The following is a 115,343-nucleotide window of genomic DNA, read 5'->3' on the forward strand; positions in this document are numbered from 1 at the left end:
GCAGCTTTTATAAGAATTGGATAGCCAATAGAGTTTGCTTTTTTAGGATCAGTGGTCATTGGCAGAGTTGGGACACCAGCCTTTTCAGCTATATCTTTAGCTTTCAATTTATCTCCCATTGAGGTTATCACTCTTGAATTAGGTCCTACCCAAATCAAGCCTTCCTTTTGAACGGCTCTGGCAAATTTTGCATTCTCTGAAAGAAAACCATAACCAGGATGAATTGCTTCAGCACCAGTTTGTTTAGCAGCATTAATTATTTCGTTACCATTTAGGTAAGAGTCACTTAACTTTATGGCTTGATCTGCCATTCGAACAAATGGCGAATAGCTGTCGGCCTCTGTATAGACAGCAACACAAGCAATGCCCATTTCATGAGCAGTTTTAATAATTCTGCAAGCTATTTCGCCTCTATTAGCAATTAATAATTTATGAAAAGTCATAGTCTGTATACTCCATATCCAGGTGAACCCTCGATATTTCTTCCATTAACCAAAGATAGACACATTCCCAGCACTGTTCGTGTATCTCTAGGATCTATAATCCCATCATCACTAATCGCACCAGTTGCTCTTAGGGCAAGTGAACCTTCCTCTTGAGCCTTTTCAGCAAATGCAACCATTTTGGCATCTTCTTTTTCGTCAAATTTTTCTCCCGTTCGTGCAGCTCTAGCTCTACGAACTATCGACATTACTCCTGCAATTTGCTGAGGGCCCATTACTGCAACCTTTGCTGTCGGCCACAAAAAAGTAAATTTATTATCATAAGCTCTACCCGACATTGCATAAGTTCCTGCCCCGTAACTGGCCCCTAAGATAATAGTGAGATGAGGAACGGTCGAATTCGAAACAGAATTTAAAAATTGAGCTCCTCTTTTAATTTGACCAGCTTGTTCATAGTCTTTTCCTACAACAAAACCAGTAATGTTGTGTAGAAAGATAATGGGTATGTCTATTTGATTACATAACTGAACAAATTGACCACCCTTAGCAGCTGTATCTGGAAAAATAGGTCCATTATTACCCAATATACCAACTGTATATCCATGAATAGCTGCGAAACCACATATTAGAGTGGGCCCGAATAAAGGTTTAAATTCTTCAAATCTTGAGCCATCGGTAATACGTCCAATAACCTCCCTAACATCAAGAGGTCTTTTTAAATCTGGATCCACTAACCCTAGAAGATCTTCGCTATCTAGAATTGGATCATCAGCTTTCATAGTAGGTTCTTTACCTTCTTTCCTCCAATTTAAGTGAGACACAACTTCTCTTCCTATCCTAAGAGCATCCATTTCATCTTCGGCAAGATAATCAGCTAACCCTGAAACTTCTGCATGCATTTGCCCTCCACCAAGAGTTTCATCATCAGACTCTTCTCCTGTAGCCATTTTTACAAGTGGCGGACCTCCAAGGAATACTTTAGATTGCTTTTTGATGAAAATATTGTAATCAGACATACCAGGTTGATAGGCTCCTCCAGCTGTTGAAGATCCAAAAACAATTGATATAGTTGGAATTCTTAATTTTGATAGCTCTGTAACTTCATAGAAAGTTCTACCTGATTCGGCAAAGTGACCAGCACCTAATATAGTTCCAGCTGCACCTTTTTTGCCTTTGCCTCCTCCCATTCTCAAATCACCACCAGCTGACTCCACAAATTGAACATAAGGAATTTTGTTTACCCTCGAAATTTCCATTGCTCTAGACCATTTTTTTCCCGAAAAAGCATGCATTGCACCAGCCAGAACAGTAGGATCATTTGCAAAAATAACTACTTCTGTTCCTGCTACTATTCCGATACCTGCAACCGCACCCCCTCCAACGGGATAATCAGATGCGTAAGCAGCTAAAGAGCTTATCTCTAAGAAGGGTGTATCTGGATCTAAAAAGTTAGCAATTCTATCTCTAACAGACATTTTGCCTCTAGCAGCGAGTCTCTCGTGGTGATGCATTCCTCCACCAAGTTCAACATAATCAAGCAAGTCTTCAATGCCATCTAGTTTTTCTAACATAGCATCTTTATATTGATTAAATTCTTCAGATCTATTGTCGATCTTACTTTCCAGGGCAGGTGCTAATAGGGTATTTTTCATATCTTGATTGTATAATGCTCTCCAAAGCGCTATTTTAAAAATCGTCCAAAAATGGGTTACCGAATATTAACAATTGAGAGTTAGTAACAAAAGGATATTTTTATAAAATTACTTATGCAAGCCAATCGTTTCCATATAGGTATGGTCATGGAAGAGATCAATAGAAATTCTTTTGACCCCGACCTATTAAATGAATCAAAAAAGAAAGCAAAGGGTATCGAACAAATTAGTTTTGCTTACTATATTATCCTTAGAGCTGAAAAGATTGCTTCAAAAGAGGAATTTCCTCTTAGAAAATTTTGAATTTATTGAAGGTATAAAATCCTTATTTCAATTAAAAAATTATAAGAATTTATATATACTCAATAGAAGTGCTTGGAGAGAATTTATGAGTAATACTAATGAGATAAAAGAATTTGATGCTGTAATAATTGGAGCTGGGTTTGCAGGAATCTATCAACTTCTAAAACTTAGAAGGCTCGGATTAAATGCAGTTATTTTAGAAAAGGCCGATCAGGTAGGTGGGACCTGGCACTGGAATAGATATCCTGGCGCAAGATGTGATATCCCATCCCTTGAATATTCATATCAATTTGATGAAAGCTTGCAACAAGAATGGAATTGGACTGAGAAGTATTCGGCACAACCAGAGATACTAGAATATTTAAACCATGTTACGGACAGGTTTGAGCTAAGAGATGGTATTAAGTTTGAAGAAGAGGTGCAGACCGCTAAATTCAATGAAGATAATTCAAAGTGGACTGTTACAACTAGTAAAGCTAAATACCAAACAAAATTCTGTATTTTTGCTACTGGTTGTCTATCTGTTCCTAATAAACCTAACTTTAAGGGCATAGAAAACTTTGATGGAGAATTGCTTCAGACATCAAATTGGCCTCACGAAGAACAAGACTTTAGTGGTAAAAAGGTTGCAATTATTGGAACAGGATCTTCTGCCATACAGTCGATACCTATAATCGCAAATCAAGCTGAAGAACTATATGTTTTTCAAAGAACACCTAATTATTCAATCCCTTCTAATAACGGACCTATGGATAAGGATATAGAGAAGGAAATTAAATCAAGATATTCAGAATTCAGAAAAGAAAATTACTCGAATGGATTTGGTATTGCAGGTATTTCAGATGAATCTTTAATTTCTGAAACTGAGCTTGAAGAGGTGCACCAACAACTTGAAGAAAATTGGCAAAGTGCAGGTCTCGGATTTTTTGGAGGATATGCGGACATCCCTGTGGACAAAGACGCAAATAAAGTAGCCGCCGATTTTGTACGAAATAAGATTAAGCAAATTGTGAAAGATCCTGACACTGCCTCTTTGCTTTGCCCTGATTATCATATTGGTGGTAAGAGACTATGTGTAGACACAGGTTATTTTGAAACATTCAATAGAGAAAATGTTCATTTAATAGATCTGAATGCAAATCCAATAGAGAAAATCAGCTCAAATTCAATTGAAGCTGATAAAAAATATGAAATAGATACTTTGATATTAGCGACTGGCTTTGATGCCATGACGGGTGCACTTACAAATATTGATATAAGCGGAAGAGGAAATATCAAATTAAAAGACCAGTGGGAGCAGGGTGCCAAATCTTATTTAGGAATAGGTATTTCAAATTTTCCAAATCTTTTCACAGTTACAGGTCCGGGTAGTCCGTCTGTCTTATCAAATATGATGCCTTCAATCGAGCAGCACGTTAACTGGATAACTGATTGTATAGATTGGATGATTCAAAATGATAAAGCTGTTATTGAATCTTCTGAAACAGCCGAAGAAGAATGGATGGCTTTGGTAAATGAAATAGCAGATATGACAGTATTTACGGATACTAAGTCTTGGTACAACGGATCCAACATTGAAAAAAAAGCGAAGGCATTTTTGCCTTTTATCGGAGTGCCTGTTTACACGGAAATGATCGAGGAAGTAGTCAATGAAGACTATAAGGGTTTTATATTTGATAGGATGAACTAACGACTATACAAAAATATAAGTATTAAGGAGCATTGCTCCTCCCATAAATACGAGGCAAGCGGCCTGAACAATAGTAGGTATCACTACAAACATAACAAGAGGGTTAAAATTCATCTTGTTCATATAGTCTTCTTTTCTCCAGTCTTGATAAGTGCTTTCATCAGCCTGTTCTTTCACGATTTTTAATCTTGACATAATTTATATCCTCGAAAGATAGTCATCTAATCTTTCTTGATTCATCAAAAAAGTTTTTTTGTAAGACTCTGCTTTTGCTCTTATTGAGTTAATATTGGAAGAGGATTCGACTTTTATAACTCCTACCATGGCCATCATATTGTGTGGAGTGCATTGATAGACATAGACACCTTCTTTAGTCAAAGTAACTTCTATGTCTTGATTCATTGCCCCTACCCAAGGCTCGGCTCCTTCTGGAATCATACCCTCTACCGAAGAAGAATTGTGAGCTAAGTCAGTTGCAACAAATTTTACAGTGTCACCTTTATTGATGGAAAGAACTGCTGGCTCAAAAACCATCATCCCTTCCTTACCAGCATTAAGCATTTTCACAACATGTTCTTGTGAGAAGGCTGAGAGGGTATATAGAGTGAGAAATAGTGTAAATGCGAGTTTTTTCATGCTTACATTATATACTAAACTTATTAGTATGTATAAGTCATATTTATACTATATCGAAAGTTAAACCAGCTTTTTTAATGAGCCTATCAATTAACTTTTCACCCATAGATGGTGCAGGAGTATAAATGCCACCTGCAAGATCTGGACAGTCTTGAACAAGGCACAGGGCACTTTCAGCAATCATTTTTGATGTTGACCCATAACCTGGATCCATATCTCCAGTAACTCTAGCCTCTATTGATTTTTCCTCAAGATCTGCAAAAAACAAGATATCATAGTTACCTTTCTCTCTAGACTCCTTTGAAGGCCCCTCACCGGGTTGAGGTAGATTATCACCACCCATTGGATTTCCTGAAGACATTGCTTTAGCCATCTGTTCTCCTTCATCACCTTCTCCAGCGATCATCATCTCGTCATAGCAAAAATCTACGCCATATGCGTGATCAAACAATGCATTTGATCTGTGTATATTTTTGGTATTTATCGGAGCCATGACAAATGGTGACAGCCACATATTCATTTTTTCATCTAACAGAGGCTTTGAATCATCAAGCTGTGATGGCCCTTCAAATCCCTCTGTTAATGAAAAGGGATTTGCGAGTACTTTTATTAGTTCAGGTTTTTCTTTGAGAGTTGACATGGTCGCTCCTAGAGAGGCAATTGTTCCTCCGGAAAACTCTCCGTTCATCGCTTTAACTCTTCCTCTAACATGTGGAGCTGGTTTTCCAAACTTCTCCTTCGCAGCGTTTTGCACAAAATAGACCCCCAAATCAAAAGGAATGCTGTCAAAGCCACACGAAAATACAATTCTTGCTCCAGATTTTTGGGCAGTTTCTTTATGAGCATTTATCATTTCATACATCCAACCGGGCTCTCCTGTTAGATCAACATAATCAGTGCCATTTCTAGCACATGACTCAACCAATTTTGAACCATAAAGCTGATAGGGACCGACCGTAGTTAATATACATCTGGCTGATCTTGTCATCTTATCCAAAGAATCAAGATTAGAACTATCCACTTCTAATATTGATATGTCTTCATTGAGCCTTAAGTCTTTTTTTACCTCGAGAAGCTTCTCAATATTTCTACCGGCAATTGCATATTTTATAGAATGATCATTTCCATACTGATCATGCATATATTCTGCTACTAATTTACCGGTATAACCACTTGCCCCAAAAATTACTACATCAAATTCTCTATCAGACATTTTTTCTCCCTTATTCTGTGAATAAAACCATTTTACATGACATAATCTATGGATAAATACATAGGTTGCTTATCAATAGGATTAAACATGAAATATCTACACACAATGCTAAGAATAAAGGACGAAGAAACTTCTTTAAAATTTTTTGTTGATGCTCTGGGTCTTAAAGAAATAAGGAGAATTCCTGTTGAAGAGGGCAGATTTACGCTTTTCTTTTTGGCGGCAGAGGGAGATGAAGATTCCCAGATAGAACTTACTTATAATTGGGATGGTGATGATCTAGGTGAAGGATCCAGAAACTTTGGACATTTAGCTTACCAAGTAGAAAATATCTATGATGTTTGTCAAAGACTTCAAGAAAAAGGAGTAGAAATAAATAGACCTCCAAGAGATGGAAGGATGGCTTTTGTTAAATCACCAGATAATATTTCTATTGAAATATTACAAAAGGGAGATGCACTTGAGCCAATTGAGCCCTGGCTATCTATGGAAAATATTGGAACTTGGTAAAATTGAAGGATTATTTGAACTATGAATAAATTTATTGCCTTGTTGATTTCATTTTTTCTTTTCGGCACTTTGCATTCAAAGGATTATGAATTTGAGAGAGGTATGGGAAATTTAATAGGCAAAGAAACTTGGTCCAGATGCTCTGAAAAGTTAGCATCCAAAGAGGCAAAAGAGTATGAGCTTTCGTATGAAAGATCAACAACAATGCCAAAGTCTCCATTTGCAGGTGAATACGAACCTAAGTTTCTTCCACCAGTAGGATTAGCGGGATCAAAGCAAATTTATAATATGGATGTCTTAAATGAAAACGTTAATGATGGTAATCAAGGAACTCAGATGGATGCCTTTGGTCATTTTTCTCATACTCAAGAAAAATGGGATGGAGAGTCTGATCTAAAGGCAGAAGATGCGAAATATTTTGGAGGTTTCACTCAAAAGGAAGTTAAACCTTCACCTGATTCGCCTCTATTAAAGCTCGGAATGGAAACTGTTCCACCCATTATTACTAGCGCGATTTTATTAGATGTAAGGAAGCATATATTTAAAGGTAAACCTATGGAAGCAGGCCAATATGTAACTGTAGAACATCTCAAAAAGACTATTGAATTGTCCGGTTTGTCCGAGAGAGGATTAAAGCCTGGTGATGTGGTGCTTATAAACACCGGATGGAGTGATCATTATGAAGACCCCGATATATCCAAAATTTATTATTCTTATGCTCCGGGTATTTCGTACGAAACTGCCAAGTTCTTGGGAACCAAGAAAGTTGTCGCAGTTGGTTTAGATACGCCTTTTGTAGATGCGGTGCCAAATCCTAATTCAGAGAAAATCTTTAAGATGCCTGGAGGAATGCCTGACGGATTAGGCTTTCCAGTTCATCATTACTTTCTTACTCAAGTAGGTATTTATACCTTAGAAAACTTGAAACTAAATAATTTAGCCAAAGATTCAGTTATAGAATCTTGCATTATGATTCTACCTTTACTTTCAAGAGGGAGCGCAGCATCACCAATAAGGCCTGTCGCCATAGGTGGGTAAATTTATCAAATGATTATTTAATGGATCAGGAGTTATAAAAAAGAGGGAGAATTTTTGTGAGATTTTTAAGATTATTGTTTTTTGGGGCTCTTTTAATTTTTCAATCGATACTCCTCTCTGAGATTATTCCAATTGGTCCTAATGGAAAGCCTGATTTAAATGGAGTATGGCAAGTAATGAATAGGGCTAATTTTAATTTGGAAGCTCACTCAGCTTCGGCAGCTATGCATCTTATCGAAGGACCTGTAGTTCCTATACCGCATCCAGATATTCTTGCATTAGGGGCAGTGGGATCTGTGCCAGGTGGATTAAGCGTCGTAGTTGGGAATAAAATACCTTACAAAAGAGATGCTTTAAGAAAAAGAGATGAAAATCGAAATGATTGGTTAAATAGAGATCCTGAAATCAAATGTTATTTACCTGGAGTGCCCAGAGCAACTTATATGCCCTATGCCTTCCAAATATTCCATAGTGAGGAAGCCGTCTTTTTTGCTTACGAATACGCAGGTGCTACAAGAAATATATATCTGCAAGATCCTGGAGAGCCACCAGTAGATTCATGGATGGGACAATCTTGGGGGTATTGGGAAGAAAATACTTTTGTCATAGAAGCTTCTGGGTTTAATGATCAAACCTGGTTTGATAGGTCAGGAAATTACCATTCAGATAAACTAAAGGTTACAGAAAGATATACACTTTTAAATGAGCATTTGATGGACTATGAAGCTATGATTGAAGATGAAGAGGTTTTTACAAGACCATGGAAAATACGGATGAAGCTATATAAAAAAGTTGGGGATGATGCGCAATTACAACAATTTAAATGCGTTGAATTTGTTGAAGAGTTAATTTATGGAGAGTGGCGTGCAAAATAAAATATTTATAACAATTCTATCTATCCTCTCGCTATCAACCTTTTCTGAAGAATTTAAAGTTAAAAAAACTTGGTTTGGTGACCCAGATCTTCAAGGAGTTTGGACCAATGCAAGTCTAACAACTTTAGAGAGACCTGATCATTTTGATGCACTTGAGATAAGCGATGAAGTAGCTGATTATGCAAAGAAAGCAAGTCAAGATTTTAACGAAATACTTGATAATCCTTACGAAGAAGGAGAAACGCCAGAATCTGGTGGGGATGTAGGTGGTTATAATGTTGCTTGGATGGATCCTGGAAATGATTTCATCAGACTAAATGGAAAATATCGAAGTTCGATCTTAACTTATCCGGAAAATGGCAAATTACCTAGAAGACTAACTAGATGGGCAATAGAAGGCCCATCAATTTACAGAATGTTTAACAGCGCAGATCATCCAGAAGAAAGAAGCCTTGGGGAAAGATGTATTGTTGGATTTGGTTCTAGTGGAGGACCGCCCATGTTGAATGTCCTTTACAATAACCACTATCAAATTGTTCAGTCTCCTGGCTTTGTCATGATAATGGTTGAGATGAATCACGACGCCAGGATTATAAGACTTGAATCAGAGCATAATCCCGATGAGATGCGTCCTTGGCTGGGAGATTCCATAGGATGGTGGGAAGGAGATACCCTTGTTGTTAAAACTAAGAATCATCATCCCCAACAAAAATTCAGAGCTGCTATAAGGCATCAAATCTTGATCATGGATGGCGCAGAGGTAACAGAAAGATTTACAAGGACAAGTGATAATGAAATTTTATATGAGTTTGAGGTTAACGATAAAAAAGCTTACCGAGACATTTGGAAAGGAGAGATGCCTTTAAGGGCAACCGATGCAAAGATCTATGAATATGCTTGCCATGAAGGAAATTATGCAATGGCCAATATACTGGCTGGTGCTAGAGCGGAGGAAAGTAAATGATAAACCTTATATGTAAATCAATTTTTTCAATATTTCTTGTAATATTAAGTATTAATAGTTTCTCACATCACGCTTTTACAGCTGAATTTGATGCAAATGCCCCAGTTAATCTTACTGGCGAGGTGATTAAAGTTGAATGGATTAATCCTCATGCCTGGGTTCATTTAGAAGTTGAAGAAAGCGGCAAAAAAACTACTTGGATGGTCGAGGGAGGAACTCCTAACACTTTGATACGAAACGGCATAACGAAACAGAGCATTAAGCCGGGAACGGTTATTGTGGTAAGAGGTTATCAGAGTAAAGGAAAACTTTGTCTCCCACGCTGTATAGCAAATGGAAGAGATGTAACCTTTCCAGATGGCAAAAAGGTATTTATGGGATCTTCCGGTACTGGAGCCCCTAGAGACGGAGCTGACCCTAGAGAGAGAAGGTAGTGAATAGGCTTAGAATCGCCATTTTTTTTAATCTCACTCTTCTTATTTCTTCCAATTCATTTGCTGACGATGACCATCATCATTCTGATATGCATGATGTTATGGCTCATCTTTTGACTCCAGCATCTGAAAAAATATGGAATGCTTCGGGTTCTATTATTACTAAAGAGGGCGAATTAAGTCTGGCACCAACTAATCAGAAAGAATGGAATGAGGTTATTTTTGGTGCCAAGGTGATAATGGAGAGCACTTTTATCTTAAATAGACCAGATCGTGCAAAAGGGAGAGAAGACTGGGTAAGATTTTCTGAACTTCTTGAACCAATAGGCAAAAGAGCTTTGAAAGCTGCTGAAAACAAGGATTCTGAAAAGCTTTTCGTTGTCGGCGCGGATTTATATCAAGCATGTGTCGCTTGTCATAATGTTTATATGAGAAATTAAATTTCATGTTTAACTTCATTGACTGGCTGGCTTCAACTTCAGGAAGTATTGCTCTTCGTGAGTCACTCTATATGTATCCTTGGATAGAGTCTGCTCATGTTCTATTTATAACTATATTTTTTGGTACATTACTTTTTGTTGATTTACGGTTGACAGGATATGGATTCAAAAATTTATCCATCAGTCAAATGAATGCGAAAATTCTACCCTTAACACTCATTGGTTTTCTTTTCATGATTATCACAGGCCTATTGTTATTTTATGCGCTCCCTGTGAGAAATTATCAAAATTTATTTTTTAGGATAAAGTTATTTTTGATGTTGCTCGCAGGCCTGAATGCCTGGTATTTTCACAGAACTATGAATCGACATAGCAAGGCCTGGGACAAAAACAGCTTCATTCCATTTAGGATGAAGGTTTCAGCAACAATTTCTTTGGTTCTATGGGGACTGGTGATCATATCTGGCAGGATGATCGCCTACAATTGGTTCGATTGTGATAAGCAACCTCAATCTGAGTTAGTCAATTTTTTAATTAGTTGTACCGTGGATCCAGAAATTTACGAGTATTTAAATGGAATCTAATCAACTACTGGAAATTATCTATCTTCTCGAAGATAGCTATATTGGTGAATATGTAAGAGGTTCATTGTGGCTATTTCCTGTAATTCAGTCTTTTCATCTTATAGGCCTGGGAATTTTAGGTGGTGCAGTGGTTATCGGAGACTTTAGACTATTGGGAATTTTAATGAAAACTGAAACCACTAGCTATGTAATAAGAGTCACGAAGCCTTGGTTTAATTTTGGACTTTCTATTTTGATTCTCACAGGCATCCCACTTTTTTTAAGTGAGGCAGTGAAATGTTATTACAGCCGAGCTTTTTGGATAAAGATCTCGTGCCTATTAATGGGAACGATATTCGTTTATTTCATAAGGAATCCAATAGTCCTTTCAAGAGAAGAAAGCTTTTTCATGAAAATTTTGGGAGTTCTGTCCTTTTCTATTTGGGTTGTTACAGCTGCATCGGGACGCTGGATAGGGTTTTCCTAATCCAAAGAGAAAGCAAGTATTGCATTTCCAGCCATCTGCCCGTGTTGACTGTAACCACTGTTTACAAATACCCAGTCATCAACAATTACTGGTCCAGCTGAATCTATGGAACCTCCAACTGCAGGCATTCCATTTACAGTAATAAAGTCTCTAAGGGTATCGAACTCCCATAATTTAGAACCATCTTCGCTTGCATGTGCTGAAAATCTACCATCCAATGCTCCTGCAAAAATTACATTATTTGTCATTGAAATAGCAGCTGAGAAACCAGTACTGCATTTGCCTTCTCCATGCAAAGCTTTTCGAGATTCGCAAATGTCATCTAGCCGATATTCCCATAAGATATCTCCACCTTCAAAATCTAGAGCATACAGTCCTGGTTTTGCATCATTATCATAGTCTCTGTTGACTTTTCTATCCGATACGGGAACATATAAATTTTTATTATCAGTTGTCATACCAAAGTGAACTCCTCCGAGTGTACCTCCATTTCCAACTTTACTTTTCCAAGAGATCTCTCCTGTATTTATATCAAGCCTAAAGACCCAGCCTGATTTTTGGCCGGCAAGAAGAATTTTTTCTCCTTCCTGATTTTTGGACTGGATTACCGAAGCACCAAAATCAAAGTCAGGACCCTTTTCTTCTGGACAGACCAATCTTTTTATACCTGGTATCTCACAACCCATATTATAAGCATCACCTTTAAGTGTTTGAGTTGCCCATATTTTTTCCCCTGATTCTAGGTTCATTGAAATAATAGCATCGCTATAATTTGAAGCAGGACTTTGTAAACTTTGACCAGTTCCAAAGAAAATTCTTTTATCTTCTCTATCAATACCAGGGGCATTCCACACAGCTGATCCTGCTGGAGCAAACTTTTCCATTCTTGTGATTAATGTTTTTCCAAGACTTTTAGATTTCTCTTCAATCCTATGCGTCCATATTATTTCACCAGAAACAGTATCAACTGCTGCTATCCCCCCGCTTGTTTTACAGCACTCATGTCTGGGGTCTATGGCAAGTACTGTTTCAAAAGTAGATATTGGAACTATAAGATATTTTCCCGATTGTACTGGAGAAGCTGAGGGAATATTTGATTCATAATCAACGGGAATTTTTGATGCCCAAATCAATTCACCGGTTAATAAATTTAACTTATAAACTTCAAAATCAGAATCAACTAAAAAAATTGATTCACCATCTATTTTATTTAAGACTGGTGCATTTCTAAGTCTAGCCTTGGATGAGAATTTCCAGTAAGTACAACCGTTTTCTCTATTTAGTGCATGTAGAGAATCTGAATCTGATAATAAAATTACTTCTCCTATAACGATAGGTTGAGCTCTAACATCTTGTGAGCTAATACCGAAAGACCATTGTAGTTTCAAATTCTTAACATTATCAGCGTTGATATCAGAATGTGGCTGATTTCTTGTGTTGAAATTATCATAACCCCAACTTGGCCAACTTGAGCTTTGTTTAAGGTCTTTTTTCTCTATGACATGAGGACATTTGTAATTAGACGAGACTGTCGTAGTCCCTAAGACTTCATTTTGTGCAAGATATTCTGAGATAGTCTCTATTTCTTGTATTGATAGGTTGGAAGCTTGCTGCTTCATTTTTCCCTTTTGAAGAACATACATTAGTTCTGACTGAGTTAAATACGTCATTGAAGAGAGCGAAATTAAATTCAGTCCCTCATCTTCATGACATGAAGCACAATTTTCTTTAACCAACTTGCTTGCATCGGTAAAGGCTAATTGAGATACAAAGAAAAGTAATAAAAGGATTCTTTTCATCTAAATTAATTTAAATTTTTTTGGCTGGATTCCTTTTCTATCCAAGACAGCGCAAGATTAATTTTTTCTTCTAATTCAGTTACGTGTTGCGCAAGCATGCCTGATGCGTCTGTTACATTATTCATAGTTTCGGCATGTTGAATTAAGGTGATGATATTGTTACTAATTTCAAGCTGCTGAGCTTGTAAATCTTGAATTGTACTTTCAAGAATTACTATTTTTTTTTCTAAATCTAATATCTTAGCTTTTAATAATTCTTCACTCATTTCCTAGTGTAGCTAGATTTGGACTAAAGCCTCCTTTAAGTTTCCAGTTTCCATCTTTGTTTACAAGTAAATAAGTCACATCACCTGTTAAGATAATTTGATTATCCTTGTCAAATCTTGAAAAATTAACTTGGACCATAGAGGTATCATCATCATTGTATAGAACCTTAGAAGTATTAATCTTTGAGTAAGACCAACCATCCTTTTTTAAACCATTAAAATTTATTGCATCGCTATATTTTTCTTCAAGGACAGTATTCTTCCCCATGATGTAAATGAAAGGGGAATCTGAATTTTTGTTAATGGCTAAAATATCTTCGTTATTAAAATCCCGAAAAAACTGTTTTATGGCTTCTTCAGGCCCAGCACTTAAATGGCCTATAAGAAATATGTTGATTATAAAAAATATTTTTTTCATTTTTCAAAATGTGCGATGCATTTAATTTCGATTTTAAGGTTTGGCTGAACAAGAGCATTCACACCAATCAATGTTTGAGAAACTTCGGGCTTGCAACCATAAATTTTTTCTCTTTCTGCAAAGATCTCTGAAACGTTTTCCATACACTCATTCATATCCGTTACAAACCATGTTTCATCAATTATATTTTCAAGAGAACCGCCAAAATGATCTAAAATTTTTGAGATATTCTCATAACATATGATCATCTGACTTTTAAAATCGGCCGGAGTATTACCATTCTCATCGACGGCAATTTGTCCTGCCATGGTTAACACATTATCCACCTGTACCCCTTGAGAAAAAAAGTCTCCGTAAGGTCCTTCTCTTAATAACTTCTTCTTCATTTAGGCTCCTAAAACTATTACAAGGATTATTCCAAAAAATAATGCCAAGAGAATAGATTTGAAGTCTTTTTTAATCTGTTTCATAAATTTCTCTTATTTTCATCTAGCTCTGATACTTTTTTTCATACCACAACTGGGGCATTTGTATTTATATTTTAACGAAACAGCAGCATCGATATAACTATTGATTCTTTCAAGCTTAACATCGCATCGAGTACAGTAATAAATATTCTTGTAGTGTTTTTTAAACCAAGACAAAATTTTCTTAAACATAAAGAATTAGATCAAGTAGGGCAACGTGTAAATGTGGCTTCTAGTTAAGATCATTATCCTTTTTTCTATATTCCCAGAATGTATCTGCGTGCAAAAAAGTATCGTTAGCGTAATCTCTAATTTCTTTAAAGTTCATATCAACCGCATCAAATACTTGTTTCCACTGACCCTGTTCTCTTTCAAAAGCTTTGCTCAAAGCTTCTTTTATTTCCTCAACAGATTTTTCTAGGTTTTCAATTCTACTTTCAATTTTTTTAATATCACTATCCATTAATTATCTTCCTTTGTTATTTGAGATTTTTACCACGTTTTAACGTGCTTCACAGTTATTGAGGTTAGGTCTTCGGCATGGCTGAGACTTATCCATTAAAATTTCTTTATTAATATCATCAACATTTTTAATAGTACTTGCGAAATTGGAAAATTCATCACAATTAAAATTTCTAATTCTTTTTTCGTTTGCAATTCCTTTCATAATTATGAGTTGTTCTTCAGCGTGCAATTTTGAAAAGCCAATATCTGTATTTGGGAAACAAAGAAAGAAATTAGAATAGGCTGCTTGACTTCTTCCAATCTCTGAAATATTAAAAGCGCAGCCAAAGATCAGTAAAGCAAGTAAGAGGGTGGTTAAAGTTTTCATTTAAATAATCTATTTCCAAATCTATCTAGCCAGCAAATTGTGATATAAAAAACATAATGACAAAGAAAATTATAAACAAGAAAAAACTCTTACGAACTGGAATTCCTGCTTCATAATCAAAACTATTCCTGAACAAATAATAGATGCCGAAAGCAACTGAAAGGGCTATGAGGAATATAAGCATACCCATTAATCAATAATTGATGCACAAACACCAAGGACTAGCAAGGTTAGCAGGAGGGTGGTTAGGTGTTTCATAATTAAACGTTATATTCTATGTATGTATAGGTCAATAGAACTCTAGTGACTTACGCAACTTTGAATACTATAATTCGCGCTCTTTTGGGCGATTAACTCAATTGGTAGAGTGCCACCTTTACACGGAATAAGTCTACCATTCAAACCTGTATAGATACACCATTTAAGCCCTATAAATCAACATTATATGTATGCATATAGTAGATATTTATAGATAAAAGGCAGTGCATTAGCAGTACGGTATTGTATAGGGAGTAAATAGTTGCTATCATTTACACATGGCAAAATGGACTCAAGCAACAGTAGAAAGTTGGTTAAAGAATAAACCCACAGGTTCTGGATTGGGTGGAAAGAGAGACAGACATACATATCAACAAGACAATCTAAGGGCTGTTGTATATAAGACTGGTAAGCTCACTTGGTACTTTTACAGGAAAGGTATTAAGAATGAAATATTAGGTACTTATCCTGCTATAAGTCTTAAACAGGCTAGAGCTTTAGTCATTAAGAATATGTCTGACGAGTTCACAGGTGAAAATCCTGACGGAAGACTGACCTTCAAAGAATACTGCAATTCTCCTAAGTTTCTAAGAGAAAAGAACAAGACTAGGAAAAGTAACCAAGCGAGTATGAAAGCTCTCAATAATCTCATTGTTCCTGTAATAGGTCATATTCGAATGGATAAACTTACTTTAGAAGATATTAATAAGTTTAAGTTTGGTTATGAAGCTAAGAACTCTTCTGTTAATAGACTCCTTAATGAGATAAGGGCAGTACTGTCACATGCTTATAAAAACAAAGCTATTAAGAACAATATTCAAATAGAGAACCTAAAGGTAGATAGTAATCCTGACAAAAGATACTTATTAGAATCTGAAATAGAGGCTTTAAGAAGAGCTTGCAGAGAACCTTTAGAACACATGACTCCTAAACAATACCTTCAAGCAGGACACTTACCATTGATTATAGACATTGCTTTATTCTGTGGATGTAGATTGGGAGAGATACTTAAAATCACATATGCAGATATTGTTGCTGGTGATGAATCAGATGATAGCTTCTGGAAGATAAACTTAAGAGGAGAGATAACTAAATCTGGTAACTCTAGAGATGTGCTTCTTCCTGAGTGGTTAAAAGAAAGATTATCTAAGTGGTGGTTCGACAACTTAACTAAAGAAGAACTAGCAGAAGTTATACATGACAGAGCTACAAAGAAACGCCCGAGACTACATCATGATAAAAGACTCTTTCCTTTCCGTTCTATTCAAACTGCTTTTGAGAAAGCAAGGGATAGGGCAGAACTAGACAAAGATATTTCGTTCCACAGTCTTCGACACCATTTCTGCTCTAATGCCCTTATCTGTGGAGTACCAATACATCTAGTTCAGAAAATGGCAGGACATTCATCAATAACAACAACAGAGAAGTATCTACACATAATCGATTCGGACTCTGCCAAGTACCTAGATAAGTATTGGAAGTCTATTTATAGGTACGAAGAACCCAAGAAGATAGACAAGAAACAAGAACCAATAGTTTCTATTGAAGGAACTGCTGTACCAACATTAGTACAACCACAAACAAGCATTACCTTTGATACTAATAAGATTAATTGGAACTTAGACGATGCTTTAGCTAGAGCAATGGCTTATGAACCTTTATCCATTACAACAAAGAAAACTAAAGGGAAGAAGGTGTGATTATTTCTTTCATAATAACTATTATTCAATTTGGTTCTATAGGTAATTTTTTTCTGTTTCTATATCGAGGCTGTATGAGGATTTATGATTACTTTTCTTACTTCAAACATAAACAACATATGCTTCCCAAAACATATAAAGCCACACAAAGAGAAAGTCTCCTAGATGCCTTTAAACATTTCGCAAGCTCTCTCGGTTTCTTAGCTGTCTTTTGGCTACTTTATGAGACTGGTTTAGTTGAATACTCTTTCTTTTATCTCTGGGATGGTTTTTAGTGAGAGTCAGAGAAAAACAATGCAATGGATGTTCAGAGAACTTTGATGTTTTGTTTCGTTGTAAATACAACAACTCAGATTGGATGTTCCTTTGTCAGGAATGTTTAACTCCTGTTAAGGAATACTCAGATTATATTTATGGAGGAACATGGAAAGCTCGAAAAGGATAATGTTAGTTCTTGAACTAGACGACTATAACCATGCTGAAGTTGTCTTTACCAAGAATCTTATCCAAACCAAGGAAGACTTTGAAGAATGTGAGGTAGTAGAGAAGTTTTCTATTTAGGAATAAATATTTCTGGTACTCTTCATTTAAGAAGAGGTTGATTATGGATGAAGAAAAATTTGACGAATTGAGACAAGAATTTGAATTACTAAAAGAATATCATGGAAAACTTCTTGAAGCATTCCAACTATTGAGAAAAAAAACAGACCTACATACCTTGATGTTAGAAAATATAAATGAAAATCAAGAGGAGAAATGGAAAAAATATGATGATTTAATTCAACAATTTATATCCAGTCATGACCAATCTTTAGAAGACTTGCAGAAAGCAGTGGAAGAATTTTTAGAAGATGAATGACTGCCTACTTTATCTTTCTTCTAGGAAACCTATCGTAAAGAATACAGGTTAAGTCTATCAACATCTCTCCTTTATCTTGACCAATTGTCTGAACTCTTGACTGAGTTACAACGTTCCTGTCATATCTACACCAATTAGCCACCTCACCTGTAAGATAAAATTCTTTTATACTCCTTACTTTAAGGACATTGTTGCGTTCACATTTATCGATAATAAATTTTGAATCTTTAGGCATCATGTAGCCTGTATCCACTTCAAGATAAACTTCACAAACCCTGTCCATATCAGCCCACAGACTAGTTGAAAGCAGTATCCCGGTTATTAGTATTAGTTTTTTCATAAAAGCTAATATTTTACTTTTTTTGCCTAGCAATTTTTTTGCGAAAAGAATTAAATGTATTTCCCTGTAGATTTTTTATTGGGTCAAACAGGTATAACCTTTTTACGATTTCGCTAGCACTCAGAGCAGAACCGGGAGAAACCAAGGGATGGTCATAGTTTTCGAATATAAAACATTCTTCAAAATTAACTGATTTATTGTATGCACAAAATTTAGTTATAAATCCACCATCCGTCAGTGAAACTAACATATTTCGATTATTTTTATCCATTGAATTTTGCCAATCAAAAAATTCCCAGTCTCCAACCTCTTCTAATGGAAAATCCTTATCACAAACTTCATACGCCAGCCTTGCACAAGCTTTATTTTCACCACATTCTTTGACTTTCTCAAATGAACATTCAGCAAAATTATCAGGACCAAACCAACTTGGTAATGTCCATGATGAAAAGGCTATTAACAAAATTACTAAACTTAGTCGCATAAAGTTTTGTCGATTATTATATTGAATAGAAATCTCCTAGAAGTATCTGTGAAGTAATGTTCCAAAGCAATATTATTTTCTCTATAAATTTTGAGTTCTGGATTTGAACAATAATTATTTTTCTCTCTTTCAAAACTTATGTTTCTAAGCTTTTCAATTCCTTTTTTAGTAATGTCAGATTTAACCTTTAGCTCATATTCATATACAAGACTTTTATTCAATCCAGCATATACCTTTGTTACCGTCATAACAGCATCTAACCTTATCGGGAGCAATTTACTGTATTCATTAGCTACTTCTTGCAGGACTAAATCTAGGGTTTTAGCACCATCAGCCCACAAGCTTCCAGAGACTAGCAAAGTTAGTAGGAGGGTGGTTAGGTGTTTCATTGTCGTATTTGTTCTACATACACTTCATTCAGGTTTCTTAAATTCCCTTCATGCGTACTTAGATACCTATTTCTTGGATAAAGCAGTTCTCTGCAACTTGCCCTAAGTTCATTATATTTTTTTCTATAACGAATAAGGTAAACTCCCAAGTCTTCATTTTCAATTTCAAATCCCTTGTTCTTTTCTAGGCTAGTTGCAAGTTCCTTTTCTAGTGCCTCATTTAAAGCTTTTAACCTTTTAACTTCTTTTTTTAATAGAAAAGGAGAAATCAGATACATTATGGGGAAAAACAAAACCCCAACAGCACCTCCCATAATTACAATAAACCAAAAAATATTAGATAGTAATTCCATAATCTTCTCCCTTATCCAAACAATCCGGTACTCATCAGAAACCTAAACACTATCCCTAATATTATGAAAGGTAGTGCAGCTATAAACTTTAAAGCCATGACCATATATTCCCATGTAAGTAACCAAATTATTACTCCTACAGCTATGAACATCCAGTTTAACCAATTCATTTAAAGCTCCTCTAAATCCTGTATCTGGAAATACTTTCTCTTTAATTGATTCTTTTCCCGGTGTTGGTGTCCTTTAATCCCATTGGAAACTTTAACTTCTTTATCTAAAACTAAATCTCTTGGGTTAGGTAGTTTCATATAAGGTCTAAATTTCTTGGATAATCCCCCAAATTATAAATCCAAAAAACCAACTCAATCCAAACATCCAAAAAGCATTTATGAGTACGTCTTTATATTCAACTTTATCATTAGGCTTTTCTGTACCTACTAAGTGACTAATCAAAGCTATTCCGTGACAGAGTATCCAACTAATAACTATTAATCCTAAGAATAAAAATGAATCCATAAACTGGTTAACAACATTAACTCTTTTTTATAGTTTTTCAATGGAAAAAATAAACATACTGTAAATAACTTTATTTCTTACTTAACAATACTTTAAAGAGTTTTTCGGGCTACCTAAACAATGTCTAAATATCTATTAATAAATATATAAATATATCTTTAAAAGGTATAAATAAAGGGGAGAATAAAGGTAATAAATATATATCTATACATATACATGTATTAAGACTTTTAGGGGAGATAGGGAGTAAATAGTTTAGAATAGCTAATCAATGCCATTTATAGACTATTACCTTACATCTGATATTGAAATTACTAAGGATAAACTTAGTGAAACAGAGCTAACCAGAAAGCTCCTAAAGAACGTTGATTTAGGTTCTGATAATAGAACATGGAATAGAAAACAACTCAAAGCTCTTAAGCTACTTCTCTGCAATGCTATTACTTACATGAATGAAGATAATGGAGTGTTTCTTTATTCAAGAAAGAAGAGACAGATACCAACTCAATTCAATCCTCTAGACATAGCTTACAGTTCTTTATTCTTTGTTATTGATAAGTTAGTTGAAGGAAAGGTAATAACAGGAATAAAAGCACCACCTAGAACAAAGGGAACTAACCCTAAGAAACTATCAGAGTTTAAAGTAACTCAAGACCTTGTGGACTTGGCAATCTCTTTGGGTATTAACAAAACAACGGTAAGAACGATAGCTAACTTCCATGTAAGACTTAGAGACACAGTAACCAATGAGAACTTAGAGTTCAAACACAACGAATATACAAGACATGTCGAGATGCTTATGTCTGAGTACTGTCACTATCTAAACCAGCACAACATTCTCTTTAGTACTGAAGATTATGATTTGGAAACTGAAGAAGGTTTAAAAGATTGGGGAGCTAGAGGACAGAAGATACATCTTTACAGGAACTATAAAAACTACTCTGATAAAGAAAACCATAAGGAGTCTTTGAGTAAATTTTACTTTGTTGATGTGCAAATAGACTTTCTTCTTGGTGGTCGTAGTGGTGGTTATTGGCAAGGTAAGAAGCCAGATGATAGACAACATATTCTGATAGACGGTAAAGAAGTAGGCACAGCAGACTTTCCTTGCATGCATTTAAATCTTTGCTACAGACAAGAAACAAATGATTGGTATCAAAAAGAAACCTATAAAGAACTCAAAGCAGAAGGAAGAGAAAGAGAAGATGCCTACATAGTAAGTGAAAAGATACATAGAGATATTGCTAAGAAAATGGTTCAGCTTATGTTCAACATCAAAGGTAGGAGAGCTGTAAGTAAAACCTTTAACACATGGCTAAAGGAAGAAGCTGATATTAAATTGGTAATAGCACACAAGAAGTCTCGCTATACCAATATTGAAATCATGGAGCTTATTGAGAGAAAGCATCACACTATTATTGATTACTTCTATAAGGGAGTTGTAGCAGGGCAGATAATACAATGGGAAGAAGCTAACCTTCTGCATGAGATAGCCAATAACTTTCAAAAGGGTTATGACTTTCCTTGCTTAACAATTTACGATGAACTAATCGTACCTAAAGAAGAACTAGCTATGGTTAAAGACTTTATGTTCTCTAGTGGGCATAACGAGATGTACTCCAAAATGTCTCTTATGAATCAAATAAAGAGCATGTAGAGAAGGTATCTAGAAGCTCCATAAATGGTTTCTAAGCAATGAAATATATACAGTTTTTAATCGTATATAGGGAGTAGATAGTTTAGCCTTAAACTGTCTCTATTTAAAGTACTGGTTTACAACCTATGTAGGCTAAAATTGTAGGAGCATTAGATATACTACCCGGTATACCCTACGTACATCCTGCCCACTGCCAAAAGAGTTGATGCAAAATAAAAGGGGAAGTTTATAATATCGGCATTAGAGAGGTACAAAAGGGGAACAAGTAAGAACCTTTAGCAGTGCATAAGCAGTACGAAGATTTTATATCTATCTCTTAGGAAACTAAGAATGCTTATATAACAGTACTTTCAAAGCATTTGGGCGATTAACTCAATTGGTAGAGTGCCACCTTTACACGGTGGAAGTTACAGGTTCAAGTCCTGTATCGCCCACCATCCAAAATTCCTCAAGTTTCCATAATTTTGATAGAAAGGTATAGTTAGATCATGGAAATGATTTCCTTTATTTTTGAATAGCTTTTAAGTCTGATTTCAAAACGCTTTAAATTATGACAGAGATGATTAAAGAAGAGCATATCGAGTTATGGAGAAAAGAAGGAGCAGTTGTGATTCCTGAATTCTTCAAAAGACAAGAAATAGATGCTGTAGTAGAAGACTTTCAAATTATATTTCCCGAACGACAAACGGCAGCAAGACCAATTGATAACAAAGAAAAAGGTGATGTGGGAAAAACAACTCTGGAACAATTTAAAAATTTTGAAAATATACCCTTCGAATGTTCTAGTTCATTAAATCTGATTTCTGTTCATCCGGATTTAATAGAGTTTGCAAAAAAAGCTTTAAAGACAGATGAAGTAAGGCTATATCAAGCTCAGGCCTGGGCAAAATTCACTGGTGAAGCAGATTTTGATCAAGCATTTCATTGCGATTTTGGAAACCATACACTGACGGTACCTTCTCGCGATGAATGTTTGAACTCTATTACTTTTATTATTTTTTTCAGTGATGTCACTGAAGCACATGGGCCTACGCATTATGTTAATCGAACAGACAGTGATAATTGCGGTGGTGTGAAACGTTTTCTCAAAAAACGTGAAGATTATGAATATCAAAAAGAGTTAATGAAGTTTGAGCGAAGTGCAGCTGGACCGGCAGGAACTCTTCTGGCTTATGGCATTGATGTATTACATCGAGGCACAAACCTTACCGAACCAAATGGATACAGATATGCAATGACTTCTTGCTTTAAAAAAGCAGGTAATGATGCAATTGGCTATACGGCTTGGCCATGGCATTTTAATAAACCATGGCATAAGGTTTTTGAACATGCTACACCTGAACAACTTAACTGTTTCGGAGTTCCCTTGCCTGGAGACCCCTTTTGGACGGAAGAGACAATATCACTGGCTAAATTGAGATATCCTAAATGGGAAATGTCTGAATATATAATGAAACAGTGAATCTTAAACAGCTTAGCGCCGACCATCATCTAACTCGAAAACACGATACTTAACTGGATTTTTTGAAAATCCACTATACATCTATTTTTATTTGGTCTTATTGCTTTTCATTGGTTCGATAAATAGCTAAGGTATGAATATTAGTTAAATTTTGAAAAGGAGGTCAATTTTGACTAGGACAATAGAAAGTTTAGAAGAAATAAATTTAGTGTGGCTTAATGACACTTTATCGCCCACAGAAGAGTTCAGCAAAAAAAAAGTTATTGAATTAAACGTCAAAAGAATAGGGGAAGGAATTGGCCAATTAGGAGAGTTTGCTTTACTAGAAACGACTCTGGATTGCGGTAGTAAACTGAATATCTTTGCAAAAATTCAGACTGAGACAGAAGATATGGATAACATTGCAAAGGATTATCAATTTTATATTCGTGAAGTAAAGTTTTATCAAAACTTATGCTCAGAGCTAAATGTTAAAACGCCTAAGCCATATTACGTTGAGCATGATGAGGAGACTGGAAGAGTTCTATTGCTTTTGGAATTCATGGATGGATGGTATAACCCTGATCAAATAGAAGGCGCATCTGAAAAAGAAATACAACTCGCTATAAAAGGATTAATACCAATTTCATCTCAATTTTGGGGCAATATTGATGAACTGGAATGGGTACCTAATATGAAAGAAAGTTATATGCTGAACTTATCTACTGACATGGTCGAGTATCAGCCTGAGTTTTTAAATCGTTTCGAGTATTTGATGGATGATTCAAGGGTTCAGCTCCTAGACAAGGTAGTGAAGTGGTACCCAAATTTTCATGACATACTTTCAGAGGGTACTTTGACTTTGACTCATTGGGATTACAGAGTGGAGAATCTTTTTTTTACTCCTGAAGTTGATGATTTAACGGTAATAGATTGGCAACTTATGATGGCAAATAAACCTGGTTGGGATTTGGCATATCTTTTGTGTACAAATATACAGATAGATCTCAGGAGAAAGATCTTTGAGGATTCTTGTAGCGAGTATTTAGATGGACTAAATAGAAATGGAATAAACTTTAGTAGTGAAGAATTGCACAAAAATATGATGCTTTCGCTTCTTGCAATGTTGACTTTTCCAGTTGTTGGAGGAGCTAATTATGATCTAGAGAATATGCGTAGCAAAAAATTATTTGAGGTTTTAACTGAGAGATTATTTTCGTCTATTGAAGACTATAATGCTATTTCTTTCATAGAGTGATTCATGTCTGCCGATGTCTCTACCAACCGAGAGGAATCTGTTGTTGAGGATTAAAAACTTTTGCTCCTGAGAGGGGATAAGCTCTAGAAGCATCATAAATCTCTTGTTGACTTAAGTAATCACTAGGCAGCAACTCAAATACATCTAAGCCTCGTTTAATCTCTGTTGCATAAATGAAACCATCGTAATAATAAGCAGACCAGTAACCTCCCATTACTAGAAGCTCACCATCTATTGGTCCTCTATCAAAGAATGCAATTTCTTTAGGATTTGATGATTCAGTGAAGTCCATTAACGATATACCTCCCTGGTACCAGGCTTGCACAAATATATCTCTTCCTGGTACGGGTATAAGAGAGCCATTATGTGCCACACAGTTTTCTGTTTCGAGTTGTGGAGCAGGCATTTTGAAGTGACTTCGAAATACTAATTTCTTATCTACAATATCGTAGATAGCATTTGCACCCCAATCTAGTGGATCCCAAGCTCTGCATCTGGCCCTTCCTCCACCTCCCCATTCATCTGTAAAAATTACTTTTGTTCCATCATTATTAAATGTAGCTGAATGCCAGTAAGCAAAGCCAGTATCTGTAACGACATCAATTCTCTGAGGATTATGGGGATCCGCGATATCAAAAAGAATGCCATTTCCAGAGCAAGCACCTGCCGCAATGTTGGCTGTTGGATAAACAGTTATGTCATGACATTGGTCTGTACGTCTTGTTTCCTGTGTTTCGTCACCATGATCACCTCCAGTCCATAACCCACCAAGTGCACCTGTTTCAGGATCAGCAAAAACAGCCGGACTGCTTACAATTTTGGATTCAGAAGGATTTGATATGGGAATCTCTATTACATCAATTCTAAACAAAGCAGTTCTTTTATCACCAGCTATATTACCAATACATTCTTCCATTTCTTCTTCATCTCTAACGCTAGCTGTTCCTGAGTTGTAGACAATTATTTTTCCACTTTCATCTGGACCAGAAACGACAGAATGCGTATGAGATCCCCTACAAGTTTGGACAGCACCTACTTGCTTTGGTCTTTCTAAATTTGATATGTCAAAAATTCTTAATCCTCTAAATCTTTCAGAACTCGCTTCTTTAGAAACTCCTTCAAGGCCACAATCTAATCGACTTCTCATTTGTTCAACTGACATTATGAGAATGTCTCCAACTATTGAGACATCTCCCTGTCCTCCTGGACAAACTACAGATGATATAAGATTCGGTATTCCATCAGTTTGTATTTCGTATATATTAAAACCATGATAGCTGCCAGCTACTAAAATATTATCTCTAAAAGCCATATCAGTGCTTGCAAAACTAAGAATTGGCCACCTGAGAGAACTAGACATTTCTTCGATAGTTCTTACTTTTTCTTTCCTATAATTATCATCTGTCCTTTTTACACCTCTACCTTCAGGATTATCTGGATCAAAGAAGCCAATGGGTTTTTTTAGAGATGTTACCAACTTAAGATTATGGATAGACTCACCAGCATCATATAAGCCCGGTTCAAGATTAGATCTAGGATCTTCCGAAAGATTAACAAAAATACCATTCATTCTTTCTATTTCAACGCCTTGATCATTGATTAATTCTGAAATAAATTCATCTAAAGCTGAATCGAAAGAGTTTCCAGGAAATTCTTTAAGAGTTCTGACCATCTCCAAAGCCCCATCATGATGATTGATCATTAGCTTCAAAAATAATTTATCGAAAGACGTACTTTTAGAATCTCTTAGCTCTTTCAGTTCCTCATTAGATGCCATCCCCGCCATTTTCATGTGTTTATGCTCTGGCATATGTTCAGAAAGAGAAAGATTTTTATTTTCTCCCCTTGATTCAAGCCAATTTCCCATGAAATCAATTTCATCCTCTTGAGAAATATTAATTCTATCTGCTAGATCGAGGATAGTTTTATTATTAGTTCTTTCTTCTGCTAATTCTGACATTAGAATTGCCTGCTGATGATGAGTAATCATTCCTTTCAAAAAGTCAACATCGGCTTGTATATATGATGTACTAGCAATTTTCGTTGCCTCAATAGGATCTAATGTTTTTGAGCTTTGTCCAGGCGCACCAGGCTGAATAATAGAATGAGAAACATTATTATTTTTAATTAATCTCTTATCCTCATTATTTAAAGGGATATCTCTTAGTTCACCTGTCTGAGTACAACCAACCGCGATTAGGGCTAATATTAAATAAATGGATTTTCTCATCTCTGTTAATGCAATTAACTTCAACACATAACCTATATTAATACATAATATCCGTTGCACAGTATTAATAAGGGAATATCATTAAAATTTATTTCTATGTAAAAACCAATGCAATATATCGAAGGTACTATTTTTGACTTATTTATTTTTATCATCATGATATTTTTGGGTGGCTTTACTTGGTTCACACTGAATAACCTATTATCAAAAGTTTTAAATAACCAAAGAATGGTCGAAGTTATTTCTATAGTCTGCGGCTTATCCGTTGGTGTATTTGTTATAAATAAGTTTTTGCTCTGACAAATCTATGTTTAGAAATAGATTTCAGTTTATTATTAACTTATGAGTAATACACAAAAAGAGTCAAATATAAGAAAAGTAGCTTTGACCTCTTTGAGTGGAACAAGTATCGAGTGGTATGACTTCTTCTTATATGGAGCAGCAGCAGGTTTAGTATTCCCAAAACTATTTTTTGGAGAAGTCGATGCAACTACTGCACTAGTTTTATCTTTTATGACTTTTGCTGCAGGATTTATAGCTAGGCCTATTGGCGGAATTGTCTTTGGTCATTTCGGAGATTTGATAGGAAGAAAAAAGACATTAGTGATTGCTCTAATGCTTATGGGTATTTCTTCAACTCTTATCGGATTATTGCCTACCTATGACACCATAGGAATAGCTGCTCCAATAATTCTTACATCCTTAAGATTTTGCCAGGGCATTGCAATAGGAGGACAGTGGGGCGGCGCTATGCTATTGGTTACTGAGAGTGCTCCCAATCACAGAAGAGGCTTCTATGGTGCTTATGCTCAAGCAGGAGCCCCTGTTGGAGTTATTCTTGCAAATATAGCTTTTATCTCAGTAAGTATGTTTACATCAGAAGAAAACTTCTTGTCTTGGGGTTGGAGAATCCCTTTTCTTATAAGTTTTGTTCTTGTAATTATCAGTATGTACATACAGCTCAATCTAGAAGATACAAAGGCCTTTAAAGATTTGGAGGCATTGAAGTCAGCCGATGATAGTAATGAGAAAGTTGTTAAATCATCTCCAATTTTAGAAGCGTTAAGAAGATATCCTAAAAGGATTTCACTAGCAGCGGGAGCCTTCCTTTCGGTACAAGTAACTTTCTATATATTAGTGGCCTTTATACTTGCCTATGGTGTTCAGACTACTGACTTATCCAGAAATGATCTTCTTATGGCTGTCTTGATAGGATCTGCTTTAATGGTACCAACGCAATTTATGTTTTCAGATTACTCCGATAAAAATGGAAGGAAAGGAATCTTTATGGCTGGAGCTGCCTTAACTGCTTTATGGTCTTTTGCCCTGTTCCCTCTAATAGACACAGGAAATTTTTATTTAGTTATATTCGGTGTTACTGGAGGATTAGCCTTTTTAGGCATGATGTACGGTCCTCAAGCCGCCTTTTTTGCTGAATTATTTTCTACAGAAGTCCGATACTCTGGTGCGTCGCTTGGTTACCAAATTGGAGCAATTATTGGCGGTTCTTTTGCGCCTACGATAGCGACGCTTCTTTGGAAAAATTATGATATTTTTTGGGTGTCTGTATATATAGCATTTGCTTCTATCTTGTCTTTAATATCTGTCTATTTTTTAACTGAAACCTATAAGACTGACTTGAATGAATAAGGTCTAAATTAAATTTCCATTTTCCATTCTTAACTGTTTATCAGTCATGACCTCAGCTTCAAAAGCATCATGAGTTACTAAAAGAATACTAGAATTTCTTTCAGAAAACACCTTCGACACTTCCTCATATAGACTTCTTCTAAGATCTTCATCTAGTGCACTAAAAGGCTCATCTAACATTAGTAAATCTGGATTTGGTGCTAAAGATCGAGCAAGTGCTACTCTTTGTTGTTCACCTCCAGATATTTCATGAGGGTACTTATTCTTAAGAGAATCTATTTTTAAGAGTTCTAGAAGATCCGATACAATTTTGTTTTTATCTTTATTTCTCTGAATACCAAAACAAATATTTTCATAAACGGACAAATGGGGAAAAAGAGCCTTCTCTTGGACAACTAGGCCTACGTTTCGTTTTTCAGGAGGAATGAATATTTTGTCACTGGTCATAACTTCGGCTTTCTTAATAATCTCACCGCTATTGGGGTTTTCTAAACCAGCAATAAGTCTTAATAAAGTACTTTTTCCACATCCCGAAGGACCTAATATTGAAACTTTCTCTCCGATTGAAATATTTAAATTAAGACCTTTTATTATTAAGTCAGACTTCCCATAAGCATGATTCAAGTCTTTAATTTCTAAGATGAGGTTTTCCATTTACTTAATTGGGTCTAGAAGATCTTATCATTTTTGAGAGAAATATTATGGGTATCAATCCTATAATGACTATGGCAATAGCAGGTGCAGCTGCTTGCAACATTCTTTCTTCAGAGGCATAGGTATATGTTGAAACCGCCAATGTTTCAAAATTAAAAGGTCTAAGTATGAGAGTCGCAGGTAGTTCTTTCACTACATCAGACATCACTAGTAAAACGGAAGTCAATAAAGCGGTTTTCATCAGCGGAAAATGAACATTAATCAGCATGCGCCAACCCGAGATTCCGAGCAATCTTGATGATTCATCTATTGAATTACTAACTCTTTGGTAACTGGATTCTATAGAGGAATTTGCAAGTGCATAAGTTTTTATGACGAAGGCAATCATTAATCCAAAGATTGAGCCAGTCAACACAATATCTACAATGGAAAATAAAAAAGTATCAAGATATACCATTAGCTGTACCATACCTACAGCAAGTATTAGGCCTGGTACAGCATATCCTAAAGACAACAGTGAACTTAATTTCTCAACTAATTTATTAGGTTTAAATCTGACTGAAAAGTTGATTAATAGAGCTAACCCAGCACAAATTATACCTGTTCCTAAAGACAGGCTGAGCGTGTTCACTGAATTACTTATAAATCTGTGATTGAAAAAGCCAAGGTTTACTTCGTATGCCCAAAGACTAAGTTCAACTACTGGAACGATAAAGCCTATAAAAATTGGAATAAAACAAATTAAAAATGCTACTAATCCCTTAAAACCTTGCAGATTATCCTCAAGATTGGGCGAGAAATTTGAATTATTAGATGTATAGATTGACCCGCCCCGAGTATTTTTTTCGATTAGATAAAATACACCAATAACAATAAGCAATAAAGAAGCTAGTTGCATGGCAGTTTGTAGATCGTACAAGCCATACCAAGTTCTAAATATCCCGGTGGTAAAAGTCTCTACTGCAAAGTGATCCACAGCACCAAAGTCAGATAAAGTTTCCATGATCACTAACATAACACCAGCTATAACAGCCGGCCTTATTATCGGCAATGCAAGCTTATAAAAAACTTGTATTTCATTGAGACCTAGTAACCGTGAGGCCTCTTTCATTGATTTTGATTGATTGAGGAGAGCGTTTCTAGACACTAGGTAAACATAAGGATATAGAGTAAAGGCGAATACTATTATTGCACCATACATGCTTCTCACATTTGGGAAGAAAACAAAATCATCATCGAGACCAAACAAATATCTAATTAAATTATTGGCATCCCCATAAGGATCAAACAGTCCGGTAAAAGTATAGGCCAAAATGTATGGCGGTATAGACAATGGAAGAATCAAAGCCCACTCAAATATGTTCTTGCCAATAAAGTTGTAGTTTGTAACCGTCCAGGCAGTCACTGTTCCAATAATGAATACTAAGACTGCAACTCCAATTACTAATATAAGTGACGAATTAACATAGTCTAAAAGAACAAATTCATAAAGATGAGACCAATTGTCAGAATAATTTCCAAATAAACTTGATAAGACTATTACTAGAGGAGCAGTAAAGATAATCAGGACTGCAAAGGGGAGAAGTCTCCATGAAGATACCATGTTCAATTTTAAATTTAAAAATGTTTCAATTAAGCTTAAACTAGATATTAGCTATTTCCAACCAGACCTATCCATAAGTTTTACTGCACTTGGATTCAGTTCACCAAAACTTCTTACAGAAATTTGATCTTCTTTGAAGTTTGTTCCAAAACCTGCTATTTCGGCGCTGGGTGCAACATCTTCAAGGACTGAATATTCATATGATTTATCAATCATATATTTTTGAACTCTTTTCGAAATCAAAAACTCAATGAAAGAATTAGCATTATCTTTATTTGGTGCATTTTTTAATATACCAGCCCCACTTATATTAATATGAGCTCCTCTATTTTTTTGATTTGGAAAAATCATTTTTACTTTCCTTGCAGCTTCTAGTTGTTCTTGCCCAGCAGATCCGGAAAGCATTATCCCTATGTAATAGCTATTTGCCACAGCTAAATCTGCCTCTCCATTTGCTACTGCTATAATTTGTGATCTGTCATTACCTTGAGGCTTTCTTGCAAAGTTACCAACTAATTTTGTGGCCCATTTTTCAGTTGCTTCTTTTCCTATATTCTTAATCAGTGATGCAACCAAAGATTGGTTATACATATTATTGGAACTTCTTATAACAACTCTTTTACTCCATTTTTGATCCGCTAAGTCCTCGTAATTAAAATTCTCTACTAGCTCATCAGAAACATTCTCCGGATTATAAAATATAACTCTGGCTCTTTTAGCTATAGCTGTCCATTCATCATTTGGACCTCTGAGATTTTCAGGAACCTCAGCGAGTACTTTTTCAGACTGAATGCTTTGAAACAAACCTTCTTTTTGAACTTTCCAAAGATTTCCCGCATCTACGGTGAAAAAGATGTCAGCGGGTGAATTCTTTCCTTCCGCCTTGAGTCTTTGCAATAGGGCACTGCCTTTTCCAGAGATGATATTAACTTTTATACCGGTCTCTTCAGTAAATTCTTCATAAAGCGCATCATCGGAATCATAGTGACGAGATGTATACACATTTACTTCATCAGCAATAACTAGGTCAATAAAAAAGGAAAAAAGTAAAATCATTTGAATTTTCTTCATAAGTAGAATTTTACTTTATTGAGAATGATTCTCAAATAGAATTTACTTTCTATGAACGATTACTGGCAGTTCTGTAATACCTCTAATAAAACTTGAGTTGAGATACTTAGTTTCTCCTACAGTTTCAATGAATGAAAATCTTTTTAGAATTTCTTCCCAAAGAATCTTCAGTTGAAGATCGGCAAGTCTATTGCCAAGGCATCTATGGATTCCAAAACCAAAAGAGATATGCTGCCTTGCATCCTCTCTTTCGACGTTAAGTTCATCAGGGTTCTCAAATTTATTTATATCTCTATTTGCAGATGTGTACCAGATTGCAACCTTATCCCATTTTTTAATGTTCTTTCCGCCAATCTCAACATCTTCCATTGCTGTTCGACACATATGTCCAACAGGACTTTGCCATCTAATAATCTCAGACACCATATTGCCTATTAAATCATTGTTAGCTTGAACTTTAGCAAGTTGCTCCGGGAATTGATTAAAAGCTTTAATACCCCCACTCATCGAATTTCGAGTAGTATCGTTTCCTGCTACTATTAGAAGAATTACATTTCCTAAAAATTCATTGGGCGTCATATTTTTGGTGTTTTCACCGCGAGCGAGCATTGAAATAAGATCGTTTCCATCACTACCGTTAGCCTTCCTTTCTTCCCATATTGAATTGAAGTATTCAAAACATTTCCATAGTTCTTGAAAACCTTCCTCAGGAGTTTCAAAAAAATCTGGATCCGTTATTCTCTCAACCGTATCTGACCAATGTATAAGCTTTAATCTATCTTCTTGAGGGACATCGAATAACGTAGCTAACATTCGGCTAGTAAGTTCTATCGATACCTTATCAACCCAATTAAAAGTCTCTCCATCAGGAAGTTCATCAAGAATATTTTCAGTCCTTTCTCTAATTAATCGCTCAAAATTTCCTAAATGACCTGGAGTAAACATCGGCGCAACTACTTGTCTTTGTTCAGTGTGAATTGGTTGATCTTGCATGATGAACATAGGTAGATGAAATATTGCGTCGGGCGGCTCTGACATTGGCTGTCCACCTAGCCTAATGCCACCATTCATGATGTCGGAAGAAAATATTTTATGGTTCATATCAATAGCTTTTACATCTTCATATCCTGAGATAGACCAATAAGGACCTGCTTGACTATCCTCAGTGAAGTGAACAGGACACTCTTCTCTTAACCTTTTGAATACATCGATATCAAGATTCTTTCCAAACCAGTCATTATTAGCAGGATTGATTTTATCGATGTCAACGGAGTAAGGATCAATGTCGTCTGGCAATCCCCACTTAGCTTTAATTTCTGCGTTTGATATATTTTCAATATCAAAGATATTATTTTTTTGTTCTGTGCTCATATGGCAAACATTATGTCAAAAGATATTGATTATTGTTATAAAGTTTTTTTTTAATATGTTTTAAAATATAACTAATGTTAATAGGAATCTTATTTTTTCTAATTGTCTTTGTTATTCCCAAATTTTGGCTTTCTTATTCAATGAAAAGTAATGACAAAGAACTCACAAATATGCCATTCAATGCAGAAGAATTCGGAAGACTTATTCTCGAAGAGAATAATTTAAAAGACGTAAAGATCGAAGAATCTTCAATGGAAGATCATTATGATTTAAACGATAAGACTGTAAGAGTTCAAGAGGGTAGATTATCAAAAAAAAGTTTAACTTCATTAACTATAGTGTGTCATGAGATAGGTCATGCAATACAACATAACGAAGAGTATGGTCCGTTAGTTCGCAGAACAAATATAGTAGAAAAAACTCAGTGGATATCAAAACTTGGAGGAATAATCCTCTACAGTGGTCTGCCACTCATATTAGCAACTGGTTCTTTTGGTCTTATCAAAGTTTGCCTTATTTTTGTCATATGCTCAGTTCTTCTAGGAGTTTTGATTCACTTAATTACCCTAGATGTGGAGATTGATGCAAGCTTCAGACGAGCTATGCCTATTATTAGAGAAAAGATACCTGAACAATATCATGCCAATTGTAGCAATGTGCTTAAAGCAGCTGCTTTCACTTATGTAATTGGTGCACTTACGAGTTTCTTGTCTCTTCGATATTTGTGGCTTCTCGTTTCAAGAGTACGTTAGAAATTTAATCTAACTTCTCTTCAAAGTCACAGACCATCTTAGCCTCAACAGACCCAACGACGGCTAAGTTTACTTTTGCACGACCTTCCATAGATCCAGAAACTAGACATTTCTCAAGACTTTCTTGAACAATTTCTCTAACGATCTGAGTTAACTCCTCGACTGTTAAGTCACTAATTGTTTTTTCCTCCGTTGTTAAGATATTGAAGCTTATGAGAAAAATTGCACAAATTAATTTCTTTTTCATATTTTTACTTAGTATTTTCTTTTATAAATTTTTCAGCATTTGCAAATATACTCTCCTTTCTCGCAGGATCCAATCTGTCTAAAGTTCTCGTGAGAAAGCTCATTCTGGCGTTCTTTTCAAAGAAGTTTCTATGTTTCTCTGTAAATCTCCAGTAGAGTCCGTCAACCGTATCGTTCCATTCCCCTTTTTTATAATTGCTCATTTTCATAATATAGTTGGAACCGCATGTATAAGGTTTAGTAGACATCAATCCACCATCTGCAAAGGTTGCCATTCCATATACATTAGGGACCATTACCCAGTCTGATGAATCAATGTACATTTCCATAAACCATTTATAAATTTCATCAGGATGAATTTCGCACATATTCATTAGATTACTTATAATCATCAGTCTTGGTATGTGATGATTGTAGCCGTCTTTAAGAACACTTTTTATGCAATCATCAAGAGGAACAATACCAGTCGTCCCGTCATACCAACTTTTAGAGAGTTTGTTGGTGTGATTCCAATAGTTACTTTGAAGTTGAAATTCACTTTGATCTTGATATATACCCCTTATAAATTCTCTCCATCCTATTAACTGCCTTAGGAACCCCTCTAAAGAATTTAGAGGTACCTCAAATTTACTGACATGTTTATTAATAGATTTTAAAATTTCCTTTGGAGTTATCAGTCCTAGGTTTAACGAAGAACTAATGCAACTATGAAAAAGAAAATTTTTTTCATTCAACATTGCATCTTCATATAAACCAAAGTTATTGAATTTTACTTTTAAAAAATTATCAAAATGATTCTTAGCTTGTTCTCTAGTAACTGGAAACCAAAAATTATCTAATAATCCTGGGTGATCAGAAAAGTATTTTTCAATAATTTGGATAATATCATCGTGATGCTTAGATTTCTTATAAGTGGGCTGTATAGGAAGCTCTATGTCCTTCGGAAATTTTTTTCTATTTTCCTCATCAAAAGACCACTTGCCTCCTTCTGGATTTCCATCCTCGTCTATAAGGAGATTTAAATTTAATCGAGATTTTTTATAGAAACTAGCCATCCTATATTTACTACTGTCTCCTTGGAACTCTCTTAATTCCTCTCTTGAAAAGAGAAACATAGGTGACTTGATAAATTCTATTTCTTTCTCAATCTTATTAAAATAATTGATAGATTCCTCTTCGAAGGACTTATCTTCAATCTGATACATAAAAATTTTATGAAAATCTTTACCTTTAAGAAAAGCACCAAAGTTATCAAAGTAACTTTTTGAGGCTTTTAGGTTTTCTAGTTTGTTGTAGTGAACATTTATGCCTTCAGCCATTAAAGTATCCTTGTATTCCCTCATAGCCGTCAAAAAAAGATAGAGCTTTAGTTTATGATGCTTTTGGTAAGTGCATAAACCGAAATCCTCAGACATGTATACATCTGTGCAATCTTTTTCTAATAACTCCTCGGGATTGAAAAGTTGATTGCCTAAGACTAAAAAAAGATTTCTACCGTTCTTGGAAGTCATAGCAAAATGTTGGGCGCAAAAGTTTTCAAATTAGTTCAAACGGTATTTGAAGTTTATTTGAAATTCATTATCTTGTTCAAAATATTGATTATCGACAAAAGCGTCTTGAGCAGGCTGTTTCAAGAAATCTATAGTAAATTTCCTTTCAGCTGTTTCATTGACGAAATCAGCTTCTTCAGAATCATCACCACTATTCATGACGAAGTAGGCAATTAATCCTACTGCTACAATTGCTCCTGCAGCAGAGCTACTTCCACCGTAACCGCCTCCATCATCACCTGAAGAAGGATTTTCACTTCCTCCGTGGTAGCTCGCAAGAGCTAGATTCGAAGTTATTGAGAACAATAATATAAATAAGTATTTCATAAATATTTCCTTATATCAGTTCTGTGCGTCTAAGTTCGTAACCGAAAGTGTCAGTGCCCTGACATTTCGTATAACCTAGCAAAGCAGATTATTAAGTTGAGCAGCGAGCAACACTGAATGTGTTGGAAGTATTATAAATTGTTCTTTAAATGATTAATATATGAATTTAACTTTTAATGAATTTTTTTGATCTACAAACCTGTGATAAAGTAATGAAAAAACCAGTAAGTAGTTAATGCAGAAAAAAGAACAGATGCGCCTTCTAAAGGGATTAATGCATCATTTAGATAACAAAACTAACATCGATGCAGGAGGTATAATAAGAGCTCCCGCCGATACATACACGTCGGAAGAAAGATTCGATATGGAGTGGAATACTTTTTTTCAAAATTATCCTCAAATAGTAGGGTTATCAGGTGACTTGCCTGGACCAGATACTTTTTTAACAACTGAGGATTTCGGTGTACCGGTCTTAGCTGTGAGGGATAGTAGTGGTAAATTTAAGGCTTATGCTAATGTTTGTTCTCACAGAGGTGTAACAGTTGAGTCAAATAAAAAGGGTGAAAAGACGAGATTTTCTTGTCCCTTTCACGGCTGGACTTTCAACAATGATGGTGAGCTCGTAGGCTATCCAAAAAAAGATCAATTCGGAGAAATAGATAAAACATGCTACGGACTAAAAGAGTTACCATCTACTGAGAAATTCGGGTTTCTATGGGTTCATCCTTCAAGAGATGGAATGATTAATTTTGATGAATTACTTGGAGAAGACTTAGTTAAAGAATTTGAATCTTGGAATTTTGATAGTTTAGTTTTCGAACACCAAGAAGAATATGTAACCGATATGAATTGGAAATTAGCGATTGATACATTTGGCGAAACCTATCATTTTTCTGTTCTGCACAAAGATTCTTTGCACGAAGTATTCCATGGGAACTGTCAAATGTTCGATAACTTTAATCGTAATGGAAGGTTAATATTGTGTAGAAGAGCCATAGACGAAATGAGAAAACTGCCCGAATCTGATTGGAATATCTGTGCTGGCACATTGCCTGTATATTATCTTTTTCCAAATATTATTTTTATGCCTACACAAGAGGGCGCCTTCCTAGTTCAAGAGTACCCCTTAGAAAATTCACCTCATAAGAGTATCTCTAAAATTTCATTTTATTTTTATCCCCATGTTTTAGAGCATGTCCAACAGCTAGAGAAGCAAGGTATTAATGGAAAGGAACTGCTTCAACAGCAATACAATGGATTTGCCTCTGTAATTAGAGATGAAGATTATGTTGCAGCAGCCTCATCCCATAAAGGTCTTAAATCAGGGAATATCGATTATTTAACATTTGGTAAAAATGAGCCTGCTCTTCATCATTATCATAATACTTATCGCGAAGCTTTAGGCCTTCAATCTTTACCACTAGAAGAAGCTTAGAGAGTGAATATTCTCGAAGTTAGAGGCTTAGAGAAATCTTATCCTGATCCGGAGTCTGATAAAGACTTAAAAGCTGTCGATGGCATTTCTTTTATACTTGAGGAAGTCCAAATATATGGAATATTAGGCCCTAATGGGGCAGGGAAAACGACAACATTAGAAATGATAGAGGGCTTAACTGATATAGACGAAGGTTATGCTACAGTAAAAGGAATTAATGTTGCGGATAATCCCTATGCAGTTAAAGAGATTATAGGAGTACAACTTCAATCAAACGAATATTTTGACTCCCTAAGCCTTAAAGAATTACTGATCCTTTTTGGCAAGCTTTACCAAAATAATGTCGATGCCAAAAGTCTTCTAAACAAAGTAGACCTTTTGGAGAAGATTAACTCAAAACCTGAAGAACTGTCAGGTGGTCAAAAACAGAGATTTTCCATTGCATGTGCTTTAGTTAATGAACCTAAAGTTCTTTTTCTCGATGAGCCAACTACTGGCTTAGATCCGCAAGCCAAACATAATCTCTGGGAGCTAATAAAAGAATTAAATTTTTCCGGAATGACAATTATTCTTACGACCCATAATATGGAAGAGGCAGAAAACCTTTGCCACAAAGTAGCAATTATGGATAAAGGTAAAATCATTATTGAAGGAAATCCCAAAGATTTAATAAACAAATATGATCGAGAGGATGGGAATCTTGAAAATGTTTTTTTGTCATTAACTGGCAAAGAACTTAGAGATTAAATGATTACTTCCTTGCAGTTACATTTATCCAAGATTTTTTTAAAGATATTCTTGAGAAATAGACAAGCTATTTTATTTAGTCTTTTTTTCCCACTCATATTCATCGGAGCCTTTTCTTTTTCGGGCAGTGAACCTCAGCCATTTCTTATCGGAGTAGAAGATAAATCCAATTCACCTTTTTCTTCTGAATTTTTAGAAAACTTAGAAAATGAAGATTTATTTACATTAATTAATGGAGATTTTGAAAACCTCAAACTATCTCTGGAAGAGGGCGAGATAGGAGGATTAATTGTAATTCCTGAGAATTTTGAGGAAATTGAAAATTTAGATGCATTGAAATTTTATGTGGATGCTTCTCAAGCAAGACAAGCTAGTATTATCAAACAGGCCATAGACAGATCGCTTGTTTCTATAGAAAGGAATATAAGAAATATGTCTCCTTTATTTTCTGTTGAATTGGAAGATGTGAAATCAAGAAATCAAAGGTATATAGATTTCTTACTTCCTGGACTATTAGCTTTTATGATCATGAATTTGAGCATTGCTGGATCAGGATTTAATATTGTGGAATATAGAAGAAGAGGAATACTTAAACGATTATTTGTAACTCCAATCAAACCTAGAGACTTTATGATTGGTATTGTTTTAGCCAGAATGGCCATCGTTCTAGTTCAACTTTCTGCCGTTTTATCTATAGCGTTACTTTTATTAGATATAAATATTATTGGCAGTTATATTTCGTTTTATTCTGCTGTTATTCTAGGAACTCTTATTTTTTTATTTATAGGCTTTGCACTTGGGAGCCTCGCAAAGACTCAAGAAGGCATCAGGCCTGTTGTAGGTTTGGTTACATTTCCCCAAGTTATCCTGTCTGGAGTATTTTTTCCTATCAGCTCGATGCCTGAATTAGTTCAACCAATAGTTTACTCTTTACCGCTAAGTTCAGTTGTTTCCTCATTAAGAGAAATTGCTAATGATGGTGCAAGTCTTTTCTCTTTTAGTACCTCAACTATTGGGCTAGTCATCTGGGTAATGATTGCTTTTTTTATCTCAATAAGATTCTTTGTCTGGAAAGAAGTGGCTAGATAATCATTTATATTTTGAGAATATACTTTTAAAAAGAGTTAAAATGGAAATATTCCATTAAAACTCATTTAATAAGGCAAAAAAAATTGTTCCAAAGTGCTAACTACAAGAACCCACGAAAATTATTAAATTCATGGGAAGCTCAAGCTTTAGCCACTTTGACTGCAAAGAAATTACCTAATTCCTTCAAAGCAGTCACAGAGATTATGCATGATGAAACAAAAGATCTTGAAGTGCGGACAGCATCAGAAATACTTTTTTGGGGAAGAGTTTGGCGCCAATCTAAGACAAAAGAAGAGGTAGTAACTTCATGGGAAAGAATCCTAAGATTGATAAAGCACTCTAACTATCAAGGAATAGTAACTTTCGATGAAGGTAAAGCATCTATGGAAGGATTTGATGAAAGAGTTGATTTACCTGCTACAGAGAGAATTAAAGAGCTTACTGAAGAAGGTTTGTCACCAGAAGAAATCATTATGCGAGGTTTTAGTTTTGAAAAGGTAAACGAAGCTTTAAAAAATGGCTCATAGTAAACTATCACTAGAAACAAAAATTTGTGCAAACTGCAAAAGACCCTTTTCATGGAGAAAAAAATGGGAAAGGAATTGGGAAGAGGTAAGATTTTGTAGCAAAAGATGCAAAAGAGAGGGGAAATGTTAAGAGTAGATAAAATTATATTAACAATACTAGCAATTGAGCATTTAGGATTTGGCATCTATGGCTTTTTTTCTCCGGAAGGTATTGCTGAACTAACTGGCTATGGACTTAATAGTGAATTTGCTTTTTCTGAAATAAGGGCTTACTACACTTTAATTTCGGGATTGGGACTTATGGCCTTTTTGGCAATTTTCTTTCACAAGCTCGCAAGGCAAACCTATATCCTTTTTTCGTTCATGTTTAGTTGTATTTTCCTAGGAAGGCTTACTAATTATCTTCTCACTGGTCAGATGGATAACTCTATTATGATCGCCATGATTGCAGAGGCCTTGGTGATAGTCCTATCGCTTTGGAGACTTGCTTCTTCTAAAAACAGGACAGTAGCAGAAGTTTAAATGAGCTCTAATACCATCACACTTATATTTTGCTTAGGCGGTATAACTTTTCTGTTAAATTGGTTACTTATACTTCATTGGTATTTCAAAAATACTTCATTACAAATAACTAACAAAATCCAGCTTACAAGAATCTTCTTACTTTGTTTGTTCATTTCCATTTTTGGAGTTTTAACAACTGGTGTTATATTTGTTTCCGCTTTAATGTTTTCCCACGGTTAAGAAATTTAAAAGTATGGACAATAAATATTCTCTTGAAAATTTTTCTAGACCAAAATTAGAGCTACCAAAGAAAGATTCTAAGCTGCTTCTTCATAGTTGTTGCGCACCTTGCGCAGGGGAAATAATGGAAGCCGTTGCAGCATCGGATATTGAAACTACAGTTTACTTTTATAATCCTAATATTCATCCTGTTGAGGAATATGAAATAAGAAAAGATGAAAATAAAAGATTTTGTGATGCCTTAGGATTTAAATTCATTGATGCTGATTATGATAAAGAAAATTGGTTCGAGCGAATAAGAGGTCTTGAAAATGAACCTGAAAGAGGGAAAAGATGCACAAAATGCTTTGATATGAGGTTCGAAAGATCAGCGCTATATGCAAGTGAAAATGATTATGCTGTTTATGCTACAACACTAGGTATCTCAAGGTGGAAAGATATGAAACAAATAAATGATTCCGGTCACAGAGCAGCAGGAAGGTATGACCAGGTCAGTTATTGGGATTTTAATTGGAGAAAGCAAGGAGGTTCTTCAAGAATGATAGAAATATCCAAAAGAGAAGAATTTTATCAACAAGAATACTGTGGTTGTGTTTATAGCTTGAGAGATACTAATAAATGGCGCAGAGAGAACAACAGGCCTAGGATAAAACGCGGTATAAAATATTATAATATTTCATGAAACATATTATCGCGATTGGCGGTGGGGGTTTTGGAAGGAATCCAGGTGAAGGTCTAATAGAACAATATATTCTGGATCAGACTGGCAAGGAACTACCAAATATTTGCTTTATACCAACTGCAACAGGAGACAATGAAGCTTACAAAGTTAATTACTATAGTACTTTCTCAAAGTTACACTGTAATCCAGTTCATTTAGATTTCTTTAAAAGAACTCCGGATCTAGAAAAGTTAATAGGTGAACAAGATGCTATCTTTGTAGGGGGTGGCAATACTAAGAGTATGTTGGCTGTTTGGAAAGATTGGGGGCTAGATAGCTTGCTTAAAAAAGCTTACGAGGCTGGAGTCGTCATGAGTGGAGTCAGTGCTGGTGCTAACTGTTGGTTTGAAAGAGCTGTCGTTGATTCTTGGGAGGATGAACTCAAAGTAATCGATTGTATGGGGTTTGTGAAAGGCAATTTTTGTCCGCATTATGATGAAGAACCTCAGAGACGACCTTCAGTTAAGTCTTTTCTCGAAAAGGATATTATAAACGCGTGTTATGCCTCCGAAGGTAATGCAGCCCTTCACATTAAAGATAATAATGATTACTTATCCGTTGATTTCGGCAAACAAAAACTGTCTTATCTAGTTTCACTCGTCCAAGGGAAAGTATCAGAAGTGGCATTTGAATCTCTTTCTTTAAAGGCCCAAAAAAACTAAAAAGTAATCTCTCAAAATTATATAACTCCTGTTAGAATGCCTGAGTTCTATGGACCGGTAGTTCAGTTTGGTTAGAACGCCGCCCTGTCACGGCGGAGGTCGCGAGTTCGAGTCTCGTCCGGTCCGCCATTTTTCATTCAGGGTTAACACACAAATAAATAATCAATAGAATGATAATATGAAAATTCTATCTCTCATTGGTGCGTTATTAATTTCTCAAGTTTCAAATGCAGAATACTTAGAGGGTCTCAAAATAAAAAAAGTAGTCGATGGAGATACTGTGCATGTCTTTTATCAAGATGAAGTTTATAAGATCCGACTCACAGAGATCGATGCACCTGAAAGAGATCAGCCTTATGGGAGCAATTCAACTGAATATTTAAAAGGTCTTTTGAAGGAAGGAAGAGTTGACGCAGATATCTCCGGGACAGATAGATACGGAAGAAAACTAGGAAGACTATATTGGCAAGGCATGGATATTAATCGTGAGCTTGTATCAGCTGGTTATGCGTGGGTTTATGATCAATACGTCACAGATAATTCCTTTTACGAAAACCAATTAAAAGCGAGAAATTTAAAAAAAGGTCTATGGCAGGATAAAAATCCACTAGAACCTTGGAATTGGAGAAAGATAAAAAACTAATTTATCTTAAAATTGTTATGGCAATCTAACCCATCTATAATGGTTCCAGGGAGAATTGCATGAAATGGTCCTATACGAACGGAAAGCTTAATGTCAGGTCAGATGACGTTGATCAGCAGTTTACATTGCAAGAACTCATTGAAGAAGCTTCTAGACATCAAGCCTATAGAAGAAAAATAGTAGTCCTGTTTCTAGTAATCTCATTAATTTTATTTTTTATGCAGAGTTATGGAGGAGATATACCATCAAACGCGTCTATTTATTTTTATGTAGGTTATTTGTCGACTCCTCTTTTCATTTCAGGATTTATTTCATCTATCTGTTATGTTCTGATGCGAAAGCCTCCTAAGCAAGTTAGACGACTTAACAAATATTTCAAAGATTAATAGAACGTTCTTGCAGACCCTCCATCTACTTGCACAGCTAAACCGGTCATATAGTTTGCTTTTTCAGAAGCCAAGAAAGTTATTAATCCTGCTAAATCTTCAGCTTCGCCAACTCTTCTCATTGGAATATTATCGGCAATGGTTTTTTCTATTTCTTCTTTACTTAAACCAGAAGAAGAAGATTGAGATTCTAAGATAGCCTCGACTCTTTCTGTTCTAGTATAACCAGGACATACTGTATTAACTGTTATGCCATAAGCAGCTAATTCATCTGCAAGTGCTTTTGCCCATCCCAGAACACCCATTCTAAGACTGTTAGATAGGAACAATCCATTTACAGGAGTTTTTACTGATACTGAGGAGATATTAATTATTCGCCCCCAGCCATTCTCTTTCATCTTAGGTATCATGGCTCTTGAGAGCCGAATTGCTGACATCATTGTTGAGTTGAATGCATTTTGCCAATCTTCATCAGATATTTGCTCAAATGTACTTGGTGGTGGACCGCCAGTATTATTTACTAAAATATCAACTACGCCCAAGCTATGTTCGACTTCTTGCAAAAATATTTGTATATCCTCTAAAGAATCAAGGTCAGCTTTGAATGCTATAACTTTGACATTGTGATCTGTTTTCTGAAGTATTTCTTCCTTAGCTTTGTCTATTTTTTCTTGGTCTCTAGAGCAAATGGCTAGATTCACTCCTTCCTTCGCAAGATCTATAGCTGCCGCCTTACCTAATCCTTGGCTAGATGCACAAACGATTGCATTCTTATTTTTTAGATTTAAATTCATATTCAAAATTTACAGTTAAGCCTTATATTAATCAAATAATCCAGTATCATTAGCTCTGTAAATTTATGGGGTGTCAATGATCAAATCAAAGTGGATTTTCTTTTTATTATTTTCAGCATTGAGTTTATCTCTATTTCCAAGCTCATATGAAGCCAGTCAAGTCGGTATTTCTAAAGAGAGACTAGATAAAATCTCTCCTGTTCTGGAAGAAAATATAAAAGCAGGGAGATTTCCTGGCTTCATCTCAGCGGTTGCAAGAAGAGGCAAAGTTGTACATTTTGAAACTCAAGGATACTCTGATTTAGAAAAACAAATACCTCTCCAAAAAGACTCACTATTTAGAATATATTCAATGAGTAAACCAATTACTGGAGTTGCTCTAATGATTTTATTAGAAGAAGGTAAAGTAAGATTGAATGATCCTGTTTCTCTCTACATACCTGAGTTCGCCAATACAGAGGTAATGACAATTAATGAAGATGGCACAACATCTCTGGAAAAACTCAATAGAGAAGTTACGATTAGACATTTAGCTACTCATACTTCTGGAATTGCTTATAGCTTTACAGCTATACCCCAACTGCGAGAGATTTACGCCAAAGAGAGACTGTCTCCTTATTTTTTTATTGATAATTTTGAAGCTCTTGAAATAAATGGCAATACTGTAGTTAGTTCAGGAAAGTCTTTCCCAGATATTTGTACTTTTTCTGCTGCATTAGCGTCAAAAGCACCTCTGATGCATCAACCTGGTGTTAAATATACATACTCTATGGGGATGGATGTTTTGGGTTGTGTTATTGAAAGAGCGTCAGGCATGAAATTCGATTCTTTTTTAAAGGAAAAAATCTTTAAACCGCTTCAAATGAACGATACTTCTTTTTCCGTTCCAGCTTCAAAGGTAGATAGATTCACCTCTCTTTACGCGTATCCTGGAGATTTAGGTCGTTTGATACCTGAAATGAAAGGTAGAATACCAGATGACCTTTTAATGATAAAAATTGATGATCGTTCTTTTAGTCCCTATCTGAAACCTGCAACATTGTTCGATGGTGGTTCCGGCTTGGTCTCTTCAACAGAAGACTATTTAAAATTTGCCCAAATGTTACTGAATGGCGGTGAACTTGCTGGAGAAAGAATATTGAGTAGAAAATCAGTAGAACTCATGTCATCTAATCTTCTACCAGATAATATTAAAGGGTCCGATGACTATATTCAGGGTGCTGGCTTTGGTATCACAGTCGGAGTAATTGAAGATCCTGGACTAATTGGTCAATATGGTTCCGAGGGAATGTATTTTTGGGGTGGTGCTGCATCGACGTTTTTTTGGGTAGATCCTAAAGAAGATTTAGTCGCAGTTGTGATGACGCAATTGCTTGCTAATCCATGGCCTCTTAGAGAAACCTTTAATGCCCTTGTATACCAATCAATAGACGATTAAAAATGAAGAAGATTTTTCTCGTTATTATTTTGAATATTTCATTTATTAGCACCATATTTGCTAATGAACAGCCGATTATTGAATATCAATCAATTAATCATCCGGTTATAGGTGATGCGGGGATGGTTGTTTCTCAAAGGATGATCGCTAGTGAGGTCGGAGCTTCTATTCTTAGACAAGGAGGCAACGCAGTAGATGCAGCAGTAGCGACTGGGTTAGCTTTAGCAGTTGTGTTACCTAGAGCAGGAAATATTGGAGGTGGTGGCTTTATGGTTATACACCTAAAAGATCAAGATAAGAGTTTGACAATAGATTATAGAGAAAAAGCACCAGCTGCTGCCTCTAGAGATTTATTTCTAGATGAAAATGGAGATTACGATAGAAATAAAGCTCAGTTTTCTCTTCTATCAGCCGGTGTTCCTGGTTCTGTAGCTGGTTTCTATCATGCTTTAACTAAATACGGTACTCTTACGTGGCAGGAAATAATGGAACCATCTATTAAATTGGCAGAAGAAGGTTTTAAAATCCCTCATGACTTAGCAAATACATTAGCTTCGAAACGCTACAGAGAAAGGTTATCTTCTGATCCTGCTGCCTCTAAAGTCTTTTTTAAATCAGATGGCAGTCTTTATAAGGCTGGAGAAATTCTTATACAAACAGACCTTGCATCTACTCTAAAACAAATTAGCAAATACGGACCTGATGCTTTTTATCGTGGAGATATAGCCAAGCTTATTGTAAAAGAAATGGAAAGAAATGGCGGCTTGATTACTCTTGATGATTTGGATAACTACAATATAGTTGAAAGGCAACCACTCACTGGAAATTATAGGGATTTTAAAATTGTTTCTATGCCGCCCAGCAGCTCAGGAGGTACTCACTTAGTACAAATGCTAAATATGCTTGAAGAGTTTCCCATACAAGAAATGGGCTTTGGAAGCTCAGAGGGTATTCATATTCTCGCTGAGATTATGAAAAGAGCCTATGCTGATAGAAGTAAGTATTTAGGCGATAGTGATTTTTACGAAGTACCCTCAAGCCTTACAAGCAAAGAATATGCAAAATCTTTAAATTTAGATATTTCGAAAGACAAAATAACTCCTTCAAGTGAAATTTCTCCTGGCGATCCTTACCCTTATGAAAGTCCCGATACAACTCATTTTTCTGTTATGGATGCTTTTGGAAATGCTGTTTCAAATACATACACCATTAATTTTTCTTTCGGCTCAGGAAAGATGATTCCAGGCACGGGCATGCTCATTAATAATGAAATGGATGATTTCTCATCCAAGCCAGGAACGCCTAATGGATATGGATTACTCGGATCCGAGGCTAATGCAATAGAAGGGAATAAAAGACCTCTTTCGTCTATGACTCCAACAATTATTTTTAAAAATGATGAACCTTACGTAATTTTAGGGAGTCCTGGCGGTAGTAGGATTATCACAACAGTGCTTCAAGTTGCTTTGAATGTGATGGACCATGAAATGAATATAGCTCAAGCAGTTCATAGTCCACGAATTCACCATCAATGGTTGCCTGAAGTATTGATGATAGAAAAAGGATTTGGTGTTGATACTGAAACGCTTTTAAAGAAAAAAGGTTATAAATTATATCCCTCATCAACAATGGGCAGTGTTCAAGCCATTATGAAAGAGGGTAATTATTTCTACGGTATAGCTGATCCTAGAAGACCTGGTTCTGGAGTTGCAACTCCTTAAAATAACTTCATGATAAAGAGTTATTTTCCTTATCTTCTTTTATTATTTATTTCTTTCGAAGGCCTATCGCAAACAAGAACTCAAACAACTCTAGATTATCAAAATAGAATCCATCCTGAGATATCTAATAGCTTCATGGTTGTGTCACAAAATACTCATGCTACTGAGGCAGGTTACGAAATACTTAAGAAAGGAGGAAATGCAGTAGATGCTTCAGTTGCTGTAGGCTTTGCTTTGGCGGTTACTCTTCCTAGAGCAGGAAACCTAGGAGGTGGAGGATTCGTCTTAATATACGATAAAGAGGAAAACGAAGTATTTTCCATAGATTATCGTTCTGCAGCTCCAAAATCAGCAACAAGCGATTTATTTGTCCAAGAAGATAGTGTTGTAAGATTTGGTCACCTGGTAAATGCAGTACCTGGATCTGTAGCTGGCCTACTTAAAGCTCATCAGGATCATGGGACTTTGCCACTCTCTGACTTGCTTTTGCCTTCCATAAGATTGGCAAGAGATGGCTTTGAAGTTACTCACGATTTAAATTACGTATTAGAGTGGGGAAAAGAGTCTATGCTCTCTAATGCGGCTTCCAATGACAAATTCTATAGCGCGAATGAAGATCCTCTAGAGATCAAGAGTATTTTTAAGCAGCCTAATTTAGCTAAAACTTTGTTTATGATCAGTGAGAAGGGTGCTGATGTATTTTATGAAGGTGAAATAGCTAAATGGATTTCTGAAGAATCCTTATCCAATGGAGGATTAATAACTCTAGAAGATATGGCATCTTACGAAGCTAAATACAGAGAGCCTATAAAGACCTCATATAGAGGCTATAAAATAGTTTCTATGGCTCCTGCAGCTAGTGGCGGCTTAGTTTTACTTCAAACTTTAAATATTCTAGAAAATTTCAATTTAAAAGATTCAGGGCATAATTCAGCTCAAACAATTCATATTCTTTCTGAAGCAATGCAAAGAGCTTATGCGGACAGAGCAGAGTATCACGGAGATCCTGATTTTTATGATGTACCAACTAAGCAAATTTTAAGTAAACAATATGCTAAAGATTTATCTGTCCAAATTAGTGAAATGAGAACTCCTGATGGGCAAATTTATGAGGGCGATCTTAAGAAATACGATGAGAGTCCAGATACCACTCATTTCTCAGTTATCGATTCTAAAGGAAACGCTGTTTCAAATACCTACACCTTGGGTTCTTCTTTTGGTTCTGGCGTAACCATTAAAAAAGGCGGATTTTTAATGAATAATCAAATGAGGAACTTTTCACATTTCTATGGAAGAGATGATATGGAATATGGAACGAGTGAGGCAAATAAGCTTGAGCCAGGCAAGAGAATGATCAGTACTCAAACACCTACGCTTGTTTTCAATCCTAATGGCGATCTTTTTATGATATTAGGCTCTCCTGGTGGTGGTCGAATTCCTAATATAATTTCTCAAGTTATCAGTAATGTAATTGACCATGAGATGAGTTTTACTGAGGCAGTGATAGCTCCTAGGATAAATCAAAGATTGGAGGGCAATCTTCAATTAGAGACTGGCTTTAGTCCCGATACCATAAGTTTGTTGATTGACAGAGGGCACACAGTTGAAAGCTCTAATACCATGGGAAGTGTGCAAGCTATCTTTTTAGATCAAGGGAATATTTATGGTGTTGCCGATACCAGAAGACCAGGTGCACTTGCAAAAGGTAATTAAAGAAGAAAGTAGGGCACAGAAACAACTGAAATAAAAGAGACAATAATAATTCCCAAGATATTTATTAGAAATCCTGCTCTAGCCATTTGAGGCACTCTTATTAATCCTGATCCAAAGACAATTGCATTAGGAGGCGTGGCAACAGGTAACATAAAGGCACAACTTGCGGCTAGACCAACTGCCGCAGTTAATAAAATAGGATTAAAATCAGATTGAATTGCTACAGCAGCCACCACAGGAAGAAAAGTAGCTGTCGTAGCCAGGTTGGATGTAAGTTCTGTTAAAAATAGAATCATTGTTACTACGAGTACAACAAGCAACACTAAATTGATACCTTCCGGAAGTAGGTTCCCCATCCATATTGCTAGACCGGTCGTCTGAACCGCATTCGCAAGACTTAAACCTCCTCCGAATAAAACTAAAAGGCCCCATGGAACATTCTCTTGTGCGTCTTGCCACTCTAGCAATCCTCCCTTTTTTTCCTTATCTCCGCTTGGAACAAGGAACAAGGCTAATGAAGCGATCATAGCAATACCAGCATCAGAGAGACCTTCAAGAAAAGAAATATTATCTATTAGAGTTCTAAACATCCATGCCGCTGCTGTAAGAATAAATATCAATAAAACTTTATATTCAGGACCTCTTAGAGAACCCAATTCTTCTTTCATATTTGACAACAAATCAACGGTTTCGCTTGAAGTTTCAAATTTAACTTTAAAAATTATTCTGGTTAAGATCAACCAACTACAAGGCAACATCACTGCACTTAAAGGAACTCCTACTTTCATCCAATCAACAAAGCTAATATCTAATCCATAGTTATCTGCCATGAAAGCTGCCAGCATTCCATTCGGACCTGTACCAATTAAGGTAGACATGCCTCCTATGGTGGCTCCATATGCAATTCCTAAAAGTAAGGCAAGTTGGAAATTTTCCGTTTCTTTCTCGCTCAAACCTTTAACAGTTTCTTTTACAACTGTGATTACAGCAAGACCAATAGGTAAAAGCATAATGGTGGTAGCTGTATTCATTACCCACATACTTATCACAGCAGCAGTCACCATAAAGCCTAGTATTAGAGAAGCACCATTTGATCCAGCATTATTGAGGACGAATAACGCTATTCTCTTATGAAGATTCCATTTTTGGATAGCAGTTGCGATAAGGAACCCTCCAAGGAATAGATAAACTATCTTGTTGGCATAAGGATTGGCAGCACTTTGAATATCAACTATTCCCAAAAGAGGAAATAGTGCCAATGGAACAAGAGCCGTTACTGCCACAGGAACTGCTTCAGTAGCCCACCATGTTCCCATTAGCAAAAATATCGCTGCAGTTCTATGGGCTTCACTTGATAGACCTTCAGGAGTAGGAAGTGTAAGCACTAATAGTGCCATTATTAGTCCTAGGACAAATCCTTTGTTGTTCACCAAGAAGTTCATGTTTGTATTTTAAATAAAAAAGGGAGTAATAACTCCCTTTTTTCAGTAACGAAGAATTACATTTTAAGTCTGAAGTCTAAATAGTAATTTCTACCGTAATCTTGGTGAGCATCTGCAAAGAAACCGTAGAATCTATCAGCAAGAGGAGCTCGTTCATCGTCTATATTCTTTACTGCTAGTTTTATCCTTGCCTCATTATCTCCAATATCAAAATTGTAATATACAGAGGCATTGACGGTTCTCATTGACGGAATGACAAATTTTGTTCCATCTGATCTGGTTTCACTATTCTGATAGAAATCGCCTTTTTTGAGGCTAGAAATTTGAGCACCCCAATCACCATATCTATAGTTAAGTTTCATACTAGTTTTCTTGACATAGTTACCATCTAGCCCGGCTAAATCACCAAATCCTGACAGAGTGATATTGAAAGGTATTTGCCCACTTTGTTGCGCTGCAACCAGCTTTGCATATTCAGCAGTCGGTTCTTGAGTAAATTCATCTGTTTCAGAATAATTGATAGAAAGTTTAAAGCTACCCAGATCAGTATCAAGATCATAGTAAAGGCCAATATCTTCTCCTGATATTGTTCTAGTTGCTGCGTTTGCGTAAGGATCTCTGACTATTAAAGCTTCTCCCACTGGACATATTCCAGCATTAGCAAAGGCTGCTAGTTCTGCTGCATCGTAAGAGAAAGTATTATCCCTCGTAACATTTGGATTGTTATAAGCGTCACAATTATTTGGACCATAATTTATGAGGTTTATTAAATCGTTAACAACTTGATTAGATCTACCCAAAAGAACAATAGTATTTTCCTTTTCTATTTCCCACGAGTCATAAGTTAACATCAGACCATCAACAATTTCAGGTGTCCAAACAATACCCAAAGAGTAATTATCAGATTCTTCAGGTTTAAGATCTGGATTACCTATCCTAAAGCTTTGAAGTTGATATCTGTCATCTAAAGCGAAACTGTTACTTCCTCCAATGTATTCTCCAACTGCATCGTCAACATTTCCGTATCGTGTTACATATAATTGATTTTTCTGTATTAGATTTGGAACTCTAAATGAAGTAGAGAAGGAACCTCTTAATGAAACATTTTCTGAGACGTTCCATCCCAGAGCTAGTTTTCCTACAGTGGATGAATCTGTATCATCTGGATCTTCATGACGTAGAGCTATTTGAGATTCAACATTCTCTGTTATAGGGATTATAAATTCCGCAAAAATTGAATTTGTTTCTCTCTCACCTGTTGTATCAGCAGTAGGACTTGATCCCAATACATCACCTATGAATGGGAAAGTAAGACCCGTAACAGTAGATGTAAATCTAATTGTTCCATCCAATCTTGGATCTCTATCATCTGAGTATTCTTCTTTCCTATACTCATATCCAACCAACATTGCAACAGGACCTGCGGGCATATTGAATATTTCAGGATTAGATGCTTTAAAGTCAAAAGAATTTAACTCACTAGTATCATTTCTATAAACATCAATTATTGCTGGAGCCAATGCGGTTTTTACATCGGACGAGAAAATATTTATGGCATTAGATGTTGAGTCAGCTAAGCCAGCTTCTAGCAAACTATTAGATAGTCTATTTTGAGTAAAATCTTCAGACTCAGCTTTCGAACTTAGCAGAGCTGTCTCCCAATCCCAACCTGAATCAGTTGTTCCTCTTAAGCCAACAAGAAAACGAGATGTCTCTTTTTCAACATTAATGATTCTTGGGCCTATATCAGGTCTCCAGTTATCAATTCTTATATTTTTATTAGAACTGCTGTTATCGGAATTTATCCCAAGCAAATTTGTATAGTAGTAATCTGGGCCTATATTTAATAACGCTGTTGAAAAGTCTCCTGCTGGTTCTTTCAATCGTCTGTAGTCAGAGTTGTATTGACCTAGTTCTGAAAAAAATTCATTACCATTTTGAAGCTCATGATTTATAAATATAAAAGTATTATCTCTTTCTAGCTCCCCTCTGTAATCTCTGAACTGACCTGGATTGATGTAGTATTCTCCGTTAGCTAAAGAAGTTGTATCAACACCTAAACAAGTTCCATATCCTGTATCTATAGAATCAGATCTTGAACACCTTGGGTCTGTTGAAGGCATGATCTGAATCTCGCCAGCACTATCCGAATAGTCTGTTATACCTCTAAGATCAAGTTGAGCCCACTTGCCCGAATATCTATTGTTAAATGATCCATCATTAGCCCATAGAGAATCTGAAGGTATCCATTTCCTGTGATCTGAGTCACCCCATCTTGGATCTTCGGACGCAGCAATGGAATCTCTATCATAAAAATCAAACATGACTGATATGTTTGTTCTTCCTTCATTTAAATCAGCGCCATATTTTATTTGAACCCTTTCATCATTAGCATCAAAATGATCGTATCCATTGCCTCTAAAAGAAACTTCAAAGCCAGTATAGTCTGTATCTAAAACATTATTTACAACCCCGGCCACTGCATCAGCTCCATAAATAGCAGAAGCTCCATCTTTTAATAGCTCAACTCTATCAAGAGCATTTGAAGGTATTAAGTTAGAGTTCACTGACATCGTTGGCACGAAGTCACCGCCTAGTAGTTCAGTTTGATAACCTGCATTATTTACAAGTCTCCTACCATTCAAAAGAACAAGTGTGTTTCCAACACCCATATTTCTGAGATTGTATGCACCTACATCTCCTCGAGCGGAATTTACTCCCCCAGAATCAGACTCAGCTTCAGTGAAGTAGTTTAAGCCTTGCTCTGCAATATTTTCCATCAGCTCTGTTCCGTCTTCTGGACCAATTGCATCAATATCATCGGATGAAAGAATAGTCACTGGCAAGACACCTGTAATCTTTGCTCCTTTTATCTGAGAACCAGTTACAACAACTTCTTCAACTTCTTCATCAGCAATAAGTAATCCGAAGGAATTGAGAAGCCCCATCAATACTAGAAAGGTTATTTTTTTCATATTTTTCCCCAAAATAGACTAAACGCATGCTCAATTTAATAAAACTTCACTCAAAAGTCACTAAAAGTTGTATAGAATAAACTCAAGTTATGGAAAAAAAATACATACTATCCATGGATGGAGGAGGTGTAAGAACTTTAGCTTCTATAACCTTTTTAAAAAGGCTTGAGATTGCATTAAAAACAAGAATTGCAGATAAGTTTGATTACTTTATAGGGACCTCAGCTGGTGCTGTTTCGTGTTTGGCTCTAGCTGTTAATGCAGCAAAAATTATTGATCTAGAAGATATTTGGGCACCAAGAAATATAAATAGAACTATGAGCAACTCTTCTTGGGAAAGTAAATTTGGATTACTTCAAGGAAGACCTAAGTATGATAACGTGGGTAAGCTTTTTGTTCTTGAGAAATATTTCGGTAAAAGTATCATGATGGATGCAAAAAAACCTGTAGCAGTAACGAGCTATGATATAGAAAAACGAAAACCTGTCCTCATAAGGTCCTATTCTGAGGCTGATAGTAAAATTAAAATTATTGATGCAGCAAATGCAACCAGTGCTGCTCCAATTTATTTCCCTACAGCAAAAGTAGAGGATAGGTACTTAATTGATGGAGCTATTGTGGCTAATAATCCAGTACTTCATGGATATGCAGAAGCCATAAAATTATTTCCCAATACCGAACTGAAAGTTTTAAGTGTAGGAACAGGTCTAAGCAAAAGACCCTTAAAGGGTGAAGCCTCACAAAATTGGGGAGTTGTCGGATGGATGATGCATGATTTATTTGGCCTGATGGTGGAAAGTAGCCTTGATCATGAATTAGCAGGAGATTTGATTGGGGAAAATTATTTGAGAGTCAATTCTCCGTTAGGAACTGTCAATAGAAGGTTAGATGACAAAAGAGAAGGGAATATCAAAAAAATAGTCGAAATGGGGGAAGCTTGGTGGGAAGAGTTTGGAACAAAGGCAGTGAACTTGCTTACCTCATGAAAATTAATTTTCTCTTATTATTGTTCATTGTTTCTCTCATAAGTTGTGCAGTAAATCCTGTAACAGGTAAGCAAGATTTTGTGATGATTAGTGAGGAACAAGAGATTCAGATGGGAAGAGAATACAATTCCCAAATACTCAAAATGAATCCAGTTTATGAAGATCAAGAGCTTCAGGAATATGTTCAATCAATAGGAGAATCTCTTGCCTTAAAGAGTCATAGACCTAATCTCATTTATAGATTCACTATATTGGATAGTCCCGACATCAATGCTTTTGCATTGCCGGGTGGTTACATATATATCAATCGTGGATTGATGAGTTACTTTTCAAGTGAAGAAGAATTGGCAGCTGTTTTAGGTCATGAAATCGGTCACGTCACTGCAAGGCATAGTGTCAGACAATATTCACAATCTCAATTAATGGGTATTCTTTCAGCAGCTATTGAGATTAACTCTGGTAGAACGGCAGGCAATGTAGCGAACTTGGCATCAGGAGCTCTTCTATCTGGTTATGGAAGAGAGATGGAACTAGAAGCTGACGATTTAGGGGCTCAATATATCTATCAGGATGGATATTCTCCGCAAGGTATGTACGATGTGCTATCGGTGCTCAAAGATCAAGAAACTTACTCTAAGAAAATAGCTGAGCAAAGAGGACAAGAACCAAGAAGTTATCATGGAGTTTTTGCAAGCCATCCATCAAATGATCTTCGCCTTCAAGAGGTTTTAGATAATGTGAGCAATACTTATCAAAAAGGAAATGAAAAAACAAAAGACATCTATCTCGAGAAGATAGAAGGTATGGTATTTGGTGATTCAGAACAATCCGGCATTAGGAGAGGTAATAAGTTTTATCACGGTCCTTTAAATCTTTTCATGTCCTCTCCTGAATCTTGGGAAATTATCAATACACCCAATCAACTAATTTTCATGTCTCCTTTTGGAGAAGCAGTTTTGCAGATGACTCTTGAAGATCTAAATTTTAAAGAATCACCAGAAAGTTATTTGAGACGTTTCGCCTCAAATACATATGACGATATGAGTTTAAATGTTAATGGATTTGAAGGATTCACTGTCAAGACTTATAGGAACGGAAAAGAAACAAGGATGGCAGTTATTTTTAAAGATGATCAAGTTTACCAATTATTAGGTTACGCAAAAAATGATTATTCTAATATCTCACAATATGATTCCGAATTTCTAAATATCATTAATTCTTTTAGGAATCTAAAAGAAGAAGAACGAGTTCTATCGAAGCCGCTAAGACTGAAAATTTATAAAGTTAAAGAAGGAGATAGTTATAAATCTCTTGCTTCAAAAAGCAGTATAAATATTAATGCGGAAGATCAGTTGCGACTCATCAATGGCGATTATCCTGACAAAACTCTTAAAGCTGGAAGATTAATTAAGATAGTTCAATGAATTAAAGAGGATTTATCAGGTGACCGCCATCTACAGGGATTATTGAACCTGTCATAAAAGATGAAGCCTCACTTGATAAAAGTAACAACACCCCATCAAGATCTGATTCTAGGCCCAATCTATTCATAGGTATATTTTTAATATAGTTTTGTCCATCAGTCGTTGCAAAAAAATCATCATTTATTTCAGTTAAAATATAACCTGGAGCAATTGCATTCACCCTAATATTCGATCTCGCTAACTCTAGAGCCATACTTTTCGTTAACTGAACTAAACCTGCCTTAGCGGTTGCATAACTCGCAAGATTGATTCCTACTCTTAGACCAAGAATTGAAGCAATATTAATAATACTGCCTCCTTTATTATCCTTAATTAAAAGATCTGTGAAGTTCTTTGCAACTCTAAATGCGCCACTCAAATTTGTTTCAAGAACATAGTTCCAACTTTCCTCATCTAAATCTTTAAACCTCTTCGGATCAGATGTCCCAGCATTGTTAACTAATATATCTGCAGAACCAATTGAAGACTCTACTTTTGAAAAGAAATTTAAGACACTTTCTTCAGAAGTTACATCTAATGACAGGACAAGCACTTCACCATCAATTTCATCCTTGAGTTTTTCTAAGTTTTGCATTCTTCTTGCGCAGATAACCAAATTAGCGCCAGCAGCAGATAGTGTTTTTGCAAAGTGTTTACCAAGACCTGAGGATGCGCCAGTAACAATTGCAGTTTTCCCATCTAAATTAAATATATCTTTCATAATTATTTTATATTTTTTAGTAATTTCTCCACTTCTTTTATTAAGCTATCTTGATGAGGTTGAAGTTCTTGCTGACCTAGGTTTCCGATGATTCTTTGAAATGGGTCTACAATGCCCATATTTTCTTTAGCTAGAGTTTCGATTACAGAGTGTGCAAAGAAGGGCACAGTGGCTGGACTGTAACCACCTTCATGGGTCATTAGAATTTTTCCATTACAAACTTCGTCAGCTATTTTCATTAGCTTCTCTGTTAGAGATTTAAATCCTTCACCAGTCATCATTTGTCTACCAATTGGATCACCTGCACCTCCATCAAAACCTGAAGGCACAATGATTAATTCAGGTTTGTATTTTTCAATCGCCGGTATTACTACTCGATCGAATGCAGCTTCATAAGCTCCAACACCAGAACCGGGAGGTAGAGGAATATTAATATTGTAACCAGCTCCTTTTTCTTCCCCATTCTCTGAGACAAGACCAGAGTTAGTCGGGAAATTTCTATCTTGATGTAAAGAAATTGTTAAAGCATTAGAGTCATTATAAAAAGCAGCTTGTGTTCCGTTTCCGTGATGCACATCCCAGTCAATAAAAGCTATTTTGTGTAAATCTTTATTTTTGAGAGCATGCTTTCCAGCAATAGCGGCATTTCCAAAAATACAAAATCCCATAGCTTTATTGGGCATAGCATGGTGACCGGGAGGTCTGACCAAAGCATATGCATTATTAACCTTTTCTTCTATAACGTGATCAATTGCTTCAATGACCCCTCCGGCAGAAAGAAGTGCAATATCAAAACTACCAATTCCAGTCGGTGTTGTGATGCCCGCATCAATAGTTATCGAGTTATTCAGTGATTTAATATGTTCAAAATGATCTTCAGTGTGAAAAAGTAAAATTTCATCTTTAGTTGCCTTTCTGGGAGTTATTTGAAAAAGTTTTTCATAAAGCCCTGAAACTTCCATTAAGTTTTTGATTCTCCTTTTTGCATCAGGATTCTCTGAATGTTGAAAAGGCTCAACTGGAAAGCCATAGGGCACATAATCAGCATGATTTCCTGTGTCATGCCAAAGATAAAGCTCGTGAAATACTATGCCTGTTTTCATTTTTATATTATTTCAAAGTATCTATCTAACTCCCATAAAGAAATTTCATCAGAGTCAAAAAAGTTTTTATTTTTCTGGAATTCATTAAATTCCCAAATCCTAGTGTTTGCAAAATGCTTGACAAAAGTCTCCCCGAAAAGATTTTTGGCTGATTCTGAATTCTTGAAAAGATTTGCTGCTTCACCTAAATTAGAAGGTACTTGATATTTTCGCTCTAGCCTTAAATCATATGCGCCACCTAAAGTCTCTTCGGTGGGGTCGATTTTTTCTTGAATCCCAAGAAATCCTGCTCCTAATGTTGCAGCAAGCGCAAGGTATGGATTGGAATCTGCACCCGGTAGTCTATTTTCTATCCTTTGGCTAGTTGAATCACCTTTTATGACTCTAAATGCTGTTGTTCTATTTTCAACTCCCCAAGTCATATTGATTGGAGCCCATGCGCCAGGACATAGTCTTTTATAGGAATTTACAGTTGGGGCAATCATTATAGAAAACTCTCTCATATATTTTTGTAAACCTCCTATAAAATATTTTAGATGTTCTGGTAGATCCTTTTGGCTAGATGCGAATAGCGATTTTCCTTCTAGATCTTGAAGAGAGGTGTGAATATGACCAGATTGTCCAGGATACTTATCTGACCATTTCGCCATAAAATTTGCCATAAGGTCATTTTTCTGGAATAGAACTTTAGAAAAAGTCTTAAATAAAGTTGCTTTATCGGTGGCATTTAGCGAATCATCTACAGTAATAGCTGCCTCTATTACTCCTGGTCCTGTTTCAGTATGGAGACCCTCGAGATGCATGTCCATGTCTAAACATAAATTCAATAAGTCATTATAAAGTTGAGACTCAACAGAGCTCCTTAGTATTGAATATCCAAACATTCCAGGAGTGAAATTCGTAAGGTTAGAATAATTTTTACTCCTTATAGAATGAGGTGTTTCATTGAAAAGAAAAAATTCATATTCAAAAGCAGACTTTGATCTTATCCCTACATCTTCCATTTTTTTAATAAGTTTATTCAGTAAACCTCTGGGGCATACTTCGTCTTCGGATAATTCTGCTAGAAAGAATGGAATATTCTCTTCAAATGGATTGATCCTTCCGGATTCAGGAATAATATTTACTTTGGCATCAGGAAATCCTGAGTGCCATCCTGTGTAAAGATCATCCTCTGATTCATTCTTTAGTTCATATAATTCATCACTGCTATCCCAACCAAATATTACATCGCAAAATCCAAAACCTTTTTTAGAAGATTTGATGAATTTATCTACATGCATATATTTTCCTCTCAGAATGCCATCTATATCTGTTAGTCCAACTTTGACATAATCTGTTTTAGAAGAATCTAAAAACTTTTTTACATCCTCTGCTGACTTTAATTTTCTAATCTTCATTTCTCTTTCCTGATGGTTTTAGCTTAAAAAAATACAAACTGTTAGAATTTCTATTTGATTGTAACTTCATAAATATAATTGTTGAAAATTAATGAATAGAAAAACTATTTCTGTCCTAGGAGGGGGAAGTTGGGGCACAGTCTTAGCTCACCTTGCTTCATTGAATGGAAATAAAGTAACTCTGTGGATGCGAGATGAAGAAATTGCAAAAGAAATTAATCAAACTCACATTAATCAACGATATCTGCCAAGCTTAAATCTAGAATCAAATCTCGTAGCAACCCCTCATATTGAGGAAGTATCTGATTCAGACACAATAATTTTTTGTATACCAAGCGACGCTTTTAGGGAGGTATCGTCTCTAGCAGCAAACTTTATTCAAGAAAGTTCTTATCTGATTACCGCCACTAAAGGTGTCGAAAAAGATAGATTTAGTTTGATGAGCAATATTCTTGAGGAATATTATCCTAAGAATCCAATAGGTGTCTTAAGTGGACCTAATCTAGCAGAAGAAATAGCGAATCATCATTTATCTGGAACGGTTATAGCTAGCAAAGATAAAGATCTCAGAAGAGAGACTATTGAAGATTTATCAACAGATTATTTTAAAGTTTATGAGAATGATGATCCTTATGGTGTAGAAATGGGTGGTGCATTAAAGAACATATATGCAATTGCATGCGGTATAGCCGCTGGATTAAATTCAGGAGAAAATACTATTGGCATGATTATGACAAGAGGGTTAGGCGAAATGGGACGTTTGGCGGCTGATTTAGGCGCTAATCCTCAAACTTTTCTAGGTTTGGCTGGGGTAGGAGATCTTATTACAACTTGTGCATCACCTTTGAGTAGAAATCATCAATTTGGAAAATTTATTGGTGAAGGTCTATCCGTTGATGAAGCTAAATTAAAAATTGGCCAAACCATTGAAGGATTAAAAACCTTGTGGGTTGTGAAGAACATATCAGATAAAAATCAAGTTGAGATGCCAATTGTGGATTCTCTTTACAAAATAATCTATAAAGGTGATAGTCTTGATGGAACAATTCAAAATGTCTTGGGTCAAGACATGATAAAAGATGTTGAATTTGTAAAATAAATATATGTCAGAAAAAGAACAAGATAAAGTCATTGATGTAGGTAATGAAGAAATCATCGACAGCGAAGAGTGGAAAGATAACTTCCTAAAACAGGGAAAATGGATAAGGCTTTTTTGGATGTTAGCCTTTTCGTTTGCATATTACCTGTCTATGACCTTCCTATGGTTAATTGTATTCATTCAGTTTCTTTTCGTTTTAATTACGGATAAAAGAAGTGAAAATATTTCTAAAGTTTCTCTAGGTTTTAGAGATTATATGGTTCAAATTATCGATTACTTAACTTATCAAAGTGGTGAAAAGCCTTTCCCATTTAGCGATTTTCCTAAATCTCAAGATACTAGCGAAGATTAGTATAACTTTTTAAATAAAAGGATGTCTCAGCATGGAAAACTTTAAGAATAAAATAGCAGTTGTCACCGGTGGCGGTACCGGTATGGGTAGAGAGCTAGTTAGACAGTTAGCTGCAGAAGACTGTCATGTCGCTATGTGTGATGTAATACAGGAGAATATGGACGAAACATTTGAAATTGTTTCTAAGGAGTGCCCAAATATTAAAGTTACTAAGCATATTTGTGACGTCAGCGATGAGGAGCAGGTCCTCCAATTTAGAGATGAAGTGATAGATCAACATGAAACTTCAGTAATAAATCTTCTTTTTAATAATGCCGGTATTGGAGGCGGGGGAAGCTTCGTTGAAGGTTCAAGAGAAGAATGGGAGAGATGCTTCGCAGTTTGTTGGTATGGTGTTTATTATTGCAGTAGAGCTTTTATGGACTACATTGTGGCTAGCGACGAAGGACATATCATTAACACTAGCAGTGTTAATGGTTTCTGGGCTACTTTAAATGGAGTACCTCATACCTCCTATTCTGCCGCTAAATTCGCTGTAAAAGGTTTCAGCGAGGCATTAATTGATGATTTTAAAGTTAATGCTCCACATGTTGGGGTTTCAGTTATCATGCCAGGGCATATCGGGACTTCTATAGCTGAAAATACAGGGAAGATTTTAGGTGGGGAAAGATCAGATGAAGACTACGAAAAGACAAAACAAGATATGATAAAAATGGGACTTCCAGTTCACAACTTTTCGATTGAACAAATTAAAGATCAAATTAGAGAAAATGCTGAGTCTTTTAAAAATAATGCCCCTACGTCCTCAGCTGAAGCTGCAGAAATAATTCTTTCTGCTGTAAAACGAAAGGAATGGAGAGTACTTGTTGGAGAAGATGCAAAGGCAATTGATGGTTGGGTCCGAAAATCGCCAGAGGATGCATATAATATAAATTTTAATGGGGAAAGAAGGGGAGAATAGATGCAAACATTCAATGATAAAGTCGCCGTAATTACAGGAGCGGGATCAGGGATGGGAAGATATCTAGCAATATTGCTTGCACAAGATGGTGCTGATGTCTGCGTAACGGATGTGAACGAAGAGACATTGAATGAAACAGTCGAAATGTTAAGAAAATATAATATTTCTGTCTCTTCGCATGTTTTGGATGTATCCAATAAGGAATCTATAGAAGCCTTACCTCAGAAGGTGATCGATCAACATGGCAAGGTTGACTTGGTATTCAACAATGCTGGTGTTACAACCGGTTCTCACTTCAAGGATATGGATGAGAAGAACTGGGATTGGGTCATGGGGATTAATTTTGATGGTGTCATCAACAGCACTAGAGCATTTATACCTCATATGATTGAAAGTCCTGAAGCGGCTATCGTTAACACATCATCTATATTTGGTATGGTTGCTGTCCCTGGACAAACCGTATATCACGCAACAAAGTTTGCTGTAAGAGGATTTACCGAAAGCTTAGCTCTTGAGATGAAAGCAACAAATCCAAATCTGCAAATTCATTGTGTCCATCCTGGACATATTGGGACAAATATTGCGGCGACTGCAAGAATGAGTGATGAAGACTTCAATAGAGATGATGGAGCTAGAGACTCTATTTTCACAAGAAATGCTCCAAAGTCTCAACAAGAAATGGGAGATCTTTTTAGGGAAGGAGGTATGCACCCAAGTAAAGCCGCACAAATTATACTTAATGGTGTAAGAAAGAAGAAAAGTAGAATCTTTATTGGTTTAGATGCTAAATTGTTAGATCTTTCACAAAGATTATTTCCTAAACACTATCATAAGACTTGGGCTTTTTTCATGCCATTTCTGATGATTTTCAGAGACAAGAAGGCATTAAAGTCAGTCGATTAATTTTTTAAATGTAGAGTAGTTAGGATTATCAATAGAAATTTTATTCTTTGATAATTTGACAAGTAAGTCCTTTAAATCTTCGTTTTGTAGATCTAACTTTTCTTCCTTTATCAATAACGCAAGATCTTTAATATTTGCAGTATCTTTTTCGATTAGTTCTCTTAAATCCTTTATTACTTCATTAGATAGTTTTTCTCCGAGAGTTATTTCTCTGCTAACTATGTTTAATACATTTTCGACAATCCTCAATTTAAATGCTAAGTGAGGAGGAACCTCATCTTTGATTTTTTCATTTAAAAAATGATTCACCGCATCTAATAACTCAACACTATCGGGTTTATCAAAGATCATCATCTACCTCCTAAAAAAAGTAAGTCCACTATATCAATTTCCGTTTCAGATACTCTTCTACCAATTGCTGCCTTTTCTACAGAATTTATTGTCCCATTTAAATGAGCTGATGCTTGTATGAGGCAAATAACTCCCCACCTGAAAGTTCCAAAAACTTGCCATGCCCTAACTGTTTCCTGATCAACCTTATATTCACTAATGGAGTTGTATCCGTCCAGAAGGTCTTTTAAATCACCAAAACCGCCTACAACTTTATCCGTATTGCCAAACCTCCAAGAATTCCCGCAAATCCATCCAAGATCTTGTAAAGGGTTTCCTACATGAGCAAGTTCCCAATCTATAATTGATTGCAACCCATCTTGACTAACAATTATATTTCCAAGCCTAAAATCACCATGCACAAGAGCATCATCAATTTCACCAAAGTTCTGTTTCTTTAGCCAAAGATAGGTGTACTCAAACACGGGAGAAGACTGATTAAATACAGTATAGGTTTCATATAAATCATTCAGTTGCTCGTTGACAGTCTTTTTTGGAAGAAAACTTAATTCTGCTATATCTGTTTGATGAATTTTTGCTATGGATTCACCACATTCAAAAGCCAGATTCTGAAGTGCATTTTTATATTCCGAATCTCTTAAGATTTTTCTTGCAATAGTTTCACCTTCAACAAATTTCATAATGTATGAATCTCCCAGAGGTTCGCTAAGAGAAGATACAGAAATGATTTCGGGAACTAATGCACCTAATTTTCTAACCGTTTTTTGTATTTGGGCTTCATCTGAAGTTTTGATTGCAAGAGGTCCTTCAATTCCTGAACCTCTCCTAAGAATATATTTTTCAGATTTATCTTTGAGTTTTACTTCAAATTTCCAAATTTCTTTTGATGCTCCACCAGTTAAAGGCTCAAGATTTATAATCTCACCATTAATGGACTCACTTTCCAGTTTCTTTGATAAAAGACTTCCTAACTCTTGGTTCATTTAGCTATCTAAGCTTGCGTCTCTTTCACCAAAATCCCAACCTACGCCATTATTTTGATAATTTTTTAAGATTCTTCTGGCAACAGATTGAACATGAACCTCATCTGGGCCATCATAAATTCTTGCTTCTCTTGCGTGTCTGTACATTAAGCTCAGAGGGGTATCATCAGTAAGACCTTTAGCCCCATGTACCTGAATGGCTCTATCAATTACATTGTGAACCATTTCAGCACCTACAACTTTTATCATTCCTATCTCTATCCTTGCATCATCTCCTTGATCAATCCTTTTAGCAGCATCGAGTGTAAGGTGTCTGCTGGCTTGAATTTCACAAGCACTATCAAAGACAAATTTTTGCATTAACTGTTTGTCAGCTAAAGGAGTCCCAAAAGTCTCCCTTGAATGTAATCTTTCACACATTAAATCAAACGCTCTTTGAGCTTGGCCAAGCCATCTCATGCAGTGAAAGATTCTACCAGGGCCTAACCTTCTTTGAGCAATTAAGAAACCTTGTCCTCTAGGACCAAGAAGATTTTCTTTGGGCACTCTGACATTGTCATAATTAACTTCATAATGACCACCATTTATGCCCAGAACTGGCGTTTCTCTCACTATCTTGTAACCGGGATTATCAGTTGGAACAATAATCATACTAAAAGCTCCATGACTAGGAACATCCAACTCGGTACGACACATAACAGTTGTGTAAGAAGCTCTGGCAGCTCCTGTTGTAAACCATTTAGTTCCATTTATAACCCATTCATCACCTTCAAGAATAGCAGTAGTTTGTAATTGAGTTGGATCAGAACTAGAAATATCTGGTTCGGTCATTGCAAAGCTTGGAAAAACTTCACCTTGGACCAAAGGTTCAAGATATTCATCTCTCCATTTTTTAGGAGCAAATTCTCTGAGCATTATTGAGTCTTGAAGTGAATGCGTTCCTAAAGCAACCATCGCGCTAGAAGATCTTCCAACAACTTCATTTATGTAGACATATTCCATGAAAGGCATACCTTGACCTCCTATATCTTTAGGATGCCCAAGTGCCCACAAAGAATTATCTTTTGCTTTTTGCATCAGTTCAGAAAGTTTCTCTTTAGATTCCTCGTTTCCTTTATGAAGAACAGGTTCAGCAGGATAAACTTCCTCTTCAACGAACCGTTTTACTTCTGATCTTACCTCTTTCCAGTTTCTATCCATTTCTTTCCCCATTTTATTTTTTTAGATTTATTGATTGCTTAAATCCCTTAAGGTTTACTTTACTTTTTTCCATAACTACGTCTTCCTCCCCCTGAAGAACATTTTCATTGAATTTGTAGATAATATTGTAATTTCCTCTTAAACATTGTTTGTTGTGTTTTGATGCCTTTGCACTTATGCCTTCATTTAAAGATAAGTATTTCTTTATCTTCGAAGATGAGTATTTTTTTGATAACAAGGTCATTGCTTCTTCAGGTGATAAGATCAAAGCTGAGGCATTATTACCCCCAAAACCTTTTGCATTTAAAAAAGCTGCACTGAAATAATCTTTATCCTCTTTCTTATTATCAAGAAGAATATCTAAGTTCTTCTGATGAACATCCTCAGCGATAAATTCTGTTGAATGTATACCTGGAACTATACCTTTATCCCATGTTCCTAGAGTAGCTGTAAGTTGGTCACCAGATGCAGGCGCCATACTATGACCTAAATAAGATTTTATACCTGAAACTGGAAGGGATCTTATTCCATAGGTTTGTGCTACTTCATTAAGAATATGAGACTCAGTGGTTCTGTTTGCTGGCGTTCCTGTTCCGTGAGCATGCACAAAGGTTCTATTTCTTAGTTTTTTTAACCCAATAATTTTTTCTGCTTCTGAGGCACACTTGGCCATAGTTATATAATTACCAACACCTGGTCCACTTATTGAACTTTTGAATCCATCTGAATGAGATGAAACAGCAGATACACATCCATAAACTTGAGCTCCTAACTCCATAGCTAAAGCATCATCCATTAATATAACGAACTGAGCTGACTCACCAAGCACCATGCCTACATTTTGGCCAAAAGGTCTACATGCCTTATTTTGGATTGGACCCTCTGTTAAGTTTTCATTATGTTGCGCTTGCATTTCCATCATTCTTTTATCATCTGATAGTGCGCTCATTGCATAAAACCCATCAACAATCTCAGGAGTAATAGGAGCTTCTGCACCGCCTACAACCACAAATCTAGCAGATCCCGACTCAATGGCTTCTTTCCCCATTTGTAAGTTATACAAAAAAGTTGCACAAGCACCAACAACATGACCGGTACGTCCCACACTACCTAGAATATAGGCATTTATGAAGTCAGCAGACATTTCTACTAAACCTAAAGCTAAATTCTTGGAACTTGCTCTAGATCCTTTCAATCGTGATTGCATTAATCCACCAAACCCGAAACTATCTAGTTGGCCTATTGCTGCTCCACTAAAAACTGCTACTTCATCTGGAGCTATTTTTTCTTGGATGACTTTCCAGTCTACTCCTAGCTGTCCGAGAGCATCACCCATACCAAATATGGTCATCTGAAGTGCTCTAGGATGCTGTCTTGCTGGGTATAAGCTCGAAGGATCAAATCCTTTCGGTAATTGCCCAGCTGCACTCGCACCTATTTGATCAAGAATAATTCCATCTTGGTCATATAAATCCCTATCTATTTCTCTTACCATTGTGTCAGACCTTATATCTGAACTGTTATCAAGTAAGTATTTTTTGAGATCAATTGTATCACCTGAATTAGTTTCCCAAGATCTACCAACAGGCTCGATTTTCCCCTGTAGAACGGCCAAGTCCTGAAGAACCTCAAGTTGTTCTTTACTTGAAAGAGAATCGAAGACCATATTTTTGTAAGCAAGGTAAGATGAACTTCTCCCTGCTGAATTTATTCCTCCGAAGCCGGTTATTAATGCAAGAGATTTTGAAGTCATATGATTAAATTATTTTAGTCTTACAGATTTTTATATTGTATGGCAATATTCACATAAGTTTTAAAGTATATAACACGGGAGAAGTTATGCATCCGGGAGTTAATGGAAAAAAGTTTCCAGAAAAGCCAGCTGTAATAATGGCAGGTAGCGGTAAGGTAGTCACACATGGTCAATTAAACGAACTGTCTAATCAAGGTGCACATTTATTTAGATCTCTGGGACTAAAACCAGGTGACTCAATTGCTATCATGATGGAAAATCACCATTTATTTTTTCCAATCGTATTTGCTGCTTGGAGAAGTGGTCTTAGGTACACCACGATAAGTTGGAGACTTCAACCATCTGAAGTGGAGTACATCGTTAAAGATTGTGATGCCAAAGTATTAATTACTTCTAAGTTTTTAGAACAAACAGCAGACGATCTCAAAGCAGCTCTAGAAGGTGTTCATCTATATATGTTGGACGGCACAACATCTGGGTATCTTTCTTATGAAGATGGTATTCAAGATATGCCAATTGATTCGATTGAAGATGAATGCCAGGGAGGATCTATGCTTTATTCCTCAGGAACCACAGGCAAACCAAAGGGGGTGAAAAGAGAATTGCCATTAACTCCATTACCCTATGAGCCAGATGAAGAAGATCCGGGTCTAGGTCGAGTGCTAATGCTGTATGGAGCAGGAGAGGACAGTGTGTATTTATCTCCAGCGCCACTATATCATGCCGCCCCGCTAAATTTTAATACTGGCTTTTTAGCCTCAGGCGCAACTTCAATCATTCTCGAAAAATTTGATGAAGAGAATGCATTAGAATCAATAGAAAAATATAAGGTTACTCATTCCCAATGGGTGCCAACAATGTTTGTTAGATTCTTAAAGAAAGATCCTTCAATTAGATCGCAATATGATTTATCAAGCCATCAAGTTGCTATTCATGCAGCTGCGCCTTGTCCAGTAGCTGTGAAAGAAGAGATGATAGATTGGTGGGGCCCTATAATTCACGAATACTATGCGGGCACTGAATATAACGGAATAACTATGATTAATTCTGCGGAATGGCTAGAACATAAAGGTAGTGTGGGCAGACCTTTATTTGGCTCATTACATATCCTTGATGATGATGGTGAGGAATTACCAACGGGCGAAGTAGGAGGAGTTTACTTTGGAGGTGAGACAGCAACGACATTTGAATATCATAATGACGAAGAGAAAACTAAAAGCGCAATGACTGATAAAGGTTATAGTTCTCTTGGTGATGTAGGTTATGTAGATCAGGATGGTTTTCTTTATCTTACTGATAGAAAATCTTTCATGATTATCTCTGGAGGAGTGAATATTTATCCAAAAGAAACTGAAGATCTTTTGGTAATGCACCCTAAAGTTGCAGATGTGGCGGTTTTTGGTGTTCCGAATGAAGAAATGGGGGAGGAGGTAAAGGCTGTTGTGCAGCCAGCAAATTTAAGTGATGCAGGGCCCGACTTAGAAGCAGAACTCATCGCTTTTTGTAAAGAGAATATGTCCTCAATTAAAAGTCCTAGAAGTATAGATTTCGAAGAGGAACTGCCTAGACATCCAACAGGGAAATTATATAAAAGACTACTTAAAGATAAATACTGGCCCTAAAGATGCTTAGAAATAAATCTATGGTAGTTGGTTCAACTGGCCTGGTTGGTAAATCTGTAGTAAATCATCTAATTGAAAAAGAAATTTCGGTTTTAGCTCTTGTAAGAAATGATCAAGTAAGTAGTCACTCTTTGTTAAATTATTACAAGATAGATTTTGATGATCTTCAACTTCCAGATGAGATCTTTTCAGATATTAAAGATATATATATTTGTTTAGGTACCACTATCAAAAAAGCTGGATCAAAAGACGCTTTTCAGAAGGTTGATATAACTTACTGTTACGAGATCGCTAAGCAAGCGCAGGCTAGTGGAGTTAAAAATATATCTATTGTTACTTCTCTGGGATCGGATCCTAACGCTGCAAACTTTTATTTAAAAAGTAAAGGAATGATAGAAGATAAGATAACTAAAATAGATTTTGATTCTATATCTATTCATAGACCTGGTTTATTAATAGGCGCTAGAAATGAAATTAGGTTAGGTGAGTTTATTGGACAAAAGATTTTTCCTTATTTTATAGATCCTTTCTTAATGGGAAGCACAAGAAAGTACCGAAGTATAAAGGGTGACATTCTAGCCAAGGCGATGGTTAATTTATCCGGATATGGAGAGGGGGTTAATTACTACTATTTTGACGACTTTAATAAATCTGCGAAAGGTGACCTCTAACCTGCTTTTTTAAATTTAAGGTCATCATCTTCTACACTTTTGAAACGAATCTGAGTGATATCTCTTAAATAATTTTGGCTATTAATCCAAGGATCTCTTGAGCCTTGCTTGGGCAGTTGATCTCTTACTCTCTCAATATATCCAGAGTTTAAATCAAGATATTCTTTTTCAGACACTACATCTTCGCCTATTTCAGGACAAAAATAATCCAAACCTTTTTTGTCTAGTAAGTTAATCAATTTACATGCATATTCCGATATTAGATCAGCGCCTAATGTCCAAGAAGCAGTAGTGTACCCAAAAGTTGCTATTAAGTTAGGTACATCACTGAACATCATGGTTTTATATTGCGTCTTTTCTGATATATCGAGAGTTTGATTATCAATTTTTATATCTATACCGTTTAGCAACATCATATTAAGTCCGGTTGCTGTAATAATGATGTCAGCTTCTAATTCCTCTCCTGAATCAAGCTTAATGCCTTTTGGAGTAAATTCATCTATTGTTTCAGTTACGACTGAAGCCTTTCCAGAATTTATAGCATTGAACATATCTCCATTAGGAACAAAACATAGACGCTGATCCCAAGGCATATATCTAGGAGTGAAATGTTTATCAACATCATAGTCTTCTCCAAGGTGTCCTCTAACATGATTGATTAGCATCTCTTTTGTCTTTTCAGGATTTCGTCTAAGTCTATTGAGCATAAATCTTTGCATTAGGATATTTTTCCATCTCACCAAAAAATAACCCAATCTATCTGTGGTAAATTTCTTAATGAAGTTACCGATTTTATCTTCATCGGGAGCTGCAAAATAATAAGTAGGGGACCTTTGAAGCATAGTGATGTGTTCTACTTTTTCTGACATAGCAGGAACGATCGTCACAGCGGTTGCTCCGCTGCCAATCACTACGACTTTCTTATTAGAATAGTCTAATTCCTCAGGCCATTTTTGAGGATGAACGATTTGACCTTCAAATGCTTCAACATTTTTAAATTCAGGCGTGTAACCTTCATCATAATTATAATATCCGCCACATAAATATAAAATATTGCAAGTCATTTCTTCAATAGAATTGTTCTTTTGATTTTCTATTTTTAAATACCAAAGAGCATCGGGAGACGACCAAACAGCAGATATGACTTTCCTATTAAATTGAATTTTTTTTCTCAAATCAAATTCATCTACAGTCTCGTTGAGATACTCAAGAATAGAAGGTGCATCTGCTATTGTTTTAGGGCTCCTCCAAGGTTTAAATTTATAACCCATAGTATGCATATCAGAGTCAGATCTTATACCCGGGTATTTAAAAAGATCCCATGTACCCCCTAAATTAGATCGGCCTTCTAGGATTGTGTAAGTCTTTTGTGGACATCGCGTTTTCAAGTTATAAGCAGCTCCAATACCTGAAATACCAGCTCCAACTACTACTACATCAATATGTTCCATTATCTAAACCTCTTTTTAGATCATTATAGCAATGTTTTATACAGTCCTTTTTAAGAAAACTTAAGAAGTTCGTCTTGATGGCCTTCAGCGCCGCCAAGCAAATGATTAAGGTATGATTCATGTGATTCCATCCACATAGCTTTTGAACGACTTCTACCTGCAGATTCATCATCTTTAGTGCCTTTCATATACCAATTATTGCATTGGAGCCATATTTTTCCTTCGGATGAGACATTACATTTATCGGTCCAAATTTTAACTGCTTCTTCAAGTGGCTCTACTTCGTTTTTATCATCAAGTTTCATAGTGGAGACAAGTTTTGCAATATATTTACCTTGTTCTTCACACAGAAGAGTTACATTAGTCACTGGGTTAAGGCTTTGAGGTCCAACCATCATATAAAAATTTGGCATGTCACTTACATGAAGACCCCATAAAGTTTTTGGCTCAATCATCTGAAAATTATTCTCAACAGAAGCTCCAAATTTATCAGCTAAAGTTACACCATTTTTTCCTATTACCGAAAAAGGTATGAGGCCTGCATCAAATCCTGTGGCATAAATAATAACTTCAAGTTCGTATAAATCCCCTGATGACATTTCTAGGCCATTCTCATTCACGGCAACCACTCCCCCAGGATCATTGACCAAGTGAACATTGTCTTTATTAAAAGTTGTGAAGTAGTCATCAATAATCAAAACTCTCTTGCAAAAAAAAGGGTAATCAGGCGTTAGTAGTTTCGCTACCTCTGGATCATCGACATCTTTTTTTATTCTTTCACTTAAAAGGTCACAGACTGCAGAATTCCAATCTTTGTCATGTAATTGATCGAACGTGAAAGGCAAATTTGGATCAGGGGGATATTCTCCTTTCCAGTCTACGTATCTGAGCTTAGAACTATATCCTCCAGCTTTGAAAGCATCGATTATATCTGGTGGAGTAGGTTGGTCTTCTCTTTCGATAGCCCAAGTGGCCGTTCTTTGAAATACAGTAAGGGATTCCACTTCATCTGCGATAGTTGTGATAACTTGTGCAGCAGAAGCTCCTGTCCCAACAATTCCTACTTTCTTACCTTTTAAGTTAGCTTCTTGGTCCCATTCTGCTGTATGAAAACTTTCTCCCTTAAATTTTTCCATTCCACCAAATTCAGGCATTCTAGGACTTGATAGTGGTCCGTTTGCACACACTATGTGTTTTGCAAATATTTCTGTTCTTGTTTCATTTTCAAGGTTAGTGACTTCAACTCTCCATTTTCCAAAATCTACGTATTCAAGACCTACAACCTTTTGTAAGAATTTTATGTGTTTACGTATATCAAAATGGTCAACGAGAAGTTCTGCGTAATCAGCTATTTCAGACTGACTTACGTATCTTTTCGAAGGTATAAAGCCGGTTTCATCTAAAAAAGGTAAGTATGTATATGATTGAACATCACATGCAGCTCCAGGATAAGATCCAACACCGCCATGAGCCCAAACTCCCCCCAAAGAATTATTCTTTTCAAGAATACAGAAATTATCAATACCTTCTTCTTTCAAATAGTGTGCACAGGTTATACCGGAAAAACCACTACCTATAATTGCAACATCGTATGTTTTCATTTTAATTTTATTTTATAAAGATGCTTCACAGGCTTCAACAGTTTGCAGTATCAACGTATTAATTGTCATCGGACCGACTCCACCTGGAACTGGAGTGTAAGCAGAACATCTATCTATAACTCCTTCTAGATCTATATCTCCACACTTTTCAGGATGATAGCCTGCATCAATTACTACTGCCCCATCTTTGATCCAATTTGACTTGATGAATTTAGGAATTCCAACTGCTCCAACAATAATATCGGCTCTTATGAGGTGCTCTTTCAAATTAGTAGTTTTAGAATGACATATTGAAACAGTTGCATTCTCATTCAATAACATCATCGCCATTGGCTTTCCTAATATAGGACTTCTTCCAACTACAACTGCATGCTTTCCTGCAATTTCTATCTTGTATTCATGCAGCAATCTCATTATCCCTTGTGGAGTACATGAACCGAAAGCCCTTTCTCCCATGGACATGTTTCCAAACCCTAAGCAAGTCACTCCATCTACATCTTTTTTTATATCTATTGCGTCAAAACAAAGCCTCTCATCGATTTGATTAGGTACTGGATGTTGAAGGAGAATTCCATGAACTTCAGGATTAGAGTTCAACTCATTTATTTTTGATAACAATTTTTCAGTTGTGGTTTTGCTGTCTAATTCAACTTTTATGGATTTCATACCTATTCTTTCACAGGCATTTCCTTTCATCTTAACGTAAGTTGCAGAGGCGGGGTCAGATCCCACTAATATGGTAGCTAAAATTGGAACAAAATTTCTCTTTTCTAGCAGATTTTTCACTCTCATCTTTAAATTTTCCTCTGAGGCGAGAGCTAAACTTTTTCCATCCATAATTATAGCCATCCAAAGATTATATTAGTATTGGATGATTATTCGTAAATAAAAAGTCAATAAAACTGAAACTTTACAAATTTTCGTCGTATAGGATAGAAAAATAAAGTAAAAAAAAGAAAAATTTGCTGTAATTTGTAACTTTATGAAGTTATAGTGACATTTAGGAAACATATATAGGTAAATTTTTATCTTAAATATGTAAATTTTGACGCAAGGAAGGGGAAAATTTCCGCGTCCAATATTAATTAATGGGGAGAAAAATGTTCAAAAAACTATTCTACGTTCCACTTATTTCATTTTTAGTATTTTCTAATTTCATTGTCTCAGATGATGTTGAAGAGGTTGTTGTAACAGGTAGTTACATCAAGGGAAGTCCTACTGATGGAGCTTCTCCAGTAGAACTATATGATCGATCTACAATTGAGGCTATAGGTGCAGTTAATGTTGCAGATATAACTGCGAATATTGCTGTTAATTCTGGTTCTGAAAACCAAGCTGATTCATTTACATCGGGAGCGCTGCAAGGCAGAACAAATGTAAACTTGAGGGGATTAGGTCTATCTTCTACTTTGGTACTTTTCGATGGTAGAAGACAAACGGTCGCAGGTGCTACTGCAAATGATGGCAGTGTATTTGTGGACACTTCTTCAATTCCGATCATCGCCTTAGAGAGAGTTGAGGTTCTAAAAGAAGGTGCTGCTTCAATATATGGATCAGACGCTGTTGCCGGTGTAGTAAACTATATCTTCAGGAGAGATTTCACCGGTTTTGAAGTTGATTTAACTCATCAAGAAACCGATCTAGGTTCACAGGAAGATGATAGAGTTAGTTTTATTTGGGGTGCAGGTAGTGGAGACACTAATTTAGTACTTGCCTACAGTGCACTTGATAGATCGCCTCTATCTCAAAGCGAGTTAGAGCTGGCTCCTCTTGGAATCAGTGGATTAGGAACAAGCTTCCTTTTATTTGGTCCTTCAACTGTAGAATCAGGACCTTATGCTGGAACATATAGTGCCTTCCAAAATGTTCCAGATCCAAACTGTGTAGCTAACAAAGGTATATTAATTCCTCAAGCGAGTGGAAGTCGTTGCGGATTTAAGTACGGCCCTAGATTTAATATTGTTAATGATGAAGAACATAACCAACTTTATGTTTCACTAAAGACTGTTCTAACAAGTGGTATAAATGCTGAACTTGATTATCTAAAAGCTGAAACTGATGTTTTTGATAATCCTCAGTCACCTTCTTATCCAGCCTTATCATATTTAAGTCCTGCATTAGCAATTCAACCTGGCACTGGTGGTAATCCATTTGGAGTTCCAGCTCTTTGGCTCGGTAGACCTTTAGCGTCCGCTTTCCCTTCGCCATTTGCTCCAAGAGAAATTGAAATGGATAGAGTATCATTCGGACTATCGGGAACATTGGATAGTGGTTTCGATTGGGATTTTCATATGACTCGTAGTGCTGAAGATTCATATGGTAGACAACCAGACACTGGAACTTCTGCTCTTGCAGCTGCGATCAATGGAACTGGTGGGCCTACAGGAGATCAAACCTTCGATCTATTCAACCCGTCTGCTAATTCACAAGAATTAAGAGATTGGTTAAGGTCAGACCAAGAAACTTGGAATAAAGTTGTACTTTCGGTCGTTGATTTTGTTGTATCAGGTGAAATAGGCAATGTATCAGTTGCTGGTGGTCTTCAATCTAGAACTGAGAAGTATGATCTCAAGAGAAGTGCTAATTCAACTGTGGAATTTGATGCGGCAGGAAATTTAACGAAACCAGCTGACATGATATTCTTAGGCGGAGGTACAGAGTCTGATGCATCTAGAAGAACAAATGCTATATTTGTAGAAGCCTCAACTGATCTTACAGACCAATTAGAGTTAAAAGGTGCTGTCAGATATGAGGACCTTGAAAATGATTCGAATGTCGATCCTAAAATTTCTCTAAGATATCAGGTTAATGATGATGTGATTTTAAGAGCATCTGTCAGTACGTCATTTAGAGAGCCATCACTTGCACAACTTTATTCAGACACTGTTGGTCTTCAAGGAATTCAAGATTTTGATGAAGATGGGAATACTGTTGGACAGGCAACATTTATTCGTATAGCACAAGCAGGAAGTACAGCTCTGAAGCCAGAAGAGGCTGATAACTTAAATGTTGGTATCATTTGGTATCCAACCGATAACTTTGAAGCTAAATTAGATTACTGGATGGTTGATTACACTGATGTGATAACCATTGAAAGCGCGCAAGGAATTGTCTCCAGGACTCCTAATAGCTCAAAAGTTCAAAGAACTACAGATGGTACATTGACTGGGGTTACTACTAGTTACTTTAATGCCGCTTCTGTTGATACTAATGGTTTTGATGTTGAACTTCTATACTCTTTGGATACTAACATCGGAAATATCATATTAGGCATGAATGCAACTCATATGCTTCAGTATGAGATTCCGATTGGTGGTGTAACAACAGATGTTGTTGGGCTGTTTAATCATGACAATTTTGCAAGGTCTCTTCCAGAAACTAAAGCAGTTTTATCAGCAAATCTAATTTCAGGTAAACACACTGCTGCTGCTTACGGAAGATGGGTTTCTAGCTATGAAACAACCAATAATCCAACCCCAACAGCTTTAGCACTTGGATTTGATCAAAATATTGATAGTCACTTCACTGTTGATCTTCAATATAGCTATACATTTGACTTCAATAGCGCAGACGACCTAAGGTTAACACTAGGTGTCAAGAATGCTTTTGATGAAGAAGTGCCTCAGGTGTATGACAGTGCAAACTGGAGTTATGATCCAAAACATCATGACCCAAGAGGAAGAATGTTTTCAGTAGGTTTGAAACTTACTATGTAACTTTCCTTTGTAAAAAAACCCGGCGCTTGCCGGGTTTTTTTGTGCATAAAACTTCTAAGAAGGTATAATCCTCATCTTTTCGGGGCATAGCGCAGCCTGGTAGCGCACCTGCTTTGGGAGCAGGTGGTCGCAGGTTCAAATCCTGCTGCCCCGACCAGTTAAATTGAATAAAAAACAGATCGTTATAATAGGAGGAGGGCTGCAAGGTTTAGCAACTGCAAACGCTCTCATAGACAGAGGTGAAGAAGTTTTACTTCTTGAGCGAGATAGTGACGTTGCCACCTCAACAAGTTTTGCGAATGCAGGTATGATGACTCCCTCACAATCATCACCCTGGAATTCTCCCTCTGATATTGCACAAATCCTAGCTGGCATTGGCAAGGTAGACAGCCCTATGCTAATGAAAGCAGATCAAATTCCATCTTTATTTTTTTGGGGATTAAAGTTTTTAAGAAACTCAACACCAAAAAGATTTAGAGAAATATCAAGAAATTTATTTGAATTAGCTAATTACAGCAAAAACCTCACCGTTGAATTCAGAAAAAGAAATAATGTTACTTATGATGAATCTGAGATAGGAACATTGAAGATTTACAGAAACTCTGAATCAATGAACAAATCCATTAGTCAGCAAGAAAAAATATTTTCTAATCTTGATGCTGTAAAAATAATAAATAAAGATGAATTAATAGAACTAGAACCTCAACTCAAGGAAATACAAACTGAACTTTCAGGAGGACTTTTGTTTTCTAATGATGAAGTTGGAGACGCATATAAGTTTTGTAAAATTCTTGAAGAAAGAATAAGAAATAATGGTGGTAGAATTTTAACAAAAACTAACATTAATAAGATTCTTATTAATAAAGGTCATGTCAAAGGCATTGTCACAGAAAGGGCTATACTTCAGGCAGAAAGAGTCGTTATTTGCAGCGGATCTTGGTCTAGAGAGCTTTTGAAAAAAGTTGGTCTCAACTTACCTGTAAGACCTGTTAAAGGTTATTCGCTAACATTTGATACTACAGGGTTAAACAATGTTCCAAATATATCTTTGGTAGATGAGAGCATTCATACAGCTGTAACTTCCTTTCATAATAGAATCAGGGTAGCAGGAACTGCAGAATTTGCTGGCTATGATGATGCTATACACCCCAAAAGAATAGATTATTTATATAGGATGTTAGAAAACATATATCCTAGTTTGTACAGTCAATTAGAAGAAGGAGAAGGAAAGATTTGGCATGGCTTTAGGCCGATGAGCGCGGACGGCTTACCATTCATTGGCGCTACAAAAATAGAGGGTTTGTTTGTAAATTGTGGTCAAGGCCATTTGGGGTGGACGCTTGCAATGGGATCTGCAGCACTACTGGCGGACCAATTGCAATTCAAAGATTCAGAAATTGATAGAAATCCTTATCTCGCGAGTAGATCACTTTAAATTATTCATTTTCAATTTTATTGCTTGAGATATAATTCATGCAACTCCTCGTACAGTGGGTCGCAGGTTCGAGTCCTGCCGAGGAGGCCACTTCTATTCATAAATTTATGTTTTCTCAAATACTTGAAGGCTCCATTCATGAACGATAAAATAATTTCTAAATTTTTTTCTAAATGTTAGGTTCACACATTTCTGTTTACGGCGAAGTTCAAGGATCAGGTTTTAGATCTTGGGCAAAAGAGCAAAGCGCAAAACTAGGTTTATCCGGTTGGGCAAGAAAGGCGTCAGATGGTTCGATTGAAATTTTTGTTCAAGGAGAAGGAGATTCAATAAACTCATTTATATCGCTGTGCTGGGATGGCCCTGCTTTTTCTCATGTAGATGATGTACTTGTACAAGATGCCAATTCAGACGAATCTATCTCAGGATTTGAAATATATTAAATTTATCATCTCCAATTTTTATTAGGTGCTAAAATGTTAATTTTTTGGTGGGCGTAGCTCAGTTGGTAGAGCCCTGGATTGTGATTCCAGTGGTCGTGGGTTCGAGCCCCATCGCCCACCCCAAAGGATAAACTATGAAATTTTCATTCAAATCAAATGTAGACATAAATCAAAGTCTTCCGATAGTAGTGCTCAATAAAGACATTGAAGAGCAAGTTCTGATAAAGCTCAAGAAGGCTCAAAAAGAATCTAAGCTTAAAGGATTCAGAAAGGGTAAAGCGCCTTTGGATGTTGTTGAGGGAATCTATGGCCCTGAGATTAGACAAGACGTCCTTTGGGATTTGGCAAGTAAATCGTTTGCAAAACTTGCTGAAGAAAAAGATTTAAAAATTGTTAGTAGACCAAATTTGATTCCTGAACAAATTGAAGTCGGTAAGGACGCGAAGTTCAAGGCCACCTTTGAGGTATATCCAGAAGTCAAAATATCAAAGATGAGTAAAATCTCTTACACAAATTTTCTATGTGAAATCACAGAAGAAGATTTAGATAAGACAATCACAAACCTTCAAAAAAGAATGAGTCAGTGGGTACCCTCCAAAGATAAATCTAAAAGCGGAGATCAAGTAAAGATAGATTTCGTTGGAAAAATTGAAGGTGAGGAATTTGAAGGAGGAACCGCAGAAGACTTTACAGTTGAGATAGGTTCAAAGTCAATGATTGAGGGTTTTGAGGATGGTTTGATAGGATTCGAAGCAGGAGAGAAGACTATGCTGGAATTGAAATTTCCGGATGATTATGGAAAGAAGGATCTCGCATCAAAACCTGTATGTTTTGAAACAAAAATAAATGAAGTTCTTCGTTCAAAGTTACCAGAATTGAATGAAGAATTTTTTAAAGGAACCGGTATAGAGACAGATAATATAGAGGCTTTTAAGAAAGAAGTTCGCTCGAAACTTGAGGAAGATTTAAAAAATATAATAAATGGAAAAGTTAAGCAAAGTCTTTTTGATGCTCTTTTACAAGCAAATGATTTCAAGGTTCCTTCTTCAATGATTGATTCTGAGGTCTCTAACATGAAACATGACACAGCCAGAAGAATGGGAATGGATCCAAAAGATCTGAAAGAAGATCTGTTCCCGGATGAAACATTCAAGGAAGAAGCTACTAAGAGAGTTAAAGTTGGTATATTGCTCAATAAAATTATTGAAGACAAAGAGCTAAAACCTGATGGAGATAAAGTTAAAGAAATCATCGAAGAAAGAGCAAAAAACTATAAAGATCCTCAACAAGTTATTAATTACTTTTACTCAGACGATGAGCAACTAAGAAACATAGAATCAATTTCTCTAGAAGAACAAGTTGTTGAAGTTATAAAGGTTGAAGCTAAATCTATTGATGAAAATATTTCTTACGAAGATTGTGTTTCTGGAACTTATGGTTGAAAATATTTTTAAAATCCCCATTTAAATACAGAGGAAGATATAAATGAGTAAAGAAAATTCAAATCTCGTAAATCAACTAGTACCTATGGTTGTTGAGCAGACACCAAGAGGAGAACGTGCCTACGATATTTATTCAAGATTGCTTAAAGAAAGAGTGATCTTTTTAACAGGACCTGTAGAAGATTACGGCGCAAATTTGATAGTGGCTCAGATGCTTTACTTAGAAGCAGAGAATCCCGATAAAGACATACATCTTTATATTAACTCACCAGGGGGTTCGGTTACAGCTGGGCTTTCAATTTACGATACTATGCAGTTTATTAAGCCTGATGTCTCTACACTTTGCATAGGACAAGCTGCTAGTATGGGGGCAATTTTACTATGCGGGGGAGCTAAAGGTAAAAGACAGGCTCTTCCAAATTCAAGAGTTATGATTCATCAAGTGTTGGGAGGATTTCAAGGTCAAGCAAGCGATATAGAGATTCATACTCAAGAGATACTGTCTATTAAAAAGAAATTAAATGAAATTTTAGCAAGCCATTCAGGTCAAAAGGTTGATAAGATAGCCAAAGACAGTGATAGAGACAATTTTATGTCTCCTGAACAAGCTGTAAAGTATGGACTAATTGACGATGTGGTAGATAGTCGCTCAGTCAAAAAATAAAAGGAGATTTTATGTCTGATAAAGATAACACAGAAAACAACGATGATAAGCTTTTATACTGTTCTTTCTGTGGAAAGAATCAAAATGAGGTCAGAAAGCTCATTGCAGGACCTTCTGTATATATTTGCAACGAATGTATAGATCTTTGTAATGACATAATTAAAGAGGAAATCTCTGAAACAACTGAGGCTGAGGAGGAAAAATTTCCAGTCCCGATAGAGATAAAAGCTACTCTAGATGAGTACGTCATAGGCCAAGAGGAAGCCAAAAAGAATCTATCAGTTGCAGTTTATAATCATTACAAAAGATTGAAAGGTGGTAAGAAGATAGATTCATCCGACGAAGTTGAACTCACAAAAAGTAACATTTTGCTTTTAGGCCCTACAGGCTCTGGTAAGACTCTATTAGCACAAACACTTGCCAGGTTACTAGATGTACCCTTCACTATTGCCGATGCTACTACTTTAACTGAAGCGGGTTATGTGGGTGAGGATGTTGAAAATATAATACAAAAGCTTCTTCAAAAATGTGACTACGATATTGAAAAAGCTCAATTAGGAATAGTCTACATTGATGAGATCGACAAGATAGCTAGAAAGTCAGACAACCCATCCATCACAAGAGATGTTTCTGGTGAAGGAGTGCAGCAGGCTCTTCTAAAATTAATTGAAGGAACCGTAGCATCTGTTCCTCCCCAAGGCGGAAGAAAACATCCTCAACAAGAATTCTTGCAAGTGGATACTTCCAACATATTGTTTATCTGCGGAGGTGCATTCTCTGGTCTAGAGTCTGTAATACAACAAAGATGTGAAGAGACTGGTATTGGATTCGGTGCAAATGTAACTTCCATTAGGTTAGAAAATGAAACAGATAAGCTTATAGGACAAGTTCGCCCTGAAGATCTAATCAAGTTCGGCTTAATCCCAGAGTTTGTAGGTAGACTGCCTGTAATTACTACATTAGAACAGCTTGATGAGGAAGCCTTGGTTACTATACTTACTGAACCAAAAAATAGTCTTACTAAGCAATTTTCAAAACTATTTGAGATGGAGAATGTAGAGTTAGATATTAGAGAAGATGCACTTCTCGAAATTGCTAAAAAAGCTATCGAGAGAAAAACTGGAGCAAGAGGTTTGAGGTCAATTCTTGAAAATATATTGATGGAAACTATGTATAAAGTTCCATCTGAAGAGTCCCTGAATAAGGTAGTTCTTGATAGCTCTGTTGTAAAGGGTGAAACTGAACCTTTGATGGTTTATGAAAAGACTTCAAAAACTAAAACTGGTTAACTCTTGTTTTTTTTTAGTTAAACCCCATTAATAGACATATAGCAAAAATATTATGTCTAAAAAAAATCTAAACATACCGTTACTACCTCTCAGAGATGTAGTAATTTTTCCTTCAGTTGTAACACCTCTCTTTGTTGGAAGAGAGAAGTCAATTACTGCCTTACAGTCGGCAATGGCTGGTGATAAACAGATAATGCTTGTAGCACAAAAAAGTGCCCAGCAGGATGATCCTAAGTTAGGTGATCTATATCCCATTGGCACTCTTTCCACCATTCTACAGCTTATAAAGTTGCCAGATGGTACTTTGAAAGTCTTAGTTGAAGGCAATCAAAGAGCATCGATAGAATCATTAGAAGCCTCTGATGAATATATGTCGGTGCAAGTTTCAACAATAGATGAAGAAACTGAGTCGAAGGAATTAGACCATTTTCTTCCTTCTCTCAAAAAACAATTTCAGGAATACGTAAAGCTTACTCGAAAAGCTACTCCTGAAGTCTTAAATACAGTCAATGCTATTGACTCTTTATCTAGACTTACAGACACACTAGTAGGTCATATGTCTATCGATATAAGCCAAAAACAAGAAATATTGGAGATGATTTCATTGACTGACAGAGCTAACCGTATTTTGGAGCATTTAGATTCCCAACTTGATCTTTCTAAAGTCGAAAAGAAGATACGTGGCAGAGTAAAAACTCAAATGGAAAAAAGCCAAAAAGAATATTATCTTAATGAACAGATGAAAGCCCTGAAAAAGGAACTTGGTGAGATCGATGAAGCTGAAGAAGCTGAAGAACTAGAGATCAAGATCAAAGAAGCTGGCATGACAAAAGAAGCTCAAGAAAAAGCTCTTACCGAACTCCAGAAATATAAAATGATGTCACCAATGTCGGCTGAAGCTTCAGTTGTTCGTGGATATATTGATTGGATGCTGAATATTCCATGGAAAAAGAAAAGCAAAATTAGGTCAGATTTAAACGTTGCGAGCAATGTCTTAAATGAAGATCATTTCGGTCTAGAAGAAGTTAAAGAGAGAATATTAGAGTACCTAGCTGTTCAAAAAAGAGTGAAAAAGCTTAAAGGCCCAGTTCTTTGTTTAGTAGGACCTCCAGGAGTAGGTAAAACGTCTCTTGGTGAATCCATAGCCAGAGCCACCAATAGAAAGTTTGTAAGAATGTCTTTGGGTGGTGTACGAGATGAAGCTGAAATTAGAGGACATAGAAGAACGTATATAGGCTCTATGCCCGGAAGAATCCTCCAGAAGCTATCTAAGACAGGAGTAAAGAACCCGCTATTCCTTTTGGATGAAATAGACAAAATGGGTATGGACATGAGAGGAGATCCAGCTTCTGCTCTTTTAGAAGTTTTAGATCCAGAGCAGAATCATACCTTTAATGATCATTATCTCGAAGTAGATTATGATCTATCAGACATCATGTTTGTTTGCACAGCCAATAGTATGAATATTCCCCAAGCTCTGCGCGATAGAATGGAAATTATAACTTTGCCGGGATACACAGAAGATGAGAAAGTCAATATAGCCGACAAGTATCTCATTAATAAACAAAAGAAAAATAATGGCCTAAAAGATGACGAACTTCACATATCTAAAAATACGATAAAAGACCTCATTAGATACTTTACAAGAGAGGCTGGTGTGCGTGCGCTAGAGAGGGAAATTGCCAAGATATGTAGAAAAGTTGTCAAAAAGAATGCAACAGTAAATAAGACTAAAAAAATTTCTATTAAACCAAGTAATCTAGAAGACTATTGCGGAGTGAGAAAGTTTGATTTTGGTGAGGCTGAAGAGAATGACCGTATAGGACAAGTTACCGGTCTTGCGTGGACTCAAGTTGGAGGAGAACTGTTAACGATAGAAGCTTCGAGTTTTATTGGAAAAGGTAAAATTATTAAAACAGGTTCTCTTGGAGACGTAATGCAAGAATCTATCCAAGCGGCACTTTCAGTTGTTCGATCAAGATCAGAGTCATTGGGCATAGATCCTAAATTCTATGAGGAGCAGGATATACATATCCACGTCCCAGAGGGGGCAACCCCAAAAGATGGACCAAGCGCAGGTGCTGCTATGACAACTGCTTTAACTTCTGTGCTTTCAAATATACCAGTAAGATCAGATGTGGCTATGACCGGTGAGATTACTCTTAGAGGAGAAGTCCTAAAGATAGGCGGTCTCAAAGAGAAATTATTAGCTGCAAGAAGAGGCGGTATAAAAGTAGTCTTGATACCAGAAGGAAACGTGAGAGATTTAAAAGAAGTTCCAGATAATATAAAAGTTGATTTAGATATCAAACCAGTTAGGTGGATTGACGAAGTGTTGGACATTGTTCTGACTAGACAACCCATTCCATGGGAAAAAGAAGAGGTTAGTAACAAGGTATCTTCAAAAAAATCTAGAACAAAGAAAAGCTCAGTTAAAGCTCATTAATTAAATCAAATTCAAGCTTGACAAGGCTTTAGCCTAAGGTTTTAATCACATTGACCAGCTTGCAAAATGATAAGCTGGCTTAACAAGACTCTAGGAGATTAATGTGAATAAAGCCCAATTAACAGACGCTGTAGCAGCGGCAACTGACACTTCGAAAGCTGAAGCCGGGAGAGCGGTAGAAGCAACTTTAAATGCAATAGCAGGTAGCCTATCTGGTGGAGATAGTGTTTCTCTTGTAGGTTTCGGAACCTTCAATGTAAGACATAGAGCTGCTAGAACTGGAAGAAATCCACAAACTGGTGCGACTATCCAAATAGGAGCTTCAAAATCAGTGGGATTCAAAGCAGGCAAAGCTCTAAAAGAAAGTCTTTAGATCCAATTAGTTTACTAAGAGCGCGCCATTAGGCGCGCTTTTTTTAATTACAAACCATGTCAGGAATACAAACCATTAGAGAAGGATTAACTGGTAATGTAACTAGAGTTATTGTTGTTGCAATAATTATTACTTTTATTGGTTCCGTAGGTTGGGCTGGTTTTTTCTCTCAAGGTAACGTCAACATAGTCGCTACAGTAGGTTCTAAAGAAATTACAAATGCAGATCTAAACTTTGAAGTTAGCACTCAACAATTTGCTTTAAGCCAAAGATTTCCCGATCAAGAAATTGATGATGAAACTTTGTTTACATTATCAAAGAATAATTTGATAAATAAATTTTCGATAATAGATTTTTTAGATTCTAAAAAAACGATACTTACGGATGAATTTATTTATACTCAATTAGCTGAGGAAGAGCAATTTCAGGAGAATGGTAGATTTAGTAAAGCTAGATTCGAATCTTTCGCTAGGAGCAATGGATTTATACCATCCGATTATCTAAAAAGAGTTAGAGAAGACTTTCTTATAAGCATCTGGCGTCAATCAATAATTAATTCTAGTTTTATAACTGATTTAGATGTTTTTGAATCTATGGCTTTAGCTGATCAAGAAAGAGACATAACTTTTATTAAACTCAGCGCGGAAAGATTTAAGAATTCTGTAATTTATCAAGAGGAAGATCTGCAAAATTACTATCAAGAAAATAAATCTGCTTATATGAGTCCTGATAGAGCAAAAGTTTCTTATGTCTCTCTGGATTCAAAGGAGCTTCAAAGTACAGTTAAAGTTTCTGAAGAAGATATAAAACTTGAATATGAAGACTACCTTAGAGATTTTGATTCTAGTGAAAGAAAATCTGTATCTCATATTATGCTTAATATTACAGAAACTAGAGACTCTTCTGCTGCTTCAGCAGAATTATATTTAATAAAAGATAGGATTAATCAAGGCGAAGCCTTTGAAGAGTTAGTTCTTGAAGTGTCTGAAGATGGTGGCACAAAAGACATTGAAGGTAGTCTTGGTATTACCGATGGCACGCTACTACCCCCGGAATTTGAGCAAGCTTTATTATCTATGGAAGAGGGTGAAATTTTTGGACCTATAGAGCTTTTATCTAGCGTTCATTTAATAAGGCTAGATGAAGTAATTAAGCCCGAACCTAAAACTTTTGAAGATTTGTCTACAAAATTTCGGGAGGATTTATTAACTAATAAAGCAGAAGAGATTTATGTTGATCTTATAGAAGAAGTTTCAGATCTAGCATTTAGTTCTGACTCGATTAAAGATATTGCTGAAATTCTTGATAAAGATTTAATTGAGACTGATTACTTTTCCAAATCCGAAATACCAGAAATTTTATCTGCTAAAACTATATCAGACTTTATATTTGAAGACTTTAGTGAAGGAAACTTTCCAGAGTTAATAGAAACTTCTCAGTTAAGTGCTGTTCTTATTCAAATTTCAGATTATGTTGAGCAGGCTCAACTTGAATATACAGATGTTAGATCTCAGATTGAAGAAACTTATGTGCTCCGAGAATCATTAAAAGCTTCAGAAGCCTTTGTTGTTAAATCGATTGAAGATTTAAGAGACGACAAGACTTTGGAAATCTTTTCTAGTGAAAATAATGTAGAAGTTGAAACCTATAAAGGCTTGAAGAGAGATAGTTCATTGCTTCCTGTTAGAGCGGTAAACGAGATTTTCTCTCTACCTAGGTCGCAAGCTGGAGATGTATTTGGCTCAGCAGTATTGCAGAATGGTGATAGCATAATTTTTAGATTGGATGCTGTAAATGAGAGCACTGCAGATCTCACAGAGGAGAATATCGCAGGTATAAAGAATTTTCTGAATCAGCAAAAAATTATATCTGAGCTTAGCGAATTACAAGAATTTATAAAGCAAGGCCTTTCAATAAGCGGCTAGTTCGTCTCAGTTTCTTCAATTGAGCCCATGGCGGTTATATTGAAACCACCATCTACATATAATACTTCTCCACTAATTCCGCTTGCCATATCAGATGTTAAGAATGATGCAGCATCCCCAACTTCTCTAGTAGTTATATTTCTGCCTATGGGAGACCTAGTAGCATTGTAACTGAGCATTTTCCTAAAATTCTTTACACCAGAAGCAGCAAGAGTTTTAATTGGGCCAGCTGATATTGCATTGACTCTATGACCTTGTTTACCCATCGAAACAGCTAAATATCTTACACTTGCCTCCAAACTGGCTTTCGCTAAGCCCATCACGTTGTAGTTTGGGAGAGTCATTTGAGAGCCTAGATAAGATAAAGTCAGTAAAGATCCATTCCTTCCTTCCATCATGTTCTTAGCTTCTTTGGCAAGAGCGATGAAGCTGTAACTACTTATATCATGTGCTATTTGGAAACCCTCTCTGCTGGTTACATCGACAAACTCTCCATCTAATTCCTCTCTAGGAGCAAAACCTACCGCATGAATTACCGCGTCCAAACCATCCCAACGAGAAGACAAGCTTCTAAAAGTTTCGGTGATCTCATCATCCGATGAAACATCACAAGGAATAAAAGTCTCTACTCCTAATTCACTTCCTAATTTTTCAACATTGCCTTTTAATCGCTCGTTTTGATATGTAAGAGCAATATTTGCACCATTTTCGGACATTGATTCTGCAATACCAGCAGCTATAGAGTGCTTATTTGCAATACCAACTATTAAGACATTTTTACCTTCTAGAATTTTCATAACTATATTTTAGACTTTTTAGGCAAAATCTATAGTCAATTTTGACATTTTCTCCGTCACAAAATCGCCGTTAAACTGTTGCTAAAACCACTTTTTTGCATTAAGGTTTGAAGTTGAGGGTCTTTGAACCCTCGATTTTTAGATATTTGGGGTATATATATGAAAAATTCCGTTTTATTTTATTCTAAATCATCGCTAGGGTTTGCACTGATTGCGTTACTTAGCTTTGGTTCAATCTTTTCAATCTCAGCAGACGAGGACGAAGATTCTGCAGAAGTTGCTGAAGAAATAGTTGTAACAGGTTCAAGGATTAAACGTGCCGACAATATTAGCTCTCCTACACCAATGGTGACTTTAGGGGAAGACCAGATTGAAAATACTGGTTCAGTCAACGTTTATGACATTCTTAACGAGCTTCCTCAAGCTGGTGAAGCTCTTTCAAGAGGTAACACGAACTTTACCGTAGGTAGCTCAGGTGTACAGACAGTTAACTTAAGAGGTCTAGGTAACGGAAGAACTTTGACTCTAGTTAATGGAAGGAGATGGGTCGGTGGACAACCTGGAACTGGTATTGTCGATCTGAATTCTATTCCTACGGATTTAATCGAGAGATTGGAAGTAATTACTGGTGGAGCCTCTTCAGTCTATGGTTCTGATGCGATAGCTGGTGTTGTAAATATAATACTCAAGGATGATTTTGAAGGAATGTCTGTAGAAGTCATGGAGGGAGCATATGATGCGGGTGACGGTGAGACGAGCCTAGCTTCCGTAACATTTGGTGCTCAATTTGCTGACGGCAGGGGTTCATCAATCTTCAATATCAGAACGGACGAACAAGGTCGAGTTTTAGCTAGAGACAGAACGCCTTACACAGGTAGAGATATTTTTCACTATGGATATTACGCAGAGATTTATGGAGTACCTTCTTGGTATGACTTCGCACTCGATCCAGGGTATTCTTCTTATCCTCCCCAAGGAAGATTTTTTCCAAGTGGTAATAACGGCAATTCGTCGGGCATGTTAACCTTCGATTGTTCTCAGAGAGATGTGGATTCAGTTGTTAAATCGGATACAGTAGTTCCATGGGGTGGGTCGGCAGCTTGCGGATTTAACAGGACTTACTATAGAGCCTTGGAAGTCCCTCTAGATAGATATAGCGTGTTTAACTCTACTAAATATGAATTCGATAGCGGCACAACAATGTTTGCAGAATTCTCTTTTGCTAGCGTAGACTCAAAATCAGAATTTGAACCAGTTCCTTTTAGCTCAGAAGATGCTTTTGGAGGCTTGGGAACAAAAGGTTATAACATTCGAAACCCGTTTATGCCAGCGGCCATTCGTAGTGCGGCAGTAGCAGCTCAAGGTGTTTTATTGGATGGTGCAACCGGACTAGATGCTCTTGGAAATGTTCAATTATCCGACTATACAGTGGGACTTGACTCTGCAGGTGTAGCAGTTCCTGGCATGTACTTAAATGCTGCAGGTAACGAGATTGAGGTTCCTTTCATAAGGAGACTTGCTGAATTTGGTTTACGTGGATCAGAAAATACAAGACAAACTTTTAGAGGTTCTATTGGTTTTGAAGGAACTTTTTCGAACGGATTTGATTGGGATGCCTACTATTCTTATGGTTTCTCAGACAGGATGCAATACAGCGGAGCCTACAATGCTGCTAACATGGCATATGCTGTCCAGGCAATTTCAGGTCCAACAGGTGCACCTGTGTGTTTAGATCCTACCGCTCAAGCAAGAAATTGTGTACCTATTAACTTATTTGGTATTGATGCTGCTTCAGAGGAGGCCGTAGCTTATGTCAAGGCCACGACTTCAAGACAGAGCAAAAACAAACAAAGAGTTGCGGCGTTCAATGTAACTGGAGACTTCAATCTTGTGGGACTAGATGCTTCTTTTGCTGCAGGTGTAGAGAGAAGAGAAGAGAGAGCTGCTGATATTCCTGATCCTCTTCAGCTTGCTGGACTTCATGGAGGAAATAAGGTACCTCGTACTACAGGTGAATATTCTGTTAACGGTTACTATGCCGAATTCCTTGTGCCACTTGTGCAAGGTCTACCATTTGCTGATGAAGTTACATTCGAAACTGCTTACAGAACAGATCACTATGATACTTCAGGCACAGTCAGTGCTTCAAAATTTGGTTTAAGTTGGGTATTCAATGATGATTTAAGATTTAGAGGTGTTATCTCTGAATCTGTTAGGGCTCCAAGCATTGATGACCTTTTTTCTGGACAAGCCCAAACTTATGATCCTATCCCTGATCCGTGTTCAGGCGTAGGAAATCCAGCAGCTGAGGCGAATATGAATCCAACTGTTGTTGCAAACTGTTTATCTGATCCTAGAATTGCGGCTACAGCTGCAACAGGTAGATTTGATGTTGATCAAAACATTACCATACCTGGTTTCTCATATTCTCAACCTCAAACTCAAACCATATCAGGTTTTCTTGGAGGTAATCCAAACTTAGAGGAAGAATCTGCTGATACTACAACACTAGGTCTTGTATGGACACCTACATATGTTGAAGGACTAGCTGTTACTCTTGATTATTATCAAATTGAGATTGAAGATGTTATCTCAAATGTTTCTGCTTCAAGATTAATAAGAGAGTGTTATGAAGCAACTGACTATCCTGTATCTCAATGTAATGCTCACGAGAGGTTCGATACTGGACACTTAAGGTACTGGTACTCTTACGGCATCAACCAATCTTATTATGAAACTGCGGGATATGACTTAGCTGCTGCTTATACATTTGAAGATCTTGGACCTGTTCCAGGTGAGCTAGACATCAGGGGTATTATTACTGTCAGAGATAAACACATACAACAGACTACTGACACGTCAAATCCTTTTGATTATGTTGGAGAAGTAGGTTTTAACGACGAGATTGCAAGAATTAACTTCTTATATACTACTGATGATTGGCTCGTTTCTCTACAAGCTAATTACTATAGCGAAGCCTTAGACGATGTATCTCAGAGCCCTAATGCTTGGGAAAATCAAGATGTTGATGCAATGACCTATTATGATCTTCAGGTCAGATATGACTTAACTGACAATATGGATGTTTACTTTGGTATAGACAATCTAACCAATAAACAACCTCCTTATTGCCCAACATGTAATAATGAACCAGTTCCTGGTGCTCATTACACTGCTCAGTCTTATGCAAGAGTTTGGGACAGTAAGTTCCACTACGTCGGATTAAGATGGAAGCTGTAAAGTAAAAAAAAAGAAGGGCCGGTTATACCGGCCTTTTTTTTATTCTTTTATAATGTAGATATGCGAAATTTATTGATAATATCTTTTCTCACTCTTATCTTAGGATGCACTGAGTCTATAAAACCTGTTGATACAGCTGTAGAAAATAAGATTTTATATATTGGTAACGGGACCGAACCTCAAGATCTTGACCCTCATATAGTCACTGGAGTGCCCGAAAGTAAAGTTTTGATGGCTTTGCTGGAAGGTCTTGTTATTAGAAATCCAGATGGTCCTGAACCTCTTCCTGGGGTTGCCAAAGATTGGGATATTTCTAAAGATGGTAAAACATATACTTTTTATCTCAGAGACAATGCACTTTGGTCAAATGGAGATTATGTAACAGCATATGATTTTGTTTATGCTTGGAACAGGATGCTCATGCCGAGTCTCGGATCTAAATACCCAGACATGCTTTATGATGTAGTCAATGCCGAAGAGTACAATAAAGGAGAAATAGAAGATTTTTCAAAAGTAGGAGTTAAAGCACTTGATAGTAAGACATTGAAAGTATCTTTAAAAAATCCTGCTCCTTATTTTCTAGAGTTACTTTGTCATTACACAACAAGACCAGTTCATAAAGAAACAATAGAGTCTTTTGGTGAAATGGATACACCTGGTAGTCAGTGGACTAGGCCCGGGAATTTCATTGGTAATGGACCTTTTACACTTGATAAATGGGAACTAAATAAAGTAATAATTGTTAAGAAAAATCCTTCTTACTGGAATAGCTCAGTCGTTCAATTGAATGAGATTCACTTTTTCCCAGTTGATAATGCATCTCGTGAAGATTTAATGTTTAGATCAGGTCAGTTGCATGTGACCAGTACTGTTCCTCCTGAAAAAGTTGAGTCCTATCAAGAAAAGTATCCTAATAATATTCAAGTAGATCCATTTTACGGTACTTATTACTATCGGTTTAATACTAAAAAGACTCCCTTTGATAGCAAATTAGTTAGACAGGCGCTCTCTCTAGCATTAGATAGAACTTTAATAGTTGATAAAGTCACAAAGGGCGGTCAGCAAGAAGCTTTTTCTTTTACCCCGCCTGATCCTGATTCTTATTTTCCACCAACTTCCCTTGAGTATAATCCTGAAAAAGCTCAAGACTTACTAAAACAGGCTGGTTATAAAGATGGAGTAGACTTTCCTGTTGTTGACCTCTTATATAATACAAGCGAAGGTCATCAAAAATTAGCTCAAGCTATACAGCAAATGTGGAAAACATCTTTAAATATTGATGTCACTCTTACAAATACAGATTGGAAAGTTTATTTGTCTAGACAATCAATAGGTGACTTTCAAATAGCTAGAGCTGGATGGATAGGTGATTATATAGATCCAAAAAGTTTCTTGGATATGATGGTAACCGACAGAGGGAATAATCAAACGGGTTGGTCCAATAAACAATATGATAATTTATTAAAAGAAGCAGCTAATAGCACTTCACAACAACAAAGGTTTAATAAATTTTACGAAGCAGAGAAAATATTAATGGATGAAATGCCCATAATACCTATTTACACCTATACTAGGATTTATATGCTGCATGAGGATGTGAAAGGGTGGGGAAATAATATCTTGGATTCAAGACCTTATCAGTTCGTATACTTAGAAAGTAATTAAATTTGTTTAATCTTATTTTACAAAGGCTTTTTACAGCCATACCCGTTCTTCTAGCTGTCATTACAGTAACTTTTGTAATGGTACATGCAGCTCCTGGTGGACCTTTTGACGAAGATAAGGCTGTCTCGCCTGAAGTTATGGAAAAACTCAATGAAAGGTACAATTTAAATGCACCGTTAATTGAGCAATATACAGACTATCTGGGAGGAGTATTGGTTGGAGATTTTGGTCCATCATTTAGATATCCAAGCAGAACAGTCAGTGAACTTATTTTCACTGGGTTACCGATAACTTTTGAGCTTGCAATTTATTCAATCATTTTTGCCCTATTAATTGGAATAGGTACTGGAATTATTAGTGCACTCAAAAAAAATACTTTCCTTGACTATATACCTATGACGTCCGCTATGGTCGGAATATGCGTTCCCTCTATAATTTTAGGACCCCTACTAACTTTAATTTTTGGTATATGGCTGGAAATTTTGCCTGTTTCAGGTTGGGGAGATTTATCAGGAGACAAAATATTACCAACAATAACTTTAGGTACAGCCTATGCAGCATATTGTGCGAGGCTAACTAGAGGAGGTATGCTTGAAGTTCTAAATCAAGATTTTATTAGAACAGCCAGAGCAAAGGGACTTTCCGAAACTAGAGTTGTTTTAGTGCATGCTTTGAAGGGTGGGTTAACACCTGTAATAGCCTTTCTAGGACCAGCAATGGCTGGTCTATTAGCAGGTTCTTTTGTTGTAGAAACAATCTTTGGCATCCCAGGGTTAGGGAGATTTTATGTCGAAGCTGCTTTTAATAGAGATTACACTATGATTCTCGGTTCATCTATTTTCTTTTCGTGTCTGATTATCGGTCTCAACTTAGTTTCAGATCTAATTGCTGCTGCTATTAATCCAAAATTAAGATAATGAATAATCAAGAAAGTAGTTTATTTAGAGACGCTTTAATTAGACTTACAACAAATAAATTATCACTTTTTAGTTTAATTTATATTTCATTACTTGTAGTAGTTGCAATAATTACACCTTTCATAGCACCTTACGATTACGCTTATCAAGATCTTGCTCTAGGCGCTTCTGCACCGTCTTCAGACCATTTGCTAGGGACAGATACCTTAGGCAGAGATTTACTTACGCGAATGATGTACGGAAGTAGAATATCATTGATGGTTGGGTTTTTAGCTACATCCGTAGCATTAGTTATTGGTGTGGTATGGGGAACTGTTGCAGGATTTTCCGGAGGCAAAACAGATGCAGTTATGATGAGGATTGTAGATACGTTATACGGCATACCATTTATAATATTAATTATTCTATTAATGGTTATCTTTGGAAGAAACCTTATCTTACTTTTTTTGGCAATAGGTGCAGTTGAGTGGCTAACTATGGCAAGGATAGTAAGAAGTCAGGTATTAAACCTTTCAAAACAAGAATTTATTCTCTCTGCTGAGGCAATGGGTGTTAGTAAGTTGAGTATTATATTTAGGCATTTGATTCCAAATGCCATGGGACCCGTAATTGTGTATGCCACTTTAACTGTTCCTCAAATTATGCTTTTGGAGTCCTTTCTTAGCTTTCTTGGCCTTGGAGTCCAGCCTCCTTTAAGTTCTTGGGGCCTGTTGATTAGAGATGGCGCTGTTTCAATGGAGGAATATTGGTGGCTTTTGATTTTTCCTTCGCTAGCTTTTTCTCTCACTTTGTTTTCATTAAATTTTATCGGGGATGGCTTGAGAGATGCAATTGATCCAAGAACAGCGGATAGTTAAAGAAGCAGCTTAAGAACTTGTCCAGGGAAAATTTTTGAAACATCCTCTATCTCATTCCATTCTTGTATATCTTTTGCAGTGATTTCAAATTTAGATGCTATCCTGCTAATAGTATCTCCCGATTTAACTGGATATAGCATTGTGCGTAAGTCTCTTGAAGGCAAATCTTGTCTTATTCTTTCATATCGTGAAAATATCTTAATTTCTTGATTAATCTGAAGAGGCACCTCAATATCTAAATCGTTCCATAAGATCACATCTTCAATTGAAACCTTAAATTTCTTGGATATATTCCAAAGTGAATCTCCACTGACTACTATATAAACTTGTTCCCTTGGATTTTGTTTTCCAGCCCATGCAGATCCTCTCGGGACCATTATCTCCTTGCCTGCAATGATTAAGTCAGACGCCAATCCATTAATTTCCATAAGAACTGCAACTTCAATTTTGTAACGCGAGGCAATTTTATAAAGATTGTCACCTCTTCTGATCTTATAACGATCCCATCTAACTAGATCATCTTGATCTAATGACTCAAGCTGTGTCATAAACCTATCTGATACGCCTACTGGTAATAGTAGATAATGCGGTCCGCTAGGGTCGGTTGCCCACTGATTAAATCCTGGATTTAACTCATAGATTGTTTCAGGTTTAAGACCCGCAAGATCAGCGGCTTGCATAAGGTCTAATTGACCCGGAATTTTAACTCTTTGAAAATAAGGTCTATTGGCAATGCTTGGTAAATTTACGTCAAATGATTTGGGATCCTTTATTAACTCACAAAGAACAAGTAATTTAGGAATATAAGCAGTTGTTTCTTTTGGAAGGTTTAAGTCCCAGAATCTTGTAGGTTTATCTTCTCTCTTATTTTTCTTTATCGCCCGGTTAACTCTAGTAGGTCCAGTATTATAAGCTGCCATCGCAAGCAGCCAATCTCCTTCAAATTTTTCGTGAAGATACGAAAGGAATTGCAAAGCAGCTTCAGTAGAAGCCAACACATCCTTTTTTCCGTCATACCACCAGTTACTTTTTAAACCCCATTCTTTTCCTGTAGCAGGCATAAATTGCCAAATACCTGTAGCTCCATCAACTGATTTTGCATAGGGATCAAATTCACTTTCAACAAATGGTAATAATGCCAATTCAACCGGAAGACCTAATTCTTCGGCCCTTGTGAGTGTATGATAAAGATATCTCTGACCAGATTTACTGATTCTGTTGACTGCTGTTTGGTTACTATAGAGCCTTTCTCTATATAAACTCGTAGCAGCTATTTGATCATCTGGAATGGTGATTGATAGCTCTAGTCTAATTCTCTCCCAAAGATCATATGGAGCTTCCTCAGGCTTTAAATTAACAATATCTGAATTTGAGATTGTTATGGATTCTAAATTAGATACGTTAAAATTAGATGCGGAGGCACAACTACTTAAAGAAATTAAACCCAAAGCAAGGAAGATTCTAAACATTTTAAAAGTTATCTTTCCAATTTCTTATTTCACCTAATATTTCAGCAGTATTATCAAGTTTTCTTTTTGAATATTTTTCTGCAGCTTTAATTATTGATGCCTCTCTACATCTCATAAAAGGATTTATTTTTAGTTCGATGTCTATTCGGCTAGGTAATGATGGCTTATTAATAGATCTAGATTTTTGTACTTCCTTTAATGCTTTAAGTATTTCTTCATTATGAGGCTCTACAGTCATTGCAAATTTTAAATTAGATTCTGTATATTCATGCCCGCAATATACAAGCGTATCGGAGGGGAGCTCCTTATATCGGTCCATTGAAAAGAGCATATCTTCAGGCGTACCTTCAAACAATCTTCCACAACCAGCATAAAATAATGTATCCCCGGAAAAAAGAATTGGCTTATCAGTCTCATCACAAAAATAAGATAATTGATCATTGGTGTGCCCTGGTGCAGAAAACGCTCGAAATTTATATCTATCAAGGATAGTAAAATTTTCATTATCATGAAGAGGGTCTGTGATGCCTTTGATGTGACCTCCTGAAGGTCCATAAGCTTGACACTTATATTCCTCAATCACTTCCTCAAGACCTCCAGTATGATCCCAATGATGATGAGTAATTAATACATCAGTTAGAACATATCCTGTTTTTCTTATATATTCATGTATCGGTTTTGCGTCTCCAGGATCAACAATTGCAATCTTACCTTCAGACTCCATAGTCCAAATATAGTTATCGCTAAATGCATCTAAATAATTTATTTTCATCCTGTTTATGACTTAGTTTGAGAATAGTCTTATTAACTGTAATACAATAAGTATCTTATAAAAATGAAGGAAATAGAAGTCTTTACTGATGGTGCCTGCAGAGGAAATCCAGGGGTTGGAGGCTGGGGTGTTCTATTTATAATAGACGGTGAAGAAACTATATTATATGGAGGAGAGGAAAATACGACTAACAATCGAATGGAACTAAAAGCTGCCATAAAAGCCCTAGAGCATTTTGATGATAAAGTTTCAGTTTCAATAACTACTGATTCCAATTACGTAAAAGACGGTATTACTAAATGGCTGGAGAATTGGAAGACTAAAAATTGGGTTACTGCTTCTAAGAAACCTGTTAAGAATAAGGATTTATGGGAGCAATTGGATATTTTAAATTCATTTCATAAAGTGTCGTGGAGATGGGTGAAAGCTCATGCAGGACATAGAGAAAATGAGATAGCTGATATGCTTGCTAATAAGGGAATAGATGAACTTTAAATGCTAAGACAAATAATATTAGACACTGAAACAACGGGATTAGATCCGAAATCAGGACATAGAGTCATTGAGATTGGTTGTATAGAATTAGTAAATAGAAAGTTCACAGGAGAACAATTTCACATTTATTTAAATCCAGATAGAGATAGCGATGAAGGAGCACTCGAGGTTCATGGACTGACAACAGAATTTCTTAGTGATAAACCCAGGTTTAAAGATATTTATGAAGAATTTCTTAAATTTATTAGCGGATCAGAGTTGCTCATACATAACGCAGAATTCGATGTAAATTTTCTTGATCATGAAATCAAGCTTCTCTCAAATAAATTGCCTACAGTATCAGATAGCGTAATGAAGATTACGGATACTCTTCAGATCGCAAGAGAAAAACATCCTGGTCAAAGAAATAGTCTAGATGCATTAGTGAAAAGATATGAAATTGGCGGATATGATAGAGAGCTACATGGAGCATTGCTTGATTCACAAATACTCGGCGATGTGTATCTTTCCATGACTGGTGGGCAGAGTAATCTTGACTTCAGTGTTTCGACTGAAGAACAGGAAAAGGCACAAAATGATTCCTTTAACAAATCAGATGCCGAATTAAATTTAAAAGTTATCGAGTTAACTGAAGAAGAGAATAAAGCTCATAAAGATTACTTACTCAGAATGAAAGAAGAAACAGGTATAGACCCACTGGGACTAAACTAGTAAATGTCTGCGATCAGAACAAGATTTGCTCCTAGCCCCACAGGTTATCTACACATTGGAGGAGCTAGAACAGCACTTTTTGCTTGGCTCTTTGCTAAATCTCAAAATGGAGACTGTTTACTCAGAATTGAAGATACAGATAAAGAACGGTCAAAAGACGAATACACGGCAGAAATTATTGAAAGTTTTAAATGGCTTGGAGTTGAATTTGAAAATGAGGTTATTTACCAATCAAATAATGCTGATCGGTATAAAGAAATTATAGATCAGCTTCTAGACCAAGGTTCAGCTTATATTTGTAAGGGTGAAGACTTAGAGACTGATAAAAAGTACAGGGACCAAAATCTTCCAAGAGATAATAAAACGGTAGTGCGCTTTAAAATGCCAGAAGAGGGCAACACAGTTTATGCGGATATTGTAAAAGGCCAAATAGAAGTCGCAAATGAACAATTAGACGATTTTATTATTGAAAGAAGTGATGGTTCTGCAACTTACAACCTGTGTGTAGTAGTAGATGACTTAGATTCTGATATTTCTCATGTTATCAGAGGTGATGACCATGTTAATAATACCTTTAAGCAGATAAATGTTTTTAAGGCTCTCAACAAAAATGTTCCCACATATGGACACGTTCCTATGATTCTTGGCGAAGACGGAAAAAGATTATCTAAAAGGCATGGAGCTTTAGGAGTACGAGAGTATGCCAGGTTGGGTATTTTGCCTGAAGCTTTAAAGAACTACCTGCTAAGATTAGGATGGTCCATGGGTGATGACGAAATATTCAATGGAGAAGATATGAAAAAAAATTTTCAGTTAGGAATTTTAAATAAGTCTCCTGCTACTTTCTCAATGGATAAATTACTTTGGTTTAACAAATATTATTTGGATCAAATGAGCTTAGATCAATTGATGAAAGTTGTACCGCCGAAGGATTTTGATGGAAGTGAGTATTCTAAAACTGTCTTGGAAACAATTAGAGATAGATGTTCAACATTAAATGAATTCTCTACAAATGCTGACTATTTCTTCAAGGATCCAGAAGATTACGAGCAGTCACTGCTATTACAGCATTGTAAAGAGAACACATTTGATCATTTATCTCTTTTAAAAGAGCAATTAGAGGCACTTCAGATTTGGGAACAAGCTCATATAAAAGAAGTTATCGATAGAGTAGCTCTTGATCTTGAAATAGGCTTTGGAAAGATTGGCTTGCCTCTTAGGCTAGCTCTCACCGCAACAGTAAACTCTCCTTCAATAGACCTGGTATGTGAGATACTCGAAAAAGAAATTACTATAAGAAGATTAGAAAGTTTCTTAATTAAAATTAAGAACTTAAAAACTGATCAATAGCTTCCCAGGCCTTTTTACGTATCTCATCCTTTTCCATCATAATCTCATGCTGAGATTCTAAAGAAACAATAGTCGTTAAATCAGACTGACCTAATAATTTCTTATTCACTGAGCTATTTACTAATTTATCATTAGTGGCATCTAGAAGCAGGAGAGGTCTGTTAATTGCAGAGGACCAATCTATTGATTTAAAATCATTAGTCCTTTTCAGGGCATGCTTCAGCCAGCCTATAGTTATTCCTCTAATGCCTAAATCAGGAAACTGTCTAAGAAATTTAAAAGTCCTACTAAATCTTTCTTCATCTGTTGTGAGAGCATTCTCTAGAAAAGGCTCTTCTTGCCATCCTGAGTCATCATCCCAAGAAGGTTTCTGCATTGGAAACGCACTTAAACCGAAATTTTCGAAAATTCCCAATAAACTTACTATCCTTCTCGAAACAGCATTTGCTCTGACAGAAACCATTGGAGCGCAGAGTATGCATTTACTTAATATATTTTCAGAAGAAATAAAGTAAGAAGTCATAAGACAACCACCCATTGAATGTCCAAAACCTATTAAAGGTTGTGGGCACTTTAAAGAAAAACACTCATTAATAACTTTAATCAAGTCTAGGTCATAAGTCTCAAATTTATCAATATGACCAATTTTTTTATTACTTGCCTTTCTGGTAGAAAGACCCTGTCCTCTCCAATCCATCATGGCAACACAAAAGTCTCTCTCAATGAATTCACAAACCACTTCATAATACTTTTCTATAAATTCTGTCCTACCGGATTGAAGAATAATCGTGCCTTTGTTGCTATCAAGGTTCCAAAAGGCAACTCTTAATTTGTTCTCATTGTCTAAAGGGAAATAGTAAGCGCTACCATCAGGACAGTTTATACCATCAATTTTACATAACGGTGCATCAATCATTATTAATAAAGAATATTAATGAAGTTAGAGATATTAAGTAGCTAAGTACTTATTAAAAAAGGCACTTATACGTTTAAGTTTTTCAATTCTATTTTCTTCTTCAGAAAAGCCATGACCTTCTTTTTCAACAATCATTTTTTCATAAGTGATGCCTCTTTTATCGAGCTCTTTCATGAAAGTAACTGCTTCTTTATATGGTGTCCTGATATCTTTCCCGCCGTGAATTATCATGAAAGGGATCTTCAATTTTTCAACATAATTAACTGGAGATTGTTTTTTAGCTTCATTGCCATCACCAAATGTTGCTTGCAGAAATTTCTTTCCTCCTCTGGCCCATCTTATGTCACCACTCTTATACTGAGCATTTATATCATAGAGTCCAGCTTCACTTACGGCACATTTAAACAGATCTGGTCTCATCATTGGAGCTTGAGTAGATGCATAACCACCATAGCTGCCACCATAAATACAAACATTTGATTTATCAATAAGTCCTTTCTCATCAAAAAATTCTAAAGAATCAAATATATCTTCGAGAACTGTATCAAAATTCCCGTAGACTTCTTTCATGTGTTTAAGTCCATATCCGCTGGATCCTCGAATATTATTTTGTATTACATTAAATCCTTCTGCAGCAAGAAATTGCACTTCGGGATCAAAACCCCACATGTCTCGAGCCCAAGGCCCTCCATGAGGCATAATTATAGTAGGTGCATCTTTTTTCCCAACTGCCTTGGTGAAATATGACTGGATTAAATCTCCATGCTTATTTTTAAAGTCATAAACTTCCATTTTTGAAAGAGAATCGTAAGAAGTTTTAGACCAAAATCTTCCTAAAGGCGCGATTTGGTTTTTCTTTACATCTAGTAAATAATAAATTCCAGGATTATTATCTGCAGACACATAACCAACTGCACGGGAGTAATCAGTTGATCTTGACGTTAACATAGTCTTGCTTCCAGGGAATGCATTGAAAAACTTTATATGTAGATCTTTTAGGCGGTTAGGTTCCGATAAATACAGATATTCAGGTTTTCCGTCATCTATCCTAATTCCATATGGACCATCATCAATACTTGAAGCTACGCCTGTTATGTCAACTCTTGGATGCCTGTAAATTAGTTCATATGTATTCTTTTTAAGATCATACTCATATAAACCTGTAGTATCTTGATCCATATATTCAGTCACCATCATCTTTCCATTTGGACTGAAACCTTCGATCGACGCATTTTTTGGGAATTCGAAATCTTTGTAGAATACCCATCCAGGCATCTTATTGTCTTCTCTGATTGGTGGTATATAACAATTATTTTCAGAACCGCATTCTCTACTTGAGAGGGACCCAGAAGGTAAATTAGGTTTATAAAGATAAATCTCAGATGTATTTTCCAGATTTGAAGTCCAAACTCCCATTAAATCACCTTTATTGTTAAATACCCATGTGGGGTATATGACTGGAGAACGAGTAATAAATGTTACTTTTCCTGAAATGATGTTGAGTTTTGCTAAATCATTAAAACCAGCATTATCGAAAAAGTTAACAAGAATATGATCATCATCATCGGGCAATCTATGAACTATGCTAGCCGGCCTCTCCGGATTTGATTTTGCTCTGTTTCTGACACCCTGAAGATGGTCAGGTGCAGAACCGTATCCTGCTATTAATTTGGTATTTCTTCCATCTAAATCTGCAGCGACTAATTGTCCAATATTTAATTCTGCAGTACTCCTTGAATCTGGTCTCGTGACTGAGAATACAATTCTATTATCTGTTGCCCAAAAGAAGTCGCTTATACGTCCTTTTTTTCCAAAATCATGTACGTTGACTAGCTGAGAAGAGTCTAGATCAAGTATTTTGACGATTACTGTCTCTTCAGTTTTTTGTTGGACAGCGATATATCTTCCGTTTGGAGAAATTCTCACTTCATAAATATCAGGCAGAGATCCGAAAATCTCTGCATTTTTTGAAGTATCGGAGTATATGTATTGGGGTAAGGCGAGGCTAAAGAATATAGAAAGAGCTATTAAGTGTCGTTGCATAGTAAAATTTTTATCAAAAAAAAATAAGTAGTTATAGTATCATTTTCAACAGTGACAGTGAATGTTGTAATTTGGGGCTATAGCTCAGCTGGGAGAGCGCAACACTGGCAGTGTTGAGGTCGGCGGTTCGATCCCGCCTAGCTCCACCAATCAATAGATATTTAATTCTATAAAAAGGGCTGGATGATCGCTCAAAGGACCTTCTTCTGTAAAAAACGATCTATCTTCTCCAACTGAATTTATCTTAAACCTCACATCTTCTCCTTGTTTTATGAGGATATAGTCCAAGATGGACCATCTTGCATCAATTTGAGTATCTTCAAAAGTATCCATTAAGGATAATTCATTCTTAAACTGTTTTAACAGTTCCATATCTCCTGGATCTTTGGAATTTAGATTAAGATCGCCCGCAACTATCAAAGCTTTTAGGTCTTTTTTCTCATTAACAGCTGAGATAATATTTTCTAATTGTTTCTCTCTCGCATATCTGTCTGAGTCTCTTCTGCCCGCATCCATATGAGTATTGATAATATAAAAATCTTTCTCATTTGGAGTAGTAATTTTGATTATCTGGAATCCTTTATAAGCAAAACAGTCATTTGCTCCTCTTAACCAACCAGAACAATCCTCATAGGTTTCATTCTCAACTTCAATTAACCAGCCATCAGGTAAATTGAATATGGAAGTTAGACCTGAGCCAGTACAAAACGGACAAAGAAAAGTTCCCATTCCACCTCTATGAGCAATGCTTTCGGTGCCGAGTCCAGAAGATAATTCTTCATGATGTGAATAGTCTTCTTGTAATAAAGAGATATTAAAATCTCGTGTTTTTTCTCCGATAATGGGAAAGCGCATTTTGGGATTATCATCAATAAATATCTCAGGTAGTCCGTGGGTGTTATAAACCAATATATTTAGGTTTAAATTTTCATCCTCTGAACAAAAAATATGAAAAGGTATAAATAAATAGATAATTAATAAAAACTTACATTTCATATTTATTTCTTATTCCTTTTTGTAATTTTATTCCAAATGCTTGTTGATAATGACATTCCGAGGAATGGTCTAACAAGCTTATAGACTTTACCTGGTATTACAGTTGATTTTCTTTTTAGAGAAGCTTCTTCAGTTTCTGATACTACTTTTTCGGCATCTATCCACATCCATGATGGTATTTTTTCTCTAAGATGATCTAAGCCTGCTCTGGAATGAGCTTCAGTTTTTACATACCCTGGCAAACTCACGGTGATAGATATATTTTTAGAAGAAAGTTCTTGGGATAGGGATTGACCATATGAATATATTGCAGATTTAGCAGATGCATAGATTGAAGACTTAGGCATAGGTGTTATTGCTCCTATACTTGATATGATCACAATTCGTCCTTTACCCTTTTTAACCATACTTGGAACATAGGCTTCTATTAAATCAATCACACCATTGCACAGGAGATAAAATAGATCTTTTCTAGCTTCTTTATCGATACTTCCTGCTTCACCAAACATAGTGATGCCTGCGTTAGCAATTATTAAATCGGGATCTTTCACTTTGTTTGTAATTTCTTGCACTCCCTCAGGCTTAGATAGATCTGCAAGATGATAGGTAGAGTCCTTATTTTTAATTACATTAAAAGCCATCTCAGATTTTTCTGGATTTTGTGCTACGAGCTCAAGTTGCCAATTATTTAACGCCAAATATTTCGAATACGCGAGACCAATTCCAGAGGAGAAACCTGTTACCAAAGCTTTAGATTTTTGGTTGGTTTTAATAGTATTCATTGAAATAAAGGTAAAACTCTTATTCATTAAGTATATTTAAATTTTACCTAAATAACTTAAAAAAGATTTCTATCTTCTTTTAAAATTTATTTTGTCGTACTATTGATTGATGACAGATATAAACACAACTGAATACTATAGCGGGTGGTGGGCAGTACTTTTTATTTTCCTATCTTTTAACTTGATTCCAATTCCTTTTGCCATACTCGTTGGATTTCTTGGAGAGTGGGTTTATCAGAATCCAGTAGAGGTTGATATGAATTACCTGGGATTGATCAACATGCACCCAATTGCAGATAATTTAGTTTCAATTTTTTCAATGACAACCTTGCTAGCTTTTGTGCTCTGGAGAATGAGAGTTAGGCAAATACCTTTTGGTGACCTAGGTTCTTTGAATCTAAATAAAAAAGATTTATTTTTCGGAACGCTCTTTTTAGCTGCCTTTATTTTATTAGAAGAAATCTATATGTGGATCCTTGGCATTGAGATGCCCATGGGATTTTTAGAATTTATGTTGTCTGAACCTTTAATCCTAGGCCTTATTTCCGTTGTTATTATTGCTCCCATAGCAGAGGAATTTATTTTTAGAGGCTTTTTGTATTCTCAGCTGAGTCGAACAAGAATAGGTCCATGGGGAGCTGTAACCCTTAGCAGCTTTTTATGGACAGTAATCCATTTTCAATATGAAGCTCTTATCTTGGTCGTTTTGTTCATTTTCGGTATTTTTCTTGGTTACATAAGGATGGCCTATAAGTCTTTAAGTCTGCCAATAATGCTTCATGGGATAAATAACTTATTTGCTTTTTTTATGGCGTATTATTTCTATTAGATTTTTCTTGATTGAATATCTAATTAGGGGTATTTTGATAGTTATATATTTCAAATGTTGATTTTGGTATTGCATCTACAGATAACGGACTTTATGACATAGAAAGAATAGAGATTCTAAGAGGACCTCAGGGAACTCTTTATGGAAGGAACAGTATTGGAGGTGCAGTAAACTTCATCACATCCAAGCCGTCACAGGATTTTTCAGCAGAAGTAAGGACTTTAGTTGGAAGTTATGGCATGGCTGAAGGATATGGATTTATAAATGGAGGCTTGACTGATAACTTAAGTGCGAGACTCATAGTAGTAAACAGAAGTAGAGATGGTGTTATTAAAGATCTTGGGGCCGGTGAGGATCTTGATAGTTATGAAGATGAAAACTACACTCTTGCATTACGTTGGGAAAATGATAACCATACTTTTGATATAAGAGGAAATGAAAGAAGTTATGGAAGAATTATTAGTTCAGCACAAGGTGCAGGACTACTAACGACTAGTGAGTATGGAGGAAACCTAAGAAGAAATGATCTTATGGTGCATGGGTATAGGCCAGTTGATCCAAATATACCATGTTCGAGCCTAGCGGATAGAACAGTTGCCAATTGTGCTACTCCCGGGTATCAGATTTTTGAATTTAATCATAAAGGTATCCAGAGATTTGGCCAGTTCCTTGTTCCGGGTGTTGACCCTGCAACATTTGCAGGCACCGGTGTTAGTCCAAACTTTGCTTTTGGTTATGATGCCGACATACTGGCAGCAACAATGCTCGGTGATGGAAAAAGTATTCCCTCATTAGATGGAGATGATCTTGTAACATCTACAAATGGCTTTAATGATGAGTATTTTGATCATCAAGCTGGAACTATTAATTATACGTGGGATGCTAGAGATGATTTAAGTATAAAATACATTGGTTCTTATACTGATTATCTGTATACCAGAATTACGGATGATGATAGAACAGGAAACCCACTTTATGATGAGCAATTTCATGCTATGCAAGAAAATGAGAATTATCAGCATGAAATACAATTCTTTTGGGATATAACTGATGATTGGAGTTTTGTTGGTGGTTTGTTCGAGTATCATGAGGAGATTGATCAAGACTTAGATTTTTTCAATCCAAATGGTGATGCACGTTATTCTCAGCCAGCTGATTACGGTTCTTCAGTCCCTGCAGATGCTTCAAGGCAAGTTCAAATGCTCACAGCAATAGCAGCTTATGGTGGAGCCAATCCAACCGTACCTGCATTCCCCACAACTGCTGGACCATATACTGCTAGAGATACGGGCTGTGGAATTGCCAGCCTTTTAGGAGCCGCACCAGTACCTGACTTTGCTGATCCAGCCTTGACCCAAGTATGTATTATTTCTGGTCCTTGGGATGGAGAAAATGCTGTTCTGAGAAACGGTCCTAATCCTTCACCGGGAACAACATTTGTTTGGCAAACAGAAAATAAAACCGATGCTTATGCTGTTTATTTCCAAACTGAGTATCAAATAAATGATACTTGGGCCATCACGTTAGGAGGTTCATATAGCGAGGATGAAAAAGTTGCAGAAGAAAATCTTGTTCAATACAACGAAGCAGATTTAACTGCGGCGAATCTGCTTGCCTTTAACGTTTCTACCGGCGCATTAAATGCTGATGGTACACCTACAGGAAATGGAATAATAAGATTTAAAGGTGTTCCTTATTCAAGATCATTTTATAGATCTATGGAAAGGGAATTCGAAGAATCTAACTATAGGGTGAATGTTGATTACTCCCCTACGGATAATGCTTTATGGTATCTATCTGTGACAACAGGTCACAGAGCTGGAGGATTTAATTTGGGTTATTTCTCAGCTTTCCCTTCCTATGATTCAGAAGAAGTAACCTCCTATGAATTAGGTCATAAAGGATCTTACATGGACAATACTTTGCAAATTAATGCTTCGACTTATCAATATGTTTATGAAAATATACATGGTCAATTTGAGTCACAAAGCTTTTTGGGCGGAGTGAGTACATCTGTTGTTGGTTATCCTGAAGCTGAGACTAAGGGGTTTGAGCTGGAAGCTATATATATGCCACAACCTAACTGGATTATCGGTGGTAACTATAGTTATACAGATGCTAGATTCTCAGAGGAAATAGTCGATGCATTTGGCAATAGAGGTGTCATTGAGGTTAACAATCCTGATGCACCTAGTTCTCTCTACTCAATTAAAGAACGAGAGAGACCAATTAATGGAGTAAAAATGGAAAGAATTCCTGAAAATAAACTTTCAGTTTATTCCAACTATACTCAAGAATTAAATGATGGTTCTATAGATTACTTGGTAGGTGTTTCATGGACTGATGAAATCATTTGGTCAGACGCAGCGATGCCTTATCACATTTCACCTGCCTTTAGCCGTGTAGATATGAAAGCTACATGGACTAATAATGAAGGTGATTTAGAAGTTATGTTTTTTGTAAACAATGTAATGGATAAAATTGGTGTAAGAAATATGTCAACTGATGACGAAACCCAAGGTTTCTTAGTATCTGTTGTTCCAACACTTCCACGAATGGGAGGCATTTCGTTTACTAAGAAGTTTGGTGCTTACTAAATAGGCTGAAATGAGTTAAAAAGGCCTGCTTTATGCAGGCTTTTTTATAGCTAATGCATTAATAATTTTTTTGGAGATTGCTTTGCGATGCCGCTTATTAGGTAGTAACAAAGAGATGAAACAACAATAATTCCTATCAGAGGCCCCATTATTGATATTTCCGGATAGAAGCTTGCAGTTGTTTCGAATACTTTTGTTTCTATGAAATAGATTCCGGCATACGCAACTAAAGCTCCAAGTGTTCCTGAAATTAGACCTAATAGGGTAAACTCAAATAAAGTTGATTGTTTAATCAGAATATTTGATGCTCCTAAAGTTCTAAGTACTGCTGACTGATGCTTCCTGACACTGAAGCCATCTTGTAACGCTGAGAATGCTAAGAAGACGGCACTAAGTGATGTAAGCAATAAAATAGAATTTAATGCTTGAGTAACCTGCTCAATTATTTCTTTGACTTGTTCTATTAATTCCTCTATTGAAAATACCGAAACAGTTCTGAATTCCCTCATAAGGTCAGCAGCGAGATATTGTTTATCAGATGGAATATAAAAAGAAGTTATATAAGTAGAGGAGATATCTTTAAAAAGAGAAGGATGACCAATAATGAAAAAATTTGGGGAAAAATTATCCCAATTGACCGTCCTAGTACTTTGAACGTAGGACTTAATTATTTCTTCACCTACTTTAATGAATACTTCATCTCCTATTTCTAACTCATATCTATCAGAGATATCATCAGAAATAGAAATACCATTATTTAAATTTTTATCAAACCATTCTCCCTTCAGTATGTCATTTTGTTCAGGAAGTTCTTCAATCCAAGTAATATTAAAATTTCTATCTATTTTGTCTTCTTCGTTTTGCTCCTCTTTTTTAAAAATAGTTGCATTGGTGACGGGATAGAAAGGTTTAGATTGAATATTATTCTCCTGCAAAAAAGATTGCATATTTTCTTTATCCTCAGGAGTTATGTTAATAGCAAAATTATTGGGTGAGTCTTCAGGAATAGAAGTTTGCCAAGATCCCAGAAGGTTTTTACTTGCAGAAAACGTTATCAGTGTTAAACCTATAGCAATCGTAAAGGCAAATATTTGGAAAGAATTACCAAATTTTCTTCGCCTAAGTTCAGATAGAGCTAGCAATATAGGGCCAGAAGCGCCTAAACCTTTTTTATTTTTTCCAAGCAGCAAATATATGGATCCAATACCTATCGCTGAAAAGCCGATGACACCGAAAAAGATTATTAATGATAAAGTTAATTGATTTGTATAAAGGTAGAGAAGAAGAAGGAAAGCAGCCAGTCCCATTAGAAAAACTGGAATGAACCCATAGTCAAAGGATATATCATCTTTCAATACTCTCATTGGAGATATAGTTATGAGTTTTATTATGTGAGGATAAATGAAACCAAATTGGCATATCAAAACAGTTAAGCAAGTTATAAGTATTGGATAGTAACCTGGAGGAGGTAATTCAGTAGGAAAATAAGATGACATCAAGTTTATAAATTGGGACTGTAGAGTCCATCCGAGTATTAGACCAAATAATAATGTAAGGAAAGTCATGAATAGGAATAAAAGGAAATACATTGTCCTAATTTGTGTAGTTTTCATTCCAAGCGTCTTCAATATAGCAACATAACTTACATGTCTTCTAGTAAATCTTTGAGACGCAATTCCAACAGTACAAGCTGATAACAGAACAGCTATTAAGCCCCCTAAGAGAAAGAAATTTTCTGACCTATCAATAGTTCTTCCAAGAGAGCTAGAATCTTCACTTAGCACCTCTATGTCGTCTCCATTTTCTTTAATAGTCTCAAGATAATTTCTGACATTTTCTATTTCGTCTTCAGGCCCTTTAAATAGATAATTGTATTCAACTCTACTACCTGGCTGGATGATATTTGTAGAATCTACATCCTTAAAATTCATGATAGTTTTGGGGGCGAACGCAAAGTTACCTGATGCTCTATCTGGTTCATACAGAATTGTAGCCGCAAAAATAAACTCTGAATCACCGAGAAAGATTTTATCTCCGTAAGATAAATTCAATAAATTTTGCAGTCTTTCATCCATCCAAACCGTTCCTAATTCAGGACTTTGTTTAGTTAAGAATTTTCCGGATTTATTTTGAAGTTCCAACTCTCCAATAAGTGGATAGGCATTATCAACAGCCTTTACGGAGCTTAGCTGCATGTCTTCTTTAGAAAAGATGACTGAAGCAAACAGAACCATCTCCATAAAATCTATATCTTGGAAAACTTGTGTTTGTAATTTACTTTTAACGGTATTTTGATTTGACTCAAATTTAAGGTTTCCACCAAGGAATTCTTCCGTTTCAGCACTCAAGGCTTTTTCCAACCTATCTGTAAAAAGTGATATTCCAGAAACAATTGTTATGGCTAGTACCAAAGAAACAAGTATAGAAGTCAAATAACCTGATCTAAGCTCTCTTAAAAATATTTTAAACGAGAGGTTAAACAACATTATTCAACTATTTTTCCTAATTTAAGATTAATCTTTTTATCACATCTATCTGCTAGATCATGATCATGCGTCACAACAACTAATGCATTGTCAGTTTCTGAATTAACTTCAAAAAGAAGGTCTGAAATCATTTCTCCATTCTTTGGATCTAGGTTACCGGTCGGTTCATCAGCAAATAATATCTTTGCAGAGCAAGCAAATGCTCTTGCGATAGCAACTCTTTGCTGCTCTCCACCGGATAATTGATTTGGATAGTGATGTCCTCTTTCATTTAACCCAACTCTATCCAAGAAATATTTTGCTCTTTCTTCTGGTTCATCCTCATCTTTTAACTCAGAAGGTAACATAACATTCTCTAAAGCGGTAAGGCTTGGGAGGAGTTCGAATGATTGGAAAACAAAACCAACTTTTTCCTTTCTTAAAAGTGCTCTTTGCTCTTCATCTAATTCATGTAAAGCCTCTTTATTAAGGTAAATTTCACCACTGGTGGCGGTATCAAGGCCAGCTAGAAGACCAAGTAATGTTGATTTTCCGGATCCAGATGGTCCAGTTATTGCCAAAGACTGACCTTCAAGAAGATCAAAACTCACATCATCCAGTATGACTAATTTACTTTCTCCAGAAGAGACTTCTTTCCTTAACTTGTTTACTTCAAGGATCATTTTTATGTTTTAATAGGTGTATTACTCAACTATAACACCTCTAAGAATCAGAATAAATCTAATTCTTTGACTATAATGCAAATTTTGATTTTTACTCTTAAATAATGAAAGCCTTAAGTTTATTTATATTTATTCTAATTGCTTCAACTACGAGCTCTGAAGAAAATAATTCAATATTGATCTACGGAGATAGTATCAGTGCTGGATATGGAATGGAAAAAGAGAGCCAGTGGTCAGAATCTCTTAAAACTTTACTATCAGATAAAGGTTTTGAAATTAGCGTCTATAACAGGAGTGTTTCTGGTGAAACAACAGGAGGTGGGTTAACTAGAATCTCTAGAATATTAGATGAACTAAAACCAACATTTTTACTACTTGAACTGGGTGGTAATGATGCATTGAGAGGTTATCCTCCTAAAAAAATATATGAAAATCTTAATAAGATGATAGAAGCTTCAAAAGAACGAGGCATTGATGTCTTTTTGATGCAAATTAGAATATTACCAAACTATGGAAAGAGGTATCAGACTCAGTTTGAATCTATTTATCCGACTTTATCCAAAGAAAAAGAGGTAATTTTGTTACCTTTTATGTTGAATGATATTGCACTAAAAAAAGAACTTATGTTGTCTGATGGAATTCATCCTAATAAGGATGCTCAACCTTTAATTGCAGAAATTGTTTTTAACAGTCTGAAACCTCATTTAAAATAAGTTAAGAATGAAAAAATTAAGCAAATTTTTTAATAACCCCTTATTGTTGTTAATTGCCTTTGCCTTAACGTGGGGGATAACTAGAGACTTTTTTTATTTGTCTTATGTAATTATGGGACTCGTTACAATTCAAGTTATTTTGGAAAAGCTTGCTCATTCTAAGGTTTCAAAACCTTTGTTTATATCGTGGTGTCTGTTGATGCCTCTGGGTATCATCACGATAGCTCTTCGAGATCCTATTTTTTTACAGTGGAAATTTTCAATAGTACATTGGCTTTTCGGTTTAATTCTTGTCATTTCTAATTTTTATAGAGGTCCGATTTTACTCAATATGCTTCTATCACAATTAGGTCCACAGTCTGATGCCACATCCTCGTCTGCTAAATCAAATGTGACAAACTTTGCGGGTTTTTTCCTTATTTTTGTTGGTTTTGTAAACTTATATTTCATATATTTCATGTCACTAGAGGCTTGGGTGCAGTTTAAAATATGGGGCGTAACAATTTTAAATTTTGTAATGATGTCAGTTGCGATTGCTTATCTAATGAAAAAGGGCGAGCTGGAAACTCCTAAGGGTTAAATTTAACTCTCAATAACACCTAAAAAGTCATATAAAAAAGCATTAAAAAAATTGCACTATGACCTTTAAAAGGGCATAGTAAGAAGTGGAAAAGGATTTCATAGTGTTTATGAAATAGTTTTTTGAGGATAAAAAAACTATTTTTTAGGGGAAAAACATGAAAAATAGATCCTTAGTACTTCTTTTAGGTTCTCTTCTAATTCTCTCTGCAAATTTATTCTCAGACGATGAAGATGTGGACAGAGGTGGAATAGAAGAAATTACCGTAACTGCAGAGAAAAGAACATCAACAGTCTCTGATACTTCAATGTCAATAACTGCATTTGATTCTTCATTACTTGAAGATCTGGGTATGCAAGGTGCAGATGATCTTATGGATCAACTGCCAGCTACAACTCGTGATGCGTATGATGTCAGGATTCGTGGGGTTGGAAGAAACTTTAGAGCATTGGGTGGTGATCCAGGAGTTGCTACCTACTATAACGGAATATATTCCCCTGATTTTGGTATAGCAGCCTCTGAAAACTATTTATATGATGTTGAAAGGATCGAAGTTTTAAGGGGACCTCAGGGTACTTTATATGGACGTAATTCCATAGGTGGAGCTATCAACTACATTACTAAAAAACCTGCTTTTGAAGCAGAAGGTGAAATAAGAACTGTATTGGGAGACTATGGACTAGAACAATATTTTTTAATGTCTTCCGCACCAATAACTGAAGATATTGCCTACAGATTAACAGCTATAACAGTAGAAAGAGATGGAGTTCAAAAAAGTATAGGGCCTGGTCCAGATACAAACTCACTTGATGACGAAAATTTAACTTTTACTGTACTCTGGAACATTAATGATGATATGTCTTTGCAAATAAGAGCTAATGATAGATTGTCAGATAGAGTTATTAACAACAATGTGCTTCTTACAGAGGGTTATGGGCCTAATAGAGGAACAAGAAATACTACTGATGCGGTATATGGATTAAGGGGTGCAACAGCTAGCACACCCGGAGCAGTAGCTTTTACTAACCCAATAACAGGTCAGGTGGGTTATGGAGCTCCATTAAGGCCCGGTGTAGATGCTTCAGGTTTTCCTTGGAGATTTAACCCAGCTTACGGTTCAACCGGTCCAGATGTAATAGGGACATACGATGTTAACGTAAATAATGATCAAAACTGTAATGATTTTCCTTATGGCCCTCCAGGTTGTGCTGCAAATCATGTAATGTTTGAACAGGAAGGTATTCAGTCTAAGTACTCATGGGATTTAAATGACAGAACAACAATCACTTATCTATTCGGTAAAGTAGATTTCAATTACACGTTTAACATTGATCTAGATAATATTAATTCAGACTTCTCACAATATAGAACAACGGTTTTAGAAGATGTTCATATGACTACTCATGAGATAAATGTAAACTGGATGATCGGCGATGACATAGAAATGACTTCTGGTGTCTTTATAATGGATGAGAACAGGCAGCAGAATTATACTCTAAGTAATAATGTTCCTTACATTACTCAGGCTGCTAATTACGGTTTATTAGATGCTAGTTTAGCTTTCATTGGTGTTCCTGCATCAATAATGGGAATTCTTGGTTGGCCAAGTGATGCACTGACTCCGCATGTAAAAGTCGGCTCTGCTCCTTTGGGATCAACGATTACTGGAAGATGGCAAGGAGATCCTTTAGGTTCTGTTTATAACCATCAGAACGAAAATCAAACAGATGCTATTGCATATTTCACACAAGGTACATGGCAAATAAATGATACTTGGGCATTAACTTTAGGTGCAAGATATGCTGAGGATGAAAAAGAAGCCTTAGAAGCTAGAGGAGGTTACGCTGAACTATTTGCTGGACCTGTTGGTGCATATCTCCCTTATGCAAATCTACTTGCAGGAAATCCTTTTATACCTATAGGAGCTGACTCCACTACTGAAGCACATACGAATGTCGCTATGGGTAATGCAACTTGGAATTACAATCCAGCTACTCTAACTCAGTTAACTGCTTTAGCTGGTGCAGGCTTATTGCCTGCAGCAGCTATATACCCTGGTTCTATAGACCCAGCTCAGCCAATAACTCCAAATTGCGAAATTACTGCTTCAGCTACTTGTGCTACTCCACTTAGAGTAGGACAGGGTATTCCTTATTCATACACTAGCAGCATAGCAGGTGAGGATTCATGGGATGATACAAATGTCAGGATCAATCTTGATTATGAACCTAATGATAATCAACTTTGGTATTTTTCTTTCACTACCGGATTTAGAGCAGGTGGATATGCCCTAGGAATTTCAGGACAAAGGGATGATGCCAGAGACGAAAATGGTGTACCTAATGGTACAGGATCGGTTCTGGTTAGTTATGATGAAGAGACAGTTGAAGCATTTGAAATTGGCTATAAAGGTCTCCATCTTGACGATACACTTCAAATCTTTGCTTCGATTTATCAGTATGAATACGATGGATATCAAGACGAGTTAGAACAGTTCGATCCTATAAGAGGGGCTGGAGCAAATTTCGTTTCTAATGCAAACGGAATCACCAATGAAGGTTTTGAAATTGAAATGCAATATCAAGCAAATGATCGATTGAACATTGCCGGTAATTATAGTTACACCAAGACCGAATATGGGGAAGATTATTTTGTACTTACTGTTGATGATCCAACAAATCCTGTAGCTGTTTTCGGGCAATGTACCCAAGGGTATGTTTCGTGCGAGGATGATAATCCAGCATTTGTAACTGACTACACTGTTAATTTAAAAGGCGGACCTCTAAAAGGTATTCCTGAAGATAAGTTAACTTTGAATATTACTTATGAAATGGATTCGCGTTGGGGACCGATTTGGCTCTTTGCTACTCATTCTTACACTGGTGCGTTTTCAGCATCTGGAGTGCAGAGGGATTTAGACAGGATTGAGTCGCGAGAAATCACAAATATCAGTGCATCTTGGTACAGCGAAGATGGAAGCGTAAATGTGAGAGCTTATATCGATAATCTTATGGACAATGATATGTACTATGCGTTATCAGCAGATAGTGCAGAACAGAACTTCAGAAAAACTGTAAGTGCATTAAGTCCTAGAACAATGGGAGTAGATTTAAGATATAAATTCTAATTTTCTCAAGAGAAAAACAGGCCTTTTAGGCCTGTTTTTTTTGTTGCAAAATAAAATCAAATTATGCTAATGTGACTATCAGGGGAGTCTTTAAGACTTGTTTTAAAAGGAATTAAGCAGATAAATCTGCACTTTTGGGGAGGATGCCATGCAAAAGATTATCTATTCGTTAATCGCACTTTCACTTTCAATTTTACCTTTCTCGTTATTTTCTGACGAGGAAGAAGTAGACCGCGGCGGCATAGAAGAAATAACTGTCACAGCTGAAAAAAGGACTTCAACTGTTTCTGATACTTCTATGTCAATAACAGCCTTTGATTCATCACTAATTGAAGACTTAGGTATGCAGGGAGCTAATGATCTAATGGATCAATTGCCTGCTACAACAAGGGATGCGTATGATGTAAGAATTAGAGGTGTAGGTAGGAACTTCAGGGCGCTTGGTGGCGACCCAGGTGTTGCTACTTATTACAATGGTATTTATTCCCCTGACTTTGGTATTGCCGCTGGTGAAAGCTATCTTTACGATGTAGAGCGTATTGAGGTTCTTCGTGGACCTCAAGGTACTTTATACGGACGTAACTCAATTGGTGGAGCCATCAACTACATTACGAAGAAGCCTACTTTTGAAGCAGAAGGTGAAGTAAGAGCAGTTCTTGGAGATTATGGAACTGAACAATATTACCTTATGAGTTCTGCCCCGATAACTGATTCCTTAGCTTACAGGGTTATTGCAATGACTTCTGATAGAGATGGTATTCAGAAAAATGTAGGTACTGGTCCAGATACTGATAGCCTAGATGATGAAAATATAGCTTTGACTTTACTTTGGAATATTAACGATGACATGTCCTTTCAGGTAAGGGCCAATGATAGATTGTCTGACAGAATCATCGGAAATAGAGTTTTGATCACAGAGGGATATGGCGATAATAGAGGAACTAGAAATACGTCTGATCCAGTATATGGTCTAAGACCAGTAACAGCTTCAACACCAGGAGCTATAAAGTTCGAAAATACTATTACTGGTGTAGTTGGATACGGTGCTCCAAGAAGACCTGGAGTAGACATTATAGGTTTTCCATACAGATACAACCCTATGTTCGGCAGGTCTGATGCGCCATCCGTCATCGGAACATATGATGTTGACATCAATTATGACCAAAATTGTGAAGATTTCCCCTATGGACCTCCAGCATGTAATTCAAATAGAGAAAAATTTGAACACGAGGGTCAACAAGCTAAATATACTTGGGATATAAACGATGATATGACTCTAACCTACTTGTATGGAAAAGTTGATTTTAATTATGACTTCAATATTGATCAGGATGAGACTAATAACGATACATTCTCCATGTATCGTGTAACTGTTAGAGAAGATGTTCATATGACAACTCATGAGGTTAATTTGAACTGGATGTTAGGAGATGACATTGAAGTTACTTCAGGAGCATTTTTTATGGATGAAAGTAGACGACAGATCTATTCTTTGGCGAACAATGCACCTTATATTCTGAATCCAGCTAATTACGGTGTTTTAGACATGCCCTGGGGAACTGTGGCGGCTGCCACAGGAATAGAGCTTGCTCTTCCGGGACTGCCACATATTCCATCTATGACTATGATGAGCTTATTTGGCGCAACTAATCCTTATGGGACATGGGCTACTGCTCCTCATGTTACTGAAGCCAGTGGAATATTAGGAAGAACAGTTTCTGGAAGATGGGGAGGAGATCCGTTAGGACGTGTATATAGGCACACAAATGAAGTTCAAAATGACGCATATGCTGTATTTACTCAAGGTACATGGCAAATGAATGACGAATTTGCCTTAACTTTAGGCGTTCGTTACGCAGAGGATGAAAAAAGTGCTCTTGAAAATGCCGGTGGTTACACTGAATTATTTGCAAGTACACTGGCACCATACTTGCCTGTGCTTAATCTAATGACGGGAGCTCCTTTTGCTACTATTGGTAGTCAAGGAGTCACTGCATTAGCTGCTACTAATGTTGCTATGGGAGCTGCTTCATATAATTATGATCCAGCATTAGTTGCTCAATATACAGCCGCCGCACAAGCTGGGTTAATTCCTGCAGCAGCTATTTATTCTCTTTCAATAGATCCAAATAATCCTATAACACCAACTTGTGAAATAACTGCGAGTTCTTGTGCAACTCCATTAAGGTTAGGTCAAGGTATACCTTACA

Annotated in this window: 108 protein-coding genes, 5 tRNA genes and 2 pseudogenes (2 of these 115 only partly in view); 68 read left to right on the plus strand and 47 right to left on the minus strand. The window is 36.2% G+C overall.

Annotated features, from left to right (window positions below; all coding sequences use genetic code 11):
- Positions 1 to 443: the start of a biotin/lipoyl-binding protein gene (locus M9C83_02665; protein URQ67118.1), read on the minus strand. Its footprint begins 1,480 nt before the window's first position; 443 of the gene's 1,923 nt are visible here — the first part of the coding sequence; it begins with the start codon at positions 441 to 443; its stop codon lies off the left edge, out of view.
- Positions 440 to 2,095, minus strand: coding sequence for an acyl-CoA carboxylase subunit beta (locus tag M9C83_02670; GenBank protein ID URQ67119.1), 1,656 nt, complete (start codon positions 2,093 to 2,095; stop codon positions 440 to 442). The genes M9C83_02665 and M9C83_02670 overlap by 4 nt, the downstream gene beginning before the upstream one ends.
- A 147-nt stretch (positions 2,096 to 2,242) precedes the next feature.
- Between M9C83_02670 and M9C83_02675 the strand changes: the two genes are divergently transcribed.
- Complete coding sequence (locus M9C83_02675) at positions 2,243 to 2,398, plus strand: hypothetical protein (GenBank protein ID URQ67120.1); 156 nt, start codon at positions 2,243 to 2,245, stop codon at positions 2,396 to 2,398.
- 85 nt (positions 2,399 to 2,483) lie between these two features.
- Complete coding sequence (locus M9C83_02680) at positions 2,484 to 4,088, plus strand: NAD(P)/FAD-dependent oxidoreductase (GenBank protein URQ67121.1); 1,605 nt, start codon at positions 2,484 to 2,486, stop codon at positions 4,086 to 4,088.
- A 3-nt stretch (positions 4,089 to 4,091) separates the two neighbouring features.
- Here the strand turns inward: M9C83_02680 and M9C83_02685 are convergent, their stop codons facing one another.
- From M9C83_02685 to M9C83_02695, 3 genes are read right to left on the minus strand one after another with little or no spacing between them, the layout of a single operon-like run.
- The gene (locus M9C83_02685) at positions 4,092 to 4,283 is read right to left on the minus strand and encodes a hypothetical protein (protein URQ67122.1); all 192 of its coding nucleotides are present in this window, start codon (positions 4,281 to 4,283) and stop codon (positions 4,092 to 4,094) included.
- 3 nt (positions 4,284 to 4,286) lie between these two features.
- Positions 4,287 to 4,724 (minus strand): pseudoazurin, encoded by a 438-nt coding sequence (locus M9C83_02690; protein ID URQ67123.1) that lies wholly within the window; start codon positions 4,722 to 4,724, stop codon positions 4,287 to 4,289.
- A 43-nt stretch (positions 4,725 to 4,767) separates the two neighbouring features.
- Positions 4,768 to 5,937: a saccharopine dehydrogenase NADP-binding domain-containing protein gene (locus M9C83_02695; GenBank protein URQ67124.1), complete on the minus strand. Its 1,170-nt coding sequence runs from the start codon at positions 5,935 to 5,937 to the stop codon at positions 4,768 to 4,770.
- An 87-nt stretch (positions 5,938 to 6,024) separates the two neighbouring features.
- On the opposite strand from M9C83_02695, the gene M9C83_02700 reads away from it, so the two are divergent.
- Genes M9C83_02700 through M9C83_02735 form a run of 8 tightly spaced genes read left to right on the plus strand, consistent with a single transcriptional unit; the run spans position 6,025 to position 11,248 of the window.
- The gene (locus M9C83_02700; GenBank protein URQ67125.1) at positions 6,025 to 6,447 is read left to right on the plus strand and encodes a VOC family protein; all 423 of its coding nucleotides are present in this window, start codon (positions 6,025 to 6,027) and stop codon (positions 6,445 to 6,447) included.
- A gap of 21 nt (positions 6,448 to 6,468) precedes the next feature.
- Positions 6,469 to 7,485, plus strand: coding sequence for a cyclase family protein (locus tag M9C83_02705; protein ID URQ67126.1), 1,017 nt, complete (start codon positions 6,469 to 6,471; stop codon positions 7,483 to 7,485).
- Between the two features lie 56 nt (positions 7,486 to 7,541).
- Entirely contained in the window at positions 7,542 to 8,360 is an 819-nt protein-coding gene (locus tag M9C83_02710) for a hypothetical protein (protein URQ67127.1), read from the plus strand.
- The gene (locus M9C83_02715) at positions 8,350 to 9,324 is read left to right on the plus strand and encodes a hypothetical protein (GenBank protein ID URQ67128.1); all 975 of its coding nucleotides are present in this window, start codon (positions 8,350 to 8,352) and stop codon (positions 9,322 to 9,324) included. Before M9C83_02710 ends, M9C83_02715 begins: the two co-directional genes overlap by 11 nt.
- Positions 9,321 to 9,758, plus strand: coding sequence for a DUF6152 family protein (locus tag M9C83_02720; protein URQ67129.1), 438 nt, complete (start codon positions 9,321 to 9,323; stop codon positions 9,756 to 9,758). The genes M9C83_02715 and M9C83_02720 overlap by 4 nt, the downstream gene beginning before the upstream one ends.
- Positions 9,758 to 10,198 carry a hypothetical protein gene (locus M9C83_02725; protein ID URQ67130.1) on the plus strand — a complete coding sequence of 147 codons (441 nt, stop codon included), beginning with the start codon at positions 9,758 to 9,760 and terminating at the stop codon, positions 10,196 to 10,198. Before M9C83_02720 ends, M9C83_02725 begins: the two co-directional genes overlap by 1 nt.
- Positions 10,199 to 10,203: 5 nt before the next feature.
- Positions 10,204 to 10,782 (plus strand): hypothetical protein, encoded by a 579-nt coding sequence (locus M9C83_02730; protein URQ67131.1) that lies wholly within the window; start codon positions 10,204 to 10,206, stop codon positions 10,780 to 10,782.
- A complete protein-coding gene (locus tag M9C83_02735; GenBank protein ID URQ67132.1) occupies positions 10,772 to 11,248 on the plus strand; it encodes a hypothetical protein in 477 nt (158 codons plus the stop codon). Before M9C83_02730 ends, M9C83_02735 begins: the two co-directional genes overlap by 11 nt.
- Here the strand turns inward: M9C83_02735 and M9C83_02740 are convergent.
- The 6 genes from M9C83_02740 to M9C83_02765 form a co-directional block, all read right to left on the minus strand.
- Positions 11,245 to 13,047 (minus strand): PQQ-binding-like beta-propeller repeat protein, encoded by a 1,803-nt coding sequence (locus M9C83_02740; GenBank protein ID URQ67133.1) that lies wholly within the window; start codon positions 13,045 to 13,047, stop codon positions 11,245 to 11,247. The genes M9C83_02735 and M9C83_02740 overlap by 4 nt on opposite strands.
- Positions 13,048 to 13,052: 5 nt before the next feature.
- Positions 13,053 to 13,313: a hypothetical protein gene (locus M9C83_02745; protein ID URQ67134.1), complete on the minus strand. Its 261-nt coding sequence runs from the start codon at positions 13,311 to 13,313 to the stop codon at positions 13,053 to 13,055.
- Positions 13,306 to 13,731: a hypothetical protein gene (locus M9C83_02750; protein ID URQ67135.1), complete on the minus strand. Its 426-nt coding sequence runs from the start codon at positions 13,729 to 13,731 to the stop codon at positions 13,306 to 13,308. Before M9C83_02750 ends, M9C83_02745 begins: the two co-directional genes overlap by 8 nt.
- Positions 13,728 to 14,117, minus strand: a complete 390-nt coding sequence (locus M9C83_02755) for a RidA family protein (GenBank protein URQ67136.1) — start codon at positions 14,115 to 14,117, stop codon at positions 13,728 to 13,730. The genes M9C83_02750 and M9C83_02755 overlap by 4 nt, the downstream gene beginning before the upstream one ends.
- 313 nt (positions 14,118 to 14,430) lie before the next feature.
- Positions 14,431 to 14,661, minus strand: coding sequence for a hypothetical protein (locus M9C83_02760; protein URQ67137.1), 231 nt, complete (start codon positions 14,659 to 14,661; stop codon positions 14,431 to 14,433).
- Positions 14,662 to 14,700: 39 nt separating this feature from the next.
- On the minus strand, positions 14,701 to 15,030 hold the full coding sequence (locus M9C83_02765) for a hypothetical protein (protein ID URQ67138.1): 330 nt from the start codon (positions 15,028 to 15,030) through the stop codon (positions 14,701 to 14,703).
- 536 nt (positions 15,031 to 15,566) lie between these two features.
- Here M9C83_02765 and M9C83_02770 point away from each other — a divergent pair.
- From M9C83_02770 to M9C83_02780, 3 genes are all read left to right on the plus strand, one after another.
- The gene (locus tag M9C83_02770) at positions 15,567 to 16,988 is read left to right on the plus strand and encodes a site-specific integrase (protein URQ67139.1); all 1,422 of its coding nucleotides are present in this window, start codon (positions 15,567 to 15,569) and stop codon (positions 16,986 to 16,988) included.
- A 423-nt stretch (positions 16,989 to 17,411) separates the two neighbouring features.
- Entirely contained in the window at positions 17,412 to 17,549 is a 138-nt protein-coding gene (locus M9C83_02775) for a hypothetical protein (protein URQ67140.1), read from the plus strand.
- 43 nt (positions 17,550 to 17,592) lie between these two features.
- Positions 17,593 to 17,847, plus strand: a complete 255-nt coding sequence (locus M9C83_02780) for a hypothetical protein (GenBank protein URQ67141.1) — start codon at positions 17,593 to 17,595, stop codon at positions 17,845 to 17,847.
- A 4-nt stretch (positions 17,848 to 17,851) separates the two neighbouring features.
- Here the strand turns inward: M9C83_02780 and M9C83_02785 are convergent, their stop codons facing one another.
- The 6 genes from M9C83_02785 to M9C83_02810 form a co-directional block, all read right to left on the minus strand.
- Positions 17,852 to 18,187 (minus strand): hypothetical protein, encoded by a 336-nt coding sequence (locus M9C83_02785; protein URQ67142.1) that lies wholly within the window; start codon positions 18,185 to 18,187, stop codon positions 17,852 to 17,854.
- Positions 18,188 to 18,200: 13 nt separating this feature from the next.
- Positions 18,201 to 18,671 carry a hypothetical protein gene (locus M9C83_02790; GenBank protein ID URQ67143.1) on the minus strand — a complete coding sequence of 157 codons (471 nt, stop codon included), beginning with the start codon at positions 18,669 to 18,671 and terminating at the stop codon, positions 18,201 to 18,203.
- Positions 18,662 to 19,060: a hypothetical protein gene (locus M9C83_02795; protein ID URQ67144.1), complete on the minus strand. Its 399-nt coding sequence runs from the start codon at positions 19,058 to 19,060 to the stop codon at positions 18,662 to 18,664. Before M9C83_02795 ends, M9C83_02790 begins: the two co-directional genes overlap by 10 nt.
- On the minus strand, positions 19,057 to 19,413 hold the full coding sequence (locus M9C83_02800) for a hypothetical protein (GenBank protein ID URQ67145.1): 357 nt from the start codon (positions 19,411 to 19,413) through the stop codon (positions 19,057 to 19,059). The genes M9C83_02795 and M9C83_02800 overlap by 4 nt, the downstream gene beginning before the upstream one ends.
- Positions 19,414 to 19,424: 11 nt before the next feature.
- A complete protein-coding gene (locus M9C83_02805) occupies positions 19,425 to 19,583 on the minus strand; it encodes a hypothetical protein (GenBank protein URQ67146.1) in 159 nt (52 codons plus the stop codon).
- A 145-nt stretch (positions 19,584 to 19,728) separates the two neighbouring features.
- A complete protein-coding gene (locus tag M9C83_02810) occupies positions 19,729 to 19,929 on the minus strand; it encodes a hypothetical protein (protein ID URQ67147.1) in 201 nt (66 codons plus the stop codon).
- Positions 19,930 to 20,200: 271 nt separating this feature from the next.
- On the opposite strand from M9C83_02810, the gene M9C83_02815 reads away from it, so the two are divergent.
- The 4 genes from M9C83_02815 to M9C83_02830 all read left to right on the plus strand — a co-directional run bounded on the left by M9C83_02815 (position 20,201) and on the right by M9C83_02830 (position 24,285).
- The gene (locus M9C83_02815; protein URQ67148.1) at positions 20,201 to 21,586 is read left to right on the plus strand and encodes a hypothetical protein; all 1,386 of its coding nucleotides are present in this window, start codon (positions 20,201 to 20,203) and stop codon (positions 21,584 to 21,586) included.
- Between the two features lie 361 nt (positions 21,587 to 21,947).
- Positions 21,948 to 22,023, plus strand: a tRNA-Val gene (locus tag M9C83_02820).
- A gap of 113 nt (positions 22,024 to 22,136) precedes the next feature.
- Positions 22,137 to 23,048 (plus strand): phytanoyl-CoA dioxygenase family protein, encoded by a 912-nt coding sequence (locus tag M9C83_02825; protein URQ67149.1) that lies wholly within the window; start codon positions 22,137 to 22,139, stop codon positions 23,046 to 23,048.
- A 169-nt stretch (positions 23,049 to 23,217) separates the two neighbouring features.
- Entirely contained in the window at positions 23,218 to 24,285 is a 1,068-nt protein-coding gene (locus M9C83_02830; GenBank protein URQ67150.1) for an ecdysteroid 22-kinase family protein, read from the plus strand.
- A gap of 19 nt (positions 24,286 to 24,304) precedes the next feature.
- On the opposite strand, the gene M9C83_02835 is transcribed toward M9C83_02830, so the two are convergent.
- Entirely contained in the window at positions 24,305 to 26,539 is a 2,235-nt protein-coding gene (locus tag M9C83_02835; protein ID URQ67151.1) for a DUF305 domain-containing protein, read from the minus strand.
- Positions 26,540 to 26,857: 318 nt separating this feature from the next.
- On the opposite strand from M9C83_02835, the gene M9C83_02840 reads away from it, so the two are divergent.
- Positions 26,858 to 28,165, plus strand: a complete 1,308-nt coding sequence (locus M9C83_02840) for an MHS family MFS transporter (protein ID URQ67152.1) — start codon at positions 26,858 to 26,860, stop codon at positions 28,163 to 28,165.
- Positions 28,166 to 28,168: 3 nt separating this feature from the next.
- Here M9C83_02840 and M9C83_02845 read toward each other — a convergent pair whose 3' ends face one another.
- The 4 genes from M9C83_02845 to M9C83_02860 are packed head-to-tail and all read right to left on the minus strand — an operon-like array spanning position 28,169 to position 32,864.
- Complete coding sequence (locus tag M9C83_02845; protein URQ67153.1) at positions 28,169 to 28,819, minus strand: ABC transporter ATP-binding protein; 651 nt, start codon at positions 28,817 to 28,819, stop codon at positions 28,169 to 28,171.
- 4 nt (positions 28,820 to 28,823) lie between these two features.
- Entirely contained in the window at positions 28,824 to 30,422 is a 1,599-nt protein-coding gene (locus M9C83_02850; protein ID URQ67154.1) for an iron ABC transporter permease, read from the minus strand.
- 51 nt (positions 30,423 to 30,473) lie between these two features.
- Positions 30,474 to 31,478, minus strand: a complete 1,005-nt coding sequence (locus tag M9C83_02855) for an extracellular solute-binding protein (protein ID URQ67155.1) — start codon at positions 31,476 to 31,478, stop codon at positions 30,474 to 30,476.
- A gap of 57 nt (positions 31,479 to 31,535) precedes the next feature.
- Positions 31,536 to 32,864 (minus strand): cytochrome P450, encoded by a 1,329-nt coding sequence (locus tag M9C83_02860; GenBank protein URQ67156.1) that lies wholly within the window; start codon positions 32,862 to 32,864, stop codon positions 31,536 to 31,538.
- Positions 32,865 to 32,938: 74 nt separating this feature from the next.
- Between M9C83_02860 and M9C83_02865 the strand changes: the two genes are divergently transcribed.
- Positions 32,939 to 33,616, plus strand: coding sequence for a zinc metallopeptidase (locus M9C83_02865; GenBank protein URQ67157.1), 678 nt, complete (start codon positions 32,939 to 32,941; stop codon positions 33,614 to 33,616).
- Between the two features lie 4 nt (positions 33,617 to 33,620).
- Here the strand turns inward: M9C83_02865 and M9C83_02870 are convergent, their stop codons facing one another.
- From M9C83_02870 to M9C83_02880, 3 genes are read right to left on the minus strand one after another with little or no spacing between them, the layout of a single operon-like run.
- Positions 33,621 to 33,863: a hypothetical protein gene (locus M9C83_02870; GenBank protein URQ67158.1), complete on the minus strand. Its 243-nt coding sequence runs from the start codon at positions 33,861 to 33,863 to the stop codon at positions 33,621 to 33,623.
- Positions 33,864 to 33,867: 4 nt separating this feature from the next.
- Positions 33,868 to 35,373 (minus strand): cryptochrome/photolyase family protein, encoded by a 1,506-nt coding sequence (locus M9C83_02875; protein URQ67159.1) that lies wholly within the window; start codon positions 35,371 to 35,373, stop codon positions 33,868 to 33,870.
- A 30-nt stretch (positions 35,374 to 35,403) separates the two neighbouring features.
- Complete coding sequence (locus M9C83_02880) at positions 35,404 to 35,739, minus strand: hypothetical protein (protein URQ67160.1); 336 nt, start codon at positions 35,737 to 35,739, stop codon at positions 35,404 to 35,406.
- 253 nt (positions 35,740 to 35,992) lie between these two features.
- Here M9C83_02880 and M9C83_02885 point away from each other — a divergent pair, with 253 nt between their 5' ends.
- The 11 genes from M9C83_02885 (at position 35,993) to M9C83_02935 (ending at position 42,693) form a co-directional block, all read left to right on the plus strand.
- Positions 35,993 to 37,174 (plus strand): Rieske 2Fe-2S domain-containing protein, encoded by a 1,182-nt coding sequence (locus tag M9C83_02885; protein URQ67161.1) that lies wholly within the window; start codon positions 35,993 to 35,995, stop codon positions 37,172 to 37,174.
- 3 nt (positions 37,175 to 37,177) lie between these two features.
- A complete protein-coding gene (locus M9C83_02890; GenBank protein URQ67162.1) occupies positions 37,178 to 37,921 on the plus strand; it encodes an ABC transporter ATP-binding protein in 744 nt (247 codons plus the stop codon).
- Positions 37,922 to 37,972: 51 nt separating this feature from the next.
- The gene (locus tag M9C83_02895) at positions 37,973 to 39,010 is read left to right on the plus strand and encodes an ABC transporter permease (GenBank protein URQ67163.1); all 1,038 of its coding nucleotides are present in this window, start codon (positions 37,973 to 37,975) and stop codon (positions 39,008 to 39,010) included.
- A gap of 83 nt (positions 39,011 to 39,093) precedes the next feature.
- The gene (locus M9C83_02900; protein ID URQ67164.1) at positions 39,094 to 39,537 is read left to right on the plus strand and encodes a hypothetical protein; all 444 of its coding nucleotides are present in this window, start codon (positions 39,094 to 39,096) and stop codon (positions 39,535 to 39,537) included.
- Positions 39,527 to 39,667 carry a DUF2256 domain-containing protein gene (locus tag M9C83_02905; protein URQ67165.1) on the plus strand — a complete coding sequence of 47 codons (141 nt, stop codon included), beginning with the start codon at positions 39,527 to 39,529 and terminating at the stop codon, positions 39,665 to 39,667. The genes M9C83_02900 and M9C83_02905 overlap by 11 nt, the downstream gene beginning before the upstream one ends.
- Entirely contained in the window at positions 39,661 to 40,059 is a 399-nt protein-coding gene (locus tag M9C83_02910; protein URQ67166.1) for a DUF4345 domain-containing protein, read from the plus strand. Before M9C83_02905 ends, M9C83_02910 begins: the two co-directional genes overlap by 7 nt.
- Positions 40,060 to 40,294: 235 nt before the next feature.
- Positions 40,295 to 40,963, plus strand: coding sequence for an epoxyqueuosine reductase QueH (locus tag M9C83_02915; protein URQ67167.1), 669 nt, complete (start codon positions 40,295 to 40,297; stop codon positions 40,961 to 40,963).
- Positions 40,960 to 41,664 (plus strand): peptidase E, encoded by a 705-nt coding sequence (locus tag M9C83_02920; protein ID URQ67168.1) that lies wholly within the window; start codon positions 40,960 to 40,962, stop codon positions 41,662 to 41,664. Before M9C83_02915 ends, M9C83_02920 begins: the two co-directional genes overlap by 4 nt.
- Positions 41,665 to 41,715: 51 nt before the next feature.
- Positions 41,716 to 41,793: transfer RNA gene (locus M9C83_02925), tRNA-Asp, on the plus strand.
- A 49-nt stretch (positions 41,794 to 41,842) separates the two neighbouring features.
- On the plus strand, positions 41,843 to 42,307 hold the full coding sequence (locus M9C83_02930) for a thermonuclease family protein (protein URQ67169.1): 465 nt from the start codon (positions 41,843 to 41,845) through the stop codon (positions 42,305 to 42,307).
- Between the two features lie 59 nt (positions 42,308 to 42,366).
- A complete protein-coding gene (locus tag M9C83_02935) occupies positions 42,367 to 42,693 on the plus strand; it encodes a hypothetical protein (protein URQ67170.1) in 327 nt (108 codons plus the stop codon).
- Here M9C83_02935 and M9C83_02940 read toward each other — a convergent pair.
- Positions 42,690 to 43,487 (minus strand): SDR family oxidoreductase, encoded by a 798-nt coding sequence (locus tag M9C83_02940; GenBank protein URQ67171.1) that lies wholly within the window; start codon positions 43,485 to 43,487, stop codon positions 42,690 to 42,692. The genes M9C83_02935 and M9C83_02940 overlap by 4 nt on opposite strands.
- 76 nt (positions 43,488 to 43,563) lie before the next feature.
- Between M9C83_02940 and M9C83_02945 the strand changes: the two genes are divergently transcribed.
- From M9C83_02945 to ggt (M9C83_02955), 3 genes are read left to right on the plus strand one after another with little or no spacing between them, the layout of a single operon-like run.
- Positions 43,564 to 44,925, plus strand: a complete 1,362-nt coding sequence (locus M9C83_02945) for a beta-lactamase family protein (protein URQ67172.1) — start codon at positions 43,564 to 43,566, stop codon at positions 44,923 to 44,925.
- Between the two features lie 2 nt (positions 44,926 to 44,927).
- Positions 44,928 to 46,646, plus strand: coding sequence for a gamma-glutamyltransferase (gene ggt, locus M9C83_02950; GenBank protein ID URQ67173.1), 1,719 nt, complete (start codon positions 44,928 to 44,930; stop codon positions 46,644 to 46,646).
- A gap of 9 nt (positions 46,647 to 46,655) precedes the next feature.
- Complete coding sequence (ggt, locus tag M9C83_02955) at positions 46,656 to 48,359, plus strand: gamma-glutamyltransferase (protein URQ67174.1); 1,704 nt, start codon at positions 46,656 to 46,658, stop codon at positions 48,357 to 48,359.
- Here the strand turns inward: ggt (M9C83_02955) and M9C83_02960 are convergent.
- Together M9C83_02960 and M9C83_02965 are read right to left on the minus strand one after the other, a co-directional pair.
- Entirely contained in the window at positions 48,356 to 49,756 is a 1,401-nt protein-coding gene (locus tag M9C83_02960; protein URQ67175.1) for a DASS family sodium-coupled anion symporter, read from the minus strand. The two genes, ggt (M9C83_02955) and M9C83_02960, sit on opposite strands and share 4 nt — an antisense overlap.
- A gap of 101 nt (positions 49,757 to 49,857) precedes the next feature.
- Positions 49,858 to 52,776, minus strand: coding sequence for a TonB-dependent receptor (locus tag M9C83_02965; protein URQ67176.1), 2,919 nt, complete (start codon positions 52,774 to 52,776; stop codon positions 49,858 to 49,860).
- A gap of 89 nt (positions 52,777 to 52,865) precedes the next feature.
- Here M9C83_02965 and M9C83_02970 point away from each other — a divergent pair, with 89 nt between their 5' ends.
- Together M9C83_02970 and M9C83_02975 are read left to right on the plus strand one after the other, a co-directional pair.
- Positions 52,866 to 53,762 (plus strand): patatin-like phospholipase family protein, encoded by an 897-nt coding sequence (locus M9C83_02970; GenBank protein ID URQ67177.1) that lies wholly within the window; start codon positions 52,866 to 52,868, stop codon positions 53,760 to 53,762.
- Entirely contained in the window at positions 53,759 to 55,186 is a 1,428-nt protein-coding gene (locus M9C83_02975) for a M48 family metalloprotease (GenBank protein ID URQ67178.1), read from the plus strand. Before M9C83_02970 ends, M9C83_02975 begins: the two co-directional genes overlap by 4 nt.
- 1 nt (position 55,187) lies before the next feature.
- On the opposite strand, the gene M9C83_02980 is transcribed toward M9C83_02975, so the two are convergent.
- The 3 genes from M9C83_02980 to M9C83_02990 are packed head-to-tail and all read right to left on the minus strand — an operon-like array spanning position 55,188 to position 58,449.
- The gene (locus M9C83_02980) at positions 55,188 to 55,949 is read right to left on the minus strand and encodes an SDR family oxidoreductase (protein URQ67389.1); all 762 of its coding nucleotides are present in this window, start codon (positions 55,947 to 55,949) and stop codon (positions 55,188 to 55,190) included.
- On the minus strand, positions 55,949 to 57,049 hold the full coding sequence (locus M9C83_02985; protein ID URQ67179.1) for a class II histone deacetylase: 1,101 nt from the start codon (positions 57,047 to 57,049) through the stop codon (positions 55,949 to 55,951). The genes M9C83_02980 and M9C83_02985 overlap by 1 nt, the downstream gene beginning before the upstream one ends.
- 2 nt (positions 57,050 to 57,051) lie before the next feature.
- Positions 57,052 to 58,449, minus strand: a complete 1,398-nt coding sequence (locus M9C83_02990) for a glutamine synthetase family protein (GenBank protein URQ67180.1) — start codon at positions 58,447 to 58,449, stop codon at positions 57,052 to 57,054.
- A gap of 91 nt (positions 58,450 to 58,540) precedes the next feature.
- Between M9C83_02990 and M9C83_02995 the strand changes: the two genes are divergently transcribed.
- Genes M9C83_02995 through M9C83_03010 form a run of 4 tightly spaced genes read left to right on the plus strand, consistent with a single transcriptional unit; the run spans position 58,541 to position 61,764 of the window.
- Positions 58,541 to 59,548, plus strand: a complete 1,008-nt coding sequence (locus M9C83_02995) for an NAD(P)-dependent glycerol-3-phosphate dehydrogenase (GenBank protein ID URQ67181.1) — start codon at positions 58,541 to 58,543, stop codon at positions 59,546 to 59,548.
- 4 nt (positions 59,549 to 59,552) lie between these two features.
- A complete protein-coding gene (locus M9C83_03000) occupies positions 59,553 to 59,900 on the plus strand; it encodes a DUF4389 domain-containing protein (GenBank protein ID URQ67182.1) in 348 nt (115 codons plus the stop codon).
- Between the two features lie 31 nt (positions 59,901 to 59,931).
- Complete coding sequence (locus tag M9C83_03005) at positions 59,932 to 60,861, plus strand: SDR family oxidoreductase (protein URQ67183.1); 930 nt, start codon at positions 59,932 to 59,934, stop codon at positions 60,859 to 60,861.
- Positions 60,862 to 61,764 carry an SDR family oxidoreductase gene (locus M9C83_03010; protein URQ67184.1) on the plus strand — a complete coding sequence of 301 codons (903 nt, stop codon included), beginning with the start codon at positions 60,862 to 60,864 and terminating at the stop codon, positions 61,762 to 61,764. It begins immediately after the preceding gene.
- Here the strand turns inward: M9C83_03010 and M9C83_03015 are convergent.
- Genes M9C83_03015 through M9C83_03030 form a run of 4 tightly spaced genes read right to left on the minus strand, consistent with a single transcriptional unit; the run spans position 61,753 to position 66,051 of the window.
- Positions 61,753 to 62,118: a DUF6285 domain-containing protein gene (locus M9C83_03015; protein URQ67185.1), complete on the minus strand. Its 366-nt coding sequence runs from the start codon at positions 62,116 to 62,118 to the stop codon at positions 61,753 to 61,755. The two genes, M9C83_03010 and M9C83_03015, sit on opposite strands and share 12 nt — an antisense overlap.
- A complete protein-coding gene (locus tag M9C83_03020) occupies positions 62,115 to 63,098 on the minus strand; it encodes a phosphotransferase family protein (protein ID URQ67186.1) in 984 nt (327 codons plus the stop codon). Before M9C83_03020 ends, M9C83_03015 begins: the two co-directional genes overlap by 4 nt.
- Positions 63,099 to 64,310, minus strand: coding sequence for an acyl-CoA dehydrogenase family protein (locus M9C83_03025; GenBank protein URQ67187.1), 1,212 nt, complete (start codon positions 64,308 to 64,310; stop codon positions 63,099 to 63,101).
- A 1-nt stretch (position 64,311) separates the two neighbouring features.
- A complete protein-coding gene (locus tag M9C83_03030; protein URQ67188.1) occupies positions 64,312 to 66,051 on the minus strand; it encodes a beta-ketoacyl synthase in 1,740 nt (579 codons plus the stop codon).
- Positions 66,052 to 66,137: 86 nt separating this feature from the next.
- Here M9C83_03030 and M9C83_03035 point away from each other — a divergent pair, with 86 nt between their 5' ends.
- Entirely contained in the window at positions 66,138 to 67,673 is a 1,536-nt protein-coding gene (locus M9C83_03035) for an acyl-CoA synthetase (GenBank protein ID URQ67189.1), read from the plus strand.
- Between the two features lie 2 nt (positions 67,674 to 67,675).
- Positions 67,676 to 68,344: an NAD(P)H-binding protein gene (locus M9C83_03040; GenBank protein ID URQ67190.1), complete on the plus strand. Its 669-nt coding sequence runs from the start codon at positions 67,676 to 67,678 to the stop codon at positions 68,342 to 68,344.
- Here M9C83_03040 and M9C83_03045 read toward each other — a convergent pair.
- From M9C83_03045 to folD, 3 genes are read right to left on the minus strand one after another with little or no spacing between them, the layout of a single operon-like run.
- Entirely contained in the window at positions 68,341 to 69,798 is a 1,458-nt protein-coding gene (locus tag M9C83_03045; protein URQ67390.1) for an NAD(P)/FAD-dependent oxidoreductase, read from the minus strand. The two genes, M9C83_03040 and M9C83_03045, sit on opposite strands and share 4 nt — an antisense overlap.
- Before the next feature lie 47 nt (positions 69,799 to 69,845).
- Entirely contained in the window at positions 69,846 to 71,396 is a 1,551-nt protein-coding gene (locus tag M9C83_03050; protein URQ67191.1) for an NAD(P)/FAD-dependent oxidoreductase, read from the minus strand.
- 12 nt (positions 71,397 to 71,408) lie between these two features.
- Positions 71,409 to 72,245, minus strand: a complete 837-nt coding sequence (gene folD / locus M9C83_03055; GenBank protein URQ67192.1) for a bifunctional methylenetetrahydrofolate dehydrogenase/methenyltetrahydrofolate cyclohydrolase FolD — start codon at positions 72,243 to 72,245, stop codon at positions 71,409 to 71,411.
- 251 nt (positions 72,246 to 72,496) lie between these two features.
- Between folD and M9C83_03060 the strand changes: the two genes are divergently transcribed.
- The 11 genes from M9C83_03060 to M9C83_03110 all read left to right on the plus strand — a co-directional run bounded on the left by M9C83_03060 (position 72,497) and on the right by M9C83_03110 (position 85,129).
- The gene (locus M9C83_03060) at positions 72,497 to 75,112 is read left to right on the plus strand and encodes a TonB-dependent receptor (GenBank protein URQ67193.1); all 2,616 of its coding nucleotides are present in this window, start codon (positions 72,497 to 72,499) and stop codon (positions 75,110 to 75,112) included.
- 80 nt (positions 75,113 to 75,192) lie between these two features.
- A tRNA-Pro gene (locus M9C83_03065) sits at positions 75,193 to 75,269 on the plus strand.
- A 6-nt stretch (positions 75,270 to 75,275) separates the two neighbouring features.
- Complete coding sequence (locus tag M9C83_03070) at positions 75,276 to 76,547, plus strand: FAD-dependent oxidoreductase (GenBank protein URQ67194.1); 1,272 nt, start codon at positions 75,276 to 75,278, stop codon at positions 76,545 to 76,547.
- Positions 76,548 to 76,720: 173 nt separating this feature from the next.
- Positions 76,721 to 76,990 (plus strand): acylphosphatase, encoded by a 270-nt coding sequence (locus tag M9C83_03075; GenBank protein ID URQ67195.1) that lies wholly within the window; start codon positions 76,721 to 76,723, stop codon positions 76,988 to 76,990.
- Positions 76,991 to 77,037: 47 nt separating this feature from the next.
- Positions 77,038 to 77,113 (plus strand) — tRNA-His (locus M9C83_03080).
- 11 nt (positions 77,114 to 77,124) lie between these two features.
- Entirely contained in the window at positions 77,125 to 78,432 is a 1,308-nt protein-coding gene (gene tig / locus M9C83_03085) for a trigger factor (protein URQ67196.1), read from the plus strand.
- Between the two features lie 43 nt (positions 78,433 to 78,475).
- Positions 78,476 to 79,096 (plus strand): ATP-dependent Clp endopeptidase proteolytic subunit ClpP, encoded by a 621-nt coding sequence (gene clpP, locus M9C83_03090; protein ID URQ67197.1) that lies wholly within the window; start codon positions 78,476 to 78,478, stop codon positions 79,094 to 79,096.
- Between the two features lie 11 nt (positions 79,097 to 79,107).
- Positions 79,108 to 80,385, plus strand: coding sequence for an ATP-dependent Clp protease ATP-binding subunit ClpX (gene clpX, locus M9C83_03095; protein URQ67198.1), 1,278 nt, complete (start codon positions 79,108 to 79,110; stop codon positions 80,383 to 80,385).
- Between the two features lie 52 nt (positions 80,386 to 80,437).
- Positions 80,438 to 82,831, plus strand: a complete 2,394-nt coding sequence (lon, locus tag M9C83_03100; protein ID URQ67199.1) for an endopeptidase La — start codon at positions 80,438 to 80,440, stop codon at positions 82,829 to 82,831.
- 103 nt (positions 82,832 to 82,934) lie between these two features.
- The gene (locus tag M9C83_03105; GenBank protein ID URQ67200.1) at positions 82,935 to 83,204 is read left to right on the plus strand and encodes an HU family DNA-binding protein; all 270 of its coding nucleotides are present in this window, start codon (positions 82,935 to 82,937) and stop codon (positions 83,202 to 83,204) included.
- A gap of 56 nt (positions 83,205 to 83,260) precedes the next feature.
- A complete protein-coding gene (locus tag M9C83_03110) occupies positions 83,261 to 85,129 on the plus strand; it encodes a SurA N-terminal domain-containing protein (GenBank protein URQ67201.1) in 1,869 nt (622 codons plus the stop codon).
- On the opposite strand, the gene M9C83_03115 is transcribed toward M9C83_03110, so the two are convergent.
- A complete protein-coding gene (locus M9C83_03115) occupies positions 85,126 to 85,926 on the minus strand; it encodes an enoyl-ACP reductase (protein ID URQ67202.1) in 801 nt (266 codons plus the stop codon). The genes M9C83_03110 and M9C83_03115 overlap by 4 nt on opposite strands.
- A gap of 159 nt (positions 85,927 to 86,085) precedes the next feature.
- On the opposite strand from M9C83_03115, the gene M9C83_03120 reads away from it, so the two are divergent.
- Genes M9C83_03120 through M9C83_03135 form a run of 4 tightly spaced genes read left to right on the plus strand, consistent with a single transcriptional unit; the run spans position 86,086 to position 92,605 of the window.
- Complete coding sequence (locus tag M9C83_03120; protein URQ67203.1) at positions 86,086 to 89,166, plus strand: TonB-dependent receptor; 3,081 nt, start codon at positions 86,086 to 86,088, stop codon at positions 89,164 to 89,166.
- A gap of 60 nt (positions 89,167 to 89,226) precedes the next feature.
- Complete coding sequence (locus M9C83_03125) at positions 89,227 to 90,831, plus strand: peptide ABC transporter substrate-binding protein (protein ID URQ67204.1); 1,605 nt, start codon at positions 89,227 to 89,229, stop codon at positions 90,829 to 90,831.
- 2 nt (positions 90,832 to 90,833) lie between these two features.
- Positions 90,834 to 91,748 carry an ABC transporter permease gene (locus M9C83_03130; protein URQ67205.1) on the plus strand — a complete coding sequence of 305 codons (915 nt, stop codon included), beginning with the start codon at positions 90,834 to 90,836 and terminating at the stop codon, positions 91,746 to 91,748.
- The gene (locus tag M9C83_03135; protein ID URQ67206.1) at positions 91,748 to 92,605 is read left to right on the plus strand and encodes an ABC transporter permease; all 858 of its coding nucleotides are present in this window, start codon (positions 91,748 to 91,750) and stop codon (positions 92,603 to 92,605) included. The genes M9C83_03130 and M9C83_03135 overlap by 1 nt, the downstream gene beginning before the upstream one ends.
- Here M9C83_03135 and M9C83_03140 read toward each other — a convergent pair.
- Positions 92,602 to 94,074 (minus strand): LysM peptidoglycan-binding domain-containing protein, encoded by a 1,473-nt coding sequence (locus M9C83_03140; protein URQ67207.1) that lies wholly within the window; start codon positions 94,072 to 94,074, stop codon positions 92,602 to 92,604. The genes M9C83_03135 and M9C83_03140 overlap by 4 nt on opposite strands.
- A gap of 1 nt (position 94,075) precedes the next feature.
- On the minus strand, positions 94,076 to 94,846 hold the full coding sequence (gene gloB, locus M9C83_03145; protein URQ67208.1) for a hydroxyacylglutathione hydrolase: 771 nt from the start codon (positions 94,844 to 94,846) through the stop codon (positions 94,076 to 94,078).
- Positions 94,847 to 94,909: 63 nt separating this feature from the next.
- Here gloB and rnhA point away from each other — a divergent pair, with 63 nt between their 5' ends.
- Genes rnhA through gltX form a run of 3 tightly spaced genes read left to right on the plus strand, consistent with a single transcriptional unit; the run spans position 94,910 to position 97,402 of the window.
- Complete coding sequence (rnhA, locus tag M9C83_03150) at positions 94,910 to 95,341, plus strand: ribonuclease HI (protein URQ67209.1); 432 nt, start codon at positions 94,910 to 94,912, stop codon at positions 95,339 to 95,341.
- Positions 95,342 to 96,052 carry a DNA polymerase III subunit epsilon gene (gene dnaQ / locus M9C83_03155; protein URQ67210.1) on the plus strand — a complete coding sequence of 237 codons (711 nt, stop codon included), beginning with the start codon at positions 95,342 to 95,344 and terminating at the stop codon, positions 96,050 to 96,052.
- Positions 96,053 to 96,055: 3 nt separating this feature from the next.
- Positions 96,056 to 97,402, plus strand: coding sequence for a glutamate--tRNA ligase (gltX, locus tag M9C83_03160; GenBank protein URQ67211.1), 1,347 nt, complete (start codon positions 96,056 to 96,058; stop codon positions 97,400 to 97,402).
- Here the strand turns inward: gltX and M9C83_03165 are convergent.
- Both M9C83_03165 and M9C83_03170 read right to left on the minus strand, forming a co-directional pair.
- Positions 97,377 to 98,318 (minus strand): alpha/beta hydrolase, encoded by a 942-nt coding sequence (locus tag M9C83_03165; GenBank protein URQ67212.1) that lies wholly within the window; start codon positions 98,316 to 98,318, stop codon positions 97,377 to 97,379. The two genes, gltX and M9C83_03165, sit on opposite strands and share 26 nt — an antisense overlap.
- Positions 98,319 to 98,351: 33 nt before the next feature.
- The gene (locus M9C83_03170; protein ID URQ67213.1) at positions 98,352 to 100,361 is read right to left on the minus strand and encodes an alpha/beta fold hydrolase; all 2,010 of its coding nucleotides are present in this window, start codon (positions 100,359 to 100,361) and stop codon (positions 98,352 to 98,354) included.
- Positions 100,362 to 100,434: 73 nt separating this feature from the next.
- Here M9C83_03170 and M9C83_03175 point away from each other — a divergent pair.
- A tRNA-Ala gene (locus M9C83_03175) sits at positions 100,435 to 100,510 on the plus strand.
- Position 100,511: 1 nt separating this feature from the next.
- On the opposite strand, the gene M9C83_03180 is transcribed toward M9C83_03175, so the two are convergent.
- Both M9C83_03180 and M9C83_03185 read right to left on the minus strand, forming a co-directional pair.
- Positions 100,512 to 101,357, minus strand: coding sequence for a hypothetical protein (locus tag M9C83_03180; GenBank protein ID URQ67214.1), 846 nt, complete (start codon positions 101,355 to 101,357; stop codon positions 100,512 to 100,514).
- A gap of 2 nt (positions 101,358 to 101,359) precedes the next feature.
- Positions 101,360 to 102,166: an SDR family NAD(P)-dependent oxidoreductase gene (locus M9C83_03185; GenBank protein URQ67215.1), complete on the minus strand. Its 807-nt coding sequence runs from the start codon at positions 102,164 to 102,166 to the stop codon at positions 101,360 to 101,362.
- A gap of 82 nt (positions 102,167 to 102,248) precedes the next feature.
- Here M9C83_03185 and M9C83_03190 point away from each other — a divergent pair, with 82 nt between their 5' ends.
- The 3 genes and pseudogenes from M9C83_03190 to M9C83_03200 all read left to right on the plus strand — a co-directional run bounded on the left by M9C83_03190 (position 102,249) and on the right by M9C83_03200 (position 105,565).
- Positions 102,249 to 102,968 (plus strand): CPBP family intramembrane metalloprotease, encoded by a 720-nt coding sequence (locus tag M9C83_03190; protein ID URQ67216.1) that lies wholly within the window; start codon positions 102,249 to 102,251, stop codon positions 102,966 to 102,968.
- A 98-nt stretch (positions 102,969 to 103,066) separates the two neighbouring features.
- A pseudogene (locus tag M9C83_03195) lies at positions 103,067 to 103,159 on the plus strand (TonB-dependent receptor plug domain-containing protein).
- A 48-nt stretch (positions 103,160 to 103,207) separates the two neighbouring features.
- Positions 103,208 to 105,565 carry a TonB-dependent receptor gene (locus tag M9C83_03200; GenBank protein ID URQ67217.1) on the plus strand — a complete coding sequence of 786 codons (2,358 nt, stop codon included), beginning with the start codon at positions 103,208 to 103,210 and terminating at the stop codon, positions 105,563 to 105,565.
- Positions 105,566 to 105,615: 50 nt separating this feature from the next.
- Here M9C83_03200 and M9C83_03205 read toward each other — a convergent pair whose 3' ends face one another.
- Both M9C83_03205 and M9C83_03210 read right to left on the minus strand, forming a co-directional pair.
- A complete protein-coding gene (locus tag M9C83_03205) occupies positions 105,616 to 107,997 on the minus strand; it encodes a hypothetical protein (protein ID URQ67218.1) in 2,382 nt (793 codons plus the stop codon).
- Between the two features lie 53 nt (positions 107,998 to 108,050).
- Positions 108,051 to 108,710, minus strand: coding sequence for an ABC transporter ATP-binding protein (locus M9C83_03210; GenBank protein URQ67391.1), 660 nt, complete (start codon positions 108,708 to 108,710; stop codon positions 108,051 to 108,053).
- A gap of 107 nt (positions 108,711 to 108,817) precedes the next feature.
- Here M9C83_03210 and M9C83_03215 point away from each other — a divergent pair, with 107 nt between their 5' ends.
- The 5 genes and pseudogenes from M9C83_03215 to M9C83_03235 form a co-directional block, all read left to right on the plus strand.
- Positions 108,818 to 109,426, plus strand: a complete 609-nt coding sequence (locus M9C83_03215; GenBank protein URQ67219.1) for an arylesterase — start codon at positions 108,818 to 108,820, stop codon at positions 109,424 to 109,426.
- Between the two features lie 7 nt (positions 109,427 to 109,433).
- Positions 109,434 to 110,006 carry a septation protein IspZ gene (locus M9C83_03220; GenBank protein ID URQ67220.1) on the plus strand — a complete coding sequence of 191 codons (573 nt, stop codon included), beginning with the start codon at positions 109,434 to 109,436 and terminating at the stop codon, positions 110,004 to 110,006.
- A gap of 352 nt (positions 110,007 to 110,358) precedes the next feature.
- A pseudogene (locus M9C83_03225) lies at positions 110,359 to 110,634 on the plus strand (TonB-dependent receptor plug domain-containing protein).
- Between the two features lie 228 nt (positions 110,635 to 110,862).
- Positions 110,863 to 113,133, plus strand: a complete 2,271-nt coding sequence (locus M9C83_03230; GenBank protein URQ67392.1) for a TonB-dependent receptor — start codon at positions 110,863 to 110,865, stop codon at positions 113,131 to 113,133.
- Between the two features lie 148 nt (positions 113,134 to 113,281).
- Positions 113,282 to 115,343: the 5' portion of a TonB-dependent receptor gene (locus M9C83_03235; GenBank protein ID URQ67221.1), read on the plus strand. 971 nt of this gene lie beyond the right edge of the window; only the first 2,062 of its 3,033 coding nucleotides appear in the window; its start codon is at positions 113,282 to 113,284; its stop codon lies off the right edge, out of view.

This window comes from SAR86 cluster bacterium (genome assembly GCA_023703575.1).
In the GTDB taxonomy this organism is placed as follows: Bacteria; Pseudomonadota; Gammaproteobacteria; order Magnimaribacterales; family Magnimaribacteraceae; genus Magnimaribacter.

What these genes read in the sequence shown, in the direction of transcription:
- clpX (URQ67198.1), top strand. Translation starts at nt 79,108, where the DNA reads ATGTCTGATAAAGATAACACAGAAAACAACGATGATAAGCTTTTATAC.
- M9C83_02940 (URQ67171.1), bottom strand. Translation starts at nt 43,487, where the DNA reads ATGAATTTAAATCTAAAAAATAAGAATGCAATCGTTTGTGCATCTAGC.
- M9C83_02885 (URQ67161.1), top strand. Translation starts at nt 35,993, where the DNA reads ATGCGCCTTCTAAAGGGATTAATGCATCATTTAGATAACAAAACTAAC.
- M9C83_03215 (URQ67219.1), top strand. Translation starts at nt 108,818, where the DNA reads ATGAAAGCCTTAAGTTTATTTATATTTATTCTAATTGCTTCAACTACG.
- M9C83_02700 (URQ67125.1), top strand. Translation starts at nt 6,025, where the DNA reads ATGAAATATCTACACACAATGCTAAGAATAAAGGACGAAGAAACTTCT.
- M9C83_02870 (URQ67158.1), bottom strand. Translation starts at nt 33,863, where the DNA reads ATGAAAAAGAAATTAATTTGTGCAATTTTTCTCATAAGCTTCAATATC.
- M9C83_02960 (URQ67175.1), bottom strand. Translation starts at nt 49,756, where the DNA reads ATGGCACTATTAGTGCTTACACTTCCTACTCCTGAAGGTCTATCAAGT.
- M9C83_02730 (URQ67131.1), top strand. Translation starts at nt 10,204, where the DNA reads ATGTTTAACTTCATTGACTGGCTGGCTTCAACTTCAGGAAGTATTGCT.
- dnaQ (URQ67210.1), top strand. Translation starts at nt 95,342, where the DNA reads ATGCTAAGACAAATAATATTAGACACTGAAACAACGGGATTAGATCCG.
- M9C83_02880 (URQ67160.1), bottom strand. Translation starts at nt 35,739, where the DNA reads ATGAAATACTTATTTATATTATTGTTCTCAATAACTTCGAATCTAGCT.
- M9C83_03180 (URQ67214.1), bottom strand. Translation starts at nt 101,357, where the DNA reads ATGAAATGTAAGTTTTTATTAATTATCTATTTATTTATACCTTTTCAT.
- M9C83_03115 (URQ67202.1), bottom strand. Translation starts at nt 85,926, where the DNA reads ATGAAAATTCTAGAAGGTAAAAATGTCTTAATAGTTGGTATTGCAAAT.
- M9C83_03005 (URQ67183.1), top strand. Translation starts at nt 59,932, where the DNA reads ATGGAAAACTTTAAGAATAAAATAGCAGTTGTCACCGGTGGCGGTACC.
- M9C83_02970 (URQ67177.1), top strand. Translation starts at nt 52,866, where the DNA reads ATGGAAAAAAAATACATACTATCCATGGATGGAGGAGGTGTAAGAACT.
- M9C83_02760 (URQ67137.1), bottom strand. Translation starts at nt 14,661, where the DNA reads ATGGATAGTGATATTAAAAAAATTGAAAGTAGAATTGAAAACCTAGAA.
- M9C83_02795 (URQ67144.1), bottom strand. Translation starts at nt 19,060, where the DNA reads ATGAAACACCTAACCACCCTCCTACTAACTTTGCTAGTCTCTGGAAGC.
- M9C83_02910 (URQ67166.1), top strand. Translation starts at nt 39,661, where the DNA reads ATGTTAAGAGTAGATAAAATTATATTAACAATACTAGCAATTGAGCAT.
- M9C83_02750 (URQ67135.1), bottom strand. Translation starts at nt 13,731, where the DNA reads ATGAAAAAAATATTTTTTATAATCAACATATTTCTTATAGGCCATTTA.
- M9C83_03120 (URQ67203.1), top strand. Translation starts at nt 86,086, where the DNA reads ATGAAAAATTCCGTTTTATTTTATTCTAAATCATCGCTAGGGTTTGCA.
- M9C83_03110 (URQ67201.1), top strand. Translation starts at nt 83,261, where the DNA reads ATGTCAGGAATACAAACCATTAGAGAAGGATTAACTGGTAATGTAACT.
- folD (URQ67192.1), bottom strand. Translation starts at nt 72,245, where the DNA reads ATGGCTATAATTATGGATGGAAAAAGTTTAGCTCTCGCCTCAGAGGAA.
- M9C83_02840 (URQ67152.1), top strand. Translation starts at nt 26,858, where the DNA reads ATGAGTAATACACAAAAAGAGTCAAATATAAGAAAAGTAGCTTTGACC.
- M9C83_02690 (URQ67123.1), bottom strand. Translation starts at nt 4,724, where the DNA reads ATGAAAAAACTCGCATTTACACTATTTCTCACTCTATATACCCTCTCA.
- M9C83_03220 (URQ67220.1), top strand. Translation starts at nt 109,434, where the DNA reads ATGAAAAAATTAAGCAAATTTTTTAATAACCCCTTATTGTTGTTAATT.
- M9C83_03185 (URQ67215.1), bottom strand. Translation starts at nt 102,166, where the DNA reads ATGAATAAGAGTTTTACCTTTATTTCAATGAATACTATTAAAACCAAC.
- M9C83_02755 (URQ67136.1), bottom strand. Translation starts at nt 14,117, where the DNA reads ATGAAGAAGAAGTTATTAAGAGAAGGACCTTACGGAGACTTTTTTTCT.
- M9C83_03035 (URQ67189.1), top strand. Translation starts at nt 66,138, where the DNA reads ATGCATCCGGGAGTTAATGGAAAAAAGTTTCCAGAAAAGCCAGCTGTA.
- M9C83_03200 (URQ67217.1), top strand. Translation starts at nt 103,208, where the DNA reads ATGGCTGAAGGATATGGATTTATAAATGGAGGCTTGACTGATAACTTA.
- M9C83_02855 (URQ67155.1), bottom strand. Translation starts at nt 31,478, where the DNA reads ATGATTTTACTTTTTTCCTTTTTTATTGACCTAGTTATTGCTGATGAA.
- M9C83_03010 (URQ67184.1), top strand. Translation starts at nt 60,862, where the DNA reads ATGCAAACATTCAATGATAAAGTCGCCGTAATTACAGGAGCGGGATCA.
- M9C83_02765 (URQ67138.1), bottom strand. Translation starts at nt 15,030, where the DNA reads ATGAAAACTTTAACCACCCTCTTACTTGCTTTACTGATCTTTGGCTGC.
- M9C83_03230 (URQ67392.1), top strand. Translation starts at nt 110,863, where the DNA reads ATGTCTTTGCAAATAAGAGCTAATGATAGATTGTCAGATAGAGTTATT.
- lon (URQ67199.1), top strand. Translation starts at nt 80,438, where the DNA reads ATGTCTAAAAAAAATCTAAACATACCGTTACTACCTCTCAGAGATGTA.
- M9C83_02785 (URQ67142.1), bottom strand. Translation starts at nt 18,187, where the DNA reads ATGAAAAAACTAATACTAATAACCGGGATACTGCTTTCAACTAGTCTG.
- M9C83_02845 (URQ67153.1), bottom strand. Translation starts at nt 28,819, where the DNA reads ATGGAAAACCTCATCTTAGAAATTAAAGACTTGAATCATGCTTATGGG.
- M9C83_02965 (URQ67176.1), bottom strand. Translation starts at nt 52,776, where the DNA reads ATGAAAAAAATAACCTTTCTAGTATTGATGGGGCTTCTCAATTCCTTC.
- M9C83_02775 (URQ67140.1), top strand. Translation starts at nt 17,412, where the DNA reads ATGGAAAGCTCGAAAAGGATAATGTTAGTTCTTGAACTAGACGACTAT.
- M9C83_02935 (URQ67170.1), top strand. Translation starts at nt 42,367, where the DNA reads ATGAAATGGTCCTATACGAACGGAAAGCTTAATGTCAGGTCAGATGAC.
- gltX (URQ67211.1), top strand. Translation starts at nt 96,056, where the DNA reads ATGTCTGCGATCAGAACAAGATTTGCTCCTAGCCCCACAGGTTATCTA.
- M9C83_02810 (URQ67147.1), bottom strand. Translation starts at nt 19,929, where the DNA reads ATGGATTCATTTTTATTCTTAGGATTAATAGTTATTAGTTGGATACTC.
- M9C83_02740 (URQ67133.1), bottom strand. Translation starts at nt 13,047, where the DNA reads ATGAAAAGAATCCTTTTATTACTTTTCTTTGTATCTCAATTAGCCTTT.
- M9C83_02860 (URQ67156.1), bottom strand. Translation starts at nt 32,864, where the DNA reads ATGAGCACAGAACAAAAAAATAATATCTTTGATATTGAAAATATATCA.
- M9C83_02695 (URQ67124.1), bottom strand. Translation starts at nt 5,937, where the DNA reads ATGTCTGATAGAGAATTTGATGTAGTAATTTTTGGGGCAAGTGGTTAT.
- M9C83_03135 (URQ67206.1), top strand. Translation starts at nt 91,748, where the DNA reads ATGAATAATCAAGAAAGTAGTTTATTTAGAGACGCTTTAATTAGACTT.
- M9C83_02735 (URQ67132.1), top strand. Translation starts at nt 10,772, where the DNA reads ATGGAATCTAATCAACTACTGGAAATTATCTATCTTCTCGAAGATAGC.
- M9C83_03020 (URQ67186.1), bottom strand. Translation starts at nt 63,098, where the DNA reads ATGAACCAAGAGTTAGGAAGTCTTTTATCAAAGAAACTGGAAAGTGAG.
- M9C83_02680 (URQ67121.1), top strand. Translation starts at nt 2,484, where the DNA reads ATGAGTAATACTAATGAGATAAAAGAATTTGATGCTGTAATAATTGGA.
- M9C83_02705 (URQ67126.1), top strand. Translation starts at nt 6,469, where the DNA reads ATGAATAAATTTATTGCCTTGTTGATTTCATTTTTTCTTTTCGGCACT.
- M9C83_03040 (URQ67190.1), top strand. Translation starts at nt 67,676, where the DNA reads ATGCTTAGAAATAAATCTATGGTAGTTGGTTCAACTGGCCTGGTTGGT.
- M9C83_02780 (URQ67141.1), top strand. Translation starts at nt 17,593, where the DNA reads ATGGATGAAGAAAAATTTGACGAATTGAGACAAGAATTTGAATTACTA.
- M9C83_03075 (URQ67195.1), top strand. Translation starts at nt 76,721, where the DNA reads ATGTTAGGTTCACACATTTCTGTTTACGGCGAAGTTCAAGGATCAGGT.
- M9C83_02915 (URQ67167.1), top strand. Translation starts at nt 40,295, where the DNA reads ATGGACAATAAATATTCTCTTGAAAATTTTTCTAGACCAAAATTAGAG.
- M9C83_02990 (URQ67180.1), bottom strand. Translation starts at nt 58,449, where the DNA reads ATGAAGATTAGAAAATTAAAGTCAGCAGAGGATGTAAAAAAGTTTTTA.
- M9C83_02790 (URQ67143.1), bottom strand. Translation starts at nt 18,671, where the DNA reads ATGCGACTAAGTTTAGTAATTTTGTTAATAGCCTTTTCATCATGGACA.
- M9C83_03000 (URQ67182.1), top strand. Translation starts at nt 59,553, where the DNA reads ATGTCAGAAAAAGAACAAGATAAAGTCATTGATGTAGGTAATGAAGAA.
- M9C83_02675 (URQ67120.1), top strand. Translation starts at nt 2,243, where the DNA reads ATGGAAGAGATCAATAGAAATTCTTTTGACCCCGACCTATTAAATGAA.
- M9C83_03140 (URQ67207.1), bottom strand. Translation starts at nt 94,074, where the DNA reads ATGTTTAGAATCTTCCTTGCTTTGGGTTTAATTTCTTTAAGTAGTTGT.
- ggt (URQ67173.1), top strand. Translation starts at nt 44,928, where the DNA reads ATGAAGAAGATTTTTCTCGTTATTATTTTGAATATTTCATTTATTAGC.
- M9C83_02720 (URQ67129.1), top strand. Translation starts at nt 9,321, where the DNA reads ATGATAAACCTTATATGTAAATCAATTTTTTCAATATTTCTTGTAATA.
- M9C83_02905 (URQ67165.1), top strand. Translation starts at nt 39,527, where the DNA reads ATGGCTCATAGTAAACTATCACTAGAAACAAAAATTTGTGCAAACTGC.
- M9C83_02920 (URQ67168.1), top strand. Translation starts at nt 40,960, where the DNA reads ATGAAACATATTATCGCGATTGGCGGTGGGGGTTTTGGAAGGAATCCA.
- M9C83_03030 (URQ67188.1), bottom strand. Translation starts at nt 66,051, where the DNA reads ATGACTTCAAAATCTCTTGCATTAATAACCGGCTTCGGAGGAATAAAT.
- rnhA (URQ67209.1), top strand. Translation starts at nt 94,910, where the DNA reads ATGAAGGAAATAGAAGTCTTTACTGATGGTGCCTGCAGAGGAAATCCA.
- M9C83_03165 (URQ67212.1), bottom strand. Translation starts at nt 98,318, where the DNA reads ATGATTGATGCACCGTTATGTAAAATTGATGGTATAAACTGTCCTGAT.
- ggt (URQ67174.1), top strand. Translation starts at nt 46,656, where the DNA reads ATGATAAAGAGTTATTTTCCTTATCTTCTTTTATTATTTATTTCTTTC.
- M9C83_02685 (URQ67122.1), bottom strand. Translation starts at nt 4,283, where the DNA reads ATGTCAAGATTAAAAATCGTGAAAGAACAGGCTGATGAAAGCACTTAT.
- M9C83_03015 (URQ67185.1), bottom strand. Translation starts at nt 62,118, where the DNA reads ATGATGATCTTTGATAAACCCGATAGTGTTGAGTTATTAGATGCGGTG.
- M9C83_02815 (URQ67148.1), top strand. Translation starts at nt 20,201, where the DNA reads ATGCCATTTATAGACTATTACCTTACATCTGATATTGAAATTACTAAG.
- M9C83_02825 (URQ67149.1), top strand. Translation starts at nt 22,137, where the DNA reads ATGACAGAGATGATTAAAGAAGAGCATATCGAGTTATGGAGAAAAGAA.
- tig (URQ67196.1), top strand. Translation starts at nt 77,125, where the DNA reads ATGAAATTTTCATTCAAATCAAATGTAGACATAAATCAAAGTCTTCCG.
- M9C83_02985 (URQ67179.1), bottom strand. Translation starts at nt 57,049, where the DNA reads ATGAAAACAGGCATAGTATTTCACGAGCTTTATCTTTGGCATGACACA.
- M9C83_03060 (URQ67193.1), top strand. Translation starts at nt 72,497, where the DNA reads ATGTTCAAAAAACTATTCTACGTTCCACTTATTTCATTTTTAGTATTT.
- M9C83_02865 (URQ67157.1), top strand. Translation starts at nt 32,939, where the DNA reads ATGTTAATAGGAATCTTATTTTTTCTAATTGTCTTTGTTATTCCCAAA.
- M9C83_03190 (URQ67216.1), top strand. Translation starts at nt 102,249, where the DNA reads ATGACAGATATAAACACAACTGAATACTATAGCGGGTGGTGGGCAGTA.
- M9C83_02770 (URQ67139.1), top strand. Translation starts at nt 15,567, where the DNA reads ATGGCAAAATGGACTCAAGCAACAGTAGAAAGTTGGTTAAAGAATAAA.
- M9C83_02875 (URQ67159.1), bottom strand. Translation starts at nt 35,373, where the DNA reads ATGACTTCCAAGAACGGTAGAAATCTTTTTTTAGTCTTAGGCAATCAA.
- M9C83_02805 (URQ67146.1), bottom strand. Translation starts at nt 19,583, where the DNA reads ATGAATTGGTTAAACTGGATGTTCATAGCTGTAGGAGTAATAATTTGG.
- M9C83_02995 (URQ67181.1), top strand. Translation starts at nt 58,541, where the DNA reads ATGAATAGAAAAACTATTTCTGTCCTAGGAGGGGGAAGTTGGGGCACA.
- M9C83_02850 (URQ67154.1), bottom strand. Translation starts at nt 30,422, where the DNA reads ATGGTATCTTCATGGAGACTTCTCCCCTTTGCAGTCCTGATTATCTTT.
- M9C83_02800 (URQ67145.1), bottom strand. Translation starts at nt 19,413, where the DNA reads ATGGAATTACTATCTAATATTTTTTGGTTTATTGTAATTATGGGAGGT.
- M9C83_02670 (URQ67119.1), bottom strand. Translation starts at nt 2,095, where the DNA reads ATGAAAAATACCCTATTAGCACCTGCCCTGGAAAGTAAGATCGACAAT.
- M9C83_03170 (URQ67213.1), bottom strand. Translation starts at nt 100,361, where the DNA reads ATGCAACGACACTTAATAGCTCTTTCTATATTCTTTAGCCTCGCCTTA.
- M9C83_02745 (URQ67134.1), bottom strand. Translation starts at nt 13,313, where the DNA reads ATGAGTGAAGAATTATTAAAAGCTAAGATATTAGATTTAGAAAAAAAA.
- M9C83_02930 (URQ67169.1), top strand. Translation starts at nt 41,843, where the DNA reads ATGAAAATTCTATCTCTCATTGGTGCGTTATTAATTTCTCAAGTTTCA.
- M9C83_03125 (URQ67204.1), top strand. Translation starts at nt 89,227, where the DNA reads ATGCGAAATTTATTGATAATATCTTTTCTCACTCTTATCTTAGGATGC.
- clpP (URQ67197.1), top strand. Translation starts at nt 78,476, where the DNA reads ATGAGTAAAGAAAATTCAAATCTCGTAAATCAACTAGTACCTATGGTT.
- M9C83_02975 (URQ67178.1), top strand. Translation starts at nt 53,759, where the DNA reads ATGAAAATTAATTTTCTCTTATTATTGTTCATTGTTTCTCTCATAAGT.
- M9C83_03025 (URQ67187.1), bottom strand. Translation starts at nt 64,310, where the DNA reads ATGGGGAAAGAAATGGATAGAAACTGGAAAGAGGTAAGATCAGAAGTA.
- M9C83_02945 (URQ67172.1), top strand. Translation starts at nt 43,564, where the DNA reads ATGATCAAATCAAAGTGGATTTTCTTTTTATTATTTTCAGCATTGAGT.
- gloB (URQ67208.1), bottom strand. Translation starts at nt 94,846, where the DNA reads ATGAAAATAAATTATTTAGATGCATTTAGCGATAACTATATTTGGACT.
- M9C83_03050 (URQ67191.1), bottom strand. Translation starts at nt 71,396, where the DNA reads ATGAAAACATACGATGTTGCAATTATAGGTAGTGGTTTTTCCGGTATA.